Source organism: Pseudomonas sp. 3B-A001-10F (genome assembly GCF_056313565.1).
Map to the genome: position 1 here is coordinate 169,450 of NZ_JBQYFW010000002.1, position 113,959 is coordinate 283,408.

The following is a 113,959-nucleotide window of genomic DNA, read 5'->3' on the forward strand; positions in this document are numbered from 1 at the left end:
AAACCCCCTCCTCCTCTTCCTCATTCACCCGATCACGCAGCTCCTTACCCGGCTTGAAATGCGGTACGAACTTACCGTCCAGACTGACCGACTGACCGGTCTTGGGATTACGACCAACGCGCGGCGCACGGTAGTGCAGAGAGAAGCTGCCAAACCCACGGATCTCGATACGATCCCCGGTGGCCAGACACTGGGACATTTGTTCAAGCATGGTCTTGATGGCCAGCTCCACATCCTTGGATGAGAGTAGCCCTTGATGGGTGACAATTCGTTCGATCAACTCCGACTTCGTCATATTTTTCCCTTCTTTTTCAAGCAGCTAGATCAGCGCTTGAAAGGTTTTAGCACGCCCGGAAGATTTTGAACAGCCCAGGGATTGACATATCTTCCTTGGCGTCGAAACGCCCATTTTCAGGGCATCAAAGCAACAAACTGAGCAATGCATGCTTATCGACAGATCACCAACATGGTGCGCGTCACGTAGCCCGCCGGATTGAAGCCGAAAGGAAACTCATCTTCATCCTTGGCATCATCCGATCGGGTGATCACCTTGTACCCCGCCCCCTTGCACTCCTTAGCCGCACGCTTCTGACATTTCTCCCAGCCAGAGCCCAACCCAGAGCAGTCCACCTCTATACCACTGACACCACGCACGGCATGGGTCTTGGCACTGGTCGTACAGCCAGCCAGAGCCAGCACAGCCATGAGGACAATAAACTTGTTCATCCACTTCCTTATGCCAGGCAATGCCCGACCGCTACACGCTTAAGATCAAGCTTAGTCGTGAATAGGCGATTGATCCGATTAAAGAAACAGACCAGCCCGAAGTGGAATTGGTTTCACCGAAACACTGGCGAAAACCTGGAAGTACCAAATCGCAGGCACAAAAAAGGGCGACCGAAGTCGCCCTTTTTCATGATCAAGCAGAACTTAGTTCTGTTTGGCCATTGCATTGCGCAGCAGCTGCGCCATGGTGGTGTCGCCAACAGGAGCTTCTTCAGCCTTCAGGCTTTGGATAGCTTCTTTCTCTTCAGCATCGTCTTTCGACTTGATGGAGAGCTGGATCACGCGGCTCTTGCGGTCAACGCTGATGATCTTGGCTTCTACTTCTTGGCCTTCTTTCAGAACGTTGCGCGCGTCTTCAACGCGGTCACGGCTGATTTCGGAGGCTTTCAGAGTCGCTTCGATATCGTCGGCCAGAACGATGATGGCGCCTTTGGCGTCAACTTCTTTCACAGTGCCTTTAACGATTGCGCCTTTGTCGTTCTCTTGAACGTACTCGGAGAACGGATCGCTTTCCAGTTGCTTGATACCCAGGGAGATACGCTCGCGCTCTGGGTCAACCGACAGGATAACGGTGTCCAGCTCGTCGCCCTTCTTGAAACGACGAACAGCTTCTTCGCCAACTTCGTTCCAGGAGATGTCGGACAGGTGAACCAGACCGTCGATGCCGCCGTCCAGACCAATGAAGATACCGAAATCGGTGATCGACTTGATGGTGCCGGAGATTTTATCGCCCTTGTTGAACTGGCCAGAGAAATCTTCCCATGGGTTAGATTTGCACTGCTTGATGCCCAGGGAGATACGACGACGCTCTTCGTCGATGTCCAGAACCATAACTTCCACTTCGTCGCCGACTTGTACGACTTTCGAAGGGTGGATGTTCTTGTTGGTCCAGTCCATTTCCGAAACGTGTACCAGACCTTCAACGCCTTCTTCCAGCTCAGCGAAGCAGCCGTAGTCGGTCAGGTTGGTTACACGAGCGGTAACGCGAGTGCTTTCTGGGTAACGGGCTTTGATAGCAACCCATGGATCTTCGCCCAGTTGCTTCAGGCCCAGGGAAACACGGTTGCGTTCGCGATCGTATTTCAGAACCTTAACGTCGATTTCGTCACCAACATTGACGATCTCGGAAGGATGCTTGATGCGCTTCCAAGCCATGTCGGTGATGTGCAGCAGGCCGTCCACGCCACCCAGATCGACGAATGCGCCGTAATCGGTGAGGTTTTTGACGATACCTTTGACTTGTTGGCCTTCCTGCAGGGATTCCAGCAGAGCTTCACGCTCGGCGGAGTTCTCGGCTTCCAGGACGCTGCGACGGGAAACGACAACGTTGTTGCGCTTCTGGTCCAGCTTGATGACCTTGAATTCCAGCTCTTTGCCTTCCAGGTGCGTGGTGTCGCGCACTGGACGGACGTCAACCAGGGAACCTGGCAGGAACGCACGGATGCCGTTAACGTCGACAGTGAAGCCGCCTTTAACCTTACCGTTGATAACGCCCTTGACCACTTCCTCGGCTGCGAAGGCTGCTTCCAGAACGATCCAGCATTCAGCGCGCTTGGCTTTTTCACGGGACAGCTTGGTTTCACCGAAACCGTCTTCAACCGAGTCCAGCGCAACGTGAACTTCGTCACCGACATTGATAGTCAGATCGCCAGCGTCGTTGTAGAACTGCTCAAGCGGGATGAGTGCTTCAGACTTCAGGCCAGCGTGAACGGTTACCCAGCGAGCTTGGTAATCGATATCAACGATAACACCGGTGATGATGGAGCCTGCCTGAAGGTTCAGGGTTTTTAGGCTTTCTTCAAAGAGTTCCGCAAAGCTTTCGCTCATTTTAATTCCTGTAAATGAGGGCGAAGGATACGCCCATCTCCACACCCCAGACGGTGTGGGTTAGTTTCATATAGAAGAAGCGTCGCAGGACTATGACTGGTCCCCTGCGGCCTTCTTGGTCACCCGGCGATATCGCGAATGGCGATCTCGCTCATGATGCGTTCAAGCACCTGATCGATGGACAACTCCGTGGAATCCAGCTGTATGGCGTCAGCCGCCGGCTTAAGCGGGGCTACCGCTCGCTGGGTGTCACGCTCGTCGCGTGCACGGATCTCATCTAGCAGACTCGACAGACTAACACCCTCGACTTTGCCCTTCAACTGCAAATATCGACGGCGCGCCCTCTCCTCGGCACTGGCGGTCAGGAAAATCTTCAGCGGCGCATCCGGAAAAACCACTGTGCCCATGTCGCGACCATCGGCCACCAGACCCGGCGCTTCCTGAAAAGCACGCTGGCGCTGCAGCAGCGCCTCGCGTACGGCCGGCAATGCTGCCACTTGCGAAGCGCCGGAGCCGACGCTTTCGGTGCGGATCACATCGCTGACTTCGTCACCTTCCAGAATGATCCGTTGCAACTGACCTTCGGTCGCCGCAATGAACTGAACATCCAGATGAGCGGCAAGCTTCTTCAGCAGCTCTTCATTGGTCAGGTCGACACCATGGTTATGCGCAGCAAATGCCAGCAAGCGGTACAACGCACCGGAATCCAGCAGGTTCCAGCCCAGACGTTTGGCCAGAATTCCGGCTACGGTGCCTTTGCCCGAGCCGCTTGGCCCATCAATGGTGATGACCGGTGCAATGTTTTTCACGACTGAGCCTCTTGTGCCACACGAATGCCGACCTGCCCGCACAGCGCGAGGAAGTTGGGGAACGACGTCGCGACGTTAGCGCAATCATGGATGCGGATCGGTGCGGTGGCGCGCAGGGAGGCCACACTGAAAGCCATCGCGATACGGTGATCGCCGTGACCATGCACTTCGCCGCCGCCAATCTGGCCGCCGTCGATAATGATACCGTCCGGGGTTGGCTGGCATTTCACGCCCAGCGCCAACAGACCGTCCGCCATCACCTGGATGCGATCCGACTCCTTGACCCGCAGCTCTTCAGCGCCGGTCAGCACAGTGCGTCCTTCGGCACAGGCAGCCGCCACGAACAGCACCGGGAATTCGTCGATGGCCAGCGGGACCAGCTCTTCGGGAATCTCGATACCTTTGAGTTTAGCTGCCCGTACGCGCAGGTCAGCCACAGGCTCGCCGCCGACTTCACGCTGGTTTTCCAGAGTGATGTCCGCACCCATCAGGCGCAGGATGTCGATCACGCCGGTACGGGTCGGGTTGATGCCGACGTGCTCAAGCACCAGCTCCGAACCTTCAGCGATCGATGCTGCGACCAGGAAGAACGCCGACGACGAGATGTCGCCCGGCACTTCAATATGGGTCGCAGTCAGTTTGCCACCGGACTCAACCGATGCCGTGGCGCCATCAACGCTTACCGAATAACCGAAACCACGCAGCATACGCTCGGTATGGTCGCGAGTCGGAGCCGGCTCGGTCACGGTGGTCTTGCCCTCAGCGTACAGACCGGCGAGCAGCAGGCAGGATTTCACCTGTGCGCTAGCCATCGGCATGGTGTAAGTCAGGCCTTTGAGTTTATGCCCGCCACGAATGGTCATTGGTGGACGACCTTCGGCAGCAGTTTCGATGACCGCGCCCATTTCGCGCAGCGGATTGGCCACGCGGTTCATCGGACGCTTGGACAGCGAGGCATCGCCAGTCAAAACGCTGTCGAAGCTCTGTGCAGCCAACAGGCCGGACAGCAGACGCATCGATGTACCGGAGTTGCCCAGATAGATCGGGCCCGGCGCCGGTTTCAGGCCGTGCAGGCCGACACCGTGGATGGTCACGCGGCCGTGGTGCGGGCCTTCGATGACCACGCCCATGTCGCGGAATGCCTGCAAGGTCGCCAGGGCGTCTTCGCCCTCAAGGAAACCTTCGACTTCGGTGACACCTTCGGCCAGCGAGCCGAGCATGATCGAGCGGTGGGAAATCGATTTGTCACCCGGTACGCGAATCCGACCGGACAGGCGGCCACCAGGTTGAGCCAGGAAGATCAGATCGTTGGAATTCATAGCGTCCACATAGGCCCTGCGGGCCAGGATTTTACTGAAATGCTCGCGGGCAACCCGGGCGCGCGTGAAAACGCCCAACAATTGGTGCCCATCCCCTGCATCGACCGCGTCGCGCAAGGCGTCGAGGTCGCTGCGAAATGTATCGAGTGTGCGCAGGACAGCCTCGCGGTTGGCGAGGAAGATGTCGTGCCACATCACCGGGTCGCTTCCGGCGATTCTTGTGAAATCGCGGAAACCGCCCGCAGCGTAACGGAAGATCTCAAGATTTTCATTGCGCTTGGCCAAAGAGTCGACCAGACCAAAGGCCAGCAGGTGCGGCAGATGACTGGTCGCGGCCAGCACTTCATCGTGACGCTCGACCTGCATATGCTCGACGTCGGCGCCCAATTCGCGCCACAGACGATCGACCACAGCCAACGCCGCCGGATCGGTTTGCTCAAGCGGCGTTAGGATCACTTTGTGGCGACGGAACAGTTCGGCATTGGAGGCTTCCACCCCGCTCTGCTCGGAGCCAGCAATCGGATGGCCCGGCACGAAACGCGCCGGCATACCGCCAAACGCCTCGGTCGCCGCGCGCACCACATTGCCTTTGGCGCTACCGACATCGGTCAGAATCGCCGCCCCCAGATCAATACTCGCCAAACGCGCGAGCACTTTTTCCATGGCCAGAATCGGCACCGCCAGCTGAATCACGTCAGCGCCCTGACAGGCCACCACCAGATCATCTTCACAACGATCGACCACACCCAACTCGACCGCCAGCTTGCGCGATTGCGGGTCGAGATCGACCCCGACCACTTCGCGGCAGATGCCACTTTCACGCAAGCCCTTGGCAAACGAACCACCGATCAACCCCAGACCGACCACCACAAGGCGCCCGATCATAGGTGCAGCAGATTGCAGTGCAGTGACATCACCCACGAGCCAGAACCTTGCGCAGCGCTTCGAGGAAGCGGCTGTTTTCCGCCGGCAGACCAATGGTCACCCGCAGGTGGTTCGGCATGCCGTAGTTGGCCACCGGACGCACGATCACGCCTTCGCGCAGCAAGCCCTGAAATATTGGAGCCGCGACCTGGCCGAGATCGACGCAGATGAAGTTGCCTTTGGATTCGATCCAGCTCAGGCCCAACTCACGGAAACCGGCTTGCAGCTGCTGCATACCCGCCTCGTTGAGCTGGCGGCTTTGCGCCAGATATTCCTCATCCTTCAACGCCTCACAGGCTGCCGCCAAAGCGAGGCTGTTGACGTTGAATGGCTGGCGAACACGGTTCAGCACGTCCGCCACCACCGGGGTCGATAGACCGTAGCCGACGCGCAGTGCCGCCAGACCATAAGCCTTGGAGAAGGTGCGCGAAACCAGCAGATTGGGGTAAGCCGCGAGGAAATCCAGACCGTCCGGCAGATCGCTGCCTTCGGCGTACTCGATGTAAGCCTCATCCAGCACCACCAGTACATGCTCCGGAACATCCTGCAGGAACTCGTCCAGCGCTTCTGCGCCGAACCAGGTGCCGGTCGGATTGTTCGGATTGGCGATGAACACCACGCGGGTATTGGCATCGATGGCCGCGAGCATCGCAGGCAGGTCATGCCCCCAATCCTTGGCCGGCACCACTTTGGCCTGAGCACCGACCGCCTGAGTAGCAATCGGATACACCGCAAACGCGTGCTCACTGAACACGGCATTCAGGCCCGGCGCCAGATAGGCACGCGCGACCAGCTCAAGAATGTCGTTGGAACCGTTGCCCAGAGTGACCTGGCTCAGCTCGACACGGCATTGCTCGGCCAGCAGGGATTTCAGCGCAAAACCGTTGCCGTCCGGATAACGAGTCAGCTCGGCCAACTCTTCGCGGATGGCCGCCAAGGCTTTCGGGCTGGCACCCAGCGGGTTTTCGTTGCTCGCCAGTTTGACGATTTTGGCCGGATCCAGGTCCAGCTCGCGCGCCAGTTCGTCCACAGGCTTGCCCGGAACGTACGGCGAAAGTTGTTGCACGCCCGGCTGTGCCAGAGCGAGGAAATTGCCACTCATTTGCTACCGCCCTTAGAGAACTGCTTTCGGGTAGGAACCCAGCACTTTGAGTGCTACTGCTTCCTGACTGATCTTTTCCAGCACACCTTTGATCAACGGATCACGGTGGTGGCCGACGAAGTCGATGAAGAACACGTAGGTCCATTTGCCACTGCGCGACGGACGGGTTTCGATCCGGGTCAGGTCGATCCCGTTGTCATGGAACGGCACCAGCAGCTCGTGGAGCGCACCCGGCTTGTTGCTCATCGAAACGATGATCGAGGTCTTGTCGTCACCGGTCGGCGGCACTTCCTGATTACCGATCATCAGGAAGCGCGTCGAGTTGTCCGGACGGTCTTCGATCTTCTCGGCCAGACGGGTCAAGCCATACAGACCGGCCGCCATGTCGCCGGCAATCGCCGCTGAGTTCCACTCACCCTTGACCCGCTTGGCCGCTTCGGCGTTGCTCGATACCGCAACGCGCTCGACATTCGGGTAATGCGCGTCCAGCCACTTGCGGCACTGGGCCAGCGACTGCGCGTGGGAATAGATACGGCTGATACTGTCGGTCTTGGTGTTTTCACCAACCAACAGGTGATGGTGAATGCGCAGCTCGACTTCGCCACAGATAACCATGTCGTGCTCGAGGAAGCTGTCCAGCGTGTGGTTGACCGCGCCTTCGGTGGAGTTTTCCACCGGCACCACGCCAAAATTCACCGCACCGGCCGCCACTTCACGGAACACTTCGTCGATCGCCGCCATCGGCTTGCTGATCACCGCATGACCGAAGTGCTTCATGGCTGCCGCTTGGGTAAAGGTGCCTTCAGGACCGAGGTAAGCCACTTTCAGCGGCTGCTCCAGCGCCAGGCACGAGGACATGATTTCGCGGAAAAGCCGCGCCATCTCTTCGTTGCCCAGCGGCCCCTGATTGCGCTCCATCACGCGCTTGAGCACCTGAGCTTCGCGCTCAGGACGATAGAACACCGGCACTTCGCCTTCGGCCAGCGAGGCCATCTTTACTCGCGCGACTTCCTGGGCGCAACGCGCACGCTCACTGATCAGCTCAAGGACTTTGGTGTCCAGAGCGTCAATACGAACGCGCAGTGCCTTGAGTTCTTGCTCGGACATCAGCCGTGTTCCTTCTCGAATTCAGCCATGTACGCCACCAGCGCGTTAACGGCGGTGATGTCGACGGCGTTGTAGATGGAGGCGCGCATGCCGCCCACGGAGCGGTGGCCCTTCAGATTGAGCAAGCCGCGCTCTTCGGCACCGACCAGGAACGGCTTGTCCAGACGATCATCGGCCAGACGGAACGGCACGTTCATCCACGAGCGGTCCGACTTGTTGATCGGGTTGCTGTAGAGGCCGCTGGCGTCGATGAAGTCATACAGCGTGCGCTGCTTGACGTCATTCAGTTTGGCGATGGCTTCAACGCCGCCCTGCTCTTTCAGCCACTGGAACACCAGACCAGACAGGTACCAGGCCAGTGTCGGCGGGGTGTTGTACATCGAGCCGTTATCTGCTGCGACCTTGTAGTCGAGCATCGTCGGGCACAGCGAACGCGCCTTGCCGAGCAGGTCTTCGCGGATGATGTTGACGACGATGCCGCTCGGGCCGATGTTTTTCTGTGCGCCGGCGTAGATCATGCCGAAACGCGAAATATCAACCGGACGCGAGAGGATGTCCGAAGACATGTCCGCTACCAACGGCACGTCACCGGTTTCGGGGATCCACTGGAATTCCAGACCGCCGATGGTTTCGTTCGGCGCGTAGTGAACGTAAGCGGCGTCTTTCGACAGTTTCCACTCGTTCTGGCCCGGAATGGCGAAATAGTCGTAAGGCTTGGCGGTGGCGGCAACGTTGACGTGGCCGTAGCGCGAGGCTTCTTCGATGGCTTTCTGTGACCAGATACCGGTGTCGATATAGTCGGCCGAGCCGTTTTCCGGCAACAGGTTCAGTGGAATCTGCGCGAATTGCTGGCTGGCGCCACCTTGCAGAAACAGCACTTTGTAGTTCGACGGGATATTCAGCAGGTCACGCAGATCCTGCTCGGCCTGGGTGGCGATGGACACGAACTCATCACTGCGATGGCTCATTTCCATGACCGACAGACCCTTGCCGTGCCAATCAAGGAGTTCACCCTGGGCACGTTGCAGGACAGCTTCAGGAAGCGCCGCAGGACCGGCGCAGAAGTTATAGGCTCGCTTGCTCACATCCAATCTCGCTCTGATTTGGTGGTCACTTAAATCTATTGGTCTGCGGATGATCGTTCCCACGCTCTGCGTGGGAATGCATCCGATGACGCTCTGCGTCATGGGACGCGGAGCGTCCCGAGCGGCATTCCCACGCAGAGCGTGGGAACGATCCTGCGCAGTGTCGCAAATTTTCAAACGGGACAAATAACAAGGGGGCGAATTCTCATCCGCCCCCTCGTTTGTCCGCTTATTCTTGCGGTTCTTCGTCTGCTGCGGCGTCGAGTTGCTGGTCTTCGGCAGCATCGTCGATCACGACATTGCCTTCGAATTCCTCGCCCTCTTCACCCTCAAGCTCTTCACCTTCAACTTCCGAAGGTTCCTGAACCCGCTCCAGCCCGACCAGGGTTTCATCCTTGGCCAGCTTGATCAGCGTCACGCCCTGAGTGTTACGGCCCAGGCTCGACACTTCGTCGACACGGGTACGCACCAGAGTGCCCTGATCGGAGATCAGCATGATTTCTTCACCGTCCTGCACCTGAACCGCGCCGACCAGACGGCCGTTACGCTCGTTGCTGACCATGGCGATAACGCCCTGACCGCCACGCTTGTATTCAGGGAACTCGGTGATCGCCGTACGCTTGCCGTAGCCGCGCTCGGAAGCAGTGAGAATCTCGCTGCCTTCTTCCGGAATCAGCATGGAGATCAGCTTCTGCCCTTCCGGCAGACGCATACCACGCACACCGCGGGCGGTACGGCCCATGGCGCGAACTTCGGACTCCTTGAAGCGAGTCACTTTGCCGCCGTCGGAGAACAGCATGATTTCCTGCTCGCCATCGGTAATGGCGGCGGAGATCAGGATGTCGCCTTCGTCCAGTTCCAGCGCGATCAGACCGACGCTGCGCTGACGGCTGAAGGCCACCAGCGGGGTCTTCTTCACGGTACCGTTGGCGGTCGACATGAAGATGAACGGGGCTTTCTTGCGGTCGGCAGCCTTGATGCGAGCACGACGTTCTTCATCGGTCTCGTTGCTGTTTTCGATTTCTTCTACATCAGCCTCGGCGCCTTCGGCTTCTTCTTCATCGGCCTGACGCTTCATGGCTTCGAGATCGACCGGCAGCATAGTGGTGATGTATTCACCTTCGCTCAATGGCAGAAGGTTGACCAGCGGACGACCACGGGCAGCGCGGGACGCTTCCGGAATCTCGTAGGTCTTGAGCCAGTACACCTTGCCCTTGCTGGAGAACAGCAGCAGCGTGGTGTGGCTGTTGGCAACCAGCAGGTGAGCGATGTAGTCCTCATCCTTGACGCCGGTCGCCGACTTGCCTTTACCGCCACGACGCTGAGCCTGGTACGCAGCCAGAGGCTGGGTCTTGGCGTAGCCACCGTGGGAGATGGTCACGACGCGCTCTTCTTCCGGGATCATGTCACCCAGGGTCAGGTCGAGACGGGCATCGAGAATCTCGGTGCGACGCTGGTCGCCGTATTCGGCACGGATCACTTCCAGCTCTTCGCGGATCACTTCCATCAGGCGCACGGCGCTGTTGAGGATGCGGATCAGCTCGCCGATCTGGTTGAGAATCTCTTGATACTCGGCCAGCAGTTTTTCGTGTTCCAGACCGGTCAGACGGTGCAGACGCAGTTCCAGAATGGCTTGCGCCTGTTCTGGCGACAGGAAGTACTTGCCTTCGCGCAGACCGTATTGCGGATCGAGGTTTTCCGGACGGCACGAATCGGCGCCAGCACGTTCAACCATCGCCACCACTGCCGAGGATTCCCACGGCGTGCTGACCAGCGCTTCTTTGGCTTCCGACGGCGTCGGCGAGGCTTTGATCAGTGCGATGACCGGGTCGATGTTCGACAGGGCAACGGCCTGGCCTTCGAGGATGTGACCACGCTCGCGCGCCTTGCGCAGTTCGAACACGGTACGGCGAGTGACCACTTCGCGACGGTGACGGACGAAGGCTTCCAGCAGATCCTTGAGGTTCAGGATGCGTGGACGGCCGTCGATCAGCGCAACGATGTTGATGCCGAATACCGATTGCAGCTGGGTCTGGGCGTAGAGGTTGTTGAGGATCACCTCAGGCACTTCGCCGCGACGCAGTTCGATCACGACGCGCATACCGTCCTTGTCGGACTCGTCGCGCAGTTCGGTGATGCCTTCGAGCTTCTTCTCTTTGACCAGCTCGGCGATCTTCTCGATCAGACGCGCCTTGTTCAACTGGTAAGGGAGTTCGGTGATGACGATCTGCTGACGGCCACCGACCTTGTCGATGTCTTCGATGATCGAGCGGGCGCGCATGTAAATACGGCCACGACCGGTACGGTAGGCTTCGATGATGCCGGCGCGACCGTTGATGATCGCGGCGGTCGGGAAGTCCGGACCGGGAATGTATTGCATCAGTTCATCGACGGTCAGCTCAGGATTGTCGATGAGCGCCAGGCAACCATCGATGACTTCACCGAGGTTGTGCGGCGGAATGTTGGTCGCCATGCCCACGGCAATACCGCTGGAGCCGTTGACCAGCAGGTTGGGGATACGGGTCGGCATGACCGCCGGGATCATTTCGGTGCCGTCGTAGTTCGGCACCCAGTCCACGGTTTCTTTGTGCAGGTCAGCCAGCAGCTCATGCGCCAGCTTGGTCATGCGCACTTCGGTGTATCGCATGGCCGCAGCGTTGTCGCCGTCGACCGAACCGAAGTTGCCCTGACCGTCTACCAGCAGGTAGCGCAGGGAGAAAGGCTGGGCCATACGAACGATGGTGTCGTACACCGCGGTATCACCGTGCGGGTGATACTTACCGATCACGTCGCCGACAACACGGGCAGATTTCTTGTACGGCTTGTTGAAGTCGTTGCCCAGCTCGCTCATCGCGAACAGTACGCGACGGTGCACGGGCTTGAGGCCATCGCGCGCATCCGGCAGTGCACGGCCGACGATCACGCTCATCGCGTAGTCGAGGTAGGACTGTTTCAGCTCGTCTTCGATATTGACCGGGAGGATTTCTTTGGCCAGTTCGCCCATGAGAAGCCTGATTCCTTTTTCTGGTGAAACTTCGTCATATCCATATGGGACCAACGAAGCTCGTCGGGGCAGACCGAGTGCCATGCACCGACTTACGACAAATCAACATTGGATCGCGGATTTGCGCAGTAAAGACAGCTCCGTGGAGCTGCCTCGGAAAACGCCGGATGTTATCACAAGAGCCGCCACGCACCTATCCCCCTGATGCGCATGGAGCATAGTTAGTTGACCGGTGACAGGCTTAACGGGGACGAGAGAGGCTCAGAGCTTCTTTGAATGCAGAATTGGGGCTTGGTTTAGCGATGTTTATTGACATTTAGGGCCCCTTCGCGAGCAGGCTCGCTCCCACATTGTTCTGTGGTGATCACAAAACCTGTGGGAGCGAGCCTGCTCGCGAAGAAGACAACGCAGACATCAAGCCAATCAGTGCAGGCGCTTGCGGCACATCAACTGGGCCATTTTCGCGGTATCCGGGCGCTCGACGATGCCTTTTTCGGTGACGATCGCGTCGATCAGGTCGGCCGGCGTCACGTCAAATACCGGGTTGAACGCTTCAACGTCCGCGCCGACGCGCTTGCCACCCACTTCGAGCAACTCGGCGCCATCACGCTCCTCGATCGGGATGTCGTCACCGCTGGCCAGATTCATGTCGATGGTCGAACTTGGCGCCACCACCATGAAACGCACGCCGTGGTGCATGGCGTTGACCGCCAGTTGGTAGGTGCCGATCTTGTTGGCCACGTCACCGTTGGCGGTGATGCGGTCCGCACCGACGATCACCCAGGTCACGCCTTTGGTTTTCATGATGTGCGCAGCGGCGGAGTCGGCATTCAGGGTGACCGGAATGCCTTCGTTGGCCAGCTCCCAAGCGGTCAGGCGCGAACCCTGCAGCCACGGACGGGTTTCATCGGCGTAAACGCGCTCGACCATGCCTTCCAGATAAGCCGCGCGAATCACCCCCAGCGCCGTACCGAACCCGCCGGTAGCCAGCGCACCGGTGTTGCAGTGAGTCAGAATCGCCTGCGCATTGCCCTGGTGCTTGCGGATCAGGTCAACGCCGAGCTGGGCCATGGTCAGGTTGGCTTCGCGGTCGCTTTCATGAATGGCAATGGCTTCGGCTTCCAGCGCCGCCAACGGGTCGGCGTTGCCTTTCAGACGATCCAGTCGATCGTGCATCCGGCCCAACGCCCAGAACAGATTGACCGCGGTCGGACGAGAATCGGCCAGCAAGGCGAAATCTTCTTCCAGCGCCGCAGCCCAGTCGCCACCTTCGGTCAGACGGGCACGGGCCGCCAGCACAATGCCATAGGCTGCGCTGATGCCGATGGCCGGCGCACCGCGCACCACCATCGAACGAATCGCCTCGGCCACGCCGGCGGCGCTGGTGTAGGCAATCCAGGTTTCCTCGAACGGCAAAATACGCTGATCCAGCAGGTGGAGCGCGCCATCTCGCCAATCGATGGCCTTTACTTTCTCCGCAGCCAACAGTCGATCGCGCATCCCTCACCCCGTACTCATGAACAAAAGCCGCCGATTATAGCGATCCCCCCGCGAAGACGCTCGGGTATACTTCGCCATCCTTTACAAAAGCACTGGAACCGCCCCTCGATGCCGAAACCTGCCATTGCGCTCGACTTATTATTGCTGCCGACCTGGCTGGTACCCGTCGAACCTGCAGGCGTTGTGCTCAAGGAGCACGGCCTGGGCATCCGCGACGGTCGCATCGTGTTTATCGGCCCGCGCGCCGAAGCATTGAAGTGTAACGCCACAGAAACCCGGGAATTGCCGGATGTGCTGCTCGCCCCCGGCCTGATCAACGCGCACGGTCATGCGGCGATGACGCTGTTTCGTGGCCTGGCCGATGATTTGCCGCTGATGACCTGGCTGGAAGATCACATCTGGCCGGCCGAGGCCAAGTGGGTCGATGAAGATTTCGTTCGCGATGGGACTGATTTGGCTATCGCCGAGCAGATCAAGGGCGGCATCACCTGTTTCTCGGACATGTATTTCTACCCGAAAGTCGCCAGCGAGCGCGTGCACAACAGCGGTATTCGCGCGCAGATCGCCATTCCAATCCTTGATTTCCCGATTCCGGGCGCCAGCAGCGCCGATGAAGCCATTCGTCAGGGCGTCGAGTTGTTCGGCGATCTCAAGCACCATGAACGGATCAAGATCACCTTCGGCCCCCATGCACCGTACACCGTCGGTGACGAAAACCTCGAGAAAATCCGTGTGATTGCCGAGGAGCTGGACGCCTCGATCCATATGCACGTGCACGAAACCGCTTTCGAAGTTCAGCAAGCGCTGGAGCAGCGCGGTGAACGTCCGCTCGCGCGCCTCGGCCGTCTCGGCCTGCTCGGCCCGCGCTTCCAGGCCGTGCACATGACCCAGATCAGCGATGACGACCTGGCGTTGCTGGTAGAAAGCAATACCAGCGTGATCCACTGCCCGGAATCGAACCTGAAACTCGCCAGCGGCTTCTGCCCGGTCGAGCGTTTGTGGCAGGCTGGCGTCAACGTGGCCGTTGGCACCGATGGCGCCGCCAGCAATAACGATCTCGATCTGCTCGGCGAAACCCGTACCGCTGCACTCCTGGCCAAAGCCGTCGCCGGCTCGGCCACTGCGCTGGACGCCCATCGAGCGCTGCGCATGGCCACGCTGAATGGCGCGCGCGCACTGGGGATCGAGGCGCAAGTCGGCTCGCTGGAAATTGGCAAAGTTGCCGACATAGTCGCTTTCGACCTGTCCGGCCTAGCGCAGCAACCGGTATATGACCCGGTCTCGCAGCTTATATATGCCACCGGTCGCGATTGCGTGAAACACCTGTGGGTCGCCGGCAAGCAACTGCTGGACGACCGCCGCCTGACGCGCATGGACGAAGAGCAACTGGGCGCCACCGCCCGGACCTGGGGCCAGCGCATCAGCGGCCACTCCGAATCGTAAACACCTTGGCGCAAACGCCAGGGCTACAGCACTTTTAAAGTTTTAGAGGATTTAACATGAGCAACGTCGACCACGCCGAAATCGCCAAATTCGAAGCCTTGGCCCATCGCTGGTGGGACCGCGAAAGCGAGTTCAAACCACTGCACGACATCAACCCGCTGCGGGTCAACTGGATTGACGAGCGGGTCAATCTGGCCGGCAAGAAAGTCCTCGACGTCGGTTGCGGCGGCGGCATCCTCAGCGAAGCCATGGCGCAACGCGGTGCCACGGTAATGGGCATCGACATGGGCGAAGCGCCGCTGGCGGTCGCGCAACTGCATCAGCTGGAATCCGGCGTCAGCGTTGAGTACCGCCAGATCACCGCCGAAGCCCTGGCCGAAGAAATGCCGGAGCAGTTTGACGTGGTCACGTGCCTGGAAATGCTCGAGCACGTGCCGGATCCGTCGTCAGTGATCCGCGCCTGCTTCCGCATGGTCAAGCCGGGCGGTCAGGTGTTCTTCTCGACCATCAACCGCAACCCGAAGGCCTACCTGTTCGCCATCATCGGCGCTGAATACATCATGAAGCTGCTGCCGCGCGGCACCCACGATTTCAAAAAATTCATCCGCCCGTCCGAGCTGGGTGCCTGGAGCCGCATGGCCGGCCTGACCGTCAAAGACATCATCGGCCTGACCTACAACCCGCTGACCAAGCACTACAAACTGGCCAGCGACGTTGACGTCAACTACATGATCCAGACCCTGCGCGAGGAGTAAGCCGATGGCGATCAGAGCAGTTCTTTTCGACATGGACGGCACCCTGCTCGACACGGCGCCGGACTTCATCGCCATCTGCCAGGCCATGCGTGCAGATCGCGGCTTGCCGCCGATCAACGACAAGCACATCCGCGACGAGATTTCCGGTGGCGCCAAAGCCATGGTCGCGGTGACGTTTTCGATAGACCCGGAATCGCCGGGCTTCGAAGAACTGCGTCTGGAGTTCCTTGAGCGCTATCTGGTTGGCTGCGCCGTGCACAGCAAACTGTTTGACGGCATGGGTGAACTGCTGGCCGATATCGAAAAGGCCAAGCTGATCTGGGGCGTGGTCACCAACAAACCACTGCGCTTTGCCGAGCCGATCATGCAGCAACTGGGATTGGCTGAGCGTTCGGCCTTGCTGATCTGCCCGGATCACGTGAAGAACAGCAAGCCGGATCCGGAGCCATTGATCCTCGCGTGCAAGATGCTTGATCTGGATCCGGCGACGGTGCTGTTTGTCGGCGATGATCTGCGTGATATCGAATCGGGGCGCGATGCCGGTACGAAAACGGCAGCGGTGACGTTCGGCTACATCCACCCGGACGACAACCCGCGGCATTGGGGGGCGGACGTGGTGGTGGATCATCCGTCGGAGCTGCGCAAGGTGCTCGATAGCGCGCTTTGCAGTTGCTGAGACCTGACGCAGAGCGTCATTGGCTGCATTCCCACGCAGAGCGTGGGAACGATCTGACTTGATGAGGTTTTTATGTTTGATTACTCCGCTCGCCCCGAATTGCTCAAGGATCGGGTCATTCTGGTCACCGGTGCCGGTCGCGGGATCGGCGCGGCAGCCGCAAAAACCTATGCCGCCCATGGCGCTACGGTACTGCTGCTGGGCAAGACCGAAGCGAACCTGACGCAGGTGTATGACGAGATCGAAGCTGCCGGGCATCCGCAACCCGCCGTGATTCCGTTCAATCTGGAAACCGCCCTGCCCCATCAGTACGATGAGCTGGCCGCGATGATCGAAACCGAGTTCGGCCACCTCGACGGCCTGCTACACAACGCTTCGATCATCGGCCCGCGCACGCCGATCGAACAGTTGTCCGGTGAAAACTTCATGCGCGTGATGCAAGTCAACGTTAACGCCATGTTCATGCTGACCAGCACCCTGCTGCCGCTGCTCAAACTGTCGCAGGATGCCTCGGTGGTGTTCACCTCCAGCAGCGTCGGGCGCAAGGGCCGTGCGTACTGGGGCGCTTATGGCGTGTCGAAATTCGCCACCGAAGGCTTGATGCAAACCCTGGCCGATGAAGTCGACGGCGTAGCACCGGTACGCTCCAACAGCATCAACCCGGGCGGCACGCGCACCAGCATGCGCGCACAAGCCTATCCGGGGGAAAACCCGCTGAACAATCCGACGCCCGAGGAGATCATGCCGGTCTACCTGTACCTGATGGGCCCGGACAGCACGGGCATCAATGGCCAGGCGTTCAACGCGCAATAACTGCCATACGTCGCTTTTGTTGCCGTGGCAGATTCCTGTCGCGGCATGCATTTGCCGCTGGCGACTGTCATATTTCAGTCAATTTTCCACCGCACCCCTCCCCCTTGCTCAGCCAACTTGTTGATTCCAAACGGTTTAAATAAAACCGAACCGAATGGCACGACTTTCGCTCTAAATATCCTCAAAGCATGCCGTGTGAAGGCAGTGGGGCAAGGCCGATTTCGATAGCTGACTAATCGTCTTCAGGCAGACTAAACTTACGCCAAATGTCCTACGGGACTGATGGATCAGTATGACGCGCAGCCCATAGCCGCTCTCACCCAGCCTGTAAGACAGACTTACTGCTTTAGGGGCTCACGCCATATGAAATCACCCTCCCAGACCAATGCAATTGACTTTGACAGTGCCAAATTGCAACGCCTGGGCTTTGGTCAGCTGCCTCCCCTTCTGGAGCGACCGGCCAGTCTTGCGCAATTGCGCCAGCAAATGAGCCTGCAACTGCAAACCAGCCTCGAGCCGCAACGCATCCTCGGTCTGTTTTTCCGCGAAGTTCAGCGTCTCGTGCCCCTGGACGCGCTTAGCTACGTGCATCAGGGCAGTGACCTGCGTCTGGAGTTCGGTGCCCGCGGCCACCACTCGATCAGCTATACCCTGAGCCACGAAGGCGAGCACATGGGCGAACTGGTGTTCCGTCGCAATCAGCGCTTCAACGACACGGAACAAGGTCAGCTGGAGTCGTTACTCTCATCCTTGCTGTACCCGATGCGCAACGCGCTGCTTTATCGCGAGGCGACTCAGAGTGCCCTGCGCGATCCGCTTACCGGCGCCGGTAACCGCATCGCCATGGAGCAAACCCTGCAGCGGGAGATCGATATGTCTCGCCGACATCAGCAACCGTTATCGCTGCTGATGCTCGATATCGACCACTTCAAACGGGTCAACGACAGCCATGGCCACAGCGCCGGCGATGACGTGCTTAAAGCCATCGCGGCGACAATCAAGGCTCAACTGCGCAACGTCGACATGGTGTTCCGTTACGGTGGCGAAGAGTTTCTGGTGCTGCTGTCCAACACCAGCCGGGATGCGGCGGCAATGGTCGGCGAACGCCTTCGTTATGCGACGCAGGCGGCCGAATACTATGCCGATGGGCAGTTGATTGAATTGACGGTGAGCCTGGGATGTTCGACGTTGTTGCCGGGCGAATCGGCTGACAGCTTGCTGCGGCGCGCCGACAGTGCGTTGTATGTGGCCAAGCGTGAAGGTCGCAACCGCCTGGCGATGGCGGGCTAAGCTATTCAACCAACACAAAACAGTGTGGGAGCGAGCCTGCTCGCGAATGCGATCTGACATTCAACCATGAGTTGACTGGCATACCGCTTTCGCGAGCAGGCTCGCTCCCACATTGGTTTTGCGTGAAGACGAATATCAGCTCTCGACTACCGCCCTGCGCTCTCGGTTGACCAGCAAGCGTTCCGACGTCTCCAGTTGCATGCAACGCTCCAGAAACAGATACATGTAGTCATAGCTCTTGCAGACGGCCTGACGCAACTCGGCCTGCAAGGCCTTGCTCGGGTTCATCCCGGCCAGGGTGCAGATGATTTCCAGCGCCTCCCACGGATGGGCATCGTCGTACTGGGCATGCATCTTCAACCACTTCATCGCGCGCTTGCGATCCTCTTCGGGAAACGCTGCGGCATACACGCCGGTGGAGCAGACCAGCGCCGACCACTCCCCGGTCGCGCCTTCGATAGCATAGTTGGTGGCCGCGATGGCCACAATCAACGAATCGGCTGAGCTGGTGTGCCAGCACCAATGACTCAAGGCATGCAGTTCGGGCGGCACATGTTGGGCCTGAAGGTCTTCCAGACTGACGCCATGTGCACGACTCCAGTGCACCCAATAATCCGCATGATTGAGTTCAACGCGGATATTGCGCATCAGCCAGCGCCGCGCCATGTCTTCGCCCGGATGCCGGGCAAACCTGGTTTTGGTGAGATTCTGCGCCATGTACAACGCAAACTGCTCAACCACCGGCCAGCCCCCGATCAGGTACTGACGCATGGTTCTGGCGCTGAGCTTGTTATCACGCATGCGCAGGTAAAGTTCATGTTCGACAACCCGGCGCTTGCTCTCGCTGCAATCCGCAATGAGCTGTTGTGCCCAGGCAGGATAACTTGCAGCTTCCATGAGTGGTCCGGTTCGGTTGAATGTGTCGATCACTGTTCGGCTCCTTTTGATTTGTGATTGTAAGGATCGGCGAGAGACTTCAACGGAACGTGCCAGGCGCTTTGAATAACAGCGGGTGCGGTCTGGCGGGCCGACTTTGCAAACTGTCGCAGGTAAACAACTGTGGGCGTTCTATAACATAACCCTGAGCGTAATCCACACCAATTTCAAGCAGGGCCTGCTCGATCTGGGTTGTTTCAACAAACTCGGCAATTGTCTTTTTACCCATGACATGCCCGATGTGATTGATCACTTCGACCATTGCGCGGTTAATCGGGTCGTCCAGCATATCCTTTACGAAACTCCCGTCGATCTTCAGGAAGTCTACAGGCAAATGTTTCAGATAAGCGAATGAAGACATTCCGGCGCAAAAATCATCTAACGAAAAATAGCAACCTAAGCCTTTGAGTTCATTAATAAATCTTATTGCACTGCCCAGATTTGAAATTGCACTGGTTTCTGTAATTTCAAAACAAATCATTTCAGGCGGTATTGCATAGTTAACAAACTGCTCCCGCAGAAAGTGCAAAAACGCGTCATCTCCTATAGTAATGCCTGACAGATTAATCGCACACATTGCTAAAGGTTGTTGATGTTCTTGGGCAATACATTGAGCAATAACCTTAAATACATTCTGAACTACCCAACGATCCAGTTGACTCATCAAACCATAGCGCTCGGCGGCGGGAATGAAACTGTCCGGCAGAATCATCCGCCCGGCTTCATCGTGCAGACGCAGCAGAATCTCGATATGCCCACCGTTGTTGTCACCCGACTTGAGCGGAGCGATTTCCTGGGCGTACAGACAAAAACGGTTTTCCTCCAGGGCCATGTGCAAGCGTTGCACCCAGGCCATCTCACCAAAGCGCAGGGACAGTTCGGAATCGTCAGCGTGATAAACCTGCACGCGGTTGCGGCCCTTTTCCTTGGCCATGTAACAGGCCATATCTGCGGCACGCAATGAGGCTTCGAGGGTCGTCGGGACTTGTGCGATATGCACCAGGCCAATGCTCACGGTGGTCAGGAACGGCCGCCCCTTCCAGACAAAGTGCAGATTCTGCACAGTCTGACGCAGCGCCTCGGCAATCTTTTCCGCCGCGTCCGGCGCGCAGTTCTCCAGCAAAATGCCGAACTCATCACCACCCAGTCGCGCCAGCGTATCGCCCTCGCGCAGTCCGGACTGCAGCAGCGTACAAATGTGCCGCAACAACTCATCGCCGGCGGCATGGCCGCAGGTGTCGTTGACCAGTTTGAATTGATCAAGATCGAGGAACATCAGCGCATGCCGCCCGGTATGGCGGGTGAGATTGTGCAGCGCCTGCTCCAGGCGATATTCGAACTCGCGACGGTTAGCCAGCCCAGTCAGCGCGTCATGGGTGGCCTGCCACGACAGATTGGCGATGTATTGCCGTTCCTGGGTCATGTCGTGCAACACCAGCACCGTGCCACTGACCTTTCCGGCATTACGGATCGGCGCGCCGACCAGCGTCACCGACAATGTCGTGCCATCGAGGCGCTGGATCAGCTTCGAGTGCTCGCTGCCGCCACTGAGCTTGCCGCTGAGAATGTGCTCGATCAGGGTCAGCCCTTCGGACTGGGCGTTGTCGTCGAGCAGATTGAACAATGCCGCCAGCGGCAAACCCGCCGCCTGTTCGGCTTTCCAATGGGTCATGGCTTCAGCGGCCGGGTTCATGTAATCGATAGCGCCGCTGACGTCGGTGGTGATCACGCCATCACCGATCGAATGCAAGGTAACGTGCGCCCGATCCTTCTCCAGTTGCAGCGCCTCGGCAAAGGCATGGCGCTGTCTGAGCAACTTGTGCGTGCGCCACAGGGCCAGCACGATCAGCCCCAGCGCCGTGGCGAGATTGGTCAACAGCAGCAGCCGCAGGATCATCCGCGAGCCTTCGCCCAGCGCATCGCTGAAGGCTTTCGCGGCCGGGGTCACGCCATCGTTGATGGCAAAAATGCGTGCCTTCCAACCCTGGATATCGGCGCTGCTGGCGGTGTTTTGCGAAATGCTGCGGTGCATCTCCTGCGCCACGTCATCCAGCTCGACCAGATAGGCGTCACCGACCGTCCAGCGGTCAATTGCGGTTTCCAGATAACTGAAATGGCGGAAGTTGAGGTACAGCCAGATCAGGCTGGAAACATCGTCCGGGTGGTTGCCACCCTTGAGAATGCCTTCGCGCGCCGCAGCCAGATCCGGCGGCTGATGATCCAGCGCCAGGCGCAACTGATGCCCGCCTTGAGGCACACCGATCGCAGTGCGGTACTTGAGGAAAATCGCCTCGTCACGGCTGTCGGCGTAGAGATTGAGATAGTAAATCGCGTCTTTCTGGCCCTTGGACCAGAGGCTTTCACCAGCGACGTAACCGCGAACCGCCGAGAGCACGTAAAGACTCACGCCGCCCAATAACGCTTGAAACAACACGACGGCAATAAATGGCCAGACGATGCCCAACAACCGTGGCGTTCCGAGAGTCCGCTTTTGCTTCATGAGATCCCTTGCGCAAGCACTGCCAGATGAACACCGGAAAATCCCGCTCCTGACAGCTCAGCCTAGGCTAATTTTCGCCAAGTCAAAGGGACAGCTCTGCCGTCCTCTAGGTCGATTGTGCAAATGGCGGGACTGTACGGGCGTTCCGAGTGATTTTACTTAATGCAATTCAAGCACTAAGCACAGAAACCGGCACGAAACTCAAGGGCGCTGGATCTGCTGCAGATGACCATAGAGCTTGGCATACAGACCACCATCGGCAATCAGCTGCTGGTGATCGCCGTCCTCAGCGACCTGACCGCCATCGAACACCAGCACGCGATCAGCCTGTTTCACCGCCGACAGTCGGTGGGCAATGATCAGCGTGGTGCGGCCATTGAGGAAGCGCGCCATGGCCTGATGCAGGTTGTACTCGGTGGCCGCGTCGAGGGCCGAGGTGGCTTCGTCGAGGATCACGACTTTCGGCTCGGCGAGGATCATCCGCGCGATGGCCAGACGTTGCCGCTGCCCGCCGGACAGGCGCACGCCGGAGCGGCCGACGATACTGTCCAGCCCATTGGGCAAGGCGCGGATGGTCGCTTCGAGCTGAGCGATTTCCAGCGCCTGCCAGCACGCCTCGTCACTGCGGGTGCGGCCCATGGTCAGGTTGGCGCGCACGGTGTCGTTGAACAGCGCCGGGTGCTGCAACACCACCGCGACGTTTTCGCGAACCGTGTCCAGACCGATTTCCTGCTGGGTCGAACCGCCGAAGCGGATGGTGCCGGACAGTGGCGTATAGAGCCCGAGCAGCAATTGCACGAGGGTACTTTTGCCGCCGCCACTGGCGCCGACAATCGCGACTTTTTCACCGGGAGCAATCGACAGATTCAGCTGATCCAGCACCAGGTCATCGCCGTAGCCGAAGCTCAGGCCCTGTACCTGAATACCTACGGTGTCCCGGCCCTTGAACGGATCGACACCGCCAGGATATTGCGGCTCATCGGCGCGCGCCAGCAGTTCGTTGATCCGCGCCAGCGCCCCGCCCGCCGCGTAATAGGCATATTGCAGATTGAGCAGTTGTTCAACCGGACCGATCATGAACCACAGGTAGCTGAACACCGCGAGCATCTGGCCGATCGACAGGTCGGAGAACAACACCGTGAGCATCGCCGCCGCGCGAAAAATGTCGATGCCGAACTGGAACAACAAACCGCTGGCACGGTTGGAAGCGTCGGTTTTCCACTGCGAGTTGACCGCATAGTTACGCACTTCCTGCGCCCGCAGGCCGAGCCGCCCGAGGAAGAAACCCTGACGGTTGCCGGCACGGATCTCCTGAATCGCATCGAGGGTTTCGCTCAACGCCTGGGTGAAGCGCGAGGTGCTGTCGTTCTCAAGCTTCTTCAGGTGTTTGACGCGTTTGCCCAACTGCACCGTGGCGTAGATCACCAGCGGGTTGAACAGCAGAATCAGCAGCGCCAGTTTCCAGTGCATCCACATCAGGATGCTCGCGGTGCCGACCAGCGTCAGCATCGCCACCAGAAAGCGACTGAGGGTTTCGCCGACGAATTTGTCGAGGGTATCCAGATCGGTGACCAGGTGCGTCGTTACTGTGCCGCTACCGAGGCTTTCGTATTCGCCGAGGGAAATCCGCTTGAGGCGTTCGATCAGACGCACGCGAATACGATAGACGATGTCCTTGGCCAGCCGTGCAAACAGCCGCGACTGCAACACGCCGAAGCACAGCGAACTGCAACGCAGGGTAAGGGTCACCAGCAACATCAGGCCGATATAGCCGGCCGCTTGCTGCCACATCGTCGGCAGCACATGGTTCATGACTTTCAGCGCGGCATCGCCATGGCCGAGCAGGACTTCGTCCACCAGCAATGGCAGCAGCAATGGGATCGGCACGCTGCACAGCGTCGCCAGCACAGCCACGCCGTTGGCAATCCATAGGGATTTTTTGTGAGTGAGTGCCAGTCGCCGGACTTCTGCCCAGCTCAGCCGGTCGACACGCTTTACGGCTGGCGTGTCATCGGCCAGGTCAGGCACAGGCGGCGCGCTCCAGCCAGCGGCCGAGCAATGGCGACAGTTCGCTGAGCGGTTGATAGCCATTGGTCAGCAGCGCCAGTTGGCCATTGCGTTCGGCGAGCAGGGTCGGGAAACCGGCGATGCCCAGATCCTGCACCCAACTGAAATCGGCCTGAGTGGCTTTGTGCTGGTCGGCATGATCGAACAACGCTGCGAACTCGATGCGCGGCACACCGGCCTTCTCCGCCAACTCGACCAGTACACTGGCCTGGGTGACATCGCGGCCCTCAGCGTAAAACGCCTGCTGGATCAGTCCGACCAATGTCCACGCGCAATCCGGCGCCAAACTGCGCGCCGTGACGATCGCGCGGCAGGCAGGCTCGGTGTCGTAGACAAAACCGTCAGGTAACGCACCTTCAAACTTGAACGGTTGACCGGTGGCCTCGGTGACCGCTTGCCAGTGTTCAAGAATGTAGCGACGCGTGGTCGGCTCCAGTGCCGAGCCGCTGCCGGTGCGCAAACCACCGACCACCAGATGCAACTCCACCCCGGCTGCTTGCGCCTGCTCAACCAATGCCTTGGCCACCGGAGCAAAACCCCAGCACCACGAACACATCGGATCCATCACATAGAGCAGACGCGCAGACATGATTAAGCCTCGGTGGATGCTTGCTTGTAGTTGTAGCCGATCGGGTGCGGCATGTTGCGCGCCTTGGCCAGTTCGATCTGCTTCTGCCGGTCGATGGCGCTGCGGCGGGTTTTCTCGCTCAACGTGTCCCAGCAATGCGGGCAGCTGATGCCGGCAACGTAATGCTCGCTGGTGCGATCTTCAACACTGACCGGTGTGCGACAGGCATGACATTGATCGTAGTCGCCTTCGCTGAGGTCGTGACGCACGGTCACACGGTTGTCGAACACGAAGCAGTCGCCCTGCCACTTGGTTTCTTCCTGCGGCACCTCTTCGAGGTACTTCAGGATGCCACCCTTGAGGTGGTAAACCTCTTCGAAACCCTCGCCGAGCATGTAGCTCGAAGCTTTCTCGCAGCGAATGCCACCGGTGCAGAACATTGCGACCTTCTTGTGCACGGCCGGGTCGAAGTGTTCTTTGATGTAGTCGGGAAATTCGCGAAAACTGGTGGTTTTCGGATCGATGGCGCCTTCGAAAGTGCCGATCGATACCTCGTAATCGTTACGGGTGTCGATCAACAGCACTTCCGGGTCGCTGATCAACGCGTTCCAGTCTTGCGGATCAACGTAGGTGCCGACCTTTTTGTTCGGGTCGACGCCTTCGACACCGAGGGTGACAATCTCTTTCTTCAGTTTGACCTTGGTGCGATAGAACGGCTGCTCGTCGCAGTACGACTCTTTGTGATCGATGTCGATCATGCGTGGGTCGTTCTTCAGCCAGGCGAGCAGACCGTCGATGCCTTCGCGAGTGCCGGACACCGTGCCGTTGATGCCTTCTTCGGCGATCAGCAGGGTGCCTTTGATCTGGTTGTCGACCATCGCTTGCAGCAGCGGCTCGCGCAGGTTGACGTAATCTTCGAGGGTGACGAACTTATACAGTGCCGCCACGACAATCGGTTGTGTCATGGGTATTTCTCCAGGTGGCTACCCTCGCAAAGGGTGAACCGGATTCAAAAAAAAACGCGCCGGGTGAGCGGCGCGTTGCGGATTCTAGCAAAAAACCGAAGCTTAATGCTTACTGCCGCCAGCACAGGTCGGCGATGCCGGAGCGGCGCCGATCTCTGCCCATTCCTGCGGGGTGTAGGTGTGCAGCGCCAACGCATGGAACTCGCCCATCAGCTCGCCGAGCGTGCCGTAGACTTTCTGGTGGCGCTTGACCCGGTTCAGGCCGTCGAACTGCGCGCTGACCACTACGGCCTTGAAGTGCGTCTGCAACCCGCGACTGTGCATGTGGCTTTCATCCAGCACTTGCAGGTGCTCAGGCTGAAGCAGGGCCAGCGTCGATTCGATGCGTTGTTGCATGGTCATCACGAACTCCGCTTACTTCTTCTTGGCCGGCGCAGCAGCGCCTTTCGGGTCCAGCTCTTTGGTCATGTCGTCGAGCAGCTTGTTGACGACAGGCACGGCGCTTTCCAGTTTGGCCTGGGTCATCTGGGCCGATTGCTGAGTCAGCTGCGGCATTTTTTCCAGGACTTTCTTGCCCAGTGGCGACTTGTAGAACGCGACCAGATCTTTCAGCTCGGATTCGCTGAAGTTGCTGGTGTAAAGCTTGACCATGTCAGGCTTGAGCTTGTTCCAGCCGATGGCCTGGTCCAGGGCGGCGTTGGCCTTGGCCTGGTAGGTTTCCAGTACGGCTTTCTTGGCTTCCGGGGCTTTGGTCTGTTCAAAACGCTGAGCGAACATTTGCTGCACTTGCATGTACACCGGAGTGCCCAGCTTGTCAGCGTGCGCCAGGGTCAGGAAAGCTTCAGCACTGGCGTTGTGGCTGGCGGTATCGGCAAGCACCTGGCCGCTGGCGCAAACCAGTGCAACCGCGGTGCAGATGGCACGAAGACGAGTCATCGAGTTTCCTTTTCAGCTAGGCGAGGTAAAACCCCAAGGGCGACCATTCTGCGCCTAAAAAACCTCGTGGCTCAACCCCCGAGCCTTGCCGTGCTTGATTGGCCGGGTTTTACCGGTCAACAATCGGCTCGATGGAACCACCACGGCCGATGCCGGCCTAAACTGCGCAAACAGACCAACAGGAGTGTGCACGATGAGCCGTATCGAAACCGACAGCCTGGGCCAGATCGAAGTCCCGGACGACGCCTACTGGGGTGCTCAGACGCAACGCTCGCTGATCAACTTCGCCATTGGTCAGGAACGCATGCCGCTGCCGGTACTGCACGCTCTGGCCCTGATCAAGAAAGCCGCTGCACGGGTCAACGACCGTAACGGCGATTTGCCCGCCGACATCGCCCGCCTGATCGAACAGGCTGCCGACGAAGTGCTCGACGGCCAGCACGACGACCAGTTTCCGCTCGTCGTTTGGCAGACCGGCAGCGGCACGCAGAGCAATATGAACGTCAACGAGGTGATTGCCGGGCGCGCCAACGAGCTGGCCGGCAACCCGCGCGGCGGCAAGACGCCGGTGCACCCGAACGATCACGTCAACCGCTCGCAAAGCTCCAACGACTGCTTCCCCACCGCCATGAGCATTGCCACCGCCCAGGCCGTGCAGGAACAACTGCTGCCGGCGATCGCCGAGTTGTCCGGTGGTCTCGCCGAACTGGCGGCGCGGCACATGAAACTGGTGAAGACCGGGCGCACGCACATGATGGACGCGACGCCGATCACCTTCGGTCAGGAGTTGTCCGGGTTCATCGCGCAGCTGGATTACGCCGAACGCGCAATCCGCGCTGCATTGCCAGCCGTGTGTGAACTGGCTCAGGGCGGCACCGCGGTCGGCACCGGGCTGAATTCACCGCATGGTTTTGGTGAGGCGATTGCTGCAGAACTGGCGGCGCTGTCCGGCCTGCCCTTCGTCACCGCGCCGAACAAGTTCGCCGCCCTCGCCGGCCACGAACCGCTGACCAGCCTGTCCGGTGCGCTGAAAACCCTCGCCGTGGCGCTGATGAAAATCGCCAACGACCTGCGCCTGCTCGGCTCCGGTCCCCGCGCAGGTTTTGCCGAAGTGCGGCTGCCGGCAAATGAGCCGGGCAGCTCAATCATGCCCGGCAAGGTCAACCCGACCCAGTGCGAAGCGCTGTCGATGCTCGCCTGTCAGGTGCTGGGCAACGACGTGACCATCGGCATTGCCGCGAGTCAGGGTCACTTGCAGTTGAACGTGTTCAAACCGGTGATCATCCACAACCTGCTGCAATCGATCCGCCTGCTTGCCGATGGTTGCAGCAACTTCCAGCAGCACTGCATTGCCGGGCTGGAGCCGGACGCCGAAGTCATGGCCCGACACCTGGAGCGCGGGCTGATGCTGGTGACGGCACTGAATCCGCACATTGGTTATGACAAATCAGCGGAGATCGCCAAGAAGGCTTACAGCGAAGGGCTGACCTTGCGTGAGGCGGCGTTGGCGTTGGGCTATCTGACGGATGAAGAGTTTGATGCGTGGGTGCGGCCGGAGAATATGATCGAGGCAGGCGCCAAGGGTTAAGTTTTGTAGAGCCTGAAAGTCCGTCTTCGCGAGCAAGCTCGCTCCCACATTTGGGCGCATTTCCAACATGAGAATGCAGTCGAATGTGGGAGCGACGGTGCGACGATTCGACTTGCTCGCGAATGGGGGCGACGCGGTTTAACTGGCTGCCATCTTCAACCGCCGCGCCTTCAACCCGGCAATCAACGAAGGCCCCAACGCCACCAGCGCCGACCCCAGCACCACCAGCACCGCCCCGCCATAACCCAACCCGTTGATCTGCTCGGCATGCACATATTCCGGCCAGATCCCCGCCGCAATCGCCACCGCACCAAAGGTCACCAACGGCGTGATCGCCAACGTCGCACTGACCCGCGACGCCTCCCAATGCGCCAGCGCTTCAGCGAACGCGCCATAGGCAATCAGCGTGTTCATACAGCACGCCAGCAGCAGCCAGCCCTGCAACGGGCTGAGGTTCAGCGCTTCGAGCGGGTGTACCCACGGCGTCAGCAGCAATGCGCAAAACAGATAAATCACCATCATCACCTGCAGCGAATTCCACACCGTCAGTAACTGCTTTTGGCCCAGCGCATAAAAGGTCCACACCGTCGACGCCAACAGCACCAGCAACACCCCGGCGGTGTAATCCGACAACGAGGTCAGCAACTCTGCCAGTCGTTGATTGAAAAACAGCACGAAACCGATCAACAGCACCGCCAACCCGATTCCCTGACCAATACTGAAACGCTCCTTGAACACAAACAGACTAGCGATCAACAACATGATCGGGCCCATCTGCACCACCAGTTGCGCGGTGCCGGGGCTGAGCAGATTGAGTCCCATCAGGTACAACACATAGTTGCCGACCAGCCCGAGCACCGCCATCAGCACCAGCCAGCCGCCCTTGGGGCCCAGCACTTTGCGACTGGGCAGACGTTTCACCGCCGCCAGATAGATGAACAGACAGCCACCGGACACCAGCAGACGAAACCAGGTCACCGTGACCGGGTCCATCACCAGCAACACCTGTTTGAGCTTGATCGGCAGGATGCCCCACAGAAACGCGGTCAGCAGCGCCAGGAACAAGCCGTACACCCAGCGACCCGATGAAATGTGCATGGAAACCCCAAAGCCTGCTGACAAGTGCGCTCATTCTAGGCGCGCCATGAACCGACACACAGGGACAGTTAAAGCCAGGACGTGAATGAAACTGTGCAGGTCGCAGCATTAAATTGACGTCGCGCCGTTGATCGGCTGTACAGGCGCGCCAAATGCTTCAGGCATAAGCTCATTGAATGCCTTTCAGCGCACCAGCCAAGGAGACCGATCATGTTAGCAATGCGCGCGCAGGACAGCGCCCCCGCCACGCACTTTCGCAGTGATCGCTTGTGCCGGGTCAATGGCGAACTGTTTTTCAGCACTCGGGAAAATACCCTCGAGGGGCCGTTTGAGAGTGCCGAGAAGGCTGAGCAGGAAATAAAGGCGTATATCGCGCGGATGCAGCTACAGGATTCCAACCGGTAGACCCAGTCGATCCCTTCGCGAGCAAGCTCGCTCCCACATTGGATCTCTGGTGTACACAAAATCAGTGTTCACTGAAGATCTACTGTGGGAGCGAGCTTGCTCGCGAAGAGGGCTGAACAGACAACTAGTGAATTGAGGATTAACGCACCGCCTCAAACAACCCCGTCGCGCCCATCCCGCCGCCGACGCACATGGTGACGATGCCGTAACGCAGATTACGCCGCTGCAACTCCCGCACCAGATGCCCGACCTGCCGCGACCCGGTCATGCCAAACGGGTGACCAATGGAAATCGAGCCGCCATTGACGTTGTATTTCTGATTATCGATCTCCAGCCGATCCCGGCTGTACAGGCACTGCGAAGCAAACGCCTCGTTCAGTTCCCACAGATCGATATCCGCCACCTGCAAGCCTTTGGCTTTGAGCAGCTTCGGCACCGAGAACACCGGGCCGATGCCCATTTCGTCCGGCTCGCAACCGGCCACGGTGAAGCCGCGAAAAAATGCTTTCGGCTTGAGGCCCAACTGCAAGGCTTTCTCCAGGCTCATCACCAGCGTCATCGACGCACCGTCGGACAGCTGCGACGAGTTGCCCGCCGTCACCGAACCATCCTCAGCAAACACCGGTTTCAACCCGGCGAGACTTTCATAGGTGGTGTCCGGGCGATTGCAGTCGTCGCGATCAACCACACCGTCGAGAATCTGCACTGCACCGGTGTTTTTGTCCTCGACGCGGTACTTCACCGCCATCGGCACGATTTCATCGTTGAACAGTCCGGCAGCCTGCGCCTGAGCGGTGCGGATCTGGCTCTGCAATGAATAGCGATCCTGCGCTTCACGGCTGACGCCATAACGCCGCGCGACCACTTCGGCGGTCTGGCCCATCGTGTAGTAGATGCCCGGTGTTTGCTGTTTGAGCAGCGGGTTGATCAGGTGATCGGTGTTGACGCTTTTCATCGTCAGGCTGATCGACTCGACGCCGCCGGCCACGATGATGTCGCTGCAACCCGAGGCAATCTGGTTGGCAGCAATCGCAATCGCCTGCAAACCCGATGAACAGAAACGGTTGAGGGTCATGCCGGCGGTGCCGGTGCCCAGGCGCGACAGCACTGCCACATTGCGGCCGATGTTGTAACCCTGCGCACCTTCGTTGGAGCCGGCGCCGACGATGCAATCCTCGACGCTGGCCGGATCGATGTCGTTGCGCTCAAGCAGCGCGTTGACGCAATGGGCCGCCATATCATCGGGACGGGTCTGGTTGAACTTGCCGCGAAAGGACTTGGCCAGGCCAGTCCGCACGCTGTCGACGATCACCACTTCACGCATGGCATACCTCATTGTTGTGGTCAGTTGAGAGTGGACCGAGCATAAGTCCACTGCATCAACGACCGCGACAATCATTCACCCCGCGTATGCGCGTCTATCGGCTCAATCCTTGTGTTTCTTTGCGCGCTTGTCGGATTTCTCGAAGGCGTCTTCCAGCGCGCGGTTGATCGTGCGCAACACTTTGACCCTGGCCCAGCGTTTGTCATTGGCTTCGACCAGCGTCCATGGCGAGATCTCCGAACTGGTGCGGTCGACCATATCGCCCACGGCGGCCCGGTAGGCGTCCCATTTGTCGCGATTGCGCCAGTCGTCTTCGGTGATCTTGAAGCGTTTGAAGGGGATCGCTTCGCGCGCCTGGAAACGCTCCATCTGCGTGTCTTTATCAATCGCCAGCCAGAACTTGACGACGATCACTCCGGCGTCGGACAGCTGCTCTTCGAAATCGTTGATTTCGCCGTAGGCACGCAACCAGTCGGCCGGCGTGCAGAAACCCTCAATCCGCTCTACCAGCACCCGGCCGTACCAAGAGCGGTCGAACACGGTGAACTTGCCGCGCGCCGGAATGTGCCGCCAGAAGCGCCACAAGTACGGCTGAGCGCGCTCCTCCTCAGTCGGTGCGGCGATCGGCACGATGTTGTATTGCCGTGGATCGAGCGCCGCCGCAACCCGACGGATCGCCCCGCCCTTGCCGGCGGCATCGTTGCCTTCGAACACCGCCACCAGCGCGTGGCGGCGCATGCGTTTGTCGCGCATCAGCCCAGACAAGCGCGCCTGCTCGGTGATCAGTTGTTCCTCGTAGTCTTTCTTCTCCAGACGCTGGGTCAGGTCGAGGCTGTCGAGCAGGTTCAACTGATCGACCGGCGTGCCCAACGGCGCGGCGCTGACATCGTGCGGATGCACGTCCGGACGCTTCAGCGCATTTTGCAAACCTTCGAGGAGAATCTTGCCGACCGCCAGGCTGCGATAGTTGGCGTCGGCGCCTTCGATCACATGCCACGGCGCGTAATCGCGACTGGTACGGCGCAGCACGCGCTCGCCGTATTTGACGAACTTGTCGTAGGTTTCCGATTGCTGCCAGTCCAGCGGGCTGATGCGCCAGCTGTGCAGCGGATCATCGGCCAATGCTTTGAGCCGGGCCTTCATCTGTTTCTTGGACAGGTGAAACCAGAACTTGAAGATCAGCGCGCCTTCATCGCAGAGCATCTTTTCCAGACGCTCGGCGCCGGCGATCGCCTGATCCAGACGCGGATCCTTGAACAAGCCATGCACCCGCCCCTGCAGCATCTGGCTGTACCAGTTGCCGAAAAAGATGCCCATGCGCCCCTTGGCCGGGAGCATTCGCCAGTAGCGCCATGCCGGAGGCCGTGACAATTCCTCATCGGTCTGCTGATCGAAGGTGCGCACTTCGATCAGGCGCGGGTCCATCCACTCGTTGAGCAACTTGACCGTCTCGCCCTTGCCCGCGCCTTCAATGCCGTTGATCAGGATGACCACCGGAAAACGCTTCTGCTGCTGCAGTTCGAACTGAGCTTCGAGCAAGGCTTCACGCAATGCCGGGACGGCCGCATCAAAGGTGTCGTTGTCGATGGCGTGACCGATTTCAGCGGATTCAAACATGGGACGGCTCCTTCCAGGATTCAGCAAGACTAGCGGATTGGGCACAGCAGCGGCGCAGAAATTCCCGCGGCTGGCGGATTGTCCGTGAGTCAACGGGCGCAAGCCTTGCCATGGATCAAGCAGCCCCTGCGCGATCGGCTAGAATGGCCGCCTTGTCGTTGCCGAGCCTGCCATGAAACCTGTATTGCCCCACGCCCAACTCGATTGGGATGACCACGGACGCCCGCGTTCGCGGGTATTCGATGACGTGTACTTTTCCGACCAGTCGGGGCTGGAAGAAACCCGTTACGTGTTCCTCGAACAGAACCGCCTGGCCGAGCGTTTTGCCGCGCTGCCGGCGGGTGGGCGACTGGTCATCGGTGAAACCGGTTTTGGCACCGGGCTGAATTTTCTCTGCGCCTGGCAGTTGTTCGAGCAACACGCCATGGCGGGTGCGCGCCTGCACTTCGTCAGCGTCGAAAAATACCCGCTGAGCCCAGCCGACCTGAAACGTGCCTTGGCCCTGTGGCCGGAACTCAAGCCACTGGCCGATCAGTTACTACGGCATTACGTGGCGATCCATGCCGGCTTTCAGCGCATCACCCTGGCCCACGGCCGCGTGACGCTGACGCTGTTGATCGGCGATGCCCTGGAACAACTGCCGCAACTCGACGCGCAGATTGATGCGTGGTTTCTCGACGGTTTCGCCCCGGCAAAAAACCCCGACATGTGGACTGCCGAACTGTTTGTCGAGCTGGCGCGACTGGCAGCGCCCGGCTCAACCATCAGCACCTTCACCAGTACCGGTTGGGTCCGCCGTTTGCTCAACGCTGCCGGGTTCAAAATGAAGCGCACGCCGGGCATCGGTCACAAGTGGGAAATCCTCCGTGGCGAGTTTCTCGGCTGGCCGGCGGAAGTGACGCCGCCGACACCGGAAAAACCCTGGTTCGCTCGTCCTGCACCGATCGCGGCTGAACGTCGAGCGCTGGTGATTGGCGCCGGTCTCGCCGGCTGCGCCACCGCGTCCAGCTTGGCCGCACATGGCTGGCAGGTGACGTTGCTCGAACGCCATGCGGCGGTGGCGCAAGAAGCCTCGGGCAATCCGCAGGGCGTGCTGTACCTGAAATTGTCCGCCCACGGCACGGCGCTGTCGCAGCTGATTGTCAGCGGTTTCGGTTACACCCGACGCCTGCTGGAAACCCTGCAACGCGGCACCGACTGGGACGCTTGCGGCGTGCTGCAACTGGCATTCAATGCCAAGGAAGCCGAGCGTCACGCCCAGTTGGCCGAAGCCTTTCCCGAAGATCTGTTGCAGTGGCTGGATCAGCCCGAGGCGCAGGCCCATGCCGGGGTCGGTCTGGCCCATGGCGGCTTGTACTATCCCGAAGGCGGTTGGGTGCATCCGCCGGCGTTGTGTCAGGCGCAAGCGGCGCAGGCGAACATCGAACTGCTCAATCATTGCCAAGCACTGCAACTGCGCAGGGTCGATGACCAGTGGCAAGCCCGCGACGGTGACCGCTTGCTCGCCAGCGCGCCGGTCGTGGTGTTGGCCGGTGCCGCCGACATCAAATGTTTTGCGCAGAGCGCCGAGTTACCGCTCAAGCGCATTCGCGGGCAGATCACCCGTCTCGCCGAAACCGCAGAAAGCCAGGCACTGGCCACTGTGGTCTGCGCCGAAGGCTACGTCGCGCCTGCCCGTCTGGGCGAACACACCCTCGGCGCCAGTTTCGATTTCAACAGCGATGACCTGACGCCAACCACCGCCGAACACGTGGGCAATCTGGCGATGCTCGAAGAGATCTCAAGCGATCTGGTTACGCGTTTGCACATCAGCGATCAGCCGGTCGAAAATCTTCAGGGCCGCGCAGCCTTTCGCTGCACCAGCCCTGACTATTTGCCGATTGTCGGCCCCCTCGCCGACCGCGAAGCGTTCCTCGACACCTACTCGGTGCTGAGCAAAGACGCCCGCCAAGTGCCGGACATCGCCTGCCCTTGGCTGGACGGTTTATACGTCAACAGCGGCCACGGCTCTCGCGGGCTGATTACCGCGCCATTGTCCGGCGAACTGCTCGCTGCGTGGCTGGACAACGAACCTCTGCCGCTGCCACGCAGCGTCGCCGAAGCCTGTCACCCCAACCGCTTTGCGTTACGTCGGTTGATTCGCGGCAAATGAACTGAAGACCACGGGCCATGACGATGGCCCACTGGTCTGACGGCGCCGCTTATAACTTATCGTTCTAAAACTCCCACAACCGCACCGGGTCAGTTTCTGAGTACCGGCCATTTCGGCCGCTGAAGAAACACCCTCCCCAACGGAAAAACCGGTAAGGACTTTATGTGCGGATTAGCTGGCGAGTTACGTTTTGATCAACAACCTGCAGACCTTGCAGCGATCGAGAGAATCACCCATCACCTGGCCCCTCGCGGCCCCGACGCGTGGGGTTTCCATGCCCAAGGGCCGATTGCCCTGGGTCACCGTCGCCTGAAAATCATGGACCTGTCGGACGGCTCGGCGCAGCCGATGATCGACAGCCAGTTGGGCTTGTCCCTGGCCTTCAACGGCGCGATCTACAACTTCCCGGAACTGCGTGCCGAACTTGAAGCGCTGGGTTACGCGTTCTACTCCGGTGGCGACACCGAAGTGCTGCTCAAGGGCTACCACGCCTGGGGCGAAGCGCTGCTGCCGAAGCTCAATGGCATGTTCGCGTTTGCCATTTGGGAACGCGACGCCAAACGCCTGTTCATCGCCCGCGACCGTCTCGGCGTGAAGCCTTTGTACCTGTCGCGTACTGGCCAGCGTCTGCGCTTTGCCTCGGCGTTGCCAGCGTTGCTCAAGGGCGGCGACATCAACCCGATCCTCGATCCGGTGGCGCTCAATCATTACCTGAATTTCCATGCCGTGGTCCCCGCGCCACGCACCCTGCTGGCCGGCATCGAAAAACTGCCACCGGCGACCTGGATGCGCGTTGAAGCCGATGGCACCACCGAACAGAAAACCTGGTGGACCCTGCCTTACGGCCCACACGATGATGAGAAAAATCTGACCCTCGAAGATTGGGTTGATCGCGTCCTCGACAGCACCCGCGAAGCGGTGGCGATTCGTCAACGCGCGGCAGTGGATGTCGGTGTGCTGCTGTCCGGCGGCGTCGATTCGAGCATGCTCGTCGGCCTGTTGCGTGAAGTCGGCGTCGACAACCTTTCGACCTTTTCCATCGGTTTCCAGGATGCCGGCGGCGAACGCGGTGACGAATTTCAGTACTCGGATCTGATCGCCAAACACTACGGCACTCAGCATCATCAACTGCGCATCGACGAGAAAGAAATCATCGAGCAATTGCCCGCCGCGTTCCGCGCGATGAGCGAGCCGATGGTCAGCCATGACTGCATCGCCTTCTATCTGCTGTCGCGCGAAGTGGCCAAGCATTGCAAAGTGGTGCAGAGCGGCCAGGGTGCTGACGAGTTGTTCGCCGGTTATCACTGGTACCCGCAAGTCGACGGCGCGGCCGATCCGTACGCGGCGTATCGCAACGCATTTTTCGACCGCAGCTACGATGACTACGCCGCCACCGTGCAGCCGAAATGGCTGACCGCGAACGATGCCGCAGGCGACTTCGTCAAGAAACATTTCGCCCAGCCCGGCGCCGAGGCCGCAGTGGACAAAGCCCTGCGTCTGGACAGCACGGTGATGCTGGTCGATGACCCGGTCAAACGCGTCGACAACATGACCATGGCCTGGGGTCTGGAGGCGCGTACGCCGTTTCTCGACTATCGACTGGTAGAACTCTCGGCCCGAGTGCCTGGCCAATTCAAGCTGCCTGACGGCGGCAAACAAGTGCTCAAAGAAGCCGCGCGCCGAGTCATCCCGAGTGAGGTGATCGACCGTAAAAAAGGCTACTTCCCGGTGCCGGGCCTCAAGCACTTGCAGGGCGACACGCTGAACTGGGTGCGCGAACTGCTGCTCGATCCGAGTCAGGATCGCGGTCTGTTCAACCCGGCCATGCTCGACAAATTGCTAACCGATCCGCAAGGCCAACTGACGCCGTTGCGCGGTTCGAAGTTGTGGCAACTGGCTGCCCTGAACCTGTGGCTCAGTGAACAAGGAATCTGATTGATGAAACCCCACGCCACGGCCATCAACCAACGGCTGCTACGCGGTCAGACGCCGTCCTATGAACGCTTGCAGGCGCGTCTGGCCGAAGACGGCAGCACGCTGGCCGCCGACCCGATTGCCGTACATTGCGGCTGGGGCCGGTTGCTGATCGGCCACACGTTTCCCGACCCGGCATCGCTGGCGCAGGAGCTGCTCAAAGAGCAGCCCGGCGAGCGTGATATCGCGCTGTACGTCGCGGCGCCGCAGCAGATCCTCGGCCTGGAACCGACGCAACTGTTTCTCGACCCGTCGGACACCTTGCGCCTGTGGTTCAGCGATTACCGCCAGGCCACCCGTGTGTTTCGCGGCTTTCGTATTCGCCGCGCGCAAAGTGAGGCGGACTGGCAGGCGATCAATCTGTTGTACCAGGCGCGCGGCATGTTGCCGATCGATGCCACGCGGCTGACGCCGCATCATCAGGGCGGCCCGGTGTACTGGCTGGCCGAGGATGAAGACAGCGGCGCGGTGATCGGCAGCGTCATGGGCCTGAACCATCAAAAGGCTTTCAACGACCCGGAAAACGGCAGCAGCCTGTGGTGCCTGGCGGTTGATCCGCAATGCTCGCGGCCGGGTGTTGGTGAAGTGCTGGTGCGACACCTGATCGAGCACTTCATGAGTCGCGGCTTGAGCTATCTGGATCTGTCAGTTCTGCATGACAACCGGCAGGCGAAAAACCTCTACGCCAAGCTCGGCTTTCGCAATCTGTCGACCTTCGCCATCAAGCGCAAAAACGGCATCAACCAGCCGCTGTTTCTCGGCCCGGGGCCAGAAGCGCAGTTCAATCCGTATGCGCGGATCATCGTTGAAGAAGCTCATCGACGCGGCATCGACGTACAAGTGGATGACGCCGATGCCGGGCTGTTCACTCTCAGCCACGGCGGGCGTCGCGTGCGTTGCCGCGAATCGCTGAGCGACCTGACCAGCGCGATCAGCATGAGCCTGTGCCAAGACAAAAGCCTGACCCACAAAGTGCTGAAAGGCGCCGGACTGAACCTGCCCTCGCAGCAACTGGCCGGTAATGCCGACGACAATCTGGCCTTCCTCGATGAGCATCAACGGGTGGTGGTCAAACCGCTCGACGGTGAACAGGGCCAAGGCGTAGCGGTGGATTTGCAGAGCATCGAAGAGGTGCAGCAAGCCATCGAAACGGCGAAGCAATTTGACAGCCGCGTGCTGCTCGAAAGCTTCCACGAAGGGCTTGATCTGCGGATTCTGGTGATCGGTTTTGAAGTGGTGGCGGCGGCGATTCGCAAACCGGCGGAAGTGGTCGGCGATGGCCAGCATTCGGTGGGCGCGTTGATCGAGGCGCAGAGCCGTCGTCGGCAAGCGGCGACCAGTGGCGAAAGCAAGATCCCGCTGGATCACGAAACCCAGCGCACCCTGCATGCGGCCGGTTATGACTACAGCAGCATTCTGCCGGCCGGCGAGCACCTGTTTGTGCGGCGCACGGCAAATCTGCACACCGGTGGCACGCTGGAAGATGTCACCGCAATCCTGCACCCGACGCTGGTCGATGCAGCGGTACGGGCGGCGCGGGCGCTGGACATTCCGATGGTCGGTCTCGACTTGATGGTGCCGGCGGCGGATCAACCCGAGTACGTGTTTATCGAGGCCAACGAACGCGCCGGTCTGGCCAACCATGAGCCGCAACCGACGGCGGAGCGCTTTGTCGACTTGTTGTTTCCGCACAGTCAGCCGGCTATTTAACCCTTTCCTGATCGTTCCCACGTCGAGGCGTCGAACCGTCTGCGTGGGAACGCCTCACCGGACGCTCTGCGTCCACTCTTGGGACGCAGAGCGTCCCCGGCTGCATTCCCACGCAGAGCGTGGGAACGATCAGTGCTCAACCCATCAGGAGTTTCCATGACCACGCAAATCCCCGAACCGGATCTCAACTACCTGCAAAAAGTCCTGCTGGAAATGCTCGCCATTCCCAGCCCCACCGGGTTCACCGACACCATCGTGCGTTACGTCGCCGAGCGTTTGGAAGAGCTCGGCATCCCCTTTGAAATGACTCGACGCGGCACCATTCGCGCCACGCTCAAAGGCAAGAAGAACAGCCCCGACCGCGCGGTTTCCGCGCACCTGGACACCATCGGCGCCGCCGTTCGTGCGATCAAGGACAACGGCCGCCTGACCCTCGCCCCGGTCGGCTGCTGGTCGAGCCGCTTTGCCGAGGGCAGCCGCGTCAGCCTGTTTACCGACAACGGCGTGATTCGCGGCAGTGTCTTGCCGTTGATGGCGTCCGGGCACGCGTTCAACACTGCCGTCGATGAAATGCCGATCAGTTGGGATCACGTTGAACTGCGTCTGGATGCCTACTGTGCGACCAAGGCTGACTGCGACTCGCTGGGCATCAGCATCGGCGACGTGGTGGCATTCGATCCGCTGCCGGAATTCACCGAAAGCGGGCACATCAGCGCCCGTCACCTGGATGACAAGGCCGGCGTTGCGGCGCTGCTCGCGGCACTCAAAGCCATCGTCGACAGCGGCCAGGAGCTGATGATCGACTGCCACCCGCTGTTCACCATCACCGAGGAAACCGGCAGCGGCGCGGCGGCGGCGCTGCCTTGGGACGTTAGCGAATTCGTCGGCATCGACATCGCGCCGGTCGCTCCCGGACAGCACTCCAGCGAGCATGCGGTGAGTGTGGCGATGCAGGATTCTGGCGGCCCGTACGATTATCACCTGTCGCGACATTTGCTGCGTCTGGCCGGTGAAAACGAACTGCCGGTGCGCCGCGACCTGTTCCGCTATTACTTCAGCGATGCGCACTCGGCGGTGACCGCCGGCCACGACATCCGCACCGCCCTGCTCGCGTTTGGCTGCGATGCGACCCATGGGTATGAGCGCACGCACATCGACAGTCTGGCGGCGTTGAGTCGTTTGCTGGGCGCTTATATTCTGAGCCCGCCGGTATTCGCCAGCGATGCGGCGCCGGCCAATGCCTCGCTCGATCGCTTCAGTCATCAGATTGAACATGACACGCAGATGGAGAGCGATACGCGAGTGCCGTCGGTGGACAGTCTGGTGGGGCAGCGTAACGATAGTTAGATCATCGTTGTTTGGAATACCGCTATCGCGAGCAGGCGAAGGCCTACCTTTGGAATGCGTTCCCCTGCAGGAGTTAGCCTGCTCGCGATGAGGTCGGTACAGGCAACACAAAACTGGCAGGCAAACCGCAATCGCCGTAGCATCCCGCCATTGATTCAGCCGAGGTGCCCATGCTTATTCCCCACGACCAACTTGAAGTCGACACCCTCACCCGCCTCATCGAGGATTTCGTCACCCGCGACGGCACCGACAACGGTGATGACACGCCGCTGGAAACCCGCGTGCTGCGCGTGCGTCAGGCATTGACCAAAGGCCAGGCGCTGATCGTCTTCGACCCGGAAAGCGAGCAGTGCCAGTTGATGCTCAAGCACGACGTGCCCAAGCACCTGTTCGACTGAAATCCTCAGCGAACTTTCTGCGTGGCTTGCTTGCGCTGAATCCGCTCATAGACCTCCGCGCGGTGCACGTTGACCTTTTGTGGCGCCTCGACGCCAAATCGCACGCTGGCACCGTTCACTGACAGAACGCGCAAGGTGATGTCATCACCGATTGAAATCAACTCACCAACGACACGGCTGAGTACAAGCATGAGATTCGTCCTTCAGGGTTAGCGAACCCTGAAGATGCGCGGCTTGCCGCGCCTCTTCAATGCACGGCGCGCAAATCAGTTTTGCCTTACACCCATGATCGCCGCGAGCTGTCAGACACTTCCCACAAAAGGTCTTCAGGCAGCAGAAAAGCGTGGCCCGAACAGAATCACGCTGGCGCCGATCACGCACAGCGCCACGCCGATCCAGTCCGAACCCAAGGGACGCACGCGCTCGACCACCATCAGCCAGCCAATCGAAGCGACGATGTAGATGCCGCCATAAGCGGCGTAGGCACGACCGGCATAGTTGGCTTCAACACGGGTCAGCAACAGTGCGAACAGGGTCAGGCTGAGCAGCGCAGGAATCACCCACAAGGCACTTTTGCCCTGACGCAGCCACATGAAGAAGGCGAAACAACCGGCGATTTCAAACAGCGCCGCAAGAAAGAACCACAGGTAATTGAGCATTGACGTGTCTCGACAGGGTGACCATTGCGGCCACCCTAACGACGCTGTCTCCGACGGGCAAGCTCAGCCGTTGTTCTGTTTGGCCTTAGCGCGCATTTTCTCCGCCATTGAGGTCATTTCGTTGTAGAGCAGTTGCGGGTTCTTCTGCTTCAGCGCCCAAGCCATGCGCCCTTGTTCGTGGGGCAGGATCATGAACTCGCCAGCGGCGACTTGCTGATAGATGTAGTCAGCGATATCCGCCGCCGTAATTGGCGAACTTTCCAGCAACTTGCCGACCTGCGCTTTCATCGCCGGGGTCGGCCCACGGAACGAATCGAGCAAGTTAGTCTGGAAGAACGAGGGGCAGACCACGTGCACGCCGACTTCCTGCTGCGCCAGTTCGATCAGCAGACTTTCCGACAGTGCTACCACGCCGGCCTTGGCCACGTTGTAGTTGCTCATCGCCGGGCCTTGCATCAGCGCCGCCATGGAGGCGATGTTGATGATTTTGCCTTTGCTTTGTTCAAGCAGCGGCAAGAACGCCTTGCAGCCCTTGACCACGCCCATCAGGTTGATCGCGATCTGCCAGTCCCAGTCTTCCAGCGACAGTTCGCTGAAAAAGCCACCCGAGGCCACGCCGGCGTTGTTGACGATGATGTCGATGCCGCCGAGCTTTTCTTCACAGGCTTGAGCGAACGCGGTGAGCTGGCTGTAATCACGTACATCACAGCGCTGGGTAAAACCGTCGCCACCGGCCTCGCGGACCATTTTCAGGGTTTCCTGAAGACCGGGTTCGCTGACGTCGGACAAGGCCAGTTGCCAGCCTTCACGTGCCCAGCGCAGCGCGATTTCGCGACCCAGGCCCGAGCCCGCACCAGTGATCATCATGCGATTTTGCATAGCACACAGCCTTGTTGTTCTGGGGAAGATGCGCCGAGTGTAGCGAAGGATCGGCGCGCGCCCACGCTCCATCAAGTTGCTGAATGCAAGATCAAAAGATCGCAGCCTTCGGCAGCTCCTACTTGGATTCGTGTAGGCGCTGTCGAGTGAAACGAGGCGGCGAACTTTTCGCTGCAAAGGAAATAATCGAGCAATCCAAATACATTAAAAAAACATTGAATTTTCCTTCATGCGCACCGGTCGGAATTTGTAAGCCGTCTGGAATTACTTAGTCTCCAGTCGCCCTTGAATACCAAGACTTCTCGAACACTATCAACAAGGAAATCGACATGGGCACAATTCTAATCATTATCCTGATCCTGTTGCTGATCGGTGGTCTGCCGGTCTTCCCGCACTCCAGAAGTTGGGGCTACGGTCCATCGGGCATTATCGGCGTGGTGTTGGTGGTGCTGTTGGTGCTGCTGTTACTCGGTCGGATATAACGATTCACGCGTAAAAAAAGAGGCCCTGTTAAGGGCCTCTTTTTTATTGCGCGGATCTTTCTGTTATAGATCGATCAGTCCGGCTTGCCGTGGATGACACCGGCGGTGTTATCCATCAGGCTCTTGGTTGCCGTTTGCAGGAACGCTTCGAGTTTGAGTTTCAACTCGGCGGTGCGCGGTGCATTCGGTACCACTTCGGCGTGCGGATTGGCCCCCAGTTGGTACTGCCACATCTTCGGCCCCATATCCTTGTCTCTCGGCAACACCAGAATCTGGTCAGCGGTGACGATGGCAGTGGTCTGCTCGCTGCCTGACGGCTTGATCACACCGAAACCGGTGTCGCCTTCCGGCAGGTTGAGCAAGTCGCGGCCCCAGCACTGGTGACGCACTTCGCCGCCGAGACGGCCCATGATGGTTGGCACGATATCGATCTGCGTACCCACTGTGTGGTCACGCGTACCGAACTTCTCCTGAATGCCTGGTGCGATCATCAGCATCGGTACGTTGAAGCGGCCCAGGTCCATTTCGGTGATCTGGCGCTCGTTGCCGAAGCCGTGGTCGCCGACGATAACGAACAGGGTTTCCTTGAAGTACGGCTCTTTGCGCGCCTTCTCGAAGAACTGACCCAGCGCCCAGTCCGAGTAACGCATGGCGGTCAAGTGTTCGTTGAGGCTGCCGCGATCGGTCACGCGCTCGACCGGCAATGGCGTCGGCAAGGCGTATGGCGTGTGGTTAGACAGGGTTTGCAGCAGCGCGTAGAACGGCTTGCCGTTTTCCCGCGCCTTCAACTCCTGCAGACCACGGTCGAACATGTCCTGGTCGGACACGCCCCAGGTCGGATCGGAGAACACCGGGTTGACGAAGTCGTTACGGCCAACGAAGTTGGTCATCCCCTGGTTGCTGAAAAAGCCCGACTGGTTGTCCCAGGCGAAGTCGCCGTTGTAGACGTATACGTCGTCGTAGTTGCGGGCGCTGAGCACCTGCGGCAAGCCGGACAGTTTGTGGCTGCCTTCCGGGGTCTGCATCAGGTATTCGAAACCTGGCAGGTTGGGGAAGCAGGCCATGGTCGCGAACATGCCCTGATGGGTGTGCGTACCGTTGGAGAAGAAGCGATCGAACAGCAGACCTTCCTTCGACAGTTTGTCCAGGTATGGCGTGATGTTGCCTGGCGCGCCCAGTGCACCGACCGAGTGACCGGCCATGCTTTCCATCAGGATCACCACAACGTTTTTGATCGGCAGGGTCTTGTCGGCCGGCGGCGTGTAATCACGGCGCACAGCGGCAATATCGGCATCGACCAGTTTTTCGTCTGGCATCAGCAGCATGTCGCGCACGACTTTCTGCGCCTGCTCTTGCGGCAACGTCGCTTTCCAGATGTTGTCGCGATCTTCGCCCATGCGAGATTTGGCGGCCTCGATCAGCGACAGCGTGGCGTTGAGGCCGAGCTGGTTGGCGAAGTTGGAATCGGTGGTGTAGACATCACCCCAGCGCATCGGCGGGCCCTGACGCAAGGTGCCACGGGCGGCAGCCACGCAGATCAGCAGGCAGACCATGAACACCGCCAGACGGGTGTACCACGGCGCAACTTGACGAGTACCCACGCTGCCGCCGCTGAACGGTCCGCGTGGACGCGTGGCACGATCGGCGCCTTTGAACGCAAGGGTCAGGATGACAGTGCCGATGGCCCACGCCAACAGATAGCGCACTACCGGAAAACCGTACCAGAGCATGCTCATCACGGTTTTCGGGTCTTCCTTCACGTACTGGAACACCAGGCCGTTGAGGCGCTGGTGGAACTCGCGGTAGAAGTCCATCTCCATCAGGCCGAGGAACAGCGCGATGCTTGAGGCGATGGTCAGCCACAAGCGGAAGAAGCCGCGTGCGGCCATGGCGCGGGCACTGAACAGCGCCAGCACCAGCGGAATGCACAGGTAAACCACCAGGCGCAGGTCAAAACGCAGGCCGTTGGCGAAGGCTTCGAGGAAGGTCGAAGCCGGGGTATCGAGGATCATCTCGCGGTTGTAGACCAGCAGCGCGAGGCGCAGCACGGAAAACATCACCATCATGACCAGCGCGCAAAGCAGCGTGTAGGCCAGATGCGATTTGACGGTCGGTTGCAGCAGGCGAGCAGAAGATCGCTGCTGATTCAGGGCGTCCGGGTTTGCCATGTCGTTTTAGGACCCATTGGAAGTTGAAGTTGCAAAAATACAGCGGCGCCATGCCCTCTATTGGTCATTCCAGACCCCGGGGCTTGCGCGGTGCGCAAATGTTGCACGATCACCCGCACCATTGCCATTGATTACTGCCCCGCCGCTAGACACTTTCATTTACAGCAGCGGACAAACAGCGCGGGCGAATTGTCAGGAACACTTTGTGAAAATTTCGTGCAACGCATATCTGGAAACACAATATAGATACAAAACAAAACGCCCCGACTTGTTCGGGGCGTTTCGTTGAACGCGGGCCGATTACTTCTCGGCGCGCGCTTTCAAAGCTTTGAGGGTGTTGAACGGAGCATCGACGACAAATTTGTTGGCAACCATTGCCGGCACGCTGCCACCTGGTTCGGTGTGCACTTGATAAGTGACTTCAACCTGGTCGCCCTTCGGTACGAACTTCCAGAAGCCTTTGACCTGCTGCACGCGGACAAAGCCTTTTTCTTCAGGAACGTACGTCGGCAGACCTTTGAGGTTGCGGGTCAAGCTGCCGTCGGCGCCTTCGACGGTGGTGACTTCGATCACCGAGTCACGCGGGGTGACTGGCCAAGGGGTGTTGAACTGGGTGTAGGTCCAGCTCTGATTGCCCTCGTGCTTGAGCAGTTTCTGGGTCTTGCATTCGTGAATCCAGGCGCACGCGCCAGCGACGTCTTCCTGCAGTGCGCGCAATTTGGCGACGGTGGTTTTCATCAGCGCAACACCCTGGTAGGACTTGTAGTCCGAACCTGGCACTTCACTCAGGGACACCTTGATACCGTCCTCGTTCTTGGCGACTTTCCAGTCTTCAGCCTGAGCGACGGAGGTAGCCAGCACAGCGGTCAAACCACACAACACAGCGATACGATGCAGCGAACCCATAGTCTTATTCCTTATTGTTGAAGTTCCGTTCGTTTGACACATCACGCCGCCGTCATCTGCTCCCACCAGCCAATCAGCCTGATCGCTTCTTCCGAGCTGCTGCCACAGACTTCGACATCCGCCGCGAAGCCGGAACAGACTGCCGGGCGCTCGGGGCGGCCGAAAATGCTGCACAGGTTTTCGACCGAGAGTTGCACGCAACGTTCGCCGGCAGGTTTGCCATCAGGCATGCCGGGAATTGGCGAACTGATGGAAGGGGCAATGCAGCAAGCGCCACAGCCTTCACGGCATTTCATGACGAACAATTCCTCGCGACGGGCGATGTGTAAAAGGGACGCGGAACAGAGTAACCGCTAAAACGGCTGTTTCAAATTCCCGGAACCGGGGTTTTTACCGATAACTGAATGTGACTGACCAGTCTCCGACAAAGCGTCTGGTCTGCGGGTCACAGATGGCCTGCAGTCACTGCTTGAATTCAAAATCCAGCGCCGCACCTTCGACTTCACGGCGCTCTTCGTTGCGCAGTTGCAACTGCATTTCGTTGCTGAGCAAACGTCCGTTGAGCTGGAAGCCGTTGTTCTTCTCGCCAAACATCTGCGGCAGGATCGGCTCGCGCTTGGGCAATTCAACCGTGCCCTTGGGCTTCAATTCCTCGACCATGTCCTTGGGCAGGCTCAAATCGAGTTTGGCCGACGGCAACTTGGTTTTTACCACTTCGCTGGCAGGTTTCGATTTGGACGCGATTGGCTTGCGCTTCTTGATGACTTTTTGCTGAGGTTTCTTCGCGGGAGTTGCCTTCTGCGCTGGCGTGTTTTTTTTCGCCGGGCTCGTCGCCGCCGGTTTTTCCTGAGCCGCAGCGGCCACGACGCCAGGCGCATGACCGATCATCAGCAAACCCAGCAAAACCCAAGCGGCAGGAGCAATCGCTTTCATGAACCCAACAGTGGCAAACGGCAGATGGCCATATGCTCGCTTGTTGGGCGCCACAAGACAAGCATCAGCCACCGCTCGTTCAGAATCCGCCAGCGGTTTCCTGACACAGTTGCGTCGCCAGCAAGCCAAGGGTCATCAACGCCCGCTCCGCCTCGCGGTTCCACGGAATCCCGCAGTTCAGGCGAATACAGTGGTTGAACTGCTCGGTATTACTGAAGATCAGTCCCGGCGCAATGCTGATGCCCTGCTGCAGGGCGCGCACATGCAATTCCTGAGTATTCACCCTACCCGGCAAGCTCACCCAGAGGATGAAACCGCCCGTAGGCCGGGTCATTTGCGTACCCTCGGGGAAGTACTGCTGCACCGCCAACTGGAAGGCACTGAGGTTTTTTCGGTATTCCTGGCGGATGTACCGTAAATGCCGGTCATAACCGCCGTTTTCCAGATAAGCGGCAATCGCCATCTGCGTCACGCTGCACGCCGAGTGGGTGCTGAAGGTCTGCAAGCGCTGGATTTCCTGCTGATATTTGCCAGCGATCATCCAGCCGATGCGCACACCGGGTGACAAGGTTTTGGAGAAGCTCGAACAGTAGATCACCCGATCCAGTCGGTCATAAGCCTTGAGCGCTTTGGTTTTGCCCTGCTCGAACATCAACTCGCCATAGATGTCGTCTTCGACAATCTGGATGTCGAAGTCCGAGGCCAGACGCAGCAACTGTTTCTGCCGCTCTTCGGGCATGGTGCCGCCCAGTGGGTTGCTCAGGCGCGTGGTCAGCACCAGCGCTTTGATCGACCACTGGTTGGCCGCCAGTTGCAAGGCTTCGAGGCTCATGCCGGTGGCAGGATCGCTGGGGATTTCGATGACTTTCAGGCCGAGCAGATCGGCCAGTTGCAGCAAACCGTAATAGGTTGGTGATTCGGCGGCGATCAGATCGCCCGGGCGGGTCAGCACGCGCAACGACATCTGCAAGGCGTCGACACAACCGTGGGTGATGACCACTTCCGACGGATCGACCACCACACCGGCATCACGCATGCGGATCGCCACTTGCCGGCGCAGCGGCTCAAAACCGGGGCTGAACATGTAGCTGAAGGCGCGTGGGCTATGAAAACGCGTGACCTTGGCCAGTTGCTGATGCAAGGCGCGCACCGGCAAGTAATCGACACTTGGCACGGCAGCGCCGAGCGGGAACACACCTTCACGGCGTGATTCGACCAGCACCTGTTGAATGATGCTGCTGCGGGTGACCAGACCGGGACGCTCAACCCGCGCGATGTCCGGTGTCGGTGCAGTCAGCGCAGGCGTTTGGTGTACGTAATATCCGGACTGCGGACGTGCGCGAATCAGCCCCTGATCTTCGAGATTGGCGTAGGCCTGCAACACCGTCGCATGGCTGACGTTGAGCTGCGAACTCATCTTGCGTACCGAAGGCACGCGCTCCCCCGGTTGATAGACCCCACGGCGGATGTCTTCGGCCAGTTGCTGAGCAATACGTTGGTAGAGCAAGAGATTGGTCATGACGCAGCACTCGATTTCACGGGCATTTTATTCTTGTGTGAAACAATACCGGAACAGTTTAGAAGTGTACTGGGACAGTTGCCACATTACTCGACCATACAGTGCGGTGTCTGCCCCCTACTGTACGGATTGCGAGCCAATCGACAGACGTAAAAAAGCCCGGCACTGCATGACAGCCCGGGCTTTCCAGAGACGCAACCCTTAACGGGCGGCGCCGAGCTGGCCTTTTTCATCGGAGAAGACAATTTCAACCCGACGATTCTGTGCCCGCCCACGCTCGGAAGCGTTGGCGTCCACCGGGTATTCGTCGCCGTAGCCTTCGACCTGAATGCGTTTGTCGTCGATGCCCAGGTCCATCAGCACGTCCGCCACCGATTGCGCGCGGTCACGGGACAGCTTGAGGTTCTCCTGTTTGCCGCCGGTGCTGTCGGTGTAGCCCTCGATGCGCACTACACGTTTGGGGTTCAGTTGCAGGAACTGGACGATTTTCAGCACAACACGGTTGGCCGAGTTTTTCAGCTCCGCTTCACCGGTGTCGAACAGCACATCGCCGAGGGTCATCACCAGACCACGGTCGGTCTGCGTGGTGGCCAGTGCTACGATCTGTTCTTCCAGCCATTTGCCCTGTTGCTGCACGCTGAGCAACTTCGATTCACGCAAGGCCAATTGCAGGCGCTGACGCTCCAGCTCAAGTTTGGCTGCGCGCTCCTCATTGAGCACCTGATTGGTGTGCTCGCGGGCGATTTCGCTGTAACGCTGGCTCAGGTAGGCGTAGTGCACAACATCGGAACCGCTGCCCCAATAGGTCGACAGGCGATCGGCACGAGCCAGGGACTCACCGGCGCGGATCACGTCTTTCGGCGCGATGCGCAGCACGTTGGAGTCTTCCTTGACCTTCTGGAAGTCGGCGCTGGCTTCCTGCAGAGCGGATTCGCTGTGCTGACCGGCGCAGCCGTACAGGCTGACGCAACCGGCGAGGATCAGGCCGCCGACAACTTTCGACTTGAGGCTCATTGGGCATCTCCCAGTTGCTTGCGCAGACGGACGATGCGGGTGTTAAGCACATTCACCTGTTCTTGACTTTTTTGCGTCAGCACTTTGGCTTCGGCCAGACGTGCATCCAGTTCAGCCTGCTCCGAACGCATACGCGCGTTCCGATAGGACTGGTCAGCCATGTTGCCTTTGGCGCGGTTGTACTTGGTTTCGGCCAGTTTCATTTCCGGTACTTCATCGGCGGTGGCGCCAACAGCCTTGGCCTGGGTGATGGCTTGCTCGGTCAGGCGCATTTGTTCATTGGGTGCCGGATCGGTCGCGCAACCGGCCAGGGCCAGAACGGCCACAGCCGCGAAAAGAGGTCGAATACTCACTAAGAATCCCTACTGTTTTGGGGCACTGACGGGTTGTGGCGGCTGTTGCTGCTGCGCCTTCCAGCGCTCGATATTGCGTTGCAGCGCGGCTTCCGTCAGTCCGGACGCGGGCAATTCTGTCATCTTTTTGGCCAACTGTCCGCGCAACCACGGATCGTTGCATGCCGAGTTATGCGAAACCGCGAGGAACAGCCCCGGCCGGTCGACCGGTTGCTCGAACACCAACAGGTCATTGGCCATACCCAATGCCTGCGCGGCGGCCATGCCCGAGTAGCGGCCGGCGAGTACATATTCCACTTCGCCCAAGAGCAATTTCTGTAGCGCCTGAGTGAGGTTGGCTGTCCGGGTCAGGGTCAGATTCTGCTCGGCGAAAGTGCCAAATGCCTGGGTCATACGAGACTTTTCCGACAACGCACCGACGTGACCGTGCAGGTCTTTGGCCTCGCTGTAGACCAGCGTCGAGCCTTTGCGGGTCCACACCAGATAGTCGTTTTCCAGCAACGGCGGATGGATGTAGTCGAGGTTTTCCAGCTCATTGAGGGTCAGCGGCGCGTCAGCGAGCATGTCCATGCGCCCGCTGCGCACTTCATCGAAGGCTTGCGAACGTTTGCCGGCGTAGAGCAATTCGACTTTGATGCCGAGGTCTTTGGCGACTTGTTGCAGCAGATCAGCGCTGGCACCGATCAACTGCTTGGGGTTTTGTGGGTCTTGCCACAGATACGGCGGCGCATCCGGGCTACCGGTGACGACGAGGCGCTCGCATTTGCCAGCGGCCATAGCCAAACCTGGCAACAGGGCCAACCCCAACAACCATCCGCAACGCAGATCCATGGCAAAACGCTCCCACTCAAATCCGAGACAAAAAAAAGCCCGACCAACAGGCCGGGCTCTTTATAAGTGAAGCCGCTGGATTAGACCAGCTTCTCCAGCTCAGGGACGGCTTCGAACAGATCCGCCACGAGACCGTAATCGGCCACCTGGAAGATCGGCGCTTCTTCGTCCTTGTTAATCGCAACGATCACCTTGGAGTCTTTCATACCGGCCAAGTGCTGGATCGCACCGGAGATACCGACGGCAATGTACAGCTGTGGCGCAACAATCTTGCCGGTCTGACCGACCTGCATGTCGTTCGGTACGAAACCTGCGTCGACCGCGGCGCGCGAAGCACCGACAGCAGCGCCCAGCTTGTCGGCCAGAGCGTACAGGTGTTTGAAGTTGTCGCCGTTCTGCATGCCGCGGCCGCCGGAAACGACGATCTTGGCAGCGGTCAGCTCAGGACGATCGGACTTGGCCAGTTCTTCGTTGACGAAGCTGGAAGTGCCGGCGTTGTGCGCAGCAGCAACTGCTTCAACGGCAGCCGAACCACCTTCAGCGGCAACCGGGTCGAAACCGGTAGCACGTACAGTGATCACTTTGATCGCAGCGGTCGACTGCACGGTAGCGATAGCGTTACCGGCGTAGATCGGACGCTTGAACGTGTCAGCGCTTTCGACCGAGATGATCTCGGAGATCTGGTCAACGTCCAGCTGCGCGGCAACGCGCGGCAGGATGTTTTTGCCGTTGGAGGTGGCGGCAGCCAGGATGTGGCTGTAACCAGCGCCCAGCTCTGCAACCAATGGCGCAACGTTTTCCGGCAACTGATGCGCGTAAGCGGCGTTGTCAGCGTTGAGGACTTTGCTCACGCCAGCGATTTTCGCAGCGGCTTCAGCCACGGCGCCAGCGCCTTGACCTGCAACCAGAACGTGGACGTCGCCGCCGATTTTGACCGCAGCAGCCACGGTGTTCAGTGTGGCCGGGGCCAGCACTTTGTTGTCGTGTTCAGCAATAACCAAGATAGTCATTTAGATTACCTTCGCTTCGTTTTTCAGTTTCTCGACCAGTTCAGCTACCGACTTAACCTTGATACCCGCGCTGCGTGCAGCCGGCGCTTCGACTTTCAGGGTCTTGTTGGTGGAGGCGGTGGAAACGCCCAAAGCGTCCGGAGTCAGCACTTCGAGAGGCTTCTTCTTGGCTTTCATGATGTTTGGCAGGGACGCGTAGCGCGGCTCGTTCAAACGCAGGTCGGTAGTGACGATTGCCGGCAGTTTCAGGGAAACCGTCTGCGCGCCGCCATCGATTTCACGGGTCACGGCAACGCTGTCGCCGGAGACTTCGACTTTCGAGGCGAACGTGCCCTGACCGTAGCCGCTCAGTGCAGCAAGCATCTGGCCGGTCTGGTTGTTGTCGCTATCGATCGCCTGTTTGCCGAGGATAACCAGTTGCGGCTGTTCCTTGTCGACCACAGCCTTGAGCAGCTTGGCCACGGCGAGCGAGGTCAGATCTTCAGCGGATTCGACGAGGATGGCACGGTCGGCACCCAGAGCCAGTGCGGTACGCAGTTGCTCCTGAGCGGTGGTCGGGCCGATGGAGACGACGACGATTTCAGTCGCAACACCTTTCTCTTTCAGGCGTACGGCTTCTTCCACTGCGATTTCGCAGAACGGGTTCATCGACATCTTGACGTTGGCGAGATCGACGCCGGAATTGTCCGCCTTGACGCGAACCTTGACGTTGTAATCCACAACGCGTTTGACAGCTACAAGAACCTTCATGGATTCCTCGTTACTCTCCGGTGAAAAGAAAGTCGCCTAGGCGAACCTGGCGGTTGATGCTCATCAGGCTAAAGGGCACCTCTAAAAACGCCGACTTGGGTGTCTGGTGGCTGCACAGTGTGAGGACCTGCGACCGTTCGTCAGGGGTGACCGACGAGTCATTGATCTTCACGCTGTGTAAACTGCGCGCCGGACTGCGCTGCGCATCACCTTCTACTGCCTGTGCCCTGTCTTTAGACGTGCTCTTGAAACCGCCAGTCTGCCTACGACGAGCGCAAAACCGCCCGTATCTTGACCGGAACGCCTATTCCGGTCAATACAGCAAAATGACCATTCATAAGCCGCGCTTCTTTGATTTCTCTGGGCTGGAGCCGATTCAAACAAACGTTTGTATTGGACGCTCGGAGTGGTGTAGATATAATGCGCCGCCTAGAGAGAAAGGTCGGTCTCCAATATTCCCCTTGACGTTAACGTAAAGGAATAGCGGATGCGACATCAAACCTCCAAATTAGAAAAAAAACTGTTGAGCCTTGAGTAGGAGATAGCCTGTGGAACGCGAATACATGGAATTCGACGTGGTCATCGTCGGTGCCGGCCCCGCTGGCCTGTCCGCCGCCTGCCGTCTGAAGCAGAAGGCCGCCGAAGCCGGTAAGGAAATCAGCGTCTGCGTGGTCGAAAAAGGCTCCGAAGTCGGCGCACACATCCTGTCCGGTGCCGTATTCGAACCACGCGCTCTGAACGAACTGTTCCCGGACTGGAAAGAACTTGGCGCGCCGCTGAACACGCCAGTGACCCGCGACGATATTTTCGTGCTGAAAAACGCCGAAAACGCGCAAAAAATTCCGGACTTCTTTGTGCCCAAGACCATGCACAACGAAGGCAACTACATTATTTCCCTCGGCAACCTGTGCCGCTGGCTCGCCCAGCAGGCCGAGAACCTTGGCGTCGAAATCTACCCGGGTTTCGCCGCTCAGGAAGCGCTGATCGACGAACAAGGCGTGGTGCGCGGGATCATCACTGGTGATCTGGGCGTCGACCGTGAAGGCAACCCGAAAGAAGGCCTGTACACCCCAGGCATGGAACTGCGTGGCAAGTACACGCTGTTCGCCGAAGGCTGCCGTGGCCACATCGGCAAGCAACTGATCAAGCGCTACAACCTCGACAGCGATGCCGACGCCCAGCACTACGGCATCGGCCTGAAAGAAATCTGGGAAATCGACCCGGCCAAACATCAGCCAGGCTTGGTGGTGCACACCGCTGGTTGGCCGCTGGACATCATGGGCACCGAAAACACCGGCGGCTCGTTCCTCTATCACCTGGAAAACAACCAGGTGGTGGTTGGTCTGATCGTTGACCTGTCCTACAGCAACACTTACCTGTCGCCGTTCGACGAGTTCCAGCGCCTCAAGCATCACCCGGTGCTGGCCCAGTATCTGGAAGGCGGCAAGCGCATCAGCTACGGCGCGCGCGCGATCTGCAAAGGTGGCCTGAACTCGCTGCCGAAAATGGTCTTCAAGGGCGGCGCGTTGATCGGTTGCGACCTCGGCACCCTGAACTTCGCCAAGATCAAGGGCAGCCACACCGCGATGAAGTCCGGCATGCTCGCTGCAGAATCGGTGGCTGACGCGCTGTTCGCGGAAAAGGACGGCACTGAAGAGTTGACCACTTACGTCGACGCGTTCAAGAAGAGCTGGCTCTACGACGAACTGTTCGCCAGCCGTAACTTCGGCCCGGCGATCCACAAGTTCGGCGCCATCGTTGGCGGCGGTTTCAACTGGCTGGACCAGAACATCTTCGGCGGCAAACTGCCGTTCACCCTGCACGACACCAAGCCGGACTACGCCTGCCTCAAGCTCGCCGCCGACTGCAAAAAGATCGACTACCCGAAACCCGACGGCAAACTCAGCTTCGACAAACTGAGCTCGGTGTTCATCTCCGGTACCAACCACGAAGAAGAGCAGCCGTGCCACCTGAAGCTGACCGACCCGAGCATCCCGATCAGCAAAAACCTGCCGCTGTACGACGAACCGGCGCAGCGCTACTGCCCGGCCGGTGTGTACGAAGTGATCACCAAGGAAGACGGCGAGAAGCGCTTCCAGATCAACGCGCAGAACTGCGTGCACTGCAAGACCTGTGACATCAAGGACCCTTCGCAGAACATCACCTGGGTTACGCCGGAAGGCGCTGGCGGCCCGACTTACCCGAATATGTAAGTCGAACCGCTGAACATCAAGGCTCCCGAATCGGGGGCCTTTTTGTTGCCCAAAACTCCTCTGACACCACAAAACAACTGTGGGAGCGAGCCTGCTCGCGAAAGCGGTGTGTCATATAAAAATGATGTCGACTGATGCACCGCATTCGCGAGCCGGCTCGCTCCCACAGGGAATTATCGTCTAATCAGGCAGCGCGTTCGTCACCCGGACTACGCTCAAAGTAGCGCTTGTACTCGCGGCTGAATTGCGAAGTACTCTGATACCCCACCCGATGCGCCACCTGCGCCACACCCAGGCCTTCGGCGACCAACAACGTCTGCGCCTTCAATAACCTCAGACGCTTCAGATACTGCACCGGCGACAACAACGTGCTGCGTTTGAAATGCTCATGAAAGGTCGACACGCTCATGTTCGCGCAACCGGCCAGCGTTTCAACGTTCAACGGCTCGGTGTAATGCGCATGCAGATGACTGATCGACGCCGCCACCCGCGCGAACTGCCCCTGCTGCTCGACCAACGCGCGCAATACATCAGCCTGCGGCCCACGTAACGCGACAAACAACAACTCCCTTACCCGCGCCGGCCCCAGAATCTGACACTCCAGCGGATCATGCAGGCAACTGAGCAAGCGCTCGACGCAACCGCGCATGGCATCGTCGAGCACCACCGAGGTCATCGACTCCGGCGTCTGCGCCGGGATATGCCGGCCCGGCGCCAGCCCCATGGCCAACACCAACTCACCGAGCAGCACCCGATCAATCGCCACCGACACCCCGAGCAACGGTGCATCCGGCAAGGCAAACGTCTCGCATTCGAACGGCACCGGCAGCGCCTGAATAAGATAATGCCCGGCACCGTATTCCATGGTGCGCGGCCCGAGAAACGCCAGTTTGCTGCCTTGGGCGATGATCATCAGGCTCGGTTCATAAATGTGCGGGCCACGGGCGACGTCGCAACTGGCGCGCAACACTTGCACACCGGGCAGCCCGGTCTGACTGTAACCATCGCGCAGCGCCAGCGGTTCGATCAGCGAAACCAGCCGGGCGTTGGCATCAAGATGACGGGTCAATTGCATCGAATTGCTCTTCACAAAAAATCACGAAAATAAGGGATGAAAGCATCATCGCAGATCCTTTTGCCAATGCGACCGATCAAACCCGCATGCCGGAGGATTAGGCATGAGACCCGGAGGAATCGTCATGGCCGGACCGACAGTCGGCGCCCAGAATGCGCCGCCTCACTTGTTCCTGCTTTTGCGAGGTTTCACATGTACACCGCTATCGGTTATGCCGCCCAATCGGCCACCACCCCCCTCGCCCCGATGAAATTCGAACGCCGTAGTCCTCGTGCCGACGACGTAGCGATCGAGATTCTGTATTGCGGCGTCTGCCACTCCGACATCCACCAGGCGCGCAACGAATGGGGTATCGCCGTTTACCCGCTGATGCCCGGCCACGAGATCGTCGGCAAAGTCACCGCCGTCGGTGCGAACGTCACCCGACACAAAGTAGGCGATCTGGTCGGCGTCGGCTGCATGGTCGACTCGTGCCGCACCTGTGAAGCCTGCCAGTCGAACCTTGAGCAATATTGCCTCGAAGGTCCGACCATGACCTATGCCACCCCGGACCGGGTCGACGGCAGCAACACCATGGGCGGTTATTCGGACAGCATCGTCGTCAGCGAACACTTCGTCGTGCGCATCCCGGAGAAACTGGCACTCGCCAGCGCCGCGCCGATTCTCTGTGCCGGCATCACCACCTACTCGCCGCTCAAGCACTACGGTGTAAAAGCGGGCGACAAGGTCGGGATTCTCGGCATGGGCGGTCTGGGCCACATGGGCATCAAGTTCGCAAAGGCCATGGGCGCCGAAGTCACGCTGTTCACCCGCTCGGCGAGCAAGGCCGAAGAAGGTCGTCGTCAGGGTGCCGATCACGTGATCGTGTCCACCGATGCCGAGCAAATGAAAGCCGCGGCCGGTTACTTCGACTTCCTGCTCGACACCATTCCGGTGCAGCACGACCTCAACCCGTACCTCGACACCCTGCGTTTCGATGGTGTGCATATTCTGGTTGGCCTGATCGAACCGATCGATCCACCTGTGCACGCCGGCAAACTGGTGATGAGCCGTCGCGTGCTGGCCGGCTCGTTGATCGGTGGCGTCGCCGAAACCCAGGAAGTCCTGGATTTCTGCGCCGAGCACAACATCACCTGCGACATCGAAATGCTCGACATCCGCCAGATCAACGAGGCTTATGCGCGCATGATCGCTGGCGACGTGAAGTATCGTTTCGTGATCGACATGGCGACGCTCAAAGTTTAAATCTTTAGACCGAGTTCCGCCGAGAGCCGGGCTGTGACCCCTTTGATCAGGGGAATCAGCTCGGCCATTTTTTCCAGCGGCATGTACGGCACGGTGCTGGCGATACTGATCGCCGCCACGATGCCCTTGCTCGCATCCCGAATCGGCGCCGCCACGCAGCGGATCGACGGTTCGTTGTCCTCCAGATCGAAGGCGTAGCCACCGGCGACGTACTCGGTCATGCGCTGCTCAAGCTGCTCCCACGACTGTTGAGGATGCTGCGGCCAGAACTGACTCTTCCCACCTGCCGGCAGACTGATGTCGTACAGACGTTGCCAATCTTTCGGTGAGTCATCGAGCATCAATGCCTTACCAATACCGGTGCGCGCCAGCGGCATGCGATGGCCGACCCGCGAACGCATTTCCGGGCCGTTGCGCCCCGGATTTTTCAGCAGATACAACACTTCATCGCCTTCGCGAATGCCCAAGTGCACGGTGTCACCAGTCAGCGCCGACAACTCGTCCAGATACGGCCCGGCCAGGGTCACCAGCGGCAACTCTTCACGCGCCTGGAAACCCAGTTCGATCAGCTTCGGTCCGAGCAGGTAACCGATTTGCGGCACCACGCGCAGATAGCGCTCATCCACCAGACAACTGGCCAGACGATGGGTGGTGCTGCGCGTGGTGCCGATCAGCCGGGCGATCTCCTTGAGATCGCGAGCGCCACTGGCGACGGCTTGCACCACACCCAAGCCACGCAACAGCGTCTGGGTGCCGGTGGGTGCGGCGTCCTTGGTTTTTTCCGGAGCGTCTTCCTGCATATCCAGCCTTTTACCGTTGAGCGAAGGAACGGGCGGCATTATGGTCGCCCGACGCAGACCACTACAACTCGATACGCTCGACCTTGCCGACCAGCAGCACATACGACAATGCACCGATCAAGGCGAGCACCGCGATGTAGGTGATCGCCGGCGCGAACGAATCGCCGCTGGCAAGGAAGCCGATGACGATCGGCGTGGCAATCGCCGACAGGTTGCCGATGAAGTTGAACACCCCGCCGGTCAGCCCGAGCAACCGTGCCGGCGCCAGCGTCGACACCAGCGACCAGGTGATCGAGGCCAGACCGTTGCCGAAAAATGCCAACGCCAGAAAGGCAATCACCAGCGGCGTCGACTCAACGAAGTTGGCGCCGATGATCGAGGTGGAAATAAGCAGCCCGCCAATGATCGGCAACTTGCGCGCAAACCCGACGGTGTAGCCGCGACGAATCAAGAAGTCGGAAAAGAACCCCGAACACAGCACACCGATGAACGCGGCGAGAAACGGCAGCGATGCCAACAGGCCGGACTTGATGAAGTCCATGCCGCGATACTTCACCAGATAGGTCGGAAACCAGGTGAGGAAAAACCACAGCGTCGAGTTCAGGCAGAACTGGCCGAGGTAGATGCCCCACAATTTGCGCTTGGTCAGGACGATGCCCAAATCGGTCCAGCTGAATTTGGCTTTGACCTTGGCCGACTCTTGCTGAATATCAACTAAACCACCGCCCTCGCGGATCAGGTCGATTTCCGCTTCGTTCGCGCCTTTGAAATCCCGTGGCTCGCGATACACCGCGTACCAGATCGCCGCCCAGATAATGCCGACAGCGCCTGTTGCGACGAACACCATGTGCCAGCCGAATTCATGTTGCAGCCAGGCGAGCACCGGAGTGAGAAATGCCAGACCAACGAACTGTCCCGATGTGTAAAAACCAATCGCCGTGGCGCGTTCCCGCTCGGGAAACCACGTCGTGACCACACGGCTGTTGATCGGATAAGCCGGCGCTTCCAGCGCACCGACCGCCATGCGCAATACAAACAACGCGATGAAACTCGCAGCGAAACCGAGCATCACCGTAGCCACAGACCACAACAACAAAGCGACGCTGTAAAGAATGCGCGGCGGCACGCGATCGACCAACCAGCCGCCGGGGATCTGCATCGCGGCGTAAGTCCAGCCGAACGCGGAGAAAATCAGACCGACGTGAATCGGATCGATGCCCAGCTCACTGGTCAGCGCCGGCGCAGCAATCGACAGGTTGCTGCGGTCGAGGTAGTTGATGACCACGGTGATAAACAGCAACACCATGATGAAAAAACGCTTACGGCTGGGCGTGACTAAAGACGCCTGCCCGGTGAGGGTTTGCGGTTGCATGGGGAGAGCCTCTTTTTATGTTTATTGAGGTCGGCCTGAGGCCTTGCATCTGATCGTTCCCACGCTCCGCGTGGGAATGCAGCCCGGGACGCTCCGCGTCCCAAAAGCGGACGCAGAGCGTCCATTGAGGCATTCCCACGCAGAGCGTGGGAACGATCTCATCGGGTGTGTCAGGCAGGACTCACCACTCGGCAAAACTGCCATCGGCATGGCGCCAGATCGGGTTGCGCCAGCGGTGGCCAACGGCCGCACGCTCGATCACGTATTCCTCGTTGATCTCGATACCCAACCCCGGGCCGTTGGGGATCTTCACGAAACCTTTGTCGTAATCGAACACCCGTGGATCCTTCACGTAGTCGAGCAAATCGTTGCTCTCGTTGTAATGGATGCCCAGGCTTTGCTCCTGGATAAACGCGTTGTAACAAGCCGCGTCCAATTGCAAACACGCCGCCAGCGCAATCGGCCCCAGCGGGCAGTGCAGCGCCAGTGCCACGTCGTAGGCCTCGGCCATGTTGGCGATCTTGCGGGTTTCGGTGATGCCGCCCGCGTGGGAGGCATCCGGCTGGATGATGTCGACGTAGCCTTCGCTCAACACACGTTTAAAGTCCCAACGCGAAAACAGCCGCTCACCCAGAGCAATCGGCGTGCTGGTCAACGGTGCGAGCTCTTTCAGCGCTTCGTAGTTTTCGCTGAGCACCGGCTCTTCGATGAACATCAGTTTGTACGGATCGAGTTCCTTCATCAGCACCTTGGCCATCGGCTTGTGCACGCGGCCATGGAAGTCGACACCGATGCCGACGTTCGGCCCAACCGCGTCACGCACGGCGGCGACATTGGCCAGCGCCAGATCGACTTTTTCGAAGGTATCGAGGAACTGCAGCTCTTCGGTGCCGTTCATTTTCACCGCCGTGAAACCACGGCTCACCGCCTCTTTCGCCGCACGCGCGGTGTCCGCTGGACGGTCGCCGCCAATCCACGAATACACGCGAATCTTGTCACGCACCTGGCCACCGAGCAGATCGCTGACCGACACCCCGAGGGCCTTGCCCTTGATGTCCCACAACGCCTGATCGATACCCGCCAGCGCGCTCATGTGAATCGCGCCGCCACGGTAGAAACCGCCGCGATACAGCACGGTCCAGATGTCTTCGATATTGCGTGGGTCTTTGCCAATCAGGTAGTCGGACAATTCTTCAACGGCAGCCGCGACGGTATGCGCGCGCCCTTCAACAACGGGTTCGCCCCAACCGGTCACGCCTTCGTCGGTTTCGACCTTGAGAAAGCACCAGCGCGGCGGGACGATAAAGGTGGTGAGTTTGGTGATTTTCATCTTTTTGTCTCTCTTATAGATGTAGCGCACACAGCGCCAAAAAGTCTTAGCGAAGGGCCTTCCAAGCAGCCACGTAGGCCTTGGCGTTCAGCGCCACTTGCTCCGGCGTCATGCCCGGTTTGAACAGTCCGGAACCGAGGCCAAAACCTTTTACACCGGCATCGATAAACGCCTGCATATTGTCCGGTGTAATACCGCCGACCGGCGCCAGTACCGTTCCCGTCGGCAACACTGCGAGCCAGGCTTTGACGACTGCCGGCCCCATCTGCTCGGCCGGGAACAGTTTGAGAATATCCGCGCCCTCCGCCAGCGCTGCGAAGGCTTCGGTCGGCGTCGCAACACCCGGCGACAGAAACAGCCCCGCCGCTTTCGCCGCACGCAAGACCTTGGCGTCACTGTGCGGCATGACAATCACTTGGCCGCCGGCTTCTTTCACCAGCTCGACCTGTGCCGGGGTTAACACCGTGCCGGCACCGATCAGGCAATCGGCGGGCAAGGTCGTACGCAAAATGCGGATACTTTCGTACGGCGACGGGGAATTGAGCGGTACTTCGATGACGCGAAATCCGGCCGCATACAGGACTTCTCCGACAGCGGCGGCTTCCTGCGGATGCAGTCCCCGCAGGATCGCGATCAGACCGTTTTGCGCCAATGCTTGCTTGAGCATGTCAGGCCTCCAGTCAGGGTTAACGGGATGAGGAATCGATCAGTCCGGCGGCCAGCGCCAGTTGCCACAAGCCACGCTCGGTGGCCTGTTCGGCCAGCTTCACGCTGGCGAAACCACAGGCGTCGAGGGCGCGGCTGTAGCGCGCACAGAGCTGCGCGTTGCCGATGAGGATGATCGAAGGAAGATTCGTGTTGTTGCGACGACGTCGCTGAACCGTGGCGAGCGCCGCCAGCTCATGGCCGATCATCAGGCCGGACAGATAATCGGCCTGCTCGGTCGGGCTGAGTTCGCCGGTCAAGCCCAGGGTACGGGCGCTGAACAACGTCGACAGCACGCCGAGTTCGCCGTCCGCCGACAGAGCAACCTGCACACCACGGTCAAACGCCAAAGCATCGAACGTCGCACCTTGCTTCAGGGTACGACCGAGAATGCTGTGTTCACTGAGAACGGCGAACACTTCACCGGTCATAAACGTGTCGAAGTGAGTGATGCAGCCATCGACCACATCCACCCATTTCGAGTGGCTGCCCGGCAGGCCGATCAACAGATCAGCACCCGCCTCAATCGGCAGATTCTGCAGCACGCCGAGCACTTGGGTTTCTTCGCCGCGCATCACATTCGGCAGACGCGAACGCTGAATCACACCCGGCACGATATGCACGCGGGTGCCGCGCAGGCTGACAATTGTTTGTAGGGAGTTTCCGAGATTGGCGACGTTCGCCGGCGTCTCGCAGTAGGCTGCTTCACGCCAGCCCTGTGCACTGCCGACCATGCCGCAGGCAATCACCGGCAGATTCGGCTGCGCATCAAGCCAGTCGCCGCACGCCTCATCGAAGGCCAGTTCAAAACCATCGGCGCATTCGCGACCGTTGATGACTCGCGGGGTCTTGGGCAACTGCATGATCCCGGACGACAGCGCGCGCTGCTCCAGCACCACACCGCCCGCCGCGAGTTTGTAAGCACGTAATGAGGTCGTACCCCAGTCGAGCGCGATCAATTGCGCCAGCATCGCTTCACCTGTTTTGTTTTTGGCAGTGAGTGCGACGGACTATAGACCTCTCAGACGGGAAATCTCAATATGTAATTTTGCATCCCACATTATGGGATAAAGCAATCATTGCACGCGCTGCTGTTCAATGACGTGTACGAGGTCAGTTGCTGGAATCAGCATTGACTTCGAATAGTATCCCCCGAATGAGTAAGCTGAGGTAAACACTCTGCAAGAGACGGCGTTACGTTCATTTAATAATGCCAGCAGTTCTTCCGCGCTCATGAAAACATTTGAAACGCCCTCATCCTCCTTTCTCACTGCGGACAATCTAGACGTATAAATATGGTCTAAACCAGACTTATCGGCGTCAACCTCAACAAGATTACCAACAAAATAATTAGTCAATTTATCGGAGTTTTCAAATTCAAGCTCTTTATCCAGAGAGCAAAACAATGTTTCACCCAACTGTGTTTCTCCCGTCGCATCCTTAAAAAAATTCAACACATCGGTCTTCGAACTAAAGCGAACACTCCAAGACAAACTATCGCCCCCTGTAGCGACAGAAATGAATTCAATCTCGGTATCAGGAAGAATCGACCGCTTGGCACAAGAACTACATAGAAGCATCGTCAGCACAATAAATAGTCGTATCATTTTTTCGATTCCAAATATTCAGTCACTCGCTCATAAACTATATCGCACGCAGACTTTCCACTTTGAAGTTTGGAGGCGAACAGCATACCTGCTTGCCGGTGATTCGCACTGACCGCCTCATTTATATTCGGTCCAGATTTCATGATCCAGCGCTCTCCCAAACTGGCAACAGTATCTGAATCGTCTTTTTCCTTGGGGGATGCCAATATATTTATCCAGTAATCTGCCACGGGCTTTGGCGTCGTAAAATAGATATCAGAGAACATCCATACACCTGTACCACCGCCAACAGGATCGAGTGTTACCAACATCTTGACTGTATAACCTCGTTCTTTCAAAATCGAGGTCAAATGTGCACCATTCCACCCCCCAAGGCTATGACCAACAATCACAAGATAAACCGTCTTATCACCTTTTAACGGGCGTATTACATACTTCTCGATATCCTTCTCACCGCGAACATCCTTATAGCTTATATAAGGTAAATTAACGTCGAGCTTTTGTTCCGGAGACAGTCTGTTCGACAACTGATTCCACGCATTTTGCACGTTATGATGAGGAGGTTCATTCTGATAATACTCCTCTTTATCCCCAGCACCGCCAATAAAGAAAACGGTTACCTTTTTCACTTTGACAGTAACTTGCTTGACGCTCTGGTCAGTCTTGCAGGTCAACTCATGGCCAGCCACTTCAGTTTTGCAGTCTCTGAGTGCAGGATTTTCGACTTCCATTTCGATCACTCTACAAACAATTTAATAGTTTCAGCCAAGTGAGAACTCACCATATGGGTAAAGCCCTGCTCATTGGTGATGCCATGTTCTATGCGCCCATCACCTCGCTGGATCGCATACGGATGATCGGGGATAGGCTCGCCAGTCGCCTCGTTAACCACTTGCAACCTGTCCGTAAAATGCACCGGCATCGGCAACAGCCCACTAAACGCTGCCCCTCCGCCACTCTGGCCGATAATCACCGTCCCCGAGCCACCCACCACGACATTGCCGTGGCCTCCGGTGCTGTCGAGCGTGGCGGCATTCAAGCCGTTGATAAAAACGGTGCCGGAAACGGCTCCGGTAATCGGGCTGCCACACGCCGATTTATCGGTCATGCGCGCGGCGGCGAGGCCGTCGAAGAAGACGTTCGGCGAGCCGGAGGCAATCGGGTTGGTGCCATGCCCTGGCAATGGGCAGGCGGTCGGGTCGGTGACGCGTGCAGCGGGTTTACCACTCAATTCAAAGCTCCTTGCTTCAGGGGTTCCGGGTGCGGCTGGTGGAGATCGACATCGGTCGCGGCGAAGCGCCAGCGGTTGTCGACGGGGTCGAACAGGGCGTGGCAGTGTTCACGGCTGTCGGGGGATGTAGCGATTTGCAGATGTTGCCAGGCTTGATCGACATGCCATGCCAGCTCGGCAGGCGTCGCGTCATCCAGCTCGTTGAGCCAGGCGTTGTAGTTGCGCAGGTGATTGCGTTCGTAAGTCGATTGCAGCAAATCGGCCATTTGTGTGCCGAGGTCCAGATGATGTTCGGCCGTCCACTGGCCGATCTCGGAATAGACGTACCAGCCCATCGGCATCAACCCGCCGTCCTTGAGCAGCGAATGCCCGGCAGGGGCGACGAAACCACAGCAAATGTGCAGCATCAGCCAGCCTTGATGGGCGTCGATAAACGCCGTTGGATCGAAAGTGCGCAGCGGTATCACACGGTAATCGTCAAGCCCGGCACTGCGCCTCATCAACTCGGCATCGAGCGGTGACACGAACGCACGAATGGCTTCGCCGCCCGTACGATTGACGGTGCAGAGAATGTCGACCGGTTGCCGCTTGGGGTTGTCGCTCGAGCCTGAGTTTTTCACCAGGCCCTACAGACGCATTGTCGCCCGTAGTCCGCTCATCGCTGGTCACTCGTTGACGCAGCGAAGGCTCCACGGGCGTGGAGAAATTGTGCCAGAGGCATTGCAGGTGTCGTCCGTGAGCGCGCAAAAATGGCGCGTAGAATGCCGGACTAGAGCGTTGGCGACAATCGAATTAGCACCGCAATGCCATCATTGTGATCAGCCCTCGGCAAACTCACGCAGGACCTGGCCATCCATGCGGTAGCGCACCCACTCTTCCTGGGGTTGTGCGCCGAGGGATTTGTAGAATTCGATGGCCGGCGTGTTCCAGTCGAGCACGCTCCATTCGAAGCGGCCGCAGTCGTTATCGCAGGCGATTTTCGCCAAGTGACGCAACAAGGTTTTGCCGGCACCGCCGCCGCGTTGTTCGGGGGTGATGTAGAGGTCTTCGAGGTACAGGCAGTTGCTGCCGAGCCAGGTCGAATAGCTGAAGAAGAACACCGCGAAACCGATTGGCAAACCGTCGCGTAGGCAGATCAGGCCGTGGGCGGTGGCGCCTTCGCTGAACAGGCTGCGTTCGATGTCGGCAACGCTGGCGATGACTTCGTGACGGGCCTTTTCGAAATCGGCGAGTTCAGTGATGAAGGCGAGGATTTGCGGGGCATCGCTGGGGGTCGCCGGGCGGATTTCGATCGTCATGGACGGGCCTTGTCGGAAAAAGGAAAACGCCATACTAAGGTGGTGAGCGGCGCTCGTCACATGGCAAAACACACATTACCCTGCGCAATGTTGCAAACACTGCAGTTCCCTGTGGGAGCGAGCCTGCTCGCGAAAGCATTCTGTCATTCAACAATGCAAGTGACTGTAAGGACGCCTTCGCGAGCAAGCTCGCTCCCACAGGGACTTCGACAATCTGAAAGGATGCTCATGAACCCAGCGTTTTTTACCCCCGTAGAGGCACTCGCAGTAGCCCTGTTGCCCCACGCCCTCGAGCGATCAGACGACGGCGCTCACAACCTCGCTCACTTGCAGCGGGTCTGGCATAACGTGCGTACGCTGCAAGCAGAAGAAGGCGGCGATCTTGAGGTGTTGTTGGCCGCCGTGCTCTTGCACGATTGCGTCGCCGTCGAGAAGAACTCGCCACTGCGTTCGCAGGCTTCGCGGCTGGCGGCAGATAAAGCTTCGTCAGTGCTGGCCGATCTGAACTGGTCCGAAGAAAAAATCGCCGCCGTCGCCCACGCCATCGAAGCCCACAGTTTCTCCGCCAACATCACCCCGCTCACCCTCGAAGCGAAAATCGTCCAGGACGCCGATCGGCTCGACTCACTCGGCATGCTTGGCGTCGCCCGCACTTTCTACATCGCCGGGCGCATGGGTTCGGCGCTCTACGACCCGCAGGATCCCGAAGCGAAACAACGCGATTACGATGACACGCGTTTTTGCCTCGATCATTTCCAGACCAAACTGCTGCACCTCGCCGACGGTTTCCAGACCACCGCCGGCCAGCGTCTTGCGCAGGTCCGTCATCTGCGCCTGAAGGGATTCATGGAGCAGTTCAAGGAAGAGATCGGCCTCGCTTGAGCATTACTCCGGCGTGCAGTGATCCTGACTTCGCCAAGCTCAGACCTAAGCCGCCTGCCTGACGTGTTAAACAGATGACGCTGAATTTTTCCGCTTAAGGATTCACTTCATGTCGCAAGTAACACCCAAGGTTTCAGGCAAGTTGTTCGGCCTGTTCTGCCTCGCCAGTTATCTGCTGTCGCTGCCTTACGGCTCGACGTTTTTATTGTCACTGTTGATCAGTTCTCGCGGCGGCAATGAGCACGATGCCGGCAGTGTGATTTCGGCGGCGATGCTCAGTACGTTTGTGGCGGTGCTGGTGTCCGGGCATCTGTCGGACTGGCTCGGGGCGGCGCGCTCAATTGCAGTGTTCGGGTTGTTGCTGGTCGCGGCGAGTCTGGGCTTTGCGCTGACGCCAGGGTTTGGTCATCTGTTATTGGTTTTCGGTTTGCTGCTGGGTTTGGGCTGGGGCGTTTTCTATACCTTGGGGCCGATCATCGTCGCCAGTCTGGTGACCCCGGCGCAGCGCGCCAAGTACTTCGCGCTGCTGTCGGGCAGCATGATGACCGGGATCGGAAGCGGCCCTTTACTCGGACGGGCAGCGAGTGCGCTGGGCTTGCCAGTGACCTCGGCGTTTTATCTGGCGGCGCTGGCAAGCCTGATCGGGGTGCTGCTGTTCTGGCAGCTGGGTGCTCGTTTGAAAAGCACGCAGACCCCGACAGCGGCAAAAATCAGCTGGCAAGCGACCACGCAAGTGCTCGGCTCGCGTGCGCTGTTTCCGATCATCATGGTTGGTCTCGGCGGTTGCGTATTCGGTGGATTGTCGAGCTTTCAGACCAGCTATGCCGCCGCCCGCTCGCTGGATTATTCGTTATTTTTTCTCGGCTTCATGAGCGCGGCAATCAGCAGTCGGATGTTGATCGCCGGATATGTCGTCAAGCGTGATCCTTTGCGCGCGTCGTGCCTGCTGTCGGGGCTGATGCTGGGTTCGATTGTGCTGTTCGCGTTCGGTGTGCACAGCGGATTCAGCTATCTGTTAGCGGCGCTGACGCTCGGCGTCGGTTATGGCCTGACCTATTCGGTGATCAACGGCCTGGCGGCCAACGAAGCACCGGCCGGTACTACATCGCAGGCCTTGTTGCTGTTCAGTCTTTCGTACTTCATCGGCGTGTTTGGTTTCCCGCTATTGGCCGGGAAAATCATCGTTGAGCAGGGCATGAGCACGCTGCTTTTGACGGTATTGATCGTCGCGTTGGCCAACTGGCTGATTACCCTTGGCCGCTTGCTCTGGCGGCGGATCAGTCTGAAAGCCGCGCAGGCAACCTAGACCGTTCGTCGCTGATCAGGCACCAATCCGATCACTGGGCAGACCAACGACAGGTAAGGATTCCAATCACTGGAGAAGCCCTATGATCCCGTCAAGGTTGACCGCTTTTGTATTCAGCGCCCTGCTCTGCCCTGCAGTTTTCGCAGCATCCGCTACCGCTGCGGGCACCGGCCCTACCGACCCGACCCCACCACGCGCCCCCGCCATCAACAGTGCTCCCGGTATGAATACCGATGGCTCGGGAGTGCCCTTGATCAATCAGCCTCCCGCCACCGGCACCGACCCGCGCACTCAGGGCAGCGACCCGGGCCGGCAGGGCGGCATGAACACCCCCGACGCCCCCGCCACGCCAGACAACGCGGGCCCCGGCGTCGGCTCGAAAACCACCACCGGTGGCTCCGGTTCCGAAGGCTCCGGTCAGTAGTTCGCCGACGCGAGCGTCCTGTTCAATCCAATGAAGAGGTAACCATGAACGTCGATAAAAACCTGGAAAAAGAAGTCCTCACCCGCCTGCTGCACGCCCATCCGAGTGGACTGGGCAAGGAGGTGCTGGACAATTACCGGGGCGAGAAGGTCGTGGCCAGCGCCCTCGCCGCTTTGCAGGATCGTGGACTGATTCACCACGGGCATGTGACCTGCAACGAGGCTGGCGAACATTCGTTGAACCTGCCGATCAAGCTCAGTGCGGCTGGCGTTGAAGCGGCGCGCAAGCTGGATCTGCAGTAGTCTGCGGCCGCTCGTTGCCGATGCGGCGAGCGGTGTCCAGCATTGCATTTTGTGTTGAAACTAATGGCCCCTTCGCGAGCAAGTCGAATCGTCGCACCGTCGCTCCCACGTTGGAATACATTTCAAATGTGGGAGCGAGCCTGCTCGCGAAAGCTATTAATCAAGCGCCACCGGACTCGCGGATAAACGCATCCACCTCAGCCGCCCCCGGCGATGTCGCCGGTCCCCAGCGAGTCACCGCAATAGCCGCTGCCGCATTCGCCCGCCGCGCGGCTTCATGCGCTGACAAACCCTGCGCCAACCCGGCGACAAACACCCCGGCATGGGCATCACCGGCGCCATTGCTGTCTACCGCTTTAACCGCAAACCCGGGCACATGCCGACGCTCATCGCGCTGATGAATCCAGCAACCCTGCGGCCCGTCACGCACCACCATCAGCACCTCTTTGGGCAGGTGCTCAGCGAGGCGATCCAGCGCTGCGCCAATGTCCTCAGCCCCGGTAAAGCGCAACGCCTCAACACTGTTGCTGGTCCACACATCGATTCGCGGCAGCAACGCCTGCATCATCGGCGAGTCCGGCGATTCCACCAAAGGGCCCGGATCGAACACCACGTTGATCGACTCCGGTAACGCCAATGTCCAGTCGAGCAACGCCTGCGCTTTGCCTTCGTGCAACAGGCTGTAGCCACTGAGATAAACGTAATCGCCCGCTTCGACCGCAACGCTGTTCAGATCCTCCGCCGTCACCTCACCTTCAGCGCCGATGTAGGAAATGAAACTGCGCTCGGCCGACGCATCGGTCAGCGCCACACACAACCCTGTGTCGCGCTGCGCAGGCTGGCGAATGCCGATGTGAATCCCCTCGGCGTTCATCGCCTGACGCGCGAGATCACCGAAACGCCCAGTGCCATGACGACCGAGATAAACCACCGGCAGGCCATTACGCACCGCTGCCGCCATCACATTGAACCCGCCGCCTGCTTCGAAACCGGCCGACTGCGCCAGCACGTCACCGCCAATCTGCGGCAGCTTATCCACGGCCATGACCAAGTCGATGATGACCTGGCCGGTGTGCAACATCTTAGGCATGAGCATTCTCGGTTTGCGCGGCGCGGCGGTCTTTCGCCCCGCCGAGGACAAAGTAAATGCCACCGGCGACCACGAAGGTCACGATCCAGCCGAGGCCGTTGTGGCCCAGCCAAGAGTCGGACAGGAAGCCTTTGAACCAGACGTTTTCAGTAGTGGTGCCAATGGTGGTGAAACTGAAGCCAAGGACGATGGCAATCGCCCAGGCGCCGAACGCGCGCCACTCGATGCCGCCGTGATACCAGTAGGCACTGCTCGGGCTGACGTCGAGCAGGTCTTTCGGGCTGTAGTAATGACGGTGAATCAGGTCGACGACGAAGATCCCGACCCACGCGGTGATCGGCACCGCCAGCAGGGAAATAAAGGTAATGAACGGGCCGTAGAAACTGTCGGCGATCAGCATGAAGTAGATCGAACCGGCGAAGATCGCGACGATATCCACTACCACGGCGTAGACGCGTTTGACCTTCAGGCCAAGGGTCAGCGTGGTCAGACCGGCGGAGTACACCGACAGGTTGTTCGAGAGCAACAAGCCACCGAACGCGGTGATCAGGTACGGCACGGCCATCCAGGTTGGCAGCATGTCGCGGATTGCAACAATCGGGTCAGTCGCCGAGGCGAGGTCGTTGTTACCCACCGAGAGCAGACCGCCAAGAGTGATCAGCAGCACCAGCGGAATGCCCGCACCGAACGCTGCTGATGCAACCAAACGCACGGCTTTGACGCTGCGATGCTGATAGCGCGACATGTCGGCGCCAGCGTTGGCCCAACCAATGCCGGTGCCCGCGGCCATGGTGCCGATACCGATGATCATTGCGCTCATCGGCGCCGGCGTGGCGTTGAATACCGCGCTCCAGTCGATGGTCGCGCAAAGGAAACCACCGACGAGAATGTTCAGCGCGCCGAACACGTAGGTCGCCCACTTCTGGATCACCAGCAAGGTCGCATGGCCGAGGCCGGATACCGACAGAGTCAGCAGCACGAAAATCGCGATGAAGATCAGCGTCAGTATCGGCGCGCTTTTCGCTTCGACCGGTGAGCCGAACAGAATCGAGCACAGCGACAACAGCACGAATGCGGCAGTGGTGGTGTTGACGGTTTCCCAACCCAGGCGCGACATCAGCGAGACCAGCGTCGGGCCGATATTGCCGCGCACGCCGAAGATCGCCCGCGACAAGGTCAGGCTCGGCGCGCGGCCACGGCGACCGGCAATCGAGATGATCCCGACCACCGCGAACGAACCGGCAGCGCCGATGATCGCGACGATGATCGCCTGCCAGATCGCCAGCCCGCGAAACGCCACCAGCGTGGCGCCCAGCGGTAGGCCGAGGATGGAAATGTTGGCGGCGAACCAGACCCAGAACAGTTGCAGCGGGTGGCCGTTGCACTCGGCTTCCGGCACCGGTTCGATGCCGCGGGTTTCCAGTTGCCCGGCGCTCTGCCCGGCGTTTGATGAACTCATGAAGGTGCTCCTGTTTGCCTTTTTTGTGGTTGTGGCAATGATGCAAAACGACAAGACATCGCGGCCGTCCTCGGCCTGTCTGCGCGATCCATTGCGGGTTAAAAATTCGAAATTCGCGGTGCGGCTTTCGCGAGCAAGCTCGCTCCCACAGGGATCACGCCGTACCTGTGGGAGCGAGCCTGCTCGCGAAAGCGTCAGCCCAGTCAGCGCAAGGCCAACAGCCCCTGCACCAACGGCTCCAGCTCTAGGTGATTAACCGATTTGACCGTGTCGATCATCGGCACTGGCCAGCTCTCAAGACCCAGGCAGGCCCCGAGCATGGCGCCGAGAATCGCCGCGATGGTGTCAGTGTCACCGCCAAGACTGGCGGCCATGCACAACGCCTCAAACGCGCTCATCTCGCCGACGGCCACTTGCTGCGCCAGGGCAAAGGAGACCACCACCGATTCCTGCGACGCCACCGAAGTACCGATCACGTCATAGAGCAGATCCGCCAGCAAAGCCTTGTCGCTATCGACACTGATGGTGCGCGCCCAACTGATGCGCGAGGCGATGCGCCCACCGGCCACCCAATGGCCGTGTGATTCCGCTTGTTGAGCGATGTGCTGGCCGAGGTTCAACGCCTCGCCCAGGTCCATGCCGTTGATGCCGGCAGACACCACCGCCGCCACCGCTGCCGCACTGGAAATCCCCAGTGTGGTGTTGTGGGTGACCTGACAGGCCTGTACCACCGCTGCGATAAACCGCTGAGGATCGGCAACATCCACCGCGATCCCTACCGGCGTAATGCGCATGGCCGCGCCGTTGGTGGTGCCGTAGCGTCCGGCCTCTTCCGGCGAATGGCCGGCGAGGATCATTTCGATGGCGCGCTTGGTCGACGGTCCAAGCAAGTCCTGCGAACCCTTGGCCTGCATCTCGGCTTCCCACTCGATCAAGCGTTGCGCGAGGATCGCCGGTTCGATGCGGCCTTTGCCTTCGACCAGCAACTCACCGACCAGAATGGCTTGTTCAGTGTCGTCGGTGATCGAGCCTTTGGGCATGTTTGCGGCGATGGGTTGCAAGGGACCTGCATCCTGCAGATCGGTGATTGTGCCGAAGCGGGTCTTGATGGTTTCGCGGTTCAGCGATTGCGTCGGCATGCCCAGCGCATCACCGAGGGCCAGGCCATAGAAAGCACCAAGGGCACGGTTGAGCGCGGTCATTTCGATTCTCCAAATTGCAGGTGCAAACGGAAATGCACCGGGTCGAGCAGGCTTTCGACCAGCTCCATGAAACGGTTCTGGCGATCGTAGGTGGTACGCAACGCCTTGAGGAAAACGGTGCCGACCGGGCGCCCGAGCAATTCGGCGTCTTCGGCATTCAACGGCTCGGCACCGATCCACTGATCACCGCGTTCGCCGATGTAGCCGTAGGCGGCCAGGGTGATGGTCAGGGAATTGTCGATCAGGCCGACACGCGGCAGGCTTTCCAGGCCGCCGGTGGCCGGCATCAAAGAGCGTTCGAGAGAGACCAGCGTGCCGTCGTTGGAGCGCCGACGGCGGTCGAGGGTAATGAATTGGTCAGTGCCGAACCGCGAGAGCAGATCGGGCCGGGTCACGGCTTCCAGACGCAGCACTTCGGTATTGATCAGCGCGCCGCTGTCGGCCAGCGCCTGCGCCCAGCCGCTGCGCTGGTCGAGCGCGACACCGTCGAAAGTGACGATGGAGCCGACGCCGCTTTGCGTGGCGATGTAATTGCGCCGTTTCAGTTCGGCCAGCGCTTCGCGCAGCGTGCCTCGGCTGACTTGGAATTCTTGAGCCAACTGATGTTCGCCGGGCAACAGAAAGCCGTCCTCCATGAGGCCGCTTTCGATGCGTCGGACGAGTTCGTCGACTACCCGTTGTTTCTTGTCAAATCGTACCTGTCTAATCATGTACAAATTGATACCCGAAACGGGTGCGGGCGGGCAAGGAATATTTGGGGAGAGTGACGAAAGGCGGGAGGATCAAAAGCCCCTCACCCTAGCCCTCTCCCGGAGGGAGAGGGAACTGATCGAGGTGTTTATTCCAATTACATCGACCTGAAATATCCAGTCGAACTCAGGTTTGAAAAGCTAGGAGATCTGCTCCCTTTCCCCCTCTCCCTCTGGGAGAGGGCTGGGCGGGCGGCGTTCCGATGAGGGTAGCCTTTGACTCAGCGTTGCTTCAGACGGTCAATCACTACGGCCAGAAGCAGGATCGAACCCCGAATCACATACTGATAAAACGTGTCGATATTCTTCAAGTTCATCGCATTCTCAATGATCGCCAAAATCAACACCCCGGCAATCACATGCCGAATCATGCCGATCCCACCGCTCAACGACACCCCGCCCAGCACGCACGCCGAGATCACCGTCAGCTCAAATCCCTGACCAATCATCGGTTGCCCCGAGGTCATCCGCGACGCCAGAATCACCCCCGCCAACGCACCAATCACACCATGCACGGCAAAGATAATGATCTTGGTCCGGTCAACGTTCACACCCGCGAGCAACGCCGCTTCCTGGTTGCCACCGATGGCCATGGTGTTGCGCCCGTAGGTGGTGTAATTCAGCAGCCAACCAAAAAACAGAAAGCAGACGATGGTGATCAGAATCGGCACCGGCACGCCGAACAACTGGCCGTTACCGAAGACGAAGAATGATTCCTGCGACACGCCCACCGCTTTGCCGTTGGCAAAAATGTACGCCAGACCGCGAACGATCTGCATGGTCGCCAACGTCGTGATCAACGCATTGACGCGCAACTTGGCAATCACGATGCCGTTGATCAACCCGACAATCAGGCCCATCACCAGCGCCGCGCTGACACCGAGAAACACGCTATTGGTGTCGCGCATCACCACCGCCGCAACCACCCCGGCGCAGGCAATCACCGAGCCCACCGACAGGTCGAAATGCCCCGACGCCAGGCAATACAACATCGTGCACGCGGCAATCCCGGTGGTGGAAATCGCCAGGCCCAGGCCACGCATGTTCAGCGGCGAGAGGAAGTTGTCGATCAGCAGCGTGCAGGCAACGAATATGCCCACAGCCGCCAGCAACATGACCCAGTCATCAAGGAAGCGTCGCATGTCCAGCGGCTTGCGCTCTTTCGGCAGGGTTTCGTTTTGGGTTGTCATCATAGTCACCTCTCAGTTCGCCACGCCGTCAGCGCGGTGGCGCGGCAAAGCCAGTTGCAGCAGGTTGGATTCATTGGCCTGGTCGCGGCTGATTTCGCCGCGCAAGGCGCCTTCGCAGAGCACCAGAATGCGGTCGGAAATACCCATCACTTCCATCAGGTCGCTGGACACCACGATCACCGAAATACCCTCAGCAGCGAGGTTATGGATGATCTGGTAAATCTCGGCTTTGGCACCGATGTCGATGCCGCGCGTCGGTTCGTCGAGCAGCAGGACCTTCATCGGCATCGACAGCCAGCGACCGAGAATGGCCTTCTGCTGATTGCCGCCGGAGAGGAATTTGATCTGCTGGCCGGCGTGCGGGGTTTTCACTTTCAGCGCTTTGATCTGTTTGTCGGCGTTGCCCTTTTCCCACAGACCGCGAATCAGGCAACCGAGGCCCGAATGGGCGCCGCGTGCGCTGATGTTGATGTTTTCGGCGACGCTGGCCAGCGGGATGATGCCTTCCTTCTTGCGATCTTCCGGGCAGAGCAGAATGCCCGCAGCAATCGCGTCGCGTGGCGAGCGCAGTTTCAGTTCGTGACCGCGCAATTCGAGGCGTCCGGCGGTGTTGCGTTCCAGCCCGCTGAGCAAGCGAAACAGCTCGGTGCGCCCTGCCCCGACCAATCCGAACAGGCCAAGGATTTCACCTTTGTGCGCTTCGAAACTGATCGGCTCGCGCAGACCCGGGCCGAGCAAACCATCAACCTTCAGCGCGACGGCACCGCGTGGTCGATGGCGATAATCGTAGATGTCCTGAATGTCACGACCGACCATGCAGGTCACCAGTTGATCGTGGGTCAACTGGCTCATGTCGTCGAAGGTGCGCACGTAGCGACCGTCCTTGAACACCGTCACGGCGTCACAGATGCGGAACACTTCTTCCATGCGGTGGGAAACGTAGAGCACGACTTTGCCCTCGTCACGCAGGCGGCCGATGATCGCCATCAAGCGGTCGATCTCACGGGCCGAAAGGCTGCTGGTCGGCTCGTCGAAAGCGATGACGTGGGCGCCGCGCGACAGCGCCTTGGCGATTTCCACCAATTGCCGCTGGCCGAGGGACAAGCGCCCGACCTTGGTTTGCGGATCGATTTCGTCGGCCAGGCCTTTGAGGCAGTTCAACGCTTGCTGGCGTAAAGCACCGCGATTGATCAAACCGAAACTGGCCGGCAGATGGCCGAGGAACAGGTTTTCGGCGACGGTCATTTCCGGCACCAGATGCAGCTCCTGGTGAATCACCGCGACGCCGCTGCCGATGCTGTCAGCGGTCGACTTGAACGCCATGGTCTGCTCGCCGATCTGCAACTCGCCGCTGCTCGGGATGTAAGCACCGCCGAGGATTTTCAGCAGGGTCGATTTGCCGGCGCCGTTCTCGCCCATCAAGGCGTGAACCTGGCCGGGATGGGCGACAAAGCTGATAGCGTCCAGCGCTTTCACCCCGGGAAAGGTTTTGCCGATCCCGTTGAAGCGCAGGCTGCCGCTGGCGCCGTGTTGTTCTTGTGTTTGTACTTGCGCGTGCATAAAGCCACCTCTTCACACCGAAAAACGGCCCGGCTGCCCGGGCCGTCGCGGCATCAGTTCCACAGGCCGATTTTTTCCAGCTCTTGCTTGAAGTTCTCGCGGGTGATCAGGGTGACGTCGTCCATCGCGGTGTACTTCGGCGGTTCTTTGCCGGTGGTGACCCACTCGTACATCATCTCGGCAGTCTTGTAGCCCTCGATGTGCGGGCTTGGCAGCATCGAGCCGAAGAAACCGCTATTAGGCTTTTTCAGTTCGCCGATGGCGTCGGTGCCGTTGATGCCGATGCCGATCACGTTGGCCTCAGCAAACCCGGCGGCTTCGGTGGCGCGCACGCCGCCGAGCACGGTGTTGTCGTTCATACCGCCGATGATCAGGTTTTTTGCGCCGCTCGGCAGTTTCACCAGCGCCGAGTTGGTGGCGTCCATGCTGCCCGGTACGTCGAGGGTTTTCAGCGCAGCGAACAGAATGTGGTCTTTCGGCATGCCGGCGTCTTCAAGGGATTTCACCGAGCCGTCGGTGCGTTTCTTACCGGTGTCGAGTTCGTTGTAGGTGTTGACCACCGCGTAGGTGTCTTTCCAGTCCCAGTTACGTTTCTTCGCTTCGGCGACCATCGCGTTGCCCTGCTTCTGGCCGACTTCGAACGCGGCCATGCCGAGGTATGGCACGTCTTCCATGAACTTGCCGTTGGCGTCGACAAAACGGTCATCGACGGCAATCACTTTCAGGTCGTTGAGTTTGGCCTTGGCCATGATTGCCGGGCCGAGCGAGACGTCCGGCGGGCAAATCACAAAGCCCTTGGCACCGTTGGCAGCAAGACTGTCGATCGCCGAGAGGGTTTTCTCACCGTCCGGCACGGCAATCTTGATCAGTTCAAAGCCCTTGTCCTTGGCGGCTTTCTCGGCGAAGGCCCACTCGGTCTGGAACCACGGTTCTTCCGCCTGCTTGACCAGAAAACCGATTTTCACGGTGTCGGCAGCGAGCAGGGCACTGCTCAGGCTGAACGCGGTGACCGCGAGGGCGGTACTGCATAGGGTACGAATCCCGAAACGACGTTTCATAAGCTGACTCCTTGTTATTTTTTTTGAGCAATGTTTGAAAAGCGTTAAAGCGTGTTCCTGCAAAATCTTCTGACAATAGTCATATCGTATGATGATTAGATTTCACACGGATTTATTCGCGTGAAAGCTACTGTGCTCAGTCGTGGTACATCACCGAGCGACCACCATCGATGGTGATGCATGAAGCATTGATGTACGGCGCTTCATCACTGGCCAGAAACACCGCCGTCATCGCCACTTCGAGCGGCTGACCGATGCGCTTCGGCGGGTGCAGATCGAAGGCGCGCTGACGCTCGGCGTGCGGGTCGGCGAATCCGTTCCAGTAGTCGACGTTCAACTGCGTCTCGATATAGCCCGGGGCGATGGCGTTGACGCGGATGCCCTTCGCGGCGTACTCGATGCCGAGCGCGCGGGTCAGGCCGAGCAAACCGTGCTTGGCCACCGGGTACGGGAAGCAGCCGGGAATGATGTGGCTGGAATGGGTCGAGGCGATGTTGATGATGCTGCCGACGCCCTGCTCGATCATCTGCGGCAGCACTGCCTTGCAACCAAACCAGGCGCCGTCCAGATCAATGGCGAAGCAGCGACGCCAATCTTCTTCGGTCATGACCAGCGGATCACAGAACACGTTGACCCCGGCGCAGTTGACCAGCACATCGATGCGCCCGTGCAGCTCAACGGCGCGTTTGGCCATGGCATGCAGGTCGGGCTGATGCGAGACATCCGCCTTCAGCGCTTGCACGTCGTAACCTTGCTCACGCCAGTGCACGGCAACCGTTTCGACTTTTTCCGCCTGAATATCACTGATCACCAGTTTCGCTTGCTGCGAGGCGAACGCCGCAACAATGGCTTCGCCGATGCCTTGCGCGGCGCCGGTCAGCAGCACGACCTTGTTTTTCAGACGCTCGCCCTTCGGCGGTGCGGGCACCGGCGGCAGGGAAAGAGGTTCAGCCATGGATCAGGACTCCTGTTTCGCAAGCACAAAAAAACCGGGCATCTGCCGATGTCCGGTCTGGAAGGCGGTTGGAACGAAACAGGCAAGCGCACGCGACAGCTTGGGGCCGTTGCGAGACGCGGACTCCACACGGGAGTGCGATAGACATTCGCTGCATCACTTCACCTGTTTTGTTTTTTTAAGTGTGAGTGCGTGTTACTGCTGGAGCCGACTATAAACCCGACTGCCGAATAATCTCAATATATAATTTTGCATCCCATATTTTGGGATTTAACCAGCAAACCGCGTACAGAGTTTTCCTGCAACATCCACGCGCATCGACAGCACTGCGCCATCCAATGGATGGTTGTTCGGGCTCTGGGCGCTGGTGATGAACAGGGTTTTCAGGTCTTCACCGCCGAATACACAACTGGTCGGGCGGCTGACAGGCAGATCGATCCTGCGGTCGACCTTGCCGTCAGGCGTCAGGCGCAGCAGGCAGCTACCGTCCCAGCGGGCATTCCATACATAGCCTTCGGCATCCATTGCTGAACCGTCCGGGCCACCGTTCTGATCAGGGCCGTACCAGGGAGTGGCCACATCAAGGTTGCCGTCGGCGTGAATAAAATAGCGATACAGCGTGTCATCGAGACTGTCACCGAACAGGACTGTGGTGCCGTCGTCGCTCCACAGCAGCGTGTTGGGAATGCCCAAGCCGCGCAGCAATGGCGTAACACGTTTATCCGGATCTATGCGGAACAGGCCACCGGAGCGCTGGGTGATCGGCAGATCTTCGCCCTGCTCGCCGATGTTGTTTTGCATGGTGCCGAGCCACAGTCGCCCCTGAGCATCGCAACGCGCTTCGTTGGGGCGATTGCCCGGTTGCGGGTCGGCGACGCAGAACAGCGTCAGGCGTGGTTCGAGGCCCGGGGAATCTAGGTCGAGGCGATAGACGCCGCTGCTCAGGGTGACCATTGCATCGCCGCTGGCGCAGGGGATGAAGGCGGAAACGTGTTCGGGCATCTGCCAGATCTGCACGTTCTGGCCGATCAGACGCAGGGCCTGTTTGCCGGCGATGTCCACCCAGTACAACGCCTGCGTCGGTGCGTCCCAGAACGGGCCTTCACCGAGTCGGGCGCGGTGTTGGGTCAGGGCGGTCCACGGCATATAACGGTCTCCATTGTTCTTGTGATTTTCTGTAGGAGTGAGCCTGCTCGCGATGGCGCAGTGTCAGTTGACTTCAATGCGGCTGATATACCGCTATCGCGAGCAGGCTCACTCCTACAGGGGATCTGGGTGTTAGCCGGCTTTTTTGTCGGCCATGACTTTCGGGTAGAAGCGTTTGATCGCCAGGTCCGCATTGTCGATCAGGGTCATGCACGCCCACACGCCCCGCGCGGAATCCCGGGCGGCGATGGCGTCGGCCATGTCCTTGTGGATCGGCAAGGTGCGGCGCAGTTCATCCGGATCGGCAGCAGACACTTCGAACGATACCGCCAGCAACGCACCGAGCGCCGGAACCATTTGTTCAATGAATTGATTGTGGCTGGCGGCGAGAATGCATTCGTGGAAGAACTGGTCGGCGCGGTTGTAATCGGTGCCGCTGTCGACCGCGCGCTCGAGGGCGTTGTAAGCCAGTTGCACCGCTTCGATCTGGTCCAGCGTCGCCCGCTCACATGCCCAGCGCACGGCCATCGGTTCGATGGTGCGGCGCAGGTCGAGCAAGTCATCGACGAAATTTTCCGGCAGGCCGTTGCGCGACAGCCAACCGACCACTTGCGGATCGAACAGGTTCCAGCGCCGCACCGGCAGCACGCGGGTGCCGACTTTCGGCCCGACTTCGAGCATGCCTTTGGCGACGAGGGTTTTGATTGCTTCGCGAATAACCGTGCGACTGACGCCGAGTTGTTCGCCCAGATCGGCCTCGACCTTGATCGTCTGCCCGGGTTTGACCTGGCCAGCGGCGATCCAGCTGCCCAGCCAGTCAACGGTCGACGCATGAAAGCTGCTGGACATGAACACCTCAAAGCAGGTCGCGATAGGTGAACACGCTAATCATCATATGATTAACAGTCAATCAGGATTTTTCAGGCAACCCACAAAACCAAATGTGGGAGCGAGCCTGCTCGCGAAAGCGGTAGGTCAGTCAATACTCAGGCTGACTGATACACCGCTTTCGCGAGCAGGCTCGCTCCCACAGTTCGGGATTTGTATTGCTCAGGGTTCCAGGCCGATGCGGAAGAACTCGCCGCCGCTCCACACACCGAGCCAGCGCTGGCCATCGATTTCGCGACTGACCGCCAGTTCCACCAGTTGATAGAACACATTGCGGTGGATCAGCGCTTCAAGGTTGGTGCGCACATGCACGTAGGGCGCGGGCTCTTGCGTTGTCGGATCAATCTCGACGCGAATCGGATGCTCCGGCCCCGCTTCGGCGGTTTCTTCGACGTTGGTGGTAAAGCGCAACAGCTGCGCCTGCCCTTCGCCTTCAACCTCGACCGCAATCGCCACAAACGGCGCATCGTCGACCTTGATCCCGACCTTCTCGACCGGGGTGATCAGGAAATAGTCATCGCCGTCGCGGCGCATGATCGTGGAGAACAATTTGACCATCGGCTTGCGCCCGATCGGCGTGCCCAGGTAATACCAGGTGCCGTCGCGGGCGATGCGCATGTCGATGTCGCCGCAGAAGTCCGGATTCCACAAGTGCACCGGCGGCAAGCCTTTGGTTTTCGGGATCTGTCCCAACAGGTCATTGGCTTTTTGCGGGCCACTCATGGCGTTCTCCTTGAATTATTGGTCGCCGACTCCCAACAGGCTGCGCGCGTACTGGGCCAGTGGCGGGCCGATCAGGTCTTCGGGCTTGCTGTCGTGGAACGTCAGTAAACCGCCACGACTCTTGATCCGTGCAGTATCAATCAAATACTGGGTGCTGGTCTCGATCAACATGATCTGAATCACACCGCCGTCGATGCCGAGGCGATCCACCGCTTCTTCATCGAGCCACTCATCGGAGTTGCCGATGCGGTCGTCAGCCTTGGCGAAACGCGTGTACAGCAGATAGTGCGCACCAGCATCGCGAGCTTCGCCCATCGCCTGGTCCAGGCCTTCCGGCGCGCGAGCACGGCGGACCATCGGGAAGTACTCGACGAAGCCTTTGAAGGCTTCTTCGGCCACCACGTTCGGGCGCGGGTAGGAACCGCCCGGCGGTGCGAACGCGCCTTGGGCAATGTAGATGAACGAGTCCGGCTGAATACGGAAGTTGTTCACGCGACGGCTGTCGCTATGATCCAGCAAGCCCGCGTCGCTCATCTGGTAGCGAGTGCCTTCGGCCATATCGCTGACAGTCATACAGCCGCCAAGCGCCAAAACGGCCAGCAGCAAAACCAGGCTACGCATCCTATTCCTCCAGAGGCCGGTGACGGAAAACCGGCGAATGGCCGTAGGATGCAGCTTTTGCGCCAGCTCTGGTTCTTCGTTGATTGATAAATCGTATTCGCGAGCAAGCTCGCTCCCACCAGTGGAATGCATTCCAAGGTGGGAGCGAGCCTGCTCGCGAATAGGGGGATGTCAGCCGCCGATAATCTTCATGATCGTTGCGCCACCGGAGAACGCCACTTCCTGCTTGTCGCCCAACGCCTTGACCAGCAAACGCTGGAGCGCTGGCAAGGCCTGATGACGCGGCTTGTCGAGCAAATCGCCGACATAGTGACGGTTGCTCGACGACAGGCAACCATGCAGCCAACCGGTCGACGACAGGCGCAAGCGCGAGCAGGTCCGGCAGAACGGCACGCTTTCGTTGGCGATCACGCCAAAGTTGCCCAGGCCAGGAATCGCATAGCGCACGGCGGTAGCATCCACCGGTGCGTCGGTTTGCGCGTACTCATAACGCTCGCCAATCAGCTCCAGCAACTGCTGCAGGCTGACGAACTGTTGCAGGAACGCATTGGAGTCCTTGGCCAGATGCCCCATGCGCATCAGCTCGATAAAGCGCAGTTCGTATCCGCGCTCCAGGCAGTAATCCAGCAGCGGCATCACCTGGTCGAGATTCTGCCCGCGCAACGGCACCATGTTGACCTTGATCTTCATCCCCGCCGCTGCCGCTTGATCCATGCCGTCGAGCACGGTGGCCAGATCGCCGCCACGGGCGATGCTGCGGAAAGCACCGGCGTCGAGGGTATCGAGGGACACGTTGATCCGGCGCAGACCGGCATCCACCAGCAGCGGCAGTTTTTTTGCAAGGAGTTGACCGTTGGTGGTCAGGCTGATGTCTTCAAGGCCCATCTTGCCGACAGCGGTCATGAACGTTTCGAGTTTGGGGCTGACCAGCGGCTCGCCACCGGTAATTCGCAGCCGCTCGATGCCGGCGGCCTCGATCAGATACGCCACGCCACGCGCCATGGCCTCAGCCGACAGCTCATCCTGCGCAGCCACCAACCGCTTGCCGTTGGGCACGCAGTAGGTACACGCGTAATTGCAGGCTGAAGTCAGACTGATCCGCAGATTGCGAAAACGCCTGCCTTGACGGTCAACGATCATGATCACTCCGGCGATAGAAAATCGAGCTGCTAAAACTTGACTCACAAATCAAGTTTTAGCAAGCCCTATGCCTGAGTATATTCCTGCGTTACTGCGTCATGTAGCGAAATCATGGCGCAATAAGGCGGCTGAATGGCTCAGCTGCTTGGCGTTTCCGGGTCACGCTTGCGTTTGTTGCCCATGCGCACGCCAATGTCCATCAGGAACTGGAAGAAACCTTCCTGATCTTCCAGCACATTGCTCCAGAACGGCGAGTGATACAGCGCAACAGCACCGTGCACCAGCGCCCAGGACGCGCAGTAGTGGAAGTATGGCGGCACGTCTTCGAGCTTGCCTTCGCTGATGCGGCCCTTGATCAACAGGGTCAGGCGTTCGAAGTTCGAGGCACGGATCTTGTGCAACTCCTCGACCATTTCCGGCACCTGATTGCCTTTGACGACCTTCTCTTCGAGACGGTCGAACAGGCGATAACGCTGCGGGTCGCGCATGCGGAATTCGAAGTAGGCGCGGGACAGCGCTTCCTTGTCCTTGTCGACATCGGCCGAATGCAGCAGCTCGTTCAAATCACGCTCGTAATCGAGCATGAGGCGCAGATAGATCTCGGCCTTGGATTTGAAGTGCTTGTAGATCGTGCCTTTGCCGATACCCACGGCATCAGCAATCATCTCGACGGTGACACTGTCTTCACCTTGGTCGAGGAACAGCTTGAGCGCGGTATCGAGAATTTCTTGCTCGCGGCGACGAAACTCACGGACCTTACGAGGTTCTTTGTGCATAAGAAAAGGTCTGAAGGGTCAAAATTCGAAGCCGCGTATTATGCCTAACTTGCGCAAAAATGCACGGATCATCCGACCATATCTGTGTTTCATGTTCATTTTGAGAACGTTTTGGGCGCAATGAGAACTCAACTGAAGCGAACGTATTCCAAATTTGTTTAAAAACCCCGACCGGCTAACTGGACTGCACGCCAGACTGATCAATACTTGAACTGTCGGGCGACATCTCCCCCAAGTGTCGCGCCGATAAAGGTACCAAGGGACCGCGTGCCTTTGTTTTACTCCTAATGGTCTTAACCCGGATTCACCCCCCAGAACCCGGGTTTTTTTTGCCTGCGATTTGACTAAGGCCTACAGGGCAGATTTAACACTGGCCAGCGGGAACAAACGCTTGAAGTTCTCGGTTGTCTGCTCGGCGAAACGCTCGTAGTTTTCCCCACGCAGCATCGCCAGAAACTCCGCCACTTCGCGCACGTACTGCGGCAGGTTCGGCTTGCCGCGATAAGGGATCGGCGCCAGATACGGTGAATCGGTTTCCACCAGCAAGCGATCCACCGGGACCTTGCTCGCGACGTCGCGCAACGCATCAGCATTGCGGAACGTGACAATACCCGACAGGGAAATGTAATAACCCATGTCCAGTGCAGCCTTGGCCATGTCCCAGTCTTCGGTGAAGCAATGCAGCACACCGGCCTGAGGCAACGCCGCTTCGCGCAGCAATTCAAGGGTATCGGCACGCGCGCCACGGGTGTGGATGATCACCGGTTTGCCGGTCTGCTGCGCCGCTTGCAGGTGCAGACGAAATGACTCCTGCTGCAGTTCAGCGGCTTCCGGTTCGTAGTGATAGTCGAGGCCGGTTTCACCGATCGCCACGACTTTCGGGTGATTGAGCTCGTGCAGCAGCCAGTCCAGCGCTGGCGCCGCACCGGGTTGTACATCGAGCGGATGCACGCCGACCGAACAATCGACATCGTCATAACGCTCAGCCAGGGCTTTGACGTCGGCGGCGTTATCGGCACTCACGCCGATGCACAAGAAGTGCCCTACTCCGCGCTCACGGGCCGCATCCAGTGCAGCATCCAGCGAGCCGTCATGGGCGGCGAGGTCGAGGCGATCAAGGTGACAATGGGAATCTACGAGCATAAAAAAGACGGCTACTTACATCGTATGAGTGGGACGGTCGGATTTAAGCGCTCCGGCCAGATGGGTTTCGATGCGACTGCGCGCCGTGTTGTCGCCCTCGTTGAACTGGACGCCGACACCGGCAGCGCGATTGCCTTGCGCCCCTTTCGGGGTGATCCAGGCAACCTTTCCAGCTACCGGGATCTTTTCGGCCTCGTCCATCAGGTTGAGCAGCATGAACACCTCATCGCCCAACCGGTAACTCTTGTTGGTCGGGATGAACAAGCCACCGTTCTTGATGAACGGCATGTAGGCGGCGTAGAGCACCGACTTGTCCTTGATGGTCAGGGACAAAATGCCGTTACGCGGCCCAGGGCTGACGGATTCATTCATGTTGACCTCCACTGCTGATGCTCAGAGTCTAGGTACACATTGTTATCTTTGACCAGGCAATCCCGCCCATTGCACCAACAACGCTTCCAGCAGCAAGGCCGGATTGAGGTTGGCTTTGCTCATGACTTTCTGCCGCTGGGCGAGAATCCAGTCCTGAATCTCGAGGACTTTGCCTTGCGCACTTTTCTGCGCCAGGTATTGCACGACTTTGCGCATGTCGGTCAGACCGAGCCCTGCTTCATCCTGAGTCAATTGATAACGCAGGATCAGGCTCGACCAATCGCAGAACCAGTCAAACAGACGCAGCATCGGAATGCTTTTCCACTCCTCAGCCAGTTGCGTCGGCGATTGCTGCTGCTTGAGCAACTTCTTCACGCCTTCGACCACTTGCGCGCGCTGCTCGCGCACGCCCTGAGACTGCAGACTGACCGCCATCAACGGTGAGCCGGCGGCCAGCGTCAACAGTTCGACACGTTCGTCTTCGGAGCAGTCCGGCAGCGCCTGAGCCAGCCATTGCAGGCTCATCGCCTCGCCCGGCAGCGGACAGGCCTGCTGCACGCAACGGCTCTTGATCGTTGGCAGCAAGCGGCTGGTCTGGTGGCTGACCAACAGCAGAACGGTATCACCGGAAGGCTCTTCAAGGCTCTTGAGCAAGGCGTTGGCGGCATTGATGTTCATCGACTCGACCGGCTCGATCAGCACCACTTTGCGCCCGCCCAGTTGCGCGGTCTGCACCACGAAGCTGACCAGATCGCGGACCTGATCGACCTTGATCGCCTTATCGGCTTCTTCCGGCTCGAGAATGTAATTATCGGGGTGACTGCCGGCCTTGAGCAGCAGGCAGGATTTGCACTCGCCGCAGGCTTGCGGCGTCGGCCGCTGGCACAACAGGCTGGCCATCAAGCGTTCGGCCAGCGCACGTTTGCCGATGCCGGCCGGGCCATGCAGCAGATAGGCGTGGGCGTGCTGTTTACGCCCGGCCAGTTGCTGCCAGAGGCTGTCCTGCCATGGATAGGCTTCAGCCACGGGCCAGCTCCAGCAAATTCGGAATCAGGGTATCCAGCGATTGTTGAACCTTGGTCAGTGGCTGACCGGCATCGATGCGCACATAGCGCGCGGGATCGGCTTCGGCGCGCTTCAGAAACGCATTGCGTACAGCCTCGAAAAACGCCCGGCCTTCCAGTTCGAAACGATCCAGACGGCCACGGGCACTGGCGCGGGCCAGACCGATTTCTACCGGCAGATCGAAAATCAGCGTCAGATCCGGACGCAGATCGCCCTGCACAAAAGTTTCCAGTGTGGCGATGCGCTCCAGCGACAAACCGCGACCGCCGCCCTGATAGGCGTACGTGGAATCGGTGAAGCGGTCACACAGCACCACCGCACCGCGAGCCAGCGCCGGTCGAATCACTTCAGCCAGGTGCTGAGCGCGCGCGGCGAATACCAGCAACAACTCGGCGTCCGGGTTCATGACCTCGTCGGCCGGCGCCAGCAGCACGTCGCGAATCCGCTCGGCCAATGGCGTGCCACCCGGCTCGCGGGTCAGCACCACTTCGATACCGGCGGCGCGCAGGCGCTCGGCAAGGTATTCGCGGTTAGTGCTTTTGCCGGCGCCTTCCGGGCCTTCCAGCGTAATAAACAAGCCAGTCACAGGCAGTCCTTAATCAAGTCATTGCGTGTTTTGTGGGGCGGCGGCTTCTGGAGCCGGCGCAGATTCCTGAGGCGCAACTTGTGGCAACGATTCCGGCGCTGTATCCGGAGAGGCAGCGGGAATCGCCTCTTCAGCAGCGGGAGCGGTTTCAGGCGTTGTCGCCGGCGCCGGGCTGGAACGGTAATCGGTACGGCGCTTGAGCTGGTACTCACGCACCGCATTATTGTGCGCATCCAGATCATCGGAGAACACATGGCTGCCATCGCCACGCGCAACGAAGTACAGGCTAGTGCCATCCACCGGGTTCAGCGCCGCATGAATTGCTTCGCGCCCGACCATCGCAATCGGTGTCGGAGGCAGGCCGGGAATTACGTAGGTGTTGTAAGGCGTCGGCTCTTTCAAATGCGCTCGAGTCAGCTTGCCGGTGTAGCGATCGCCCAGACCATAGATGACGGTCGGGTCGGTTTGCAGCTGCATGCCCAGCGCCATTCGACGCACGAAGACACCGGCAATCTGCCCACGCTCCTGTGGCACGCCAGTCTCTTTCTCGACCAGCGACGCCATGATCAGCGCTTGATAGGGTTCGCTGTACGGTACATCGGCAGAGCGGCTTTCCCACTCTTTCGCCAGCACTTCATCGAGGCGATCAAAGGCTTTCTTCAGCAGTTCGGCATCGGACATGCCGCGCACAAAGCGGTAAGTGTCCGGGAAGAAACGGCCCTCCGGGAACAACCCTTTATGACCAATCTTCGCCATGACGTCGCTGTCGCTCAAACCGTTGAGGGTCTGCTCGACCTTATCGTCTTTGGCCAACGCCGCGCGCACTTGATGGAAATTCCAGCCCTCGACCAGCGTCAGGCTGTACTGGACCACTTCACCGCGCTTCCACAAGTCGATCAGACCGTTGACGGTCATGCCCGGCTGCATACGGTATTCGCCGCTATGGATCGGTGTACCGGCGAGATTGAAGCGCCAATAGACTCGCAACCAGAATGCGTCCTTGATGACGCCATCGGTTTCGAGGGAAAGGAACGTACGGGTCGGAGTGGAGCCTTTCGGCACATCCAGCAGTTCTTCCTGCGTGATGTTCAGAGGCTGTTCCAGCGCGGAGTGAATCTTCCAGGCGCTGGCGCCCATCAACAGCCCTGCCAGAACCAGTCCGGTTTCCAGCAGCAGCAAAAGTTTACGTCTCACAAATCAGGCATCCAGTAGGGCGCGGGCAATGGTTTGCAGTTTACGGGTGAGCGGGCCAACCGGCCAGCTCAGTGCAGCGTAGGCGCGTACCGGCCAGACGCCATACACGCTGTTGCAGACAAACACTTCATCGGCCCATTGCAGCTGTTCGAGGCTGATGTCGGCGATCTGCGTGGGAATGGCCAGTGACTCGGCCTGAAACAATATTTCGGCGCGCATCACACCGGCAACGCCGCAGCGTTTCAAATCCGGCGTGATCAATACACCGTCGCGCACCAGAAACACATTACTGAACACCCCTTCGATCACTCGACCGGCTTGATCAAGCATCAAGCCTTCGGCGTGCTCGCTGTCCTGCCATTCGGCACGGGCGATGACTTGTTCCAGTCGATTGAGGTGTTTGAGTCCAGCCAGTAAAGGCTGTCTGGAGAGTCGCGTGTTGCACGGAAACAGACGAATGCCTTGTTCAGCATGCACAGCGGGATAAGCTGCCGGAGGATTGCCTTGCAGAATACGTCGGCCAGGCGCCGCCGGATCAGGTGCGTAACCGCGCAGACCGTCGCCACGGGTGAGGATCAGCTTGAGTACACCCTCGCCCATCGCTGCCGCATAACTCAGCAGCTCGTGGCGAACCCGTTCGATATCGGCGGCGATGGCCAGACGCGAACAGCCATCGGCCAGACGCGTCAGGTGCCGATCCAGCAGGATCGGCTGTCCATCACGCACGGCGATGGTCTCGAACAGACCGTCGCCGTAAGCCAGGCCGCGATCTTTCAGCGACAGAGCGTCAGCCGGTTGACCGTCGACCCAGCTGTCCATCAGCCTGCGAACCGACGGAACGCCAAGGTGCCGTTGGTGCCGCCAAAACCGAAGGAGTTGGACAGCACGACATCGATGTCCATGTTGCGCGCAGTGTGCGGCACGAAATCGAGATCGCAGCCTTCATCCGGCTCATCGAGGTTGATGGTCGGCGGTGCCACTTGGCTGTTGATCGCAAGAACGCTGAAGATCGCTTCAACCGCGCCCGCCGCACCTAACAGGTGACCGGTCATCGATTTGGTCGAGCTCACTGCCAGTTTGTAGGCGTGATCACCGAACACGGTCTTGATCGCATTGGCTTCGGCGAGGTCGCCGGCCGAAGTCGAAGTACCGTGAGCGTTGATGTATTGCACTTGATCGGCGTTGATCTTCGCATCGCGCAGCGCGTTGGTGATGCAGCGTGCTGCACCGGCGCCATCGGCAGGTGGCGAGGTCATGTGGAACGCGTCGCCACTGGTGCCAAAGCCGATGAGTTCGGCATAGATGGTCGCGCCGCGCGCCTTGGCGTGTTCCAGCTCTTCGAGAACCAGTGCACCGGCACCGTCGGACAGGACGAAACCATCACGGCCCTTGTCCCATGGACGGCTGGCGCGGGTCGGTTCGTCATTGCGGGTCGACAGCGCACGGGACGCGCCGAAGCCACCCATGCCCAGACCGCATGCGGCCATTTCGGCACCGCCGGCAATCATCACGTCGGCTTCGTCGTACATGATGTTGCGCGCCGCCATGCCGATGCAGTGCGTACCGGTGGTACATGCAGTGGCGATGGCGTAGTTAGGTCCCTGTGCCCCCAGGTGGATGGACAGGAAACCGGAAATCATATTGATGATCGAGCCAGGTACGAAGAATGGCGAGATTCGACGCGGGCCCGTCTCATGCAGGGTACGGCTGGTTTCTTCGATGTTGGTCAGACCGCCGATTCCCGAACCCATGGCCACGCCAATGCGTTCACGGTTGGCGTCGGTGACTTCCAGACCAGCGTTGCGTACAGCCTGAAAGCCGGCAGCGAGACCGTACTGAATGAACAGGTCGAGCTTGCGCGCTTCCTTGACCGACAGGTATTCCTCGACATTGAAGCCCTTTACCGAGCCGCCAAAGCGGGTGGAATAGGCAGAAAGGTCGGTGTGTTCGATCAGACCAATGCCACTGCGGCCAGCCAGAATGCCCTGCCAACTGCTCGGCACATCCGTGCCCAGTGGCGACAACATACCCATACCGGTGACTACGACGCGTCTACGCGACACAGCACTCTCCTTTTTCAAATGACGATTTTGCATCAGGCCTAAAGAAAAAACCGCACGCCATGATGGCAGTGCGGTTTTTCCATGACAGCAAACAACGATTACAAACTATTACGCCTGGTGGCTAGTAACGTAGTCGATTGCAGCTTGTACAGTAGTGATCTTTTCAGCTTCTTCGTCAGGGATTTCGGTCTCGAATTCCTCTTCCAGAGCCATCACCAGCTCAACGGTGTCAAGGGAGTCGGCACCCAGGTCTTCTACGAAGGAAGCAGTGTTGACCACTTCTTCTTCTTTAACACCCAGTTGCTCGGCAACGATTTTCTTGACGCGCTCTTCGATGGTGCTCATACCTTGTTTTCACTCCTAATGGACAAATTCAGGCAGCTGGCCAGTGGGTAAGTGTATAGAAAGACTTTTCAGTTTTTCAACTGAAAGCTTCACTCCTCAAACCCTGCAGCCCTCTGCCTATAAATAGATTGCAGCTTTATAACGGATTTTAGACAGCTCGTATGACATTTTTTTGAAGCAATCCGTCACATTTTACTTACATGTACATCCCACCGTTCACCGGGATTGTAGCCCCAGTGACGTATGCCGCACCGTCGGATGCAAGAAAAGCGACCACAGACGCGATCTCTTGAGCTTGCCCCAGACGACCCAGCGGAATCTGCGTCTGCAAGGCTTCACGCTGTGCTTCAGGCAGTTCGCGCGTCATATCGGTGTCGATAAACCCTGGGGTTACCGAGTTGACCGTAATCGAACGCGAACCGACTTCACGCGCCATTGCACGGCTGAAACCTTCCAGACCGGCCTTGGCGGCTGCATAGTTTACTTGGCCTGCGTTGCCCATGGCACCCACCACCGAGCCAATACTGATAATTCGGCCCCAGCGCGCCTTGGTCATACCGCGCAGAACGCCCTTGGACAGGCGATACAGACTGTTCAGGTTGGTATCGATCACGTCGTACCACTCGTCGTCTTTCATGCGCATCATCAGGTTATCGCGGGTGATGCCGGCATTATTGACCAGGATTGCCACCGGCGCACCGAACTGTTCCTGAATACCCGCCAGCACTGCACTGACCGATTCATCGCTGGTGACATTGAGTTCGAAGCCAGCGCCCTGAATACCGTTTTCCTTCAGGGTCGCAGCGATACGCTCGGCACCAGAAGCGGAAGTCGCGGTGCCAATGACGATGGCGCCCTGACGACCCAGTTCCAGCGCGATAGCCTGGCCGATGCCGCGGCTTGCACCGGTGACCAGTGCAACTTTACCTTGCAGACTCATGCAAGTTTCTCCTGATTCAGGCTTGCGCTGCGCGAGCGGCAGCGAAAGCGTCTGGGGTATTGAGGTTGGAAGTCGCCACGCCTTCGGCGCAACGCTTGTTCAGGCCGGCCAGGACTTTGCCCGGGCCGCATTCGACCAGATTGGTCGCGCCTTTGGCAGCGAGAGTCTGTACCGACTCGACCCAGCGCACGGGCTTGTACAGTTGTTCGAGCAGATCACGCTTGAGGGTTTCCAGATCAGCCGGCACTTGCGCGCTGACGTTCTGTACCACCGGGATCTGCGGCGCCTGCCAGTCGATGGCGGCGATGGATTCGGCAAAGCGCTCGGCGGCCGGACGCATCAGCTCGCAGTGCGACGGCACGCTCACCGGCAGCGGCATGGCACGCTTAGCGCCACGCGCCTTGCAGCCTTCGATGGCGCGCTCGACGGCAGCCTTGGCTCCGGCAATGACCACTTGGCCCGGCGAGTTGAAGTTGACCGCGCTGACCACTTCACCTTGCGCCGCTTCGGCACAGGCAGCCAGCACATCAGCATCTTCCAGACCGAGGATGGCAGCCATGCCGCCCTGCCCGGCCGGAACAGCTTCCTGCATCAACTGACCGCGACGCTCGACGAGCTTCACCGCATCAGCCAGTGTCAGGCTGCCGGCAGCAACCAGCGCGCTGTATTCACCCAGGCTGTGACCGGCAACAAAAGCCGGACGCGCACCACCTTCAGCCAGCCACAGACGCCACAGGGCGATCGAAGCGGTCAGAATGGCCGGTTGGGTTTTATCGGTTTGATTGAGCAGCTCTTCCGGGCCATGCTGGGTCAGCGCCCACAGGTCATAGCCCAGAGCCTCAGAGGCTTCTTTGAAAGTTTCGAGGATCAACGGATATTCCGCGCCCAGCTCGGCCAGCATGCCGAGGGACTGCGAACCTTGTCCAGGAAAGACGAATGCGAGGGAAGCAGACATGTAACAAGCCCCTAATGATCTTGTCGTCGGAAAATGGCGCCCCACTGGGGACGCAAGAAACTGACAGTTGGATGGCCCTTTGAACCGGGCGGTCACATTTAAGCATTGTCCGACGAAAACGCCTAAGACAACAAATCCTCCAGACGGCCGTGGAGACGCTCGGGAAGATTTTCCTGAATCTCGATCAGCGCACGGGAAATAGCACTCTGAAAGCCCTGAACACCGGCCGAACCGTGGCTTTTCACCACGATACCCTGCAAGCCGAGAAAGCTTGCGCCGTTATGTCGTGCCGGCGCCAGATCCGCCTGCAAACGCTTCATCAGCGGCAACGCCAACGCCCCCACGACACGAGAGGCCAGATTCTTTTTGAACAGCGCCTCGATACGCGCAGCAATCATCGTCGCCAGACCTTCGCTGGACTTGAGCAGGATGTTGCCGACGAAACCATCGCACACCACAACATCCGCCTCGCCGCGATACAAACCGTCGCCTTCGATAAAGCCGATGTAATTGATGCCACGGGCAGCCTGCAACAGCGTCGCAGCCAGCTTGACCTGCTGATTGCCCTTGATGTCTTCGGTACCGATGTTCAGCAGCGCGACGCGCGGGCGATGGATACCCAGCGTTTGCGCCGCAACAGAACCCATCACCGCAAACTGCAGCAGATGTTCGGCACTGCAATCGACATTGGCGCCCAGATCGAGCAACTGGCAATAACCCTTCTGCGTCGGAATCGCGGCAACCATCGCCGGACGATCGATACCCGGCAACGTCTTCAGCACGAATCGCGACAACGCCATCAGCGCGCCAGTATTGCCGGCACTGACACAGGCTTGAGCCTTGCCATCACGCACCAACTCCAGAGCAACACGCATCGACGAGTCCGGCTTGCCACGCAACGCCTGGGTCGGTTTTTCGTCCATGTTGATGACTTCGCTGGCCGCAACAATCGTCAGGCGCGCGCGATCGGCAGCCGATTGGCCGTGGATCAATTCTTCAAGAAGGGAGGGTTGACCGACGAGGGTCAGGTGCAGCGAGGGCGTAGCAGACAGGCAAGCGAGGCTGGCCTGAACAATGCTGCGGGGACCGAAGTCCCCGCCCATTGCGTCAATCGCGATGACTTGAGCGGACAAGTGATTACTCGTCAGCGCCCTTGTCGATCACTTTACGGCCACGGTATACGCCTTCTGGCGATACGTGGTGACGCAGGTGAACTTCACCAGTGGTTTTTTCTACAGACAGGGTGCTAGCCTCGAGAGCGTCGTGCGAACGGCGCATGTCACGGGCAGAGCGGGATTTTTTGTTCTGCTGAACAGCCATAATTGATTAACTCCTAAACGTTTGGGTCACGCTTTAACTGCGCCAATACACTGAACGGGTTGGACCGCGTTACCTCGTCCTCGCTCGGTTCGGGCTCATCTGCTCCCGCCGGCTGCTGGCATTCTTCCGGATGATGAGCAGGCACAATAGGCAAGGCAAGCAAAAGCTCTTCCTCGACCAGTGACTGCAGATCCAATGGATCTTCGCCCAGTTCCAGCACGTCATAACCTTTCGGTAACGACTGGGTATTCGCACCCTCCTTCACTACAGCGTAACTGCATTCGCTGTGGATCGGCAGGGTGACCAGCTCAAGACAACGCTGGCAAACCATTTTGACCTCGGTGTCGATAAAGCTGTGGATCACCACAGATTTACGTTCATCTCGTTCAAAAACGAATTTCGCCTGCACCGTACCGACATCGTCGGAAAGCGGGTCGCAGAGTCTCTTCAAATCGGCCAGCAGCAGTTCACCTTGAAGGGTGGTGCCACGGTCAGCCAATTTGCGCGGGTCAACGTGAGGTGGAATCGGGTCATTCAACATAGGCGCAGCATTATAGGGATGCACCCACCCATGTCAAAGGAAATTGTGCCCTGTCCGTCACTTGCGTGCCTCCGCTAGAATTCGCACCTGCCTCAGGAGACGCGAATGCTGCCTTTATTACTTGCTTCAAGCTCGACCTATCGTCGGGAATTGCTCGCCCGCCTGCACCTGCCGTTCGTCTGCAGCTCGCCGGATATCGATGAAAGTCACCGCCCGGGCGAATCGGCGATCGAACTGGTCAAGCGCCTCGCCGAACAAAAAGCCCGGGCATTGGCTGACAGCTATCCCGCCCATCTGATTATCGGCTCGGACCAGGTTGCCGTGCTCGGCGAGCAGATCATCGGCAAGCCGCATACCTTCGAGAAGGCGCGCGAGCAACTGATGGCTGCCAGTGGCGCCAGCGTAACGTTCCTCACCGGCCTGGCTCTGCTTAACAGCCAGACCGGCCAATGCCAGGTCGACTGTGTGCCGTTCACCGTGCACATGCGCCAACTCGATCAGGCACGCATTGAGCGCTACCTGCGACTGGAGCAGCCCTACGATTGCGCGGGCAGCTTCAAGGCTGAAGGACTGGGCGTGAGCCTGTTTCAATCCACCGAAGGCCCTGACGCCACCAGCCTGATCGGCCTGCCGCTGATTCGCCTGATCGACATGCTGTTGGCTGAAGGCGTGCAAATTCCCTGACCCACAAAAAACCGGCCATCAAGGCCGGTTTTTTTCAGCTGCAACTTCTTAACGCAATGAAGGCCCGTGGAAACCCATCCACATCGCCAACTGCTCAGCCACACTGGCACCGAGCTTCTTCGAGAAACGATCGAACGGCGACTCCTGAACGGTGAAGTCGACCAGCTCTTTCTCGCCAATCACATCACGCGCCACCGAACTGGCATTGCCCAGACCATCGATCAAGCCCAGCGGCAGCGCTTGCTCACCCGACCAGACCAGCCCGGAGAACAGCTCCGGATGTTTTTTGTCTTTCAGACGATCGCCACGACCCTGCTTGACGCTGTTGATGAACTGCTTGTGCGTGGTGTCCAGCACCGTTTGCCAGAACGCCGTTTCATCAGACTTCTGCGGCTGGAACGGGTCAAGGAACGACTTATGCTCGCCCGAGGTGTACGTGCGACGCTCGACGCCCAGCTTCTCCATGGTGCCGACAAAGCCGTAACCGGCCGCCGTCACACCAATCGAGCCAACCAGACTCGCCTTGTCGGCATAGATCTGATCCGCCGCACTGGCAATGTAATAAGCACCGGAGGCGCCCAGATCGGAAATCACCGCGTAAAGCTTGATCTCCGGATGCAGACCGCGCAGACGCTTGATCTCGTCATACACATAACCCGATTGCACCGGACTGCCGCCAGGACTGTTGATGCGCAGGATCACGCCTTTGACCTTCTTGTCCTCGAACGCCGCCCGCAGGCTGCCAACAATGTTGTCGGCACTGGCCGGCTCTTTGTCGGCGATCATGCCAGTGACGTCGATCAACGCGGTGTAGTTCGGCCCGCGTGTGGCGCTCTTTTCCATGTCCATCAATGGTGTGAACAGGATCAGCGCAACAAACAGATAAACAAACGTCAGCAGCTTGAAGAAAATCCCCCAACGCCGCGAACGACGCTGTTCCTGAACACCAGCCAGCAGAGTCTTTTCCAACAGCTTCCAGCTTTTTTCGTCACCGCCGTCGGCACTTGCCTTGGCCGGTGCTTTCCATTCGTCGGTCATGCCATCCACCCCAGCAAAAACGTATTAGGCCTGCTTTCCCAGCCAGGCATGCAATTCGGAAAAACGGTCGATCGACAGACGTGGCTCGAATTGTTGCAGCGATTCGATCGATTGCGCGCCATAACTGACCGCGACCGAATCCATCCCCGCATTACGCGCCATCAACAGATCAAAGGACGAATCGCCGACCATCAAGGCCTGCTCCGGGCGCACACCACAATGAGCAAGGATCTGCTCCAGCATCAGAGGGTGCGGCTTGCTCGCAGTTTCATCGGCAGCGCGGGTGATATCGAAATAATCTTCCCAGCCATTAGCCTTGAGCACTCGATCCAGTCCGCGACGATTCTTGCCGGTCGCCACCGCGAGGTGATAACCCTGCTCGCGAAAGGACGCCATCGACTCGACTACGCCCTCGAACAACGGCGAAGGCACAGCCTCTGCGGCGATGTAGTGATCGGCGTAATACTCGCGAAACGCGGTCATTTCGGCGTCACTGATCTCGGGATACAGCGTGCGAATCGCTTCGGGCAAGCCCAGACCGATAATGCCTTTGACAGCAAAGTCGTCGCGCAACTCGAAACCGGAGCGCCCGGACGCCGAATGCATGGCTTCGACGATCCGGTGAATGGAGTCGGCCAGGGTGCCGTCCCAATCGAAAATCAGCAGTTTGTAATCAGATGGGCGCACTCAATCGCTCCACGGTCTTGGCCCACATTTCATCGACCGGCGCCTGCAAGGTCAGCTTGCCGCCATCGGGCAGCGGCACGGTCAGCATGTAGGCGTGCAGGAACAGGCGCTTGCCGCCCAGATCACGGATTTCCTTGGTGAAATCCTCATCGCCATACTTGCTGTCGCCAGCAATGCAATGACCGGCATGCAAGGTATGCACGCGAATCTGGTGGGTGCGACCGGTCACCGGTTTAGCCTCGACCATGGTGGCGAAGTCACCGAAGCGGCGCAGCACCTTGAACATGGTCAGGGCTTCTTTACCTTCTTCGTTGACTTCAACCATGCGCTCGCCGGAACGCAGATTGCTCTTGAGCAATGGCGCGCTGACTTTCTTGATCGAGGTCGCCCAGTTGCCGCGCACCAGCGCCATGTAACGCTTGTCGACGCCATCGCCGCGCAATTGCTCGTGCAAGTGGCGCAACATGCTGCGTTTTTTGGCGATCATCAGCAGGCCGGAGGTGTCACGGTCGAGACGGTGTACCAGCTCCAGCTCCTTGGCATCGGGACGCAACTGACGAAAGGCTTCGATCACACCGAAATTCAAGCCACTGCCACCGTGAACCGCAATGCCGGCGGGCTTGTTGATCACGATCAGGGCTTTGTCTTCGAAGACAATCGAGGCTTCCAGGCGCTGCAACAAGCCTTGGGCTAGTGGCACCGGCTCATCACGTTCAGGCACGCGAACCGGCGGCACGCGCACGATATCACCGGCCTGCAGCTTGTATTCGGGCTTGATCCGACCTTTGTTCACGCGCACTTCGCCTTTACGCAAAATGCGGTAAATCAAGGTCTTGGGCACGCCTTTGAGCCGGGCGAGGAGAAAGTTGTCGATTCGTTGGCCGGCATACTCCGGCGAGACTTCAAGCAATTGAACGCCTGGAGTCGAAGGGGCAGTAGTTGTCATGCCGCGGATGATAACAATTTTTATGGAATTGAAGCACTTAATCATTGCTGCTATAGTCGCGAACGCCGCCAAAAGCGGCCTGGACAGAGGAACCACGGTCAAAAACCGGCCCTGACCAACGCAATTCACCAGGACGCGAGGCCGTCCTACGGGGCTTTCGCTACGTAACGGTGGAGTTTTCAGTTGTAACAAGCGCAGGTGACATGAGGCCTGAATTACACCGTCGAGCAGAGTTTTTACTCGCCTGACAGGCACACATTCAAGGCCAGTTCACAAAGTGCAGTCAGCTGCAGATGACCCCGAGCGAATGCTTCGGAAACAACGCCTGAATTAGCCATGATGCGTGACCTCCCCTTTCGGAGCTCACGGTAAATGCCAACCCGCTGCGGATTCTGCGCGCGGCAGCACCCGAATTATCAGGGATACGTGTAGGGTGGAGATGCACAACCGCTGGACTGTGTAGCAATAGGCTTTATCAAGACGCTTCATCTCGTCCACAGCCGCTGGTTGATTCCTCCTCCTGACTGAGTGCTTAAGTAGCCACAGCAAGCAGGACGCGTACGTCGCTATATCGGCCCAATTGGCCGCATATCGCTGGACACGGGAATGGCCAACCACTCCCGACGCACCTGACACCGACCGTGAGAAGTCGTGTGTGCCGAACGCCGTTTCCGGCAGCCCGGAAACCGACGGTACTACATGAAAAGAATGCTGATTAACGCAACTCAACCCGAAGAGTTGCGTGTTGCACTGGTAGATGGCCAACGCCTCTACGACCTGGACATCGAATCCGGTGCACGCGAGCAGAAGAAGGCCAACATCTATAAAGGCCGCATCACTCGCATCGAACCAAGCCTTGAGGCTGCCTTTGTCGATTTCGGCTCCGAGCGCCACGGCTTCCTGCCACTCAAAGAAATCTCCCGCGAATACTTCAAGAAAGCCCCTGAAGGCCGCGTCAATATCAAGGACGTCCTGAGCGAAGGCCAGGAAGTCATCGTTCAGGTCGAAAAAGAAGAACGTGGCAACAAGGGCGCAGCCCTGACCACCTTCATCAGCCTGGCCGGTCGTTACCTCGTGCTGATGCCGAACAACCCGCGTGCCGGCGGTATCTCCCGTCGCATCGAAGGCGAAGAGCGCAACGAACTGCGTGAAGCGCTGAACGGTCTGGTCGCACCAGCCGACATGGGTCTGATCGTGCGCACTGCCGGCCTTGGCCGCAGCAGCGAAGAAATGCAGTGGGACCTCGACTACCTGCTGCAACTGTGGACCGCCATCAAAGAAGCCTCGCTGGATCGCTCCGCGCCATTCCTGATCTACCAGGAAAGCAACGTGATCATCCGCGCCATCCGCGATTACCTGCGCCAGGACATCGGCGAAGTGCTGATCGACAGCGTTGAAGCCCAGGACGAAGCCCTGACCTTCATCCGCCAGGTGATGCCGCAGTACGCCAGCAAGATAAAGCTGTACGAAGACAGCGTACCGCTGTTCAACCGTTTCCAGATCGAAAGCCAGATCGAGACCGCTTTCCAGCGCGTCGTTGAACTGCCTTCCGGTGGTTCCATCGTTATCGATCCGACCGAAGCCCTGGTGTCGATCGACATCAACTCGGCGCGCGCCACCAAAGGCAGCGACATCGAAGAAACCGCTCTGCAGACCAACCTTGAAGCTGCCGAAGAAATCGCCCGTCAGTTGCGCCTGCGCGACATCGGCGGCCTGATCGTCATCGACTTCATCGACATGACCCCTGCCAAGAACCAGCGCGCCGTGGAAGAAAAAGTCCGCGAATGCTTGGAAGCCGACCGCGCTCGCGTGCAGATCGGCCGCATCTCGCGCTTCGGCCTGCTGGAAATGTCCCGTCAGCGCCTGCGTCCATCGCTGGGCGAAAGCAGCGGCATCGTTTGCCCGCGTTGCAACGGCACCGGCATCATCCGTGACGTTGAATCGCTGTCGCTGGCGATCCTGCGCCTGATCGAAGAAGAAGCCCTGAAAGACCGCACCGCCGAAGTGCGCGCCCAGGTGCCGATCCCGGTCGCTGCGTTCCTGCTCAACGAAAAACGCAACTCGATCACCAAGATCGAACTGCGCACCCGTGCCCGCATCATCATTCTGCCGAACGACCACCTCGAAACCCCGCATTTCGAAGTTCAGCGTCTGCGTGACGACAGCCCGGAAGCTGCGACCAACCAGTCCAGCTACGAAATCGCCGCTGCCGCTGCCGAAGTCGAAGAAGTCCAGCCAGCCGCCGCGACCCGCACCCTGGTTCGCCAGGAAGCCGCGGTCAAGACTGCTCCGGCCCGTGCCAACGCTCCGGTTCCAACCGAAGTCGCCGCCCCGGCCGCTGCTGCACCAGCTCCAGTCGCTGCACCAGAGCCAAGCCTGTTCAAAGGTCTGGTGAAATCGCTGGTCAGCCTGTTCGCCACCAAAGAAGAGCCAGCCGCTCCGGTTGTGGTTGAAAAACCAGCCGCCGAACGTCCGGCCCGTAACGAAGAGCGTCGCAACGGTCGTCAGCAGAGCCGCAACCGTAATGGTCGCCGCGATGAAGAACGCAAGCCACGCGAAGAACGTGCTCCACGTGAAGAACGTGCGCCACGCGAGCCGCGCGAAGAGCGCGCGCCACGTGAAGCACGTGAAGTCCGCGAACCACGTGAAGCTCGTACCGAAGCGCCAGTTGCCCGCGAAGAACGTGCACCACGCGCTCCGCGTGAAGAACGTGCACCACGTGCGCCGCGCGAAGACCGCAAGCCACGCGGCGAGCGTGAAGAGCGTGTGCGTGAACTGCGCGAGCCACTGGACGCCGTTCCAGCCGCTGCAACTGACGTTGCCGTTACCGCTGAAGAACGCCCGACCCGTCAGCCACGTGAAGAACGCGCACCGCGTCCGCCACGTGAAGAGCGTCAACCGCGTGCCGAACAGGCCGCTGCTGCCGTCGCTGAAGAAGAAGTGAACACCAACGAAGAGCAACTGCCGGAAGACGGTTCGGAGAACGCCGAAGGCGATCGCCCACGTCGTCGTTCGCGCGGTCAGCGTCGTCGCAGCAACCGTCGTGAGCGTCAGCGTGATGCCAACGGCAACGTGATCGAAGGTTCGGAAGAATCCGAAGCCGGCGAAAACGCTGAAGCGCCAAGCACTGCCGATCTGGCTGCTGGCCTGGCTGTGACCGCCGCTGTTGCCAGCACCGTGATCAGTGCACCGGCCGAAGCTCAAGCCCACGAGCAAGCTGAACGCGCTACCGCGGCTGTTCAGGAAACCGCTCCAGTGGAAGCGCCGGTTGTTGAAGCGACTACTCCAGTAGAAGTGGTTGCTGCTCCGGAAGTCGAAGTGGCTCCAGTTCAAGAGACCCTGCCTCAGGTAGAGCCAGCGCCAGTTGTGGCTGCGGAGCCGGTGGTTGAAACCGTCGCAGAAACCGTAACCGAAACCGTGCGTGAAGTTCGCGAAGAGCAGACTGCCTTCAACTGGGTTGCCGAACCGACTGTTGCTGAAACCCCAGCGCCAGTGGTGGAAGCACCGGTTGTTGAAGCGCCAGTGTTCGAAACCCCGGTGTTTGAAGAACGTAAGGCTGCCGAACCAGCACCTGTCGTTGAAGCAGCGGTTGTCGAAGCACCCGTGGTGACCGAAGCGCCAGCCCCGGTGGTCGAAGCTCCAGCACCGGTCAGCGCTCTGACGCCAAGCGGCCGCGCGCCAAACGACCCACGTGAAGTGCGTCGTCGCAAGCGTGAAGAAGAGCGTCTGCAGAAGGAAGCTGAACTGGCTGCCGCTGCTGCGCCAGTCGCTGCCGAGCCAGCCGTGGTTGCTGAAGTGGTCGAGGCAGCGCCTGCCCCGGTGACTGAAGAAGCTGTGGTTGAGTCGGTGATTGCTGAAGCACCACGCTCCGTTCAGGACGCGGTCGAGCAGCACCAAGAGGCCGAGGAAAAAGAACACGAGCCTAAACCACTCGTGTAATTTCCAAAGCCAATAAAAAGCCCCGCCCGATTATTCAGGCGGGGCTTTTTTATGCCTCGATTTTTTGTGCTGGACTCTAGATCCAACCCCCTCACCCCAGCCCTCTCCCCGAGGGGGCGAGGGGGAAAGGGAGCCGATCTCCGTGTGTTTCAAGGCCGGAGTTCGACTCGAAGTTTCAGGTCGGTGTACCTCGAAAGAACACCTCGGTCAGTCCCCTCTCCCTCTGGGAGAGGGTTAGGGTGAGGGGCTCTCAGGAATTTACGCAGCTCTCAAGACGAAGTAAAAACCAAAGCCTGCGGCACATCGATATCCCACAACACCCCAGGATCATCCACCGCCACTTCCACCACCCTGCCCTGCTTGAACAACGGCCGAGCCCCTCGATCGCCACTCAACGCCTGCAACCCCGCACCAAACGACCGCCCAAACCCCACAGGATGACCGAACTCCCCTTCCTGCACCGCAACGCTCACTGCATCATCGGCAATGGCCGCGACCACCCGCTCAATACTCGACGGCAAGATAAACGGCATATCACCCAACACAATCAACCAGCCATCCGCCTCCGGGCATGCCGCGACACCAGCGGCAATGCTGTCACCCATCCCGCTCGACCCAATCGAGACCACGTCACAGCCATAGGCCTGCGCCATGCGCATCACCTGCGGCCGCGCTTCAGTCGTCACCAGCACACGCTTGTCGAGACTGACCGGCAGATTCAGCAGCACCTGCTCAATCACCGAACGCACCGCACCATCACGTCCGGTGCAGTCCGCCAGCAACTTGTCCTTATCAGCACCTGCCACCTGGCGAAAACGACTGCCCTCACCCGCCGCCAGCACAATCACTGCAATGGATCGACTCATGCGTCCTCCAAAGTTTTCTTCTGCTTCAACTCGACGCCGTTCTTGATCGCGACGATTTCCGCCAACAGGGACAAAGCAATTTCCGCTGGCGAATGACTGCCGATGTGCAAACCGATCGGCCCGTGCAGCCGATCGATCGCCTGCACCGACAAGCCTAGCTGAGCCAGATTCTCCCGACGCTTCTGGCTGTTAACCCGAGAGCCGAGAGCGCCGACATAGAAGGCCGGAGAATCCAGCGCCGTGAGCAGCGCCATGTCGTCCAGACGCGGATCATGGGTCAACGCGACAATCGCCGTGCGCTCATCGGTCTGAATGCTCAGTACCGCGTCATCGGGCATGCCGGGGACGAAACGCCCGTGATGCTCTTCCCAGCCGTAGACGAATTCGCTGCGCGGATCGCAGATCAGTACTTCGAAATCCAGCAGGCGCGCCATATCCGCGACGTAACGCGACAACTGCCCGGCACCGATCAACAATAGACGCCAACGCGGGCCGTAGATTGCGCGCAGGGTTTTGCCGTCGAACTCCAGCGAGTCGGAATTGCTGGCCGGCGACAGAAGCACTTCACCGGTTTCAATGTTCAACTCACGGGCAACGATCTCGTGTGCTTCGCACCGCGCGAGCAACTCGGCAACCCACGCGGGATCGCCGATCCGTTCTTCAGTCAGGCGCAACGTGCCGCCACAAGGCAAGCCAAAGCGCGCCGCCTCCTCGCGTGTAACGCCATAGGTAATCAACTGCACCGGCGGCCCATCGGTGGCGATGCGGCCGTCGTGCAGGCGGGCGATCAAATCATCCTCGACGCACCCGCCCGACACCGAACCGATCACCACGCCATCCTCACGCAAGGCGAGCATGGCGCCGGGCGCCCGGGGCGCCGTGCCCCAGGTCTGCACCACGCTGAACAGCACCACCCGCTGTCCGGCGCGGCGCCATTCGAGGACGCTGCGCAGGACATTGAGGTCGACGCTGTCCATTACGCCTGTGCCTTCTGCCAGCCCTGCAACTGGTAACGCACCGGCAGATTACGGATGCGCTTGCCAGTAGCGGCAAAGATCGCGTTACACAAAGCCGGAGCAATCGGCGGCACGCCCGGTTCGCCGACACCGCCCAACGGCACGTCGCCCGGCGGCGTCACCAGATGCACGGCAACTTCCTTCGGCGCCAGCGACATGCGCGCCACTTCGTACATGTGGAAGTTGTCCTGCTGAACCTTGCCGTCCTTGAAACTGATTTCACCCAGTACCGCGTTACCCAAGCCCATCACGCAAGCGCCTTCGAATTGCGAGCGGATGCGCTCAGGATTGATCTGCGGCCCGCAGTCCACAGCGATGTCAGCCTTATGCACGATCAGCGTACCGTCGTCCTTGACCTCGACTTCGATCACCGCCGCCACATACGTGACGAAGCTGTAATGCACCGCCAGACCCAGACCACGGCCCTTCGGCAGTTTGCGCCCCCAACCGGCTGCTTTCGCGGCAGTTTCCAGCACGGTGCGCATGCGTCCGGTGTCGATCGGATAACGCTCGGGAGACTCGCCGTAGTTCCACTCTTCGCTCAGCGTGCGCGGATCGATCTGCCGATCCGGACCGAGCAGTTTGACCTGGTACTTGAGCGGATCCTCGCCGGCCTTGTGCGCCAGTTCATCGACGAAACTCTGGATGGCAAAACCATGAGGAATATTCGACACCGAGCGATACCAGCCAACCCGTGTGTGCACGGTCGCCTCGGGGTTTTCCAGGCGTACGTTGGGAATCGCGTAGGCCATGTTGGTGAAACCCATGCCCAGCTCGAAAGCCGCTTCATGGTTCATCCCCGGCGCGAACAGCGCGGTGATGCTCGGCGCCACGGTGCGATGCAACCAGCCGGACGGCATGCCGTCCTTGCCCACGCCAGCCTTCAGATACTCGGCGGACACGGTGTGGAAATACGAGTTGTGGATGTCATCTTCACGCGTCCACTGCACCCGTACGGCTTTGCCGGGGAACTCTTTGGCGAGAATCGCCGCTTCGACGACGAAATCCGGTTTCGACTTGCGACCAAAACCACCGCCAAGCAAGGTGACATTGAATGTGACATTGTCGAACGGCAGTCCAAGACGCTCGGCAATGCGCTCACGAGTGACTTGCGGCGCCTGACTCGGTGCCCACGCTTCGCAAACGCCGTCCTTGTAGCGAGCGATGGCAACCATTGGCTCCATCGGTGCCTGGGCCAGATGCGGCAGGTAGTAGGATGCTTCAAGAGTTCTTGCAGCACCGCTCAGGGCCTTGTCGATATCGCCGGTGTTGCGCACCACTTTGCCGGGTTTCAGCGAGGCGGCTTCAAGCTCTTTGCGATAGGCGATCGAGTCATAACTGGCGTTCGGACCGTCATCCCATTCGATTTTCAACGCTTCACGGCCCTTGATCGCGGCCCAAGTGTTGCTGGCGACCACGGCCACACCACCCAGTGGCTGAAACTCGGAAGGCAGCGGACGGCTTTCGATCTGCAGCACTTTGAGCACACCGGGGACTTTCAGCGCAGCGCTGTCATCCAGCGATTTGACCTTGCCGCCGTACACCGCCGGACGGGCGATAGTTGCGTACAACATGCCGTCGAAATGCACATCGGCGCCGTACACCGCACGACCGTTGACGATGTCTGCGCCATCGATGGCTTTCGTACCTTCCTTGCCGATGTAGCGAAACTCCGACGGCTGCTTGAGGCGCAGGCTGTCACGCGTCGGTACCGGCAACGCACTGGCTGCGGCGGCTAGCTCGCCATAGCCCAGCTCACGGCCAGACGGTTTGTGAATGACTTTGTGCAGTTGCGCGTGGCATTCACCGACCGGCACTTTCCACTGCGCAGCGGCGGCCTGTTCAAGCATGGTTCGCGCCGCCGCACCGCAACGCCGCATTGGTTCATACCAATGGCGCATGCTGCGCGAACCGTCGGTGTCCTGGTTGCCGAAGCGCAGTTCATCACCCGGCGCCTGCTGCACTTTGACGCGCGCCCAATCGGCTTCCAGTTCATCAGCAACAACCATGGTCAGACTGGTGCGCACGCCCTGGCCCATCTCGGAACGGTTGCACACCACAGTGACCGTGCCGTCAGCGGCAATGCTGACGTAGACCTTCGGATCGTCGATCCAGCCATTGGGCATGCCATCGGCGCCGAATTGCTTCGGTTTGTCTTCAGCCAACGCATCCTGCCAACCCCAACTGGCGGCCAACACCAGCGCGCCGGTGGCGCCGACGCCTTTGAGGAAACCGCGACGGCTGAGATTGCTCAGGGCGAAATCATTCGGAAGGCGACTCATGCCTTGGCCCCCTTCAAGTGAGTGGAAGCCTGGCGGATCGCGGTCTTGATCCGGTTGTAGGTGCCGCAGCGGCAAATGTTACCGACCATGGCTTCTTCGATCTGCTCGTCGCTCGGGTTCGGGTTGGTCTTGAGCAACGCGGTAGCCGACATGATCTGCCCGCCCTGACAGAATCCGCATTGCGCTACAGCGGTGTCGAGCCAGGCTTGCTGGACCACCTGCCCCACCGGGTCGGCGTGCAGGTTGTCGATGGTGGTGACGTTCTGGCCGACCACCGAACCGATCGGCGTGATGCAACTGCGCGCCGGCAAGCCGTCGATATGAATGGTGCAGGCGCCGCACAGCCCCATGCCGCAGCCGAACTTGGTGCCGTTATAACCGGCGACATCACGAATCGCCCACAACAGCGGCATGTCTTCGGTGACATCGAGAGAATGGTCTTGACCGTTGAGTTTCAGGGTAATCATGGGCACGCCCGCATATTTTTAGTGGTTATGGGGTCGAGCAATCTGCCGCCGTTGAATCGGCGGTGGTTCACGCAGATCGACTCAGGCTAATCAGGCTCTCTTGTGCCGACGCGAACGTCTGCACCGGGCCTTTGGTGGAGCAAATGACGGTTATCGTTAGCTCGCTAAGTTAACCCAGCGTTAACAAAAAAGCCCTGCACTTTTTATCAGTGCAGGGCTTTGGATGGCGCTTTGAAAGCGTAGCCTCAATAGCGATTAGGCTCCATCTCCAGGTCGACATTGAAACGTTCGGCAATGTCTTTCTGGATGCGTTGCGCCAGATCGAGCAGTTGCAGCCCGGTTGCCGCGCCGTAGTTGACCAGCACCAGCGCCTGCAGTTTATGCACGCCGGCATCGGCTTCACGGAAACCTTTCCAGCCGGCACGCTCGATCAGCCAGCCTGCCGCGAGCTTCATTTGTCCGTTCGGCTGCGCGTAGGCGACCACATCCGGATGCTGTTCTTTGATCCTCGCGACGATGGCCGCCGACACCAGCGGATTCTTGAAGAAGCTGCCGGCATTGCCGAGTACCGCCGGATCCGGCAGTTTTTCGCTGCGGATACTGCAAATCGCACGGCTGACGTCGGTAGGCGTCGGCTGCTCAATGCCCTGCTCGGTCAGGCGCTGACGCACCGGGCCGTATTCCAGATGCAAATGCGCGATGCGGTCGAGTGCAAAGCGCACGCGCAGAATCAGCCAACGCCCCGGCTGCTGCTTGAACAAGCTGTCGCGGTAGGCGAAGTTGCATTCTTCGAGGGTGAAATCGCGCAGCTCGCCGGTCTGGCGATCCAGCGCGGTGAGGCCGGCAAACACATCCTTGATCTCGACGCCGTAGGCACCGATGTTCTGCATCGGCGCAGCGCCAACCGTACCGGGAATAAGGCTGAGGTTTTCCAGTCCGGAGAATCCTTGCGCCAACGTGTGCTGCACAAACGGATGCCACGGCTCGCCCGCTTCCGCCTCGATCACTACACGGTTGCCGTCATCGCTGGTCACACGAATCCCGCGCGTGGCCATGCGCAGCACCAGCGCCGGAATATCTGCCGTTAGCAGCAAGTTGCTGCCGCCGCCAATCACCAGCAACGGCATATCGTGCGCGGTGGCGTAGGCCAGCGCTTCACGGACATCGGCATCGCTGTGGGCTTCGGCGAACAGTTGCGCGCGCACATCCACGCCAAAACTGTTGAACGGTTTCAGGGAAACCTGCGGTTGCACCTGCAAACTCATAACCGGCCCTTCACTTCGATCAACAATTGGTCACAGGCTGCTTCGATCAGATCCAGCACTTGCTCGAAACCCTGATCGCCGTCGTAATACGGATCCGGCACTTCATCGACGACACCGGCATAACGGCGCAAAAACAGGTCCAGCTCGGCTTTGCCGGTGGACGGCTGCAACGCCTTGAGGTTGCGCAGGTTGCTGTTGTCCATGGCCAGGATCAGGTCGTAACTGGCGAAATCGGCACGGCTGACCTGCTGCGCGCGTTGCGTTGACAGGTCATAGCCACGAACTTTGGCGGCGGCCTGGCTGCGTTTGTCCGGCGGGTTGCCAACGTGCCAGTCACCGGTGCCGGCGGAGGCCACTTCGACCTGATCCGCCAGCCCTGCTTCACGCAGTTTGTGACGCAATACGCCTTCGGCCGTGGGCGATCGACAAATGTTGCCCAGGCACACAAACAGAACGCGCATCAGGCCTCCAGCAGGCGACGAACGCGCTCGAGGTCTTCGGCCGTGTCAACGCCAGTCGGCGGTGCGATCAGCGCGTCGGCGACATGAATCCGCACACCGTGCCACAGAGCACGCAGTTGCTCGAGGGATTCAGTGTTTTCCAGCCAGCATGGGCCCCAGCTCACAAAGTCCTGGAGGAAACCGGCGCGGTAGGCATAAATGCCTATGTGACGACGGTACGGCACGCCTTCGGGCAATTGCTCGCGACTCTTGGCAAACGCATCGCGCGCCCATGGCAAAGTCGCGCGGCTGAAGGTCAGCGCCAAACCGTTGAGATCACTGACGACTTTGACCACGTTCGGATTGAACAGGGTTTCCACGTCCTCGATCGGCTCGGCCAGCGTGGCCATGCGCGCTTCGGTGTGGGCAGCCAGATTGGCGGCGACCTGATCGATCACGCTCGGCGGAATCAGCGGCTCGTCACCCTGCACGTTGACCACGATCGCGTCGGGTTCAAGACCCAGTTTCGCCGCGACTTCGGCCAGACGATCGGTGCCGGAATTGTGATCTTCACGGGTCAGCACCACTTCGGCACCAAAAGCCTTGCAGGCCTCGACGATGCGCGCATCGTCAGTCGCGACGACCACACGGCTGGCGCTGCTTTTGCTCGCCTGTTCCCAGACGTGCTGGATCATCGGCTTGCCGGCGATGTCGAGCAGCGGTTTGCCGGGCAGGCGGGTCGAGGCGAAACGCGACGGGATGACAACGGTGAAGGCAGTGGTCATTTATCCAGACGCTCGTCGGTGGTCAGGGTGCGGGCTTCGCTTTCGAGCATGACCGGGATGCCATCGCGGATCGGGTACGCCAGACCGGCGCCCTTGCTGATCAGTTCGGTCTTGTCGGCGCTGAGCTTGAGCGGGCCTTTGCAGATCGGGCACGCGAGGATATCGAGCAATTTGGTGTCCATGAACATTCCCTGAGTAAAGAGTTAAGGCAAAAGACGATCCGGCAACAGGCGCATCAGTTGCGTGTCGAACCAGGCCACAAAGGCCGGCGACGGCAGCGCATCGACCGCCAGATACCACCAGTCGTCAGCCGCAAAGGCACGGCACTTCACCGCGTCCTTTTCGGTCATCACCAACGGCAATGACGGTGTGAAATTCAACGCCTGCACGCTGTATTCGGCGTGGTCGGCAAACGCATGGGGGACTGCTCGCCAGTCTAGCGCTTCGAGGGTATTGAAGAAACGTTGCGGATTGCCGATCCCGGCGACCGCGTGCACGGCCTGGCCGGGCGGAAAATGATCGAGCGACTTGCGCTCGCCGCTGCGCAGATTGACCAGCGCGGTCGGTTGCAGACGGAAAGCGAAACCGTCATCGCGATCCTCGGTGGCACCATTGAACAGCACACCGTCGACGCTTTGCAGACGCTCGATCGGCTCACGCAACGGCCCTGCCGGCAAGCAGCGTTTGTTACCGAGACCGCGAGCGGCGTCGATCAGCACCAGCTCCAGATCCCGCGCCAGACGATAATGCTGCATACCGTCATCGGAGAGGATCAGATCCAGTGGTTCACTGGCGAGCAAGGCTTTGACCGCTGCGCTGCGATCGGGGTCGATCATCAGCGGCACGCCGGTGCGCTGGACGATCAGCAACGGTTCGTCACCGGCGATGTCAGCGGTTTGCTCGGCCGCAACGCGCCACGGCAGTTGCGGCGGTTTGGCGCCGTAACCACGACTGACCACGCCGACGCGCAAACCGCTGCGTCGGCAATGTTCGATCAACCAGAGAATCATCGGCGTCTTGCCGGTGCCACCGACGGTGATGTTGCCGACCACGATTAACGGCACCGATGGCTGGTAGATCTGACCTTCACCGGCAAGAAAGCGCTGGCGCTTACCCACCACCACGCGGCGATAGAGCATTTCCAGCGGCCGCAGCAGCGTCAGGGCCGGGTGCCCCTGATACCACGCGGCGAGCAAGCGATCGGACAGGCTCATCAGGATTTGGGCGCCGCCTCGACCGTGGTCATGCGCAGATGGCTGAAACCGAGCTTGCCGGCCGCATCCATGGCGGTGATCACGGATTGATGCTGGGTCTTGCCATCGGCACTGATCGACAACGGCATGTTGGTGTCGCCGTTGGACTCTTTCTGCATGGCTTCCATCAGGGTCGCCAGGTCGTTCTTCGGCAGAATCTTGTTGTTCACCGAAAACACGCCTTCGGCGCTGATGGCCACGTCGATCTGCTTGACTTGCTGGTCTTCGGCCGGGGAGCCGCTGACCGCTTCCGGCAGGTCAACACGCAACTGGGTTTCGCGAGTGAACGTGGTGGTCACGACGAAAAACAGCAGCAGAATGAACACCACGTCGATCAGCGACGCGAGGTTGATGTCCACGGTTTCCCGGGGTTTGCGACGGAACTTCACGCGCGCCCCTCGGCCAGGTCGACGTCACGGTCGCCCTGCACCACTTCAACCAGCTTGATCGCTTCCTGCTCCATGCCCACCACCAATTCATCGATGCGGCGTTGCAGGAACCGGTGGAAGAACACCGCCGGAATACCGACCATCAGGCCCGCAGCGGTGGTGATCAGCGCCTTGGAAATACCGCCCGCCAACACCGAGGCATTGGTGGTCATGCCGGAGCCGGTGAACGCGCTGAAGATATCGATCATGCCCAGCACGGTGCCAAGCAGACCCAGTAATGGCGCCATGGCTGCGATAGTGCCGAGAGCATTGATGTAGCGCTCGAGTTCATGAATGACCCGGGCGGCGGCCTCTTCGATGCACTCTTTCATGATCTCGCGACCATGTTTGGAGTTGGCCAGGCCCGCCGCGAGGATTTCCCCCAGCGGCGAATTGGCGCGCAATTCCTTGAGTTTTTCTTTATTGAGCTGCTTGTCCTTGATCCAGACCCAGACCTGGCCCAGCAGATGCTCGGGGGTAACGCGACTGGCGCGCAGGGTCCACAGGCGCTCGGCGACGATCGCCATGGCCGCGATGGAGCTCAGAATGATCGGCAACATCATCCAGCCGCCGGATTTGACCAATTCCCACACAGTGACAGTCCCCTCGAAAAAGTGCGCCACTTTACCATACCGATCCACGATTAAGACCCGCCACCCCGACGACCGTGACGCCCCATTTACCTACGTCCCGATCAGCGGGCCAGTGCGGGCGGATCACGCCAGAAACGCCGCTGATGACGCATCGTGCGTGGTGCCCGGAAGGTGCCCAGTTGCAGATGAATGGCGCCCTGCTCGGCGCTGTCGTAAATATTCAGGCCCAGTTTGCGATAACGCGCCAGCACGGTCGGGTGTGGATGGCCAAATGAGTTGCCATGACCTCGAGAGATCAGCACGGACTCGGGTTTCAAGACGTTGAGCAGCGCCATTGACGATGAACTGCGGCTGCCATGATGAGGCGATTGCAGCCATTGCGTCGGCACGGCCAGTGGACCGTCGAGCAGCACGCGTTCGGCATGGCTGTCGATGTCGCCGGTCAACAGCAGGCGCTCGCCATTGGCCTCGATCTGCAATACGCAGGAACGCTGATTGCTGTCGTCAGCGTCCGCCCACTGCCAGAGTTGAAAACGCACGCCGTCCCATTGCCATTGCTGGCCACTTGCACAAGCTTGGGCGTTCAATTGCGCGGGCAGCCCCGCCGGGTCGCCGCTGATTACCTGATCGACGGTCAAACCACGGCTGATCGCCAAAGCGCCGCCGGCGTGATCGGCGTCGGCATGGCTGAGCAGCATCAAATCGAGTTTTCCCACGCTCAGTTTGCGCAATGAAGGCAGCACCACACGCTCGCCGAGATCGAACTCACCAAAGCGCGGCCCCGCATCGTAGAGCAACGCGTGATGGCGGGTCCGGATCAGGATGGCCAAGCCTTGGCCGACATCGAGCTGCCAGATATCAGCCAATCCTTCATCTATTTGATCGCGTGGCGGCACGACCAGCAGCAACAACAACGGCCAGCCCAATGGACGCAGCGGCACGCCGCGCGGCAACAGTAATAACCCGGCGCCGAGGCTGCCAATGGCCCAGACCCAAGCGGGTATCGAGGGTGCGATCCACGCCGGCCAATGCCCGGCAATCGTCGCCAGCGCGTGAAACAACCCATCGATCAAACCGCCGGCCAGCCACAGCAGGCCGGCGCCGACAAAAGGAACAGGCAGCAACACGGTTCCAAGCAGCGCCGGCGGTAACACCGCAAGACTGACCCAAGGCACCGCAAGCAAATTGGCCAGCGGCCCGCTGAGGCTGATCGGCAGGTTCAGCGCCAGCAACACCGGACATAAGCCGATCGCGATCAACCACTGCGCCCGCGTCCAGGTCTGCCACCAGCGCCACGCGCCCAAGCGGCCGCCAAAGGTAAAGATCAGCACCGCCACCGCCGCAAACGAGAGCCACAGACCCGGACGCAAACTGGCGAGCGGGTCCAGCAACAGCACAGCGTTGAACGCCAGCAACAACGGCCACCCTGCGCCAAGATGACGAAAACGCAGGCGCCACAACAGCACCAGTCCGACCATCACGCAGGCGCGCTGCACTGGCACGTCGAACCCGGCAAGCAGGCCATAACCGAGTGCTGCCGCGAACCCCAGACCACAGGCCCACGGCAGCCACGGCCAGCGCAGCGGCCACAGGCCATATCGCGCCATGCCGGCGACCAGCCCATACATCAGCGCCGCCAGCAATCCGATGTGCTGACCGGAAATCACCAGCAAGTGCACGGTGCCGGTGTCCTGCAGAGTCTGCCAGTCCTCACGACTGAGCCCCGAGCCGTCACCCAGCACCAACGCCGCCAATGCGCCATTTCGCCCCTGCGCATCCACGCTCAGCAAACGCTGACGAATACTGTCACGCCAGGCCCAACGCGCTTCGCTCAAGCGCTGGCCGTCCTTGATCGTGCCGGTGGCGCCAATACGTTGCGCCAGCAGCCAGGCCTCGTAGTCAAAGGCCTCGGGATTGCGCAATCCACCGGGACGCTTGAGCTTGACCACCAAACGCCAACGCTCGCCGCTGTTGACCGGCGGCCCGGCGTACCAGGCAAGCCGCATCAGCGATGGCAGTTTTTCATGACGCGAGTGCGCCTCGGCCAATTCGAAGCGCACCACGCCGTCGCTGTTCTGCGGCAAACCGACGACCCACCCTTCAACCCACCGGGTTTCGCCATCCAGCCCGGCCGGCAAACGATCATTCAACGCCCATTGCGCACCGACGCTGGCCCACGTGAAGCCAAACAGCAAAAACGCCAGCGGATAGCTGCGGAACGGCAGCAGCATCAAAGCCACGACCGGCAACAACAGCATCAACCAGACCGGCGGTAATGCCGGCATAAAAACCGCGACCAGCAGACCGACTGCGAGCGCCATCATCCCTGTGCGCATAAGCCCGTCCTTGAGAGTCCCGCACTTAGGCATAGCGGTTGTCGGTTACACGCGTCGTCAACAATTGTCACAAAGTCTGAATGGGCGCTTCGTAGAATCCAGACATACTTGCCGCCTTAACCGACCGAGAAGCCTTATGCCCCGGCGCTTATTCAAACGTTATATGCCCGACCCGACGAGCATCAGGGAACACAAATCCTTACGCTTTCTCGGCAAGTTGCTGCATGACCCGAACCTCTGGCACCTCAATCGTCACTCGGTCGCCCGGGCGATGGCGGTTGGCCTGTTCGCCGCGTTCCTGCCGATCCCGGCGCAGATGCTGGTGGCCGCCGCGCTCGCCGTCACGGTGCGCGGCAACATGCCGATTGCTGTCAGCCTGGTCTGGCTGACCAATCCGATCACCATGCCGGCGGTGTTCTTCTGCACCTATCAGGCCGGGGCGTTTTTGATGGATGTGCCCGCCCGACATCTACCGGACGAGCTGACCTGGGAGTGGATCAGCGGCGAGTTGTCGACGTTGTGGCAGCCGTTTCTGCTCGGCTCGGTGGTGGTCGGACTGGTACTCGGCGCCCTCGCCTACTGCATTGTGATGATGTATTGGCGCTGGTGGGTGGCGCGGCAATGGGCGCGGCGCAAGAAGAGTCGCATGCGCTGAACGCAAAACGGCCTCCGCAATGGGAGGCCGTTCTGATTTGTGGCGTCTGCATTCGCGAGCAAGCTCGCTCCCACAGAAGATCTTCAGCACAACATAGATCCAATGTGGGAGCGAGCCTGCTCGCGAAGAAGTCGACGCGGTTCTGGATCAGGTACGCATCCCGCGCCCACTCACCAGCAACCGCGCGCAGCCGAGATACAGCACAACGGTCGCCACCAGCATGAAGGTGATCGCAATGCCGATCTTGATATCCGACACACCCAGAATGCCGTAACGGAAGGCGTTGACCATGTGCAGCACCGGGTTGGCCAGTGACACGGTCTGCCAGAACGGCGGCAGCAAGGTGATCGAGTAGAACACCCCACCCAGGTACGTCAGCGGTGTCAGCACAAAGGTCGGGATGATCGAAATATCATCGAAGTTGCGCGCGAACACCGCGTTGATGAAGCCCAGCAGCGAGAAAATCGTCGCCGTCAGTACCACCACCAAAATGGTCACGCCGAGGTGATGTACCTGCAAATGGGTGAAGAACAGCGACAGAATGGTCACGATCACGCCAACCATCAGACCACGCAACACGCCGCCAATGGTGAAACCGATCAGAATAGTGTGCGGCGACACCGGCGACACCATCAGCTCTTCGATGGAACGCTGGAACTTGCTGCCGAAGAAACTCGAGACCACGTTGCCGTAGGAGTTGGTGATCACCGACATCATGATCAGCCCCGGCACGATGTACTCCATGTAAGTGAAGCCCCCCATGTCGCCGATCTGCCGACCGATCAGGTTACCGAAGATCACGAAATACAGAACCATGGTGATCGCCGGCGGCAGCAGCGTCTGCGGCCAGATCCGTGTGAAGCGTTTGACCTCGCGGTAAACAATGGTCTGCAGGGCGACGAGGTTGGGACGGAATTCGGAACTCATACCGCCACCTTCGACAGATTCTTCTCCACCAGGGACACGAACAGCTCCTCGAGGCGATTGGTTTTGTTACGCAGGCTCAGCACTTCGATGTTCTGCTGCGCCAACTGGGTGAACAACGCCGTGATGCCCATGGATTTGTCGACCTGGACTTCCAGGGTATGGCTGTCGATCAACCGGGCAGGGTAGCCGAGCAATTGCGGCGCGGCGTTCAAGTCGTTTTTCAGGTCCAGCAGGAAGGTTTCCACGTGCAGCTGCCCCAGCAATTGTTTCATGCTGGTGTTCTCGACGATGGTGCCGTGGTCGATGATGCCGATATTGCGGCACAACTGCTCAGCCTCTTCCAGATAGTGCGTGGTGAGGATGATGGTGATGCCTTTCTGGTTCAGCTCAGTGAGGAACGTCCACATTGATCGACGCAGCTCAATGTCGACGCCTGCGGTCGGTTCATCGAGGATCAGCAGACGCGGTTCGTGCACCAGCGCTCGGGCGATCATCAAACGCCGCTTCATGCCGCCGGACAGCGAACGCGACGGCACATCGCGCTTGTCCCAAAGGCCCAGTTGGGTCAGGTACTGCTCGGCGCGTTCCTTGGCGATCTTCGCCGGAATGCCGTAGTAACCGGCCTGGGTCACGACGATGTCGAAGGTCTTTTCGAACTGATTGAAGTTGAATTCCTGGGGCACCACGCCGATCGAGCGCTTGAGCGCTGCCGGGTTCTTGTCCAAGTCATGGCCGAAGATATTCACCGTGCCGCTGGTCTTGTTCACCAGGGTCGAGAGAATGCCGATGGTCGTGGATTTTCCGGCACCGTTAGGGCCGAGCAAGGCGAAAAAATCACCTTCGGCGACGTCCAGATCGATACCACTCAAGGCCTGGAACCCGTTGCCGTAGGTTTTGGTTAGCTGCCGGATGGACAGAGCGGAACTCATATCGGATTTACGCACCAAGAAGG

110 protein-coding genes (1 of these 110 cut by a window edge) are annotated in these 113,959 nt (G+C 59.5%); 22 read left to right on the forward strand and 88 right to left on the reverse strand.

What is annotated here, in order from left to right:
* The 10 genes from ihfB to mtnA all read right to left on the reverse strand — a co-directional run.
* A protein-coding gene (gene ihfB / locus AC0ZWN_RS03135; protein ID WP_003189779.1) for an integration host factor subunit beta crosses the window boundary here: on the reverse strand, positions 1 to 295 show its 5' portion. The gene continues 2 nt to the left of window position 1, outside the view; 295 of the gene's 297 nt are visible here — the first part of the coding sequence; the start codon lies at positions 293 to 295; the stop codon is cut by the window's left edge — 1 of its three bases falls inside, at position 1.
* 152 nt (positions 296 to 447) lie between these two features.
* Entirely contained in the window at positions 448 to 726 is a 279-nt protein-coding gene (locus AC0ZWN_RS03140; RefSeq protein WP_095048561.1) for a hypothetical protein, read from the reverse strand.
* A 204-nt stretch (positions 727 to 930) separates the two neighbouring features.
* Positions 931 to 2,613: a 30S ribosomal protein S1 gene (rpsA, locus tag AC0ZWN_RS03145; RefSeq protein WP_186620528.1), complete on the reverse strand. Its 1,683-nt coding sequence runs from the start codon at positions 2,611 to 2,613 to the stop codon at positions 931 to 933.
* A 119-nt stretch (positions 2,614 to 2,732) separates the two neighbouring features.
* Positions 2,733 to 3,422, reverse strand: a complete 690-nt coding sequence (gene cmk / locus AC0ZWN_RS03150; protein WP_064391442.1) for a (d)CMP kinase — start codon at positions 3,420 to 3,422, stop codon at positions 2,733 to 2,735.
* Positions 3,419 to 5,626 (reverse strand): bifunctional prephenate dehydrogenase/3-phosphoshikimate 1-carboxyvinyltransferase, encoded by a 2,208-nt coding sequence (locus AC0ZWN_RS03155; RefSeq protein ID WP_257358579.1) that lies wholly within the window; start codon positions 5,624 to 5,626, stop codon positions 3,419 to 3,421. The genes cmk and AC0ZWN_RS03155 overlap by 4 nt, the downstream gene beginning before the upstream one ends.
* A gap of 28 nt (positions 5,627 to 5,654) precedes the next feature.
* Positions 5,655 to 6,767 carry a histidinol-phosphate transaminase gene (hisC, locus tag AC0ZWN_RS03160; protein WP_476334027.1) on the reverse strand — a complete coding sequence of 371 codons (1,113 nt, stop codon included), beginning with the start codon at positions 6,765 to 6,767 and terminating at the stop codon, positions 5,655 to 5,657.
* A 12-nt stretch (positions 6,768 to 6,779) separates the two neighbouring features.
* Positions 6,780 to 7,874: a prephenate dehydratase gene (gene pheA / locus AC0ZWN_RS03165; RefSeq protein ID WP_016770924.1), complete on the reverse strand. Its 1,095-nt coding sequence runs from the start codon at positions 7,872 to 7,874 to the stop codon at positions 6,780 to 6,782.
* Positions 7,874 to 8,959 carry a 3-phosphoserine/phosphohydroxythreonine transaminase gene (gene serC, locus AC0ZWN_RS03170; protein ID WP_093435299.1) on the reverse strand — a complete coding sequence of 362 codons (1,086 nt, stop codon included), beginning with the start codon at positions 8,957 to 8,959 and terminating at the stop codon, positions 7,874 to 7,876. Before serC ends, pheA begins: the two co-directional genes overlap by 1 nt.
* A gap of 229 nt (positions 8,960 to 9,188) precedes the next feature.
* Positions 9,189 to 11,963, reverse strand: coding sequence for a DNA gyrase subunit A (gyrA, locus tag AC0ZWN_RS03175; protein WP_093435302.1), 2,775 nt, complete (start codon positions 11,961 to 11,963; stop codon positions 9,189 to 9,191).
* Between the two features lie 423 nt (positions 11,964 to 12,386).
* Complete coding sequence (mtnA, locus tag AC0ZWN_RS03180; protein WP_093435305.1) at positions 12,387 to 13,463, reverse strand: S-methyl-5-thioribose-1-phosphate isomerase; 1,077 nt, start codon at positions 13,461 to 13,463, stop codon at positions 12,387 to 12,389.
* A 108-nt stretch (positions 13,464 to 13,571) separates the two neighbouring features.
* On the opposite strand from mtnA, the gene AC0ZWN_RS03185 reads away from it, so the two are divergent.
* From AC0ZWN_RS03185 to AC0ZWN_RS03205, 5 genes are all read left to right on the forward strand, one after another.
* Positions 13,572 to 14,906 (forward strand): TRZ/ATZ family hydrolase, encoded by a 1,335-nt coding sequence (locus tag AC0ZWN_RS03185; protein ID WP_476334028.1) that lies wholly within the window; start codon positions 13,572 to 13,574, stop codon positions 14,904 to 14,906.
* 56 nt (positions 14,907 to 14,962) lie between these two features.
* Positions 14,963 to 15,661: a bifunctional 2-polyprenyl-6-hydroxyphenol methylase/3-demethylubiquinol 3-O-methyltransferase UbiG gene (ubiG, locus tag AC0ZWN_RS03190; RefSeq protein ID WP_093435309.1), complete on the forward strand. Its 699-nt coding sequence runs from the start codon at positions 14,963 to 14,965 to the stop codon at positions 15,659 to 15,661.
* A gap of 4 nt (positions 15,662 to 15,665) precedes the next feature.
* Entirely contained in the window at positions 15,666 to 16,337 is a 672-nt protein-coding gene (mupP, locus tag AC0ZWN_RS03195) for an N-acetylmuramic acid 6-phosphate phosphatase MupP (protein WP_476334029.1), read from the forward strand.
* 72 nt (positions 16,338 to 16,409) lie between these two features.
* Positions 16,410 to 17,150 carry a YciK family oxidoreductase gene (locus tag AC0ZWN_RS03200; protein WP_025113079.1) on the forward strand — a complete coding sequence of 247 codons (741 nt, stop codon included), beginning with the start codon at positions 16,410 to 16,412 and terminating at the stop codon, positions 17,148 to 17,150.
* A 363-nt stretch (positions 17,151 to 17,513) separates the two neighbouring features.
* On the forward strand, positions 17,514 to 18,440 hold the full coding sequence (locus AC0ZWN_RS03205) for a GGDEF domain-containing protein (RefSeq protein WP_476334030.1): 927 nt from the start codon (positions 17,514 to 17,516) through the stop codon (positions 18,438 to 18,440).
* A 135-nt stretch (positions 18,441 to 18,575) separates the two neighbouring features.
* Here the strand turns inward: AC0ZWN_RS03205 and AC0ZWN_RS03210 are convergent, their stop codons facing one another.
* The 7 genes from AC0ZWN_RS03210 to AC0ZWN_RS03240 form a co-directional block, all read right to left on the reverse strand.
* Positions 18,576 to 19,337, reverse strand: coding sequence for a TenA family transcriptional regulator (locus AC0ZWN_RS03210; RefSeq protein ID WP_189661354.1), 762 nt, complete (start codon positions 19,335 to 19,337; stop codon positions 18,576 to 18,578).
* A 79-nt stretch (positions 19,338 to 19,416) separates the two neighbouring features.
* The gene (locus AC0ZWN_RS03215) at positions 19,417 to 21,876 is read right to left on the reverse strand and encodes an EAL domain-containing protein (RefSeq protein ID WP_476334031.1); all 2,460 of its coding nucleotides are present in this window, start codon (positions 21,874 to 21,876) and stop codon (positions 19,417 to 19,419) included.
* A 201-nt stretch (positions 21,877 to 22,077) separates the two neighbouring features.
* On the reverse strand, positions 22,078 to 23,904 hold the full coding sequence (locus tag AC0ZWN_RS03220) for an ABC transporter ATP-binding protein (protein WP_093435319.1): 1,827 nt from the start codon (positions 23,902 to 23,904) through the stop codon (positions 22,078 to 22,080).
* Positions 23,897 to 24,499, reverse strand: coding sequence for a DsbA family protein (locus AC0ZWN_RS03225; protein ID WP_175559631.1), 603 nt, complete (start codon positions 24,497 to 24,499; stop codon positions 23,897 to 23,899). The genes AC0ZWN_RS03220 and AC0ZWN_RS03225 overlap by 8 nt, the downstream gene beginning before the upstream one ends.
* A gap of 35 nt (positions 24,500 to 24,534) precedes the next feature.
* A complete protein-coding gene (gene trhO, locus AC0ZWN_RS03230) occupies positions 24,535 to 25,476 on the reverse strand; it encodes an oxygen-dependent tRNA uridine(34) hydroxylase TrhO (protein WP_099756885.1) in 942 nt (313 codons plus the stop codon).
* 102 nt (positions 25,477 to 25,578) lie between these two features.
* The gene (locus tag AC0ZWN_RS03235; protein WP_007908388.1) at positions 25,579 to 25,878 is read right to left on the reverse strand and encodes a BolA family protein; all 300 of its coding nucleotides are present in this window, start codon (positions 25,876 to 25,878) and stop codon (positions 25,579 to 25,581) included.
* A 12-nt stretch (positions 25,879 to 25,890) separates the two neighbouring features.
* Complete coding sequence (locus AC0ZWN_RS03240) at positions 25,891 to 26,412, reverse strand: DUF2059 domain-containing protein (RefSeq protein WP_095120531.1); 522 nt, start codon at positions 26,410 to 26,412, stop codon at positions 25,891 to 25,893.
* Between the two features lie 193 nt (positions 26,413 to 26,605).
* Here AC0ZWN_RS03240 and AC0ZWN_RS03245 point away from each other — a divergent pair, with 193 nt between their 5' ends.
* Complete coding sequence (locus AC0ZWN_RS03245) at positions 26,606 to 28,000, forward strand: class II fumarate hydratase (RefSeq protein ID WP_007908383.1); 1,395 nt, start codon at positions 26,606 to 26,608, stop codon at positions 27,998 to 28,000.
* 138 nt (positions 28,001 to 28,138) lie between these two features.
* Here AC0ZWN_RS03245 and AC0ZWN_RS03250 read toward each other — a convergent pair whose 3' ends face one another.
* On the reverse strand, positions 28,139 to 29,098 hold the full coding sequence (locus tag AC0ZWN_RS03250; protein WP_476334033.1) for a DMT family transporter: 960 nt from the start codon (positions 29,096 to 29,098) through the stop codon (positions 28,139 to 28,141).
* Between the two features lie 210 nt (positions 29,099 to 29,308).
* Here AC0ZWN_RS03250 and AC0ZWN_RS03255 point away from each other — a divergent pair, with 210 nt between their 5' ends.
* Positions 29,309 to 29,503 (forward strand): DUF6316 family protein, encoded by a 195-nt coding sequence (locus AC0ZWN_RS03255; protein WP_476334035.1) that lies wholly within the window; start codon positions 29,309 to 29,311, stop codon positions 29,501 to 29,503.
* A gap of 139 nt (positions 29,504 to 29,642) precedes the next feature.
* Here AC0ZWN_RS03255 and AC0ZWN_RS03260 read toward each other — a convergent pair whose 3' ends face one another.
* Together AC0ZWN_RS03260 and pap are read right to left on the reverse strand one after the other, a co-directional pair.
* Positions 29,643 to 30,827 carry a thiolase family protein gene (locus tag AC0ZWN_RS03260; protein ID WP_427120430.1) on the reverse strand — a complete coding sequence of 395 codons (1,185 nt, stop codon included), beginning with the start codon at positions 30,825 to 30,827 and terminating at the stop codon, positions 29,643 to 29,645.
* Positions 30,828 to 30,929: 102 nt separating this feature from the next.
* Complete coding sequence (gene pap / locus AC0ZWN_RS03265) at positions 30,930 to 32,444, reverse strand: polyphosphate:AMP phosphotransferase (RefSeq protein WP_476334037.1); 1,515 nt, start codon at positions 32,442 to 32,444, stop codon at positions 30,930 to 30,932.
* A gap of 172 nt (positions 32,445 to 32,616) precedes the next feature.
* On the opposite strand from pap, the gene mnmC reads away from it, so the two are divergent.
* The 5 genes from mnmC (at position 32,617) to AC0ZWN_RS03290 (ending at position 40,025) form a co-directional block, all read left to right on the forward strand.
* A complete protein-coding gene (gene mnmC / locus AC0ZWN_RS03270) occupies positions 32,617 to 34,596 on the forward strand; it encodes a bifunctional tRNA (5-methylaminomethyl-2-thiouridine)(34)-methyltransferase MnmC2/FAD-dependent 5-carboxymethylaminomethyl-2-thiouridine(34) oxidoreductase MnmC1 (RefSeq protein WP_476334039.1) in 1,980 nt (659 codons plus the stop codon).
* A gap of 162 nt (positions 34,597 to 34,758) precedes the next feature.
* Positions 34,759 to 36,531, forward strand: coding sequence for an N-acetylglutaminylglutamine amidotransferase (locus AC0ZWN_RS03275; protein WP_476334041.1), 1,773 nt, complete (start codon positions 34,759 to 34,761; stop codon positions 36,529 to 36,531).
* A gap of 3 nt (positions 36,532 to 36,534) precedes the next feature.
* Complete coding sequence (ngg, locus tag AC0ZWN_RS03280; protein WP_194934054.1) at positions 36,535 to 38,280, forward strand: N-acetylglutaminylglutamine synthetase; 1,746 nt, start codon at positions 36,535 to 36,537, stop codon at positions 38,278 to 38,280.
* Positions 38,281 to 38,436: 156 nt separating this feature from the next.
* On the forward strand, positions 38,437 to 39,627 hold the full coding sequence (locus AC0ZWN_RS03285) for an osmoprotectant NAGGN system M42 family peptidase (RefSeq protein ID WP_016985987.1): 1,191 nt from the start codon (positions 38,437 to 38,439) through the stop codon (positions 39,625 to 39,627).
* A gap of 170 nt (positions 39,628 to 39,797) precedes the next feature.
* Positions 39,798 to 40,025: a YheU family protein gene (locus AC0ZWN_RS03290; RefSeq protein ID WP_003199186.1), complete on the forward strand. Its 228-nt coding sequence runs from the start codon at positions 39,798 to 39,800 to the stop codon at positions 40,023 to 40,025.
* Positions 40,026 to 40,030: 5 nt separating this feature from the next.
* Here AC0ZWN_RS03290 and csrA read toward each other — a convergent pair whose 3' ends face one another.
* From csrA to AC0ZWN_RS03305, 3 genes are all read right to left on the reverse strand, one after another.
* Positions 40,031 to 40,216, reverse strand: coding sequence for a carbon storage regulator CsrA (csrA, locus tag AC0ZWN_RS03295; protein WP_016985988.1), 186 nt, complete (start codon positions 40,214 to 40,216; stop codon positions 40,031 to 40,033).
* Positions 40,217 to 40,351: 135 nt separating this feature from the next.
* Positions 40,352 to 40,684: a YnfA family protein gene (locus AC0ZWN_RS03300; RefSeq protein WP_008088571.1), complete on the reverse strand. Its 333-nt coding sequence runs from the start codon at positions 40,682 to 40,684 to the stop codon at positions 40,352 to 40,354.
* A 63-nt stretch (positions 40,685 to 40,747) separates the two neighbouring features.
* Entirely contained in the window at positions 40,748 to 41,563 is an 816-nt protein-coding gene (locus AC0ZWN_RS03305) for an SDR family oxidoreductase (RefSeq protein WP_093435347.1), read from the reverse strand.
* Between the two features lie 323 nt (positions 41,564 to 41,886).
* Between AC0ZWN_RS03305 and AC0ZWN_RS03310 the strand changes: the two genes are divergently transcribed.
* Positions 41,887 to 42,045 (forward strand): DUF3309 family protein, encoded by a 159-nt coding sequence (locus AC0ZWN_RS03310; RefSeq protein ID WP_169432680.1) that lies wholly within the window; start codon positions 41,887 to 41,889, stop codon positions 42,043 to 42,045.
* A gap of 74 nt (positions 42,046 to 42,119) precedes the next feature.
* Here AC0ZWN_RS03310 and AC0ZWN_RS03315 read toward each other — a convergent pair whose 3' ends face one another.
* The 10 genes from AC0ZWN_RS03315 to AC0ZWN_RS03360 form a co-directional block, all read right to left on the reverse strand.
* Positions 42,120 to 44,213, reverse strand: a complete 2,094-nt coding sequence (locus tag AC0ZWN_RS03315; RefSeq protein ID WP_095048584.1) for an LTA synthase family protein — start codon at positions 44,211 to 44,213, stop codon at positions 42,120 to 42,122.
* Positions 44,214 to 44,513: 300 nt separating this feature from the next.
* Positions 44,514 to 45,119, reverse strand: coding sequence for an START domain-containing protein (locus AC0ZWN_RS03320; RefSeq protein ID WP_476334044.1), 606 nt, complete (start codon positions 45,117 to 45,119; stop codon positions 44,514 to 44,516).
* A 41-nt stretch (positions 45,120 to 45,160) separates the two neighbouring features.
* Complete coding sequence (locus AC0ZWN_RS03325; protein WP_007908349.1) at positions 45,161 to 45,415, reverse strand: YkgJ family cysteine cluster protein; 255 nt, start codon at positions 45,413 to 45,415, stop codon at positions 45,161 to 45,163.
* Between the two features lie 166 nt (positions 45,416 to 45,581).
* On the reverse strand, positions 45,582 to 46,052 hold the full coding sequence (locus AC0ZWN_RS03330) for a translation initiation factor 2 (protein WP_476334046.1): 471 nt from the start codon (positions 46,050 to 46,052) through the stop codon (positions 45,582 to 45,584).
* A 79-nt stretch (positions 46,053 to 46,131) separates the two neighbouring features.
* Positions 46,132 to 47,571 (reverse strand): aminotransferase-like domain-containing protein, encoded by a 1,440-nt coding sequence (locus tag AC0ZWN_RS03335; RefSeq protein WP_016985994.1) that lies wholly within the window; start codon positions 47,569 to 47,571, stop codon positions 46,132 to 46,134.
* Between the two features lie 201 nt (positions 47,572 to 47,772).
* Complete coding sequence (locus AC0ZWN_RS03340) at positions 47,773 to 48,585, reverse strand: OmpA family protein (protein ID WP_034155321.1); 813 nt, start codon at positions 48,583 to 48,585, stop codon at positions 47,773 to 47,775.
* Positions 48,582 to 48,938, reverse strand: a complete 357-nt coding sequence (locus tag AC0ZWN_RS03345) for a DUF4398 domain-containing protein (protein WP_093435356.1) — start codon at positions 48,936 to 48,938, stop codon at positions 48,582 to 48,584. Before AC0ZWN_RS03345 ends, AC0ZWN_RS03340 begins: the two co-directional genes overlap by 4 nt.
* A 9-nt stretch (positions 48,939 to 48,947) precedes the next feature.
* Positions 48,948 to 49,769, reverse strand: a complete 822-nt coding sequence (locus tag AC0ZWN_RS03350) for a substrate-binding periplasmic protein (protein ID WP_476334048.1) — start codon at positions 49,767 to 49,769, stop codon at positions 48,948 to 48,950.
* 80 nt (positions 49,770 to 49,849) lie between these two features.
* A complete protein-coding gene (locus tag AC0ZWN_RS03355; protein ID WP_093435361.1) occupies positions 49,850 to 50,779 on the reverse strand; it encodes an electron transfer flavoprotein subunit alpha/FixB family protein in 930 nt (309 codons plus the stop codon).
* Positions 50,780 to 51,529, reverse strand: a complete 750-nt coding sequence (locus AC0ZWN_RS03360) for an electron transfer flavoprotein subunit beta/FixA family protein (protein ID WP_007908338.1) — start codon at positions 51,527 to 51,529, stop codon at positions 50,780 to 50,782.
* A gap of 548 nt (positions 51,530 to 52,077) precedes the next feature.
* Here AC0ZWN_RS03360 and AC0ZWN_RS03365 point away from each other — a divergent pair.
* Entirely contained in the window at positions 52,078 to 53,742 is a 1,665-nt protein-coding gene (locus AC0ZWN_RS03365; protein WP_016985998.1) for an electron transfer flavoprotein-ubiquinone oxidoreductase, read from the forward strand.
* A 184-nt stretch (positions 53,743 to 53,926) separates the two neighbouring features.
* Here the strand turns inward: AC0ZWN_RS03365 and AC0ZWN_RS03370 are convergent, their stop codons facing one another.
* A complete protein-coding gene (locus AC0ZWN_RS03370) occupies positions 53,927 to 54,817 on the reverse strand; it encodes an AraC family transcriptional regulator (protein ID WP_099756894.1) in 891 nt (296 codons plus the stop codon).
* 192 nt (positions 54,818 to 55,009) lie between these two features.
* Between AC0ZWN_RS03370 and AC0ZWN_RS03375 the strand changes: the two genes are divergently transcribed.
* Positions 55,010 to 56,062, forward strand: a complete 1,053-nt coding sequence (locus tag AC0ZWN_RS03375) for an NAD(P)-dependent alcohol dehydrogenase (protein WP_093435364.1) — start codon at positions 55,010 to 55,012, stop codon at positions 56,060 to 56,062.
* Here AC0ZWN_RS03375 and AC0ZWN_RS03380 read toward each other — a convergent pair.
* From AC0ZWN_RS03380 to AC0ZWN_RS03425, 10 genes are all read right to left on the reverse strand, one after another.
* The gene (locus AC0ZWN_RS03380) at positions 56,059 to 56,862 is read right to left on the reverse strand and encodes an IclR family transcriptional regulator (protein WP_093435365.1); all 804 of its coding nucleotides are present in this window, start codon (positions 56,860 to 56,862) and stop codon (positions 56,059 to 56,061) included. The genes AC0ZWN_RS03375 and AC0ZWN_RS03380 overlap by 4 nt on opposite strands.
* Before the next feature lie 61 nt (positions 56,863 to 56,923).
* Positions 56,924 to 58,234, reverse strand: a complete 1,311-nt coding sequence (locus AC0ZWN_RS03385; protein WP_095048589.1) for an MFS transporter — start codon at positions 58,232 to 58,234, stop codon at positions 56,924 to 56,926.
* A gap of 181 nt (positions 58,235 to 58,415) precedes the next feature.
* Positions 58,416 to 59,564, reverse strand: coding sequence for a galactonate dehydratase (gene dgoD / locus AC0ZWN_RS03390; protein ID WP_007908327.1), 1,149 nt, complete (start codon positions 59,562 to 59,564; stop codon positions 58,416 to 58,418).
* 46 nt (positions 59,565 to 59,610) lie between these two features.
* On the reverse strand, positions 59,611 to 60,231 hold the full coding sequence (locus tag AC0ZWN_RS03395; RefSeq protein WP_460096570.1) for a 2-dehydro-3-deoxy-6-phosphogalactonate aldolase: 621 nt from the start codon (positions 60,229 to 60,231) through the stop codon (positions 59,611 to 59,613).
* Between the two features lie 19 nt (positions 60,232 to 60,250).
* Positions 60,251 to 61,240, reverse strand: coding sequence for a 2-dehydro-3-deoxygalactonokinase (locus tag AC0ZWN_RS03400; RefSeq protein ID WP_476334051.1), 990 nt, complete (start codon positions 61,238 to 61,240; stop codon positions 60,251 to 60,253).
* A 105-nt stretch (positions 61,241 to 61,345) separates the two neighbouring features.
* Positions 61,346 to 61,876 carry a hypothetical protein gene (locus AC0ZWN_RS03405; protein ID WP_460409845.1) on the reverse strand — a complete coding sequence of 177 codons (531 nt, stop codon included), beginning with the start codon at positions 61,874 to 61,876 and terminating at the stop codon, positions 61,346 to 61,348.
* The gene (locus AC0ZWN_RS03410) at positions 61,873 to 62,607 is read right to left on the reverse strand and encodes an alpha/beta hydrolase family protein (RefSeq protein ID WP_476334053.1); all 735 of its coding nucleotides are present in this window, start codon (positions 62,605 to 62,607) and stop codon (positions 61,873 to 61,875) included. The genes AC0ZWN_RS03405 and AC0ZWN_RS03410 overlap by 4 nt, the downstream gene beginning before the upstream one ends.
* A 5-nt stretch (positions 62,608 to 62,612) precedes the next feature.
* Positions 62,613 to 63,107: a PAAR domain-containing protein gene (locus AC0ZWN_RS03415; protein WP_016986005.1), complete on the reverse strand. Its 495-nt coding sequence runs from the start codon at positions 63,105 to 63,107 to the stop codon at positions 62,613 to 62,615.
* On the reverse strand, positions 63,104 to 63,727 hold the full coding sequence (locus AC0ZWN_RS03420) for a hypothetical protein (RefSeq protein WP_476334054.1): 624 nt from the start codon (positions 63,725 to 63,727) through the stop codon (positions 63,104 to 63,106). Before AC0ZWN_RS03420 ends, AC0ZWN_RS03415 begins: the two co-directional genes overlap by 4 nt.
* 198 nt (positions 63,728 to 63,925) lie before the next feature.
* Positions 63,926 to 64,405, reverse strand: coding sequence for a GNAT family N-acetyltransferase (locus tag AC0ZWN_RS03425; RefSeq protein WP_093435380.1), 480 nt, complete (start codon positions 64,403 to 64,405; stop codon positions 63,926 to 63,928).
* 228 nt (positions 64,406 to 64,633) lie between these two features.
* On the opposite strand from AC0ZWN_RS03425, the gene AC0ZWN_RS03430 reads away from it, so the two are divergent.
* The 4 genes from AC0ZWN_RS03430 (at position 64,634) to AC0ZWN_RS03445 (ending at position 67,319) form a co-directional block, all read left to right on the forward strand.
* Positions 64,634 to 65,287 (forward strand): HD domain-containing protein, encoded by a 654-nt coding sequence (locus AC0ZWN_RS03430; RefSeq protein ID WP_476334055.1) that lies wholly within the window; start codon positions 64,634 to 64,636, stop codon positions 65,285 to 65,287.
* 109 nt (positions 65,288 to 65,396) lie between these two features.
* Positions 65,397 to 66,593: an MFS transporter gene (locus AC0ZWN_RS03435; protein ID WP_476334056.1), complete on the forward strand. Its 1,197-nt coding sequence runs from the start codon at positions 65,397 to 65,399 to the stop codon at positions 66,591 to 66,593.
* A gap of 82 nt (positions 66,594 to 66,675) precedes the next feature.
* On the forward strand, positions 66,676 to 67,017 hold the full coding sequence (locus AC0ZWN_RS03440) for a hypothetical protein (RefSeq protein ID WP_007908306.1): 342 nt from the start codon (positions 66,676 to 66,678) through the stop codon (positions 67,015 to 67,017).
* 44 nt (positions 67,018 to 67,061) lie between these two features.
* Positions 67,062 to 67,319 (forward strand): hypothetical protein, encoded by a 258-nt coding sequence (locus AC0ZWN_RS03445; RefSeq protein ID WP_016986009.1) that lies wholly within the window; start codon positions 67,062 to 67,064, stop codon positions 67,317 to 67,319.
* A 160-nt stretch (positions 67,320 to 67,479) separates the two neighbouring features.
* On the opposite strand, the gene AC0ZWN_RS03450 is transcribed toward AC0ZWN_RS03445, so the two are convergent.
* The 27 genes from AC0ZWN_RS03450 to AC0ZWN_RS03580 all read right to left on the reverse strand — a co-directional run bounded on the left by AC0ZWN_RS03450 (position 67,480) and on the right by AC0ZWN_RS03580 (position 92,400).
* Positions 67,480 to 68,409, reverse strand: coding sequence for a PfkB family carbohydrate kinase (locus tag AC0ZWN_RS03450; RefSeq protein ID WP_476334057.1), 930 nt, complete (start codon positions 68,407 to 68,409; stop codon positions 67,480 to 67,482).
* Positions 68,402 to 69,868: a purine-cytosine permease family protein gene (locus AC0ZWN_RS03455; RefSeq protein WP_476334058.1), complete on the reverse strand. Its 1,467-nt coding sequence runs from the start codon at positions 69,866 to 69,868 to the stop codon at positions 68,402 to 68,404. Before AC0ZWN_RS03455 ends, AC0ZWN_RS03450 begins: the two co-directional genes overlap by 8 nt.
* Positions 69,869 to 70,071: 203 nt before the next feature.
* Positions 70,072 to 71,070, reverse strand: coding sequence for an ADP-ribosylglycohydrolase family protein (locus AC0ZWN_RS03460; protein ID WP_476334059.1), 999 nt, complete (start codon positions 71,068 to 71,070; stop codon positions 70,072 to 70,074).
* Positions 71,067 to 71,780 carry a GntR family transcriptional regulator gene (locus tag AC0ZWN_RS03465; protein WP_250605987.1) on the reverse strand — a complete coding sequence of 238 codons (714 nt, stop codon included), beginning with the start codon at positions 71,778 to 71,780 and terminating at the stop codon, positions 71,067 to 71,069. The genes AC0ZWN_RS03460 and AC0ZWN_RS03465 overlap by 4 nt, the downstream gene beginning before the upstream one ends.
* Before the next feature lie 260 nt (positions 71,781 to 72,040).
* Positions 72,041 to 73,009 (reverse strand): L-arabinose ABC transporter permease AraH, encoded by a 969-nt coding sequence (araH, locus tag AC0ZWN_RS03470; protein WP_026000669.1) that lies wholly within the window; start codon positions 73,007 to 73,009, stop codon positions 72,041 to 72,043.
* A gap of 12 nt (positions 73,010 to 73,021) precedes the next feature.
* A complete protein-coding gene (gene araG / locus AC0ZWN_RS03475) occupies positions 73,022 to 74,569 on the reverse strand; it encodes an L-arabinose ABC transporter ATP-binding protein AraG (protein WP_476334060.1) in 1,548 nt (515 codons plus the stop codon).
* Between the two features lie 53 nt (positions 74,570 to 74,622).
* Positions 74,623 to 75,627, reverse strand: coding sequence for a substrate-binding domain-containing protein (locus tag AC0ZWN_RS03480; RefSeq protein WP_476334061.1), 1,005 nt, complete (start codon positions 75,625 to 75,627; stop codon positions 74,623 to 74,625).
* Between the two features lie 136 nt (positions 75,628 to 75,763).
* Complete coding sequence (locus AC0ZWN_RS03485) at positions 75,764 to 76,582, reverse strand: SDR family oxidoreductase (protein ID WP_476334062.1); 819 nt, start codon at positions 76,580 to 76,582, stop codon at positions 75,764 to 75,766.
* 270 nt (positions 76,583 to 76,852) lie between these two features.
* A complete protein-coding gene (locus AC0ZWN_RS03490) occupies positions 76,853 to 77,728 on the reverse strand; it encodes an SMP-30/gluconolactonase/LRE family protein (protein ID WP_476334063.1) in 876 nt (291 codons plus the stop codon).
* Between the two features lie 132 nt (positions 77,729 to 77,860).
* The gene (locus AC0ZWN_RS03495; RefSeq protein ID WP_095048605.1) at positions 77,861 to 78,577 is read right to left on the reverse strand and encodes a FadR/GntR family transcriptional regulator; all 717 of its coding nucleotides are present in this window, start codon (positions 78,575 to 78,577) and stop codon (positions 77,861 to 77,863) included.
* 201 nt (positions 78,578 to 78,778) lie between these two features.
* Positions 78,779 to 79,339, reverse strand: coding sequence for a DUF1285 domain-containing protein (locus tag AC0ZWN_RS03500; protein WP_476334064.1), 561 nt, complete (start codon positions 79,337 to 79,339; stop codon positions 78,779 to 78,781).
* 15 nt (positions 79,340 to 79,354) lie between these two features.
* Positions 79,355 to 79,960, reverse strand: a complete 606-nt coding sequence (locus tag AC0ZWN_RS03505) for a DUF4823 domain-containing protein (protein WP_007908280.1) — start codon at positions 79,958 to 79,960, stop codon at positions 79,355 to 79,357.
* Between the two features lie 171 nt (positions 79,961 to 80,131).
* Positions 80,132 to 81,100, reverse strand: a complete 969-nt coding sequence (locus tag AC0ZWN_RS03510) for a GTP 3',8-cyclase MoaA (RefSeq protein ID WP_476334066.1) — start codon at positions 81,098 to 81,100, stop codon at positions 80,132 to 80,134.
* A 137-nt stretch (positions 81,101 to 81,237) separates the two neighbouring features.
* Positions 81,238 to 81,876 (reverse strand): TetR/AcrR family transcriptional regulator, encoded by a 639-nt coding sequence (locus AC0ZWN_RS03515; RefSeq protein WP_007908276.1) that lies wholly within the window; start codon positions 81,874 to 81,876, stop codon positions 81,238 to 81,240.
* A gap of 351 nt (positions 81,877 to 82,227) precedes the next feature.
* Positions 82,228 to 83,019 (reverse strand): TatD family hydrolase, encoded by a 792-nt coding sequence (locus AC0ZWN_RS03520; RefSeq protein ID WP_476334068.1) that lies wholly within the window; start codon positions 83,017 to 83,019, stop codon positions 82,228 to 82,230.
* Positions 83,020 to 83,034: 15 nt separating this feature from the next.
* Positions 83,035 to 83,391 (reverse strand): PilZ domain-containing protein, encoded by a 357-nt coding sequence (locus AC0ZWN_RS03525; RefSeq protein WP_095120575.1) that lies wholly within the window; start codon positions 83,389 to 83,391, stop codon positions 83,035 to 83,037.
* A 42-nt stretch (positions 83,392 to 83,433) separates the two neighbouring features.
* Positions 83,434 to 84,417, reverse strand: a complete 984-nt coding sequence (locus tag AC0ZWN_RS03530; RefSeq protein WP_064120369.1) for a DNA polymerase III subunit delta' — start codon at positions 84,415 to 84,417, stop codon at positions 83,434 to 83,436.
* Positions 84,410 to 85,042, reverse strand: a complete 633-nt coding sequence (gene tmk, locus AC0ZWN_RS03535) for a dTMP kinase (RefSeq protein WP_476334070.1) — start codon at positions 85,040 to 85,042, stop codon at positions 84,410 to 84,412. Before tmk ends, AC0ZWN_RS03530 begins: the two co-directional genes overlap by 8 nt.
* 18 nt (positions 85,043 to 85,060) lie before the next feature.
* Positions 85,061 to 86,236, reverse strand: coding sequence for an endolytic transglycosylase MltG (gene mltG, locus AC0ZWN_RS03540; RefSeq protein WP_476334071.1), 1,176 nt, complete (start codon positions 86,234 to 86,236; stop codon positions 85,061 to 85,063).
* Positions 86,237 to 86,239: 3 nt separating this feature from the next.
* Complete coding sequence (gene pabC / locus AC0ZWN_RS03545) at positions 86,240 to 87,055, reverse strand: aminodeoxychorismate lyase (protein ID WP_476334072.1); 816 nt, start codon at positions 87,053 to 87,055, stop codon at positions 86,240 to 86,242.
* A complete protein-coding gene (gene fabF / locus AC0ZWN_RS03550; RefSeq protein WP_093435430.1) occupies positions 87,055 to 88,299 on the reverse strand; it encodes a beta-ketoacyl-ACP synthase II in 1,245 nt (414 codons plus the stop codon). Before fabF ends, pabC begins: the two co-directional genes overlap by 1 nt.
* A 108-nt stretch (positions 88,300 to 88,407) precedes the next feature.
* The gene (acpP, locus tag AC0ZWN_RS03555) at positions 88,408 to 88,644 is read right to left on the reverse strand and encodes an acyl carrier protein (RefSeq protein WP_003175607.1); all 237 of its coding nucleotides are present in this window, start codon (positions 88,642 to 88,644) and stop codon (positions 88,408 to 88,410) included.
* A gap of 196 nt (positions 88,645 to 88,840) precedes the next feature.
* Positions 88,841 to 89,584 carry a 3-oxoacyl-ACP reductase FabG gene (gene fabG / locus AC0ZWN_RS03560; RefSeq protein WP_034155354.1) on the reverse strand — a complete coding sequence of 248 codons (744 nt, stop codon included), beginning with the start codon at positions 89,582 to 89,584 and terminating at the stop codon, positions 88,841 to 88,843.
* A 16-nt stretch (positions 89,585 to 89,600) separates the two neighbouring features.
* Positions 89,601 to 90,539, reverse strand: a complete 939-nt coding sequence (gene fabD, locus AC0ZWN_RS03565) for an ACP S-malonyltransferase (RefSeq protein WP_476334074.1) — start codon at positions 90,537 to 90,539, stop codon at positions 89,601 to 89,603.
* A gap of 122 nt (positions 90,540 to 90,661) precedes the next feature.
* Entirely contained in the window at positions 90,662 to 91,672 is a 1,011-nt protein-coding gene (plsX, locus tag AC0ZWN_RS03570) for a phosphate acyltransferase PlsX (RefSeq protein ID WP_476334075.1), read from the reverse strand.
* Between the two features lie 4 nt (positions 91,673 to 91,676).
* Positions 91,677 to 91,859 (reverse strand): 50S ribosomal protein L32, encoded by a 183-nt coding sequence (gene rpmF, locus AC0ZWN_RS03575; RefSeq protein WP_003179396.1) that lies wholly within the window; start codon positions 91,857 to 91,859, stop codon positions 91,677 to 91,679.
* A 13-nt stretch (positions 91,860 to 91,872) separates the two neighbouring features.
* Entirely contained in the window at positions 91,873 to 92,400 is a 528-nt protein-coding gene (locus AC0ZWN_RS03580; RefSeq protein ID WP_038364482.1) for a YceD family protein, read from the reverse strand.
* A gap of 105 nt (positions 92,401 to 92,505) precedes the next feature.
* Here AC0ZWN_RS03580 and AC0ZWN_RS03585 point away from each other — a divergent pair, with 105 nt between their 5' ends.
* Complete coding sequence (locus AC0ZWN_RS03585; protein ID WP_116256273.1) at positions 92,506 to 93,084, forward strand: Maf family protein; 579 nt, start codon at positions 92,506 to 92,508, stop codon at positions 93,082 to 93,084.
* Positions 93,085 to 93,132: 48 nt separating this feature from the next.
* Here AC0ZWN_RS03585 and AC0ZWN_RS03590 read toward each other — a convergent pair whose 3' ends face one another.
* Genes AC0ZWN_RS03590 through rluC form a run of 3 tightly spaced genes read right to left on the reverse strand, consistent with a single transcriptional unit; the run spans position 93,133 to position 95,755 of the window.
* Entirely contained in the window at positions 93,133 to 94,122 is a 990-nt protein-coding gene (locus AC0ZWN_RS03590) for a S49 family peptidase (protein WP_476334076.1), read from the reverse strand.
* Positions 94,123 to 94,146: 24 nt separating this feature from the next.
* Complete coding sequence (locus AC0ZWN_RS03595; protein WP_099756910.1) at positions 94,147 to 94,809, reverse strand: HAD-IA family hydrolase; 663 nt, start codon at positions 94,807 to 94,809, stop codon at positions 94,147 to 94,149.
* A complete protein-coding gene (gene rluC, locus AC0ZWN_RS03600; RefSeq protein WP_038364486.1) occupies positions 94,796 to 95,755 on the reverse strand; it encodes a 23S rRNA pseudouridine(955/2504/2580) synthase RluC in 960 nt (319 codons plus the stop codon). Before rluC ends, AC0ZWN_RS03595 begins: the two co-directional genes overlap by 14 nt.
* A 699-nt stretch (positions 95,756 to 96,454) precedes the next feature.
* Here rluC and rne point away from each other — a divergent pair.
* Positions 96,455 to 99,694, forward strand: a complete 3,240-nt coding sequence (rne, locus tag AC0ZWN_RS03605; protein ID WP_476334078.1) for a ribonuclease E — start codon at positions 96,455 to 96,457, stop codon at positions 99,692 to 99,694.
* Between the two features lie 269 nt (positions 99,695 to 99,963).
* Here the strand turns inward: rne and AC0ZWN_RS03610 are convergent, their stop codons facing one another.
* The 12 genes from AC0ZWN_RS03610 to AC0ZWN_RS03665 form a co-directional block, all read right to left on the reverse strand.
* A complete protein-coding gene (locus tag AC0ZWN_RS03610; RefSeq protein ID WP_476334080.1) occupies positions 99,964 to 100,560 on the reverse strand; it encodes a nucleotidyltransferase family protein in 597 nt (198 codons plus the stop codon).
* On the reverse strand, positions 100,557 to 101,537 hold the full coding sequence (locus tag AC0ZWN_RS03615) for an XdhC family protein (RefSeq protein ID WP_476334081.1): 981 nt from the start codon (positions 101,535 to 101,537) through the stop codon (positions 100,557 to 100,559). The genes AC0ZWN_RS03610 and AC0ZWN_RS03615 overlap by 4 nt, the downstream gene beginning before the upstream one ends.
* Positions 101,537 to 103,858, reverse strand: coding sequence for a xanthine dehydrogenase family protein molybdopterin-binding subunit (locus AC0ZWN_RS03620; RefSeq protein ID WP_476334082.1), 2,322 nt, complete (start codon positions 103,856 to 103,858; stop codon positions 101,537 to 101,539). The genes AC0ZWN_RS03615 and AC0ZWN_RS03620 overlap by 1 nt, the downstream gene beginning before the upstream one ends.
* A complete protein-coding gene (locus AC0ZWN_RS03625; protein WP_476334083.1) occupies positions 103,855 to 104,325 on the reverse strand; it encodes a (2Fe-2S)-binding protein in 471 nt (156 codons plus the stop codon). The genes AC0ZWN_RS03620 and AC0ZWN_RS03625 overlap by 4 nt, the downstream gene beginning before the upstream one ends.
* 245 nt (positions 104,326 to 104,570) lie before the next feature.
* Positions 104,571 to 105,590 carry a UDP-N-acetylmuramate dehydrogenase gene (gene murB, locus AC0ZWN_RS03630; protein ID WP_476334084.1) on the reverse strand — a complete coding sequence of 340 codons (1,020 nt, stop codon included), beginning with the start codon at positions 105,588 to 105,590 and terminating at the stop codon, positions 104,571 to 104,573.
* Complete coding sequence (locus AC0ZWN_RS03635) at positions 105,587 to 106,051, reverse strand: low molecular weight protein-tyrosine-phosphatase (RefSeq protein ID WP_476334085.1); 465 nt, start codon at positions 106,049 to 106,051, stop codon at positions 105,587 to 105,589. The genes murB and AC0ZWN_RS03635 overlap by 4 nt, the downstream gene beginning before the upstream one ends.
* Positions 106,051 to 106,815 (reverse strand): 3-deoxy-manno-octulosonate cytidylyltransferase, encoded by a 765-nt coding sequence (kdsB, locus tag AC0ZWN_RS03640; RefSeq protein ID WP_093435457.1) that lies wholly within the window; start codon positions 106,813 to 106,815, stop codon positions 106,051 to 106,053. Before kdsB ends, AC0ZWN_RS03635 begins: the two co-directional genes overlap by 1 nt.
* Positions 106,812 to 106,997, reverse strand: coding sequence for a Trm112 family protein (locus AC0ZWN_RS03645; protein WP_003174668.1), 186 nt, complete (start codon positions 106,995 to 106,997; stop codon positions 106,812 to 106,814). The genes kdsB and AC0ZWN_RS03645 overlap by 4 nt, the downstream gene beginning before the upstream one ends.
* 21 nt (positions 106,998 to 107,018) lie before the next feature.
* Positions 107,019 to 108,029 (reverse strand): tetraacyldisaccharide 4'-kinase, encoded by a 1,011-nt coding sequence (gene lpxK / locus AC0ZWN_RS03650; RefSeq protein WP_095048624.1) that lies wholly within the window; start codon positions 108,027 to 108,029, stop codon positions 107,019 to 107,021.
* Complete coding sequence (locus tag AC0ZWN_RS03655) at positions 108,029 to 108,457, reverse strand: ExbD/TolR family protein (RefSeq protein WP_093435463.1); 429 nt, start codon at positions 108,455 to 108,457, stop codon at positions 108,029 to 108,031. The genes lpxK and AC0ZWN_RS03655 overlap by 1 nt, the downstream gene beginning before the upstream one ends.
* Complete coding sequence (locus AC0ZWN_RS03660) at positions 108,454 to 109,089, reverse strand: MotA/TolQ/ExbB proton channel family protein (RefSeq protein WP_042560451.1); 636 nt, start codon at positions 109,087 to 109,089, stop codon at positions 108,454 to 108,456. The genes AC0ZWN_RS03655 and AC0ZWN_RS03660 overlap by 4 nt, the downstream gene beginning before the upstream one ends.
* A 101-nt stretch (positions 109,090 to 109,190) precedes the next feature.
* Positions 109,191 to 111,425, reverse strand: coding sequence for a DNA internalization-related competence protein ComEC/Rec2 (locus tag AC0ZWN_RS03665; protein ID WP_476334086.1), 2,235 nt, complete (start codon positions 111,423 to 111,425; stop codon positions 109,191 to 109,193).
* A 136-nt stretch (positions 111,426 to 111,561) separates the two neighbouring features.
* On the opposite strand from AC0ZWN_RS03665, the gene AC0ZWN_RS03670 reads away from it, so the two are divergent.
* Positions 111,562 to 112,080: a DUF2062 domain-containing protein gene (locus AC0ZWN_RS03670; protein WP_095048627.1), complete on the forward strand. Its 519-nt coding sequence runs from the start codon at positions 111,562 to 111,564 to the stop codon at positions 112,078 to 112,080.
* Positions 112,081 to 112,227: 147 nt separating this feature from the next.
* Here the strand turns inward: AC0ZWN_RS03670 and AC0ZWN_RS03675 are convergent, their stop codons facing one another.
* Positions 112,228 to 113,007, reverse strand: a complete 780-nt coding sequence (locus AC0ZWN_RS03675; RefSeq protein WP_008087860.1) for an ABC transporter permease — start codon at positions 113,005 to 113,007, stop codon at positions 112,228 to 112,230.
* Positions 113,004 to 113,936, reverse strand: a complete 933-nt coding sequence (locus tag AC0ZWN_RS03680) for an ABC transporter ATP-binding protein (protein WP_250605963.1) — start codon at positions 113,934 to 113,936, stop codon at positions 113,004 to 113,006. The genes AC0ZWN_RS03675 and AC0ZWN_RS03680 overlap by 4 nt, the downstream gene beginning before the upstream one ends.
* Between the last annotated feature and the right edge of the window lie 23 nt (positions 113,937 to 113,959).

Excerpts from the sequence above, each read along its gene's own strand:
- acpP (WP_003175607.1), bottom strand. The coding sequence starts at position 88,644 with ATGAGCACCATCGAAGAGCGCGTCAAGAAAATCGTTGCCGAGCAACTG.
- AC0ZWN_RS03245 (WP_007908383.1), top strand. The coding sequence starts at position 26,606 with ATGAGCCGTATCGAAACCGACAGCCTGGGCCAGATCGAAGTCCCGGAC.
- trhO (WP_099756885.1), bottom strand. The coding sequence starts at position 25,476 with ATGACACAACCGATTGTCGTGGCGGCACTGTATAAGTTCGTCACCCTC.
- AC0ZWN_RS03255 (WP_476334035.1), top strand. The coding sequence starts at position 29,309 with ATGTTAGCAATGCGCGCGCAGGACAGCGCCCCCGCCACGCACTTTCGC.
- AC0ZWN_RS03455 (WP_476334058.1), bottom strand. The coding sequence starts at position 69,868 with ATGAGTTCATCAAACGCCGGGCAGAGCGCCGGGCAACTGGAAACCCGC.
- AC0ZWN_RS03440 (WP_007908306.1), top strand. The coding sequence starts at position 66,676 with ATGATCCCGTCAAGGTTGACCGCTTTTGTATTCAGCGCCCTGCTCTGC.
- AC0ZWN_RS03140 (WP_095048561.1), bottom strand. The coding sequence starts at position 726 with ATGAACAAGTTTATTGTCCTCATGGCTGTGCTGGCTCTGGCTGGCTGT.
- AC0ZWN_RS03615 (WP_476334081.1), bottom strand. The coding sequence starts at position 101,537 with ATGGACAGCGTCGACCTCAATGTCCTGCGCAGCGTCCTCGAATGGCGC.
- AC0ZWN_RS03490 (WP_476334063.1), bottom strand. The coding sequence starts at position 77,728 with ATGCCGTGGACCGCCCTGACCCAACACCGCGCCCGACTCGGTGAAGGC.
- pap (WP_476334037.1), bottom strand. The coding sequence starts at position 32,444 with ATGTTTGAATCCGCTGAAATCGGTCACGCCATCGACAACGACACCTTT.
- AC0ZWN_RS03250 (WP_476334033.1), bottom strand. The coding sequence starts at position 29,098 with ATGCACATTTCATCGGGTCGCTGGGTGTACGGCTTGTTCCTGGCGCTG.
- AC0ZWN_RS03210 (WP_189661354.1), bottom strand. The coding sequence starts at position 19,337 with ATGGAAGCTGCAAGTTATCCTGCCTGGGCACAACAGCTCATTGCGGAT.
- AC0ZWN_RS03620 (WP_476334082.1), bottom strand. The coding sequence starts at position 103,858 with ATGAGTCGCCTTCCGAATGATTTCGCCCTGAGCAATCTCAGCCGTCGC.
- AC0ZWN_RS03285 (WP_016985987.1), top strand. The coding sequence starts at position 38,437 with ATGACCACGCAAATCCCCGAACCGGATCTCAACTACCTGCAAAAAGTC.
- AC0ZWN_RS03665 (WP_476334086.1), bottom strand. The coding sequence starts at position 111,425 with ATGCGCACAGGGATGATGGCGCTCGCAGTCGGTCTGCTGGTCGCGGTT.
- AC0ZWN_RS03205 (WP_476334030.1), top strand. The coding sequence starts at position 17,514 with ATGAAATCACCCTCCCAGACCAATGCAATTGACTTTGACAGTGCCAAA.
- AC0ZWN_RS03320 (WP_476334044.1), bottom strand. The coding sequence starts at position 45,119 with ATGGGTTCGCTGCATCGTATCGCTGTGTTGTGTGGTTTGACCGCTGTG.
- AC0ZWN_RS03395 (WP_460096570.1), bottom strand. The coding sequence starts at position 60,231 with ATGCTCAAGCAAGCATTGGCGCAAAACGGTCTGATCGCGATCCTGCGG.
- AC0ZWN_RS03450 (WP_476334057.1), bottom strand. The coding sequence starts at position 68,409 with ATGCCTAAGATGTTGCACACCGGCCAGGTCATCATCGACTTGGTCATG.
- AC0ZWN_RS03400 (WP_476334051.1), bottom strand. The coding sequence starts at position 61,240 with ATGCTGGCGCAATTGATCGCGCTCGACTGGGGTACGACCTCATTACGT.
- fabG (WP_034155354.1), bottom strand. The coding sequence starts at position 89,584 with ATGAGTCTGCAAGGTAAAGTTGCACTGGTCACCGGTGCAAGCCGCGGC.
- AC0ZWN_RS03370 (WP_099756894.1), bottom strand. The coding sequence starts at position 54,817 with ATGCAATTGACCCGTCATCTTGATGCCAACGCCCGGCTGGTTTCGCTG.
- AC0ZWN_RS03375 (WP_093435364.1), top strand. The coding sequence starts at position 55,010 with ATGTACACCGCTATCGGTTATGCCGCCCAATCGGCCACCACCCCCCTC.
- AC0ZWN_RS03445 (WP_016986009.1), top strand. The coding sequence starts at position 67,062 with ATGAACGTCGATAAAAACCTGGAAAAAGAAGTCCTCACCCGCCTGCTG.
- AC0ZWN_RS03350 (WP_476334048.1), bottom strand. The coding sequence starts at position 49,769 with ATGGATCTGCGTTGCGGATGGTTGTTGGGGTTGGCCCTGTTGCCAGGT.
- murB (WP_476334084.1), bottom strand. The coding sequence starts at position 105,590 with ATGAGTTTGCAGGTGCAACCGCAGGTTTCCCTGAAACCGTTCAACAGT.
- AC0ZWN_RS03260 (WP_427120430.1), bottom strand. The coding sequence starts at position 30,827 with ATGCGTGAAGTGGTGATCGTCGACAGCGTGCGGACTGGCCTGGCCAAG.
- AC0ZWN_RS03330 (WP_476334046.1), bottom strand. The coding sequence starts at position 46,052 with ATGAAAGCGATTGCTCCTGCCGCTTGGGTTTTGCTGGGTTTGCTGATG.
- fabD (WP_476334074.1), bottom strand. The coding sequence starts at position 90,539 with ATGTCTGCTTCCCTCGCATTCGTCTTTCCTGGACAAGGTTCGCAGTCC.
- AC0ZWN_RS03340 (WP_034155321.1), bottom strand. The coding sequence starts at position 48,585 with ATGAGCCTCAAGTCGAAAGTTGTCGGCGGCCTGATCCTCGCCGGTTGC.
- AC0ZWN_RS03480 (WP_476334061.1), bottom strand. The coding sequence starts at position 75,627 with ATGAAACGTCGTTTCGGGATTCGTACCCTATGCAGTACCGCCCTCGCG.
- AC0ZWN_RS03510 (WP_476334066.1), bottom strand. The coding sequence starts at position 81,100 with ATGATCGTTGACCGTCAAGGCAGGCGTTTTCGCAATCTGCGGATCAGT.
- AC0ZWN_RS03335 (WP_016985994.1), bottom strand. The coding sequence starts at position 47,571 with ATGACCAATCTCTTGCTCTACCAACGTATTGCTCAGCAACTGGCCGAA.
- AC0ZWN_RS03680 (WP_250605963.1), bottom strand. The coding sequence starts at position 113,936 with ATGAGTTCCGCTCTGTCCATCCGGCAGCTAACCAAAACCTACGGCAAC.
- AC0ZWN_RS03240 (WP_095120531.1), bottom strand. The coding sequence starts at position 26,412 with ATGACTCGTCTTCGTGCCATCTGCACCGCGGTTGCACTGGTTTGCGCC.
- pabC (WP_476334072.1), bottom strand. The coding sequence starts at position 87,055 with ATGGACAGCTGGGTCGACGGTCAACCGGCTGACGCTCTGTCGCTGAAA.
- AC0ZWN_RS03155 (WP_257358579.1), bottom strand. The coding sequence starts at position 5,626 with ATGATCGGGCGCCTTGTGGTGGTCGGTCTGGGGTTGATCGGTGGTTCG.
- pheA (WP_016770924.1), bottom strand. The coding sequence starts at position 7,874 with ATGTCCGAGCAAGAACTCAAGGCACTGCGCGTTCGTATTGACGCTCTG.
- AC0ZWN_RS03360 (WP_007908338.1), bottom strand. The coding sequence starts at position 51,529 with ATGAAGGTTCTTGTAGCTGTCAAACGCGTTGTGGATTACAACGTCAAG.
- AC0ZWN_RS03520 (WP_476334068.1), bottom strand. The coding sequence starts at position 83,019 with ATGCTCGTAGATTCCCATTGTCACCTTGATCGCCTCGACCTCGCCGCC.
- AC0ZWN_RS03500 (WP_476334064.1), bottom strand. The coding sequence starts at position 79,339 with ATGAGTGGCCCGCAAAAAGCCAATGACCTGTTGGGACAGATCCCGAAA.
- AC0ZWN_RS03670 (WP_095048627.1), top strand. The coding sequence starts at position 111,562 with ATGCCCCGGCGCTTATTCAAACGTTATATGCCCGACCCGACGAGCATC.
- AC0ZWN_RS03430 (WP_476334055.1), top strand. The coding sequence starts at position 64,634 with ATGAACCCAGCGTTTTTTACCCCCGTAGAGGCACTCGCAGTAGCCCTG.
- AC0ZWN_RS03495 (WP_095048605.1), bottom strand. The coding sequence starts at position 78,577 with ATGTCCAGCAGCTTTCATGCGTCGACCGTTGACTGGCTGGGCAGCTGG.
- AC0ZWN_RS03465 (WP_250605987.1), bottom strand. The coding sequence starts at position 71,780 with ATGATTAGACAGGTACGATTTGACAAGAAACAACGGGTAGTCGACGAA.
- AC0ZWN_RS03225 (WP_175559631.1), bottom strand. The coding sequence starts at position 24,499 with ATGTGTTCGTGGTGCTGGGGTTTTGCTCCGGTGGCCAAGGCATTGGTT.
- AC0ZWN_RS03185 (WP_476334028.1), top strand. The coding sequence starts at position 13,572 with ATGCCGAAACCTGCCATTGCGCTCGACTTATTATTGCTGCCGACCTGG.
- hisC (WP_476334027.1), bottom strand. The coding sequence starts at position 6,767 with ATGAGTGGCAATTTCCTCGCTCTGGCACAGCCGGGCGTGCAACAACTT.
- gyrA (WP_093435302.1), bottom strand. The coding sequence starts at position 11,963 with ATGGGCGAACTGGCCAAAGAAATCCTCCCGGTCAATATCGAAGACGAG.
- mnmC (WP_476334039.1), top strand. The coding sequence starts at position 32,617 with ATGAAACCTGTATTGCCCCACGCCCAACTCGATTGGGATGACCACGGA.
- AC0ZWN_RS03380 (WP_093435365.1), bottom strand. The coding sequence starts at position 56,862 with ATGCAGGAAGACGCTCCGGAAAAAACCAAGGACGCCGCACCCACCGGC.
- AC0ZWN_RS03275 (WP_476334041.1), top strand. The coding sequence starts at position 34,759 with ATGTGCGGATTAGCTGGCGAGTTACGTTTTGATCAACAACCTGCAGAC.
- AC0ZWN_RS03675 (WP_008087860.1), bottom strand. The coding sequence starts at position 113,007 with ATGAGTTCCGAATTCCGTCCCAACCTCGTCGCCCTGCAGACCATTGTT.
- AC0ZWN_RS03635 (WP_476334085.1), bottom strand. The coding sequence starts at position 106,051 with ATGCGCGTTCTGTTTGTGTGCCTGGGCAACATTTGTCGATCGCCCACG.
- kdsB (WP_093435457.1), bottom strand. The coding sequence starts at position 106,815 with ATGACCACTGCCTTCACCGTTGTCATCCCGTCGCGTTTCGCCTCGACC.
- AC0ZWN_RS03485 (WP_476334062.1), bottom strand. The coding sequence starts at position 76,582 with ATGGCTGAACCTCTTTCCCTGCCGCCGGTGCCCGCACCGCCGAAGGGC.
- dgoD (WP_007908327.1), bottom strand. The coding sequence starts at position 59,564 with ATGAAAATCACCAAACTCACCACCTTTATCGTCCCGCCGCGCTGGTGC.
- araG (WP_476334060.1), bottom strand. The coding sequence starts at position 74,569 with ATGCACGCGCAAGTACAAACACAAGAACAACACGGCGCCAGCGGCAGC.
- ubiG (WP_093435309.1), top strand. The coding sequence starts at position 14,963 with ATGAGCAACGTCGACCACGCCGAAATCGCCAAATTCGAAGCCTTGGCC.
- AC0ZWN_RS03460 (WP_476334059.1), bottom strand. The coding sequence starts at position 71,070 with ATGACCGCGCTCAACCGTGCCCTTGGTGCTTTCTATGGCCTGGCCCTC.
- AC0ZWN_RS03585 (WP_116256273.1), top strand. The coding sequence starts at position 92,506 with ATGCTGCCTTTATTACTTGCTTCAAGCTCGACCTATCGTCGGGAATTG.
- lpxK (WP_095048624.1), bottom strand. The coding sequence starts at position 108,029 with ATGAGCCTGTCCGATCGCTTGCTCGCCGCGTGGTATCAGGGGCACCCG.
- csrA (WP_016985988.1), bottom strand. The coding sequence starts at position 40,216 with ATGCTTGTACTCAGCCGTGTCGTTGGTGAGTTGATTTCAATCGGTGAT.
- AC0ZWN_RS03505 (WP_007908280.1), bottom strand. The coding sequence starts at position 79,960 with ATGCGTAGCCTGGTTTTGCTGCTGGCCGTTTTGGCGCTTGGCGGCTGT.
- AC0ZWN_RS03410 (WP_476334053.1), bottom strand. The coding sequence starts at position 62,607 with ATGGAAGTCGAAAATCCTGCACTCAGAGACTGCAAAACTGAAGTGGCT.
- araH (WP_026000669.1), bottom strand. The coding sequence starts at position 73,009 with ATGACAACCCAAAACGAAACCCTGCCGAAAGAGCGCAAGCCGCTGGAC.
- AC0ZWN_RS03515 (WP_007908276.1), bottom strand. The coding sequence starts at position 81,876 with ATGCACAAAGAACCTCGTAAGGTCCGTGAGTTTCGTCGCCGCGAGCAA.
- AC0ZWN_RS03300 (WP_008088571.1), bottom strand. The coding sequence starts at position 40,684 with ATGCTCAATTACCTGTGGTTCTTTCTTGCGGCGCTGTTTGAAATCGCC.
- AC0ZWN_RS03325 (WP_007908349.1), bottom strand. The coding sequence starts at position 45,415 with ATGAAATGCCGTGAAGGCTGTGGCGCTTGCTGCATTGCCCCTTCCATC.
- AC0ZWN_RS03215 (WP_476334031.1), bottom strand. The coding sequence starts at position 21,876 with ATGAAGCAAAAGCGGACTCTCGGAACGCCACGGTTGTTGGGCATCGTC.
- AC0ZWN_RS03435 (WP_476334056.1), top strand. The coding sequence starts at position 65,397 with ATGTCGCAAGTAACACCCAAGGTTTCAGGCAAGTTGTTCGGCCTGTTC.
- rpmF (WP_003179396.1), bottom strand. The coding sequence starts at position 91,859 with ATGGCTGTTCAGCAGAACAAAAAATCCCGCTCTGCCCGTGACATGCGC.
- AC0ZWN_RS03525 (WP_095120575.1), bottom strand. The coding sequence starts at position 83,391 with ATGAATGAATCCGTCAGCCCTGGGCCGCGTAACGGCATTTTGTCCCTG.
- AC0ZWN_RS03625 (WP_476334083.1), bottom strand. The coding sequence starts at position 104,325 with ATGATTACCCTGAAACTCAACGGTCAAGACCATTCTCTCGATGTCACC.
- AC0ZWN_RS03385 (WP_095048589.1), bottom strand. The coding sequence starts at position 58,234 with ATGCAACCGCAAACCCTCACCGGGCAGGCGTCTTTAGTCACGCCCAGC.
- mtnA (WP_093435305.1), bottom strand. The coding sequence starts at position 13,463 with ATGCGCGATCGACTGTTGGCTGCGGAGAAAGTAAAGGCCATCGATTGG.
- rluC (WP_038364486.1), bottom strand. The coding sequence starts at position 95,755 with ATGACAACTACTGCCCCTTCGACTCCAGGCGTTCAATTGCTTGAAGTC.
- AC0ZWN_RS03645 (WP_003174668.1), bottom strand. The coding sequence starts at position 106,997 with ATGGACACCAAATTGCTCGATATCCTCGCGTGCCCGATCTGCAAAGGC.
- AC0ZWN_RS03425 (WP_093435380.1), bottom strand. The coding sequence starts at position 64,405 with ATGACGATCGAAATCCGCCCGGCGACCCCCAGCGATGCCCCGCAAATC.
- rpsA (WP_186620528.1), bottom strand. The coding sequence starts at position 2,613 with ATGAGCGAAAGCTTTGCGGAACTCTTTGAAGAAAGCCTAAAAACCCTG.
- AC0ZWN_RS03610 (WP_476334080.1), bottom strand. The coding sequence starts at position 100,560 with ATGAGTCGATCCATTGCAGTGATTGTGCTGGCGGCGGGTGAGGGCAGT.
- rne (WP_476334078.1), top strand. The coding sequence starts at position 96,455 with ATGAAAAGAATGCTGATTAACGCAACTCAACCCGAAGAGTTGCGTGTT.
- AC0ZWN_RS03590 (WP_476334076.1), bottom strand. The coding sequence starts at position 94,122 with ATGACCGACGAATGGAAAGCACCGGCCAAGGCAAGTGCCGACGGCGGT.
- AC0ZWN_RS03580 (WP_038364482.1), bottom strand. The coding sequence starts at position 92,400 with ATGTTGAATGACCCGATTCCACCTCACGTTGACCCGCGCAAATTGGCT.
- AC0ZWN_RS03290 (WP_003199186.1), top strand. The coding sequence starts at position 39,798 with ATGCTTATTCCCCACGACCAACTTGAAGTCGACACCCTCACCCGCCTC.
- mupP (WP_476334029.1), top strand. The coding sequence starts at position 15,666 with ATGGCGATCAGAGCAGTTCTTTTCGACATGGACGGCACCCTGCTCGAC.
- AC0ZWN_RS03200 (WP_025113079.1), top strand. The coding sequence starts at position 16,410 with ATGTTTGATTACTCCGCTCGCCCCGAATTGCTCAAGGATCGGGTCATT.
- AC0ZWN_RS03235 (WP_007908388.1), bottom strand. The coding sequence starts at position 25,878 with ATGACCATGCAACAACGCATCGAATCGACGCTGGCCCTGCTTCAGCCT.
- AC0ZWN_RS03405 (WP_460409845.1), bottom strand. The coding sequence starts at position 61,876 with ATGATACGACTATTTATTGTGCTGACGATGCTTCTATGTAGTTCTTGT.
- AC0ZWN_RS03305 (WP_093435347.1), bottom strand. The coding sequence starts at position 41,563 with ATGCAAAATCGCATGATGATCACTGGTGCGGGCTCGGGCCTGGGTCGC.
- AC0ZWN_RS03355 (WP_093435361.1), bottom strand. The coding sequence starts at position 50,779 with ATGACTATCTTGGTTATTGCTGAACACGACAACAAAGTGCTGGCCCCG.
- AC0ZWN_RS03315 (WP_095048584.1), bottom strand. The coding sequence starts at position 44,213 with ATGGCAAACCCGGACGCCCTGAATCAGCAGCGATCTTCTGCTCGCCTG.
- ngg (WP_194934054.1), top strand. The coding sequence starts at position 36,535 with ATGAAACCCCACGCCACGGCCATCAACCAACGGCTGCTACGCGGTCAG.